This is a genomic window from Streptomyces sp. f51 (assembly GCF_037940415.1).
Taxonomy (GTDB): Bacteria; Actinomycetota; Actinomycetes; order Streptomycetales; family Streptomycetaceae; genus Streptomyces.
In genome coordinates this window covers 5897865-6012827 of sequence record NZ_CP149798.1, presented here as the reverse complement: position 1 = coordinate 6012827, position 114963 = coordinate 5897865, and the positions used below count along the sequence as shown (strand labels likewise).

The 114963-nt window shown below is 73.0% G+C and carries 92 protein-coding genes and 1 pseudogene (2 of these 93 running past the window's edge); 44 read left to right on the top strand and 49 right to left on the bottom strand.

Features of this window, described 5'->3' with window-relative positions:
- The 6 genes from WJM95_RS26065 to WJM95_RS26040 all read right to left on the bottom strand — a co-directional run.
- Positions 1–827 carry the 5' portion of a glycoside hydrolase family 6 protein gene (locus WJM95_RS26065; RefSeq protein WP_339132226.1) on the bottom strand. It extends 349 nt beyond the left edge of the window, so 827 of the gene's 1176 nt are visible here — the first part of the coding sequence; its start codon is at positions 825–827; the stop codon falls past the left edge of the window.
- 868 nt (positions 828–1695) lie between these two features.
- Complete coding sequence (locus WJM95_RS26060; RefSeq protein ID WP_339132225.1) at positions 1696–2850, bottom strand: XdhC/CoxI family protein; 1155 nt, start codon at positions 2848–2850, stop codon at positions 1696–1698.
- A 44-nt stretch (positions 2851–2894) separates the two neighbouring features.
- Positions 2895–4352 (bottom strand): NCS2 family permease, encoded by a 1458-nt coding sequence (locus tag WJM95_RS26055; protein WP_339132224.1) that lies wholly within the window; start codon positions 4350–4352, stop codon positions 2895–2897.
- 194 nt (positions 4353–4546) lie between these two features.
- Positions 4547–6934, bottom strand: a complete 2388-nt coding sequence (locus WJM95_RS26050) for a molybdopterin cofactor-binding domain-containing protein (protein WP_339132223.1) — start codon at positions 6932–6934, stop codon at positions 4547–4549.
- Positions 6935–6936: 2 nt separating this feature from the next.
- Positions 6937–7566, bottom strand: coding sequence for a (2Fe-2S)-binding protein (locus tag WJM95_RS26045; RefSeq protein WP_339132222.1), 630 nt, complete (start codon positions 7564–7566; stop codon positions 6937–6939).
- Positions 7566–8456, bottom strand: a complete 891-nt coding sequence (locus WJM95_RS26040; RefSeq protein WP_339132221.1) for a xanthine dehydrogenase family protein subunit M — start codon at positions 8454–8456, stop codon at positions 7566–7568. The genes WJM95_RS26045 and WJM95_RS26040 overlap by 1 nt, the downstream gene beginning before the upstream one ends.
- A 421-nt stretch (positions 8457–8877) precedes the next feature.
- On the opposite strand from WJM95_RS26040, the gene WJM95_RS26035 reads away from it, so the two are divergent.
- Positions 8878–10551, top strand: coding sequence for a PucR family transcriptional regulator ligand-binding domain-containing protein (locus WJM95_RS26035; RefSeq protein WP_339132220.1), 1674 nt, complete (start codon positions 8878–8880; stop codon positions 10549–10551).
- Between the two features lie 136 nt (positions 10552–10687).
- A complete protein-coding gene (locus WJM95_RS26030; protein ID WP_339132219.1) occupies positions 10688–11467 on the top strand; it encodes a hypothetical protein in 780 nt (259 codons plus the stop codon).
- 559 nt (positions 11468–12026) lie between these two features.
- On the opposite strand, the gene WJM95_RS26025 is transcribed toward WJM95_RS26030, so the two are convergent.
- Positions 12027–12842 (bottom strand): GntR family transcriptional regulator, encoded by an 816-nt coding sequence (locus tag WJM95_RS26025; protein ID WP_339135850.1) that lies wholly within the window; start codon positions 12840–12842, stop codon positions 12027–12029.
- A 595-nt stretch (positions 12843–13437) separates the two neighbouring features.
- Here WJM95_RS26025 and WJM95_RS26020 point away from each other — a divergent pair.
- Positions 13438–14271 carry a (2Fe-2S)-binding protein gene (locus WJM95_RS26020; protein ID WP_339135848.1) on the top strand — a complete coding sequence of 278 codons (834 nt, stop codon included), beginning with the start codon at positions 13438–13440 and terminating at the stop codon, positions 14269–14271.
- Between the two features lie 256 nt (positions 14272–14527).
- Complete coding sequence (locus WJM95_RS26015; RefSeq protein ID WP_339132218.1) at positions 14528–15568, top strand: DUF2637 domain-containing protein; 1041 nt, start codon at positions 14528–14530, stop codon at positions 15566–15568.
- A 143-nt stretch (positions 15569–15711) separates the two neighbouring features.
- On the opposite strand, the gene WJM95_RS26010 is transcribed toward WJM95_RS26015, so the two are convergent.
- Positions 15712–16113, bottom strand: coding sequence for an ATP-binding protein (locus WJM95_RS26010; protein WP_339135846.1), 402 nt, complete (start codon positions 16111–16113; stop codon positions 15712–15714).
- A 268-nt stretch (positions 16114–16381) separates the two neighbouring features.
- Here WJM95_RS26010 and WJM95_RS26005 point away from each other — a divergent pair, with 268 nt between their 5' ends.
- Positions 16382–19393: a glycoside hydrolase family 38 C-terminal domain-containing protein gene (locus WJM95_RS26005; protein ID WP_339132217.1), complete on the top strand. Its 3012-nt coding sequence runs from the start codon at positions 16382–16384 to the stop codon at positions 19391–19393.
- Positions 19394–19424: 31 nt separating this feature from the next.
- Here WJM95_RS26005 and WJM95_RS26000 read toward each other — a convergent pair whose 3' ends face one another.
- On the bottom strand, positions 19425–19916 hold the full coding sequence (locus WJM95_RS26000) for a hypothetical protein (RefSeq protein WP_339132216.1): 492 nt from the start codon (positions 19914–19916) through the stop codon (positions 19425–19427).
- A gap of 201 nt (positions 19917–20117) precedes the next feature.
- Here WJM95_RS26000 and WJM95_RS25995 point away from each other — a divergent pair, with 201 nt between their 5' ends.
- Positions 20118–21557 (top strand): helix-turn-helix domain-containing protein, encoded by a 1440-nt coding sequence (locus WJM95_RS25995; RefSeq protein ID WP_339132215.1) that lies wholly within the window; start codon positions 20118–20120, stop codon positions 21555–21557.
- A 37-nt stretch (positions 21558–21594) separates the two neighbouring features.
- Here the strand turns inward: WJM95_RS25995 and WJM95_RS25990 are convergent, their stop codons facing one another.
- Together WJM95_RS25990 and WJM95_RS25985 are read right to left on the bottom strand one after the other, a co-directional pair.
- Positions 21595–23337 carry a pyruvate dehydrogenase gene (locus WJM95_RS25990; RefSeq protein WP_339132214.1) on the bottom strand — a complete coding sequence of 581 codons (1743 nt, stop codon included), beginning with the start codon at positions 23335–23337 and terminating at the stop codon, positions 21595–21597.
- A 99-nt stretch (positions 23338–23436) separates the two neighbouring features.
- Complete coding sequence (locus tag WJM95_RS25985) at positions 23437–25005, bottom strand: protein phosphatase 2C domain-containing protein (protein ID WP_339132213.1); 1569 nt, start codon at positions 25003–25005, stop codon at positions 23437–23439.
- A gap of 1296 nt (positions 25006–26301) precedes the next feature.
- Between WJM95_RS25985 and WJM95_RS25980 the strand changes: the two genes are divergently transcribed.
- Both WJM95_RS25980 and WJM95_RS25975 read left to right on the top strand, forming a co-directional pair.
- The gene (locus WJM95_RS25980; protein WP_339132212.1) at positions 26302–27282 is read left to right on the top strand and encodes a helix-turn-helix transcriptional regulator; all 981 of its coding nucleotides are present in this window, start codon (positions 26302–26304) and stop codon (positions 27280–27282) included.
- 47 nt (positions 27283–27329) lie between these two features.
- Complete coding sequence (locus tag WJM95_RS25975) at positions 27330–27812, top strand: DUF456 domain-containing protein (RefSeq protein WP_339132211.1); 483 nt, start codon at positions 27330–27332, stop codon at positions 27810–27812.
- Here the strand turns inward: WJM95_RS25975 and WJM95_RS25970 are convergent.
- Complete coding sequence (locus WJM95_RS25970) at positions 27809–29152, bottom strand: SGNH/GDSL hydrolase family protein (RefSeq protein WP_339132210.1); 1344 nt, start codon at positions 29150–29152, stop codon at positions 27809–27811. The genes WJM95_RS25975 and WJM95_RS25970 overlap by 4 nt on opposite strands.
- Before the next feature lie 193 nt (positions 29153–29345).
- Between WJM95_RS25970 and WJM95_RS25965 the strand changes: the two genes are divergently transcribed.
- On the top strand, positions 29346–29714 hold the full coding sequence (locus tag WJM95_RS25965; protein ID WP_339132209.1) for a PPOX class F420-dependent oxidoreductase: 369 nt from the start codon (positions 29346–29348) through the stop codon (positions 29712–29714).
- Here the strand turns inward: WJM95_RS25965 and WJM95_RS25960 are convergent.
- The 4 genes from WJM95_RS25960 to WJM95_RS25945 all read right to left on the bottom strand — a co-directional run bounded on the left by WJM95_RS25960 (position 29653) and on the right by WJM95_RS25945 (position 36003).
- Positions 29653–31179, bottom strand: a complete 1527-nt coding sequence (locus tag WJM95_RS25960; protein WP_339132208.1) for an AlkA N-terminal domain-containing protein — start codon at positions 31177–31179, stop codon at positions 29653–29655. The two genes, WJM95_RS25965 and WJM95_RS25960, sit on opposite strands and share 62 nt — an antisense overlap.
- 183 nt (positions 31180–31362) lie before the next feature.
- Entirely contained in the window at positions 31363–32475 is a 1113-nt protein-coding gene (gene rsgA, locus WJM95_RS25955) for a ribosome small subunit-dependent GTPase A (RefSeq protein ID WP_339132207.1), read from the bottom strand.
- 307 nt (positions 32476–32782) lie between these two features.
- Positions 32783–34294, bottom strand: coding sequence for a cellulose binding domain-containing protein (locus WJM95_RS25950; RefSeq protein ID WP_339132206.1), 1512 nt, complete (start codon positions 34292–34294; stop codon positions 32783–32785).
- Positions 34295–34680: 386 nt separating this feature from the next.
- A complete protein-coding gene (locus tag WJM95_RS25945; RefSeq protein WP_339132205.1) occupies positions 34681–36003 on the bottom strand; it encodes a radical SAM protein in 1323 nt (440 codons plus the stop codon).
- 162 nt (positions 36004–36165) lie between these two features.
- Here WJM95_RS25945 and WJM95_RS25940 point away from each other — a divergent pair, with 162 nt between their 5' ends.
- A complete protein-coding gene (locus WJM95_RS25940; protein ID WP_339132204.1) occupies positions 36166–37017 on the top strand; it encodes an alpha/beta hydrolase in 852 nt (283 codons plus the stop codon).
- Positions 37018–37070: 53 nt separating this feature from the next.
- Here the strand turns inward: WJM95_RS25940 and WJM95_RS25935 are convergent, their stop codons facing one another.
- Positions 37071–38081 (bottom strand): hydroxyacid dehydrogenase, encoded by a 1011-nt coding sequence (locus tag WJM95_RS25935; RefSeq protein WP_339132203.1) that lies wholly within the window; start codon positions 38079–38081, stop codon positions 37071–37073.
- A gap of 196 nt (positions 38082–38277) precedes the next feature.
- On the opposite strand from WJM95_RS25935, the gene WJM95_RS25930 reads away from it, so the two are divergent.
- From WJM95_RS25930 to WJM95_RS25920, 3 genes are all read left to right on the top strand, one after another.
- Positions 38278–39522, top strand: coding sequence for an FAD-binding protein (locus WJM95_RS25930; RefSeq protein ID WP_339132202.1), 1245 nt, complete (start codon positions 38278–38280; stop codon positions 39520–39522).
- 139 nt (positions 39523–39661) lie between these two features.
- Complete coding sequence (locus WJM95_RS25925; protein ID WP_339132201.1) at positions 39662–40909, top strand: ROK family transcriptional regulator; 1248 nt, start codon at positions 39662–39664, stop codon at positions 40907–40909.
- 56 nt (positions 40910–40965) lie between these two features.
- Complete coding sequence (locus WJM95_RS25920; RefSeq protein WP_339132200.1) at positions 40966–43857, top strand: glycoside hydrolase family 2 TIM barrel-domain containing protein; 2892 nt, start codon at positions 40966–40968, stop codon at positions 43855–43857.
- Between the two features lie 56 nt (positions 43858–43913).
- Here WJM95_RS25920 and WJM95_RS25915 read toward each other — a convergent pair whose 3' ends face one another.
- Complete coding sequence (locus WJM95_RS25915; protein WP_339132199.1) at positions 43914–44516, bottom strand: hypothetical protein; 603 nt, start codon at positions 44514–44516, stop codon at positions 43914–43916.
- Positions 44513–46222, bottom strand: coding sequence for a PHP domain-containing protein (locus WJM95_RS25910; RefSeq protein WP_339132198.1), 1710 nt, complete (start codon positions 46220–46222; stop codon positions 44513–44515). The genes WJM95_RS25915 and WJM95_RS25910 overlap by 4 nt, the downstream gene beginning before the upstream one ends.
- 247 nt (positions 46223–46469) lie before the next feature.
- On the opposite strand from WJM95_RS25910, the gene WJM95_RS25905 reads away from it, so the two are divergent.
- Positions 46470–47069, top strand: a complete 600-nt coding sequence (locus WJM95_RS25905) for a WHG domain-containing protein (protein WP_339132197.1) — start codon at positions 46470–46472, stop codon at positions 47067–47069.
- 12 nt (positions 47070–47081) lie between these two features.
- Here WJM95_RS25905 and WJM95_RS25900 read toward each other — a convergent pair whose 3' ends face one another.
- Positions 47082–47885: a rhomboid family intramembrane serine protease gene (locus WJM95_RS25900; protein WP_339132196.1), complete on the bottom strand. Its 804-nt coding sequence runs from the start codon at positions 47883–47885 to the stop codon at positions 47082–47084.
- 37 nt (positions 47886–47922) lie between these two features.
- Positions 47923–49698, bottom strand: coding sequence for a DUF2264 domain-containing protein (locus tag WJM95_RS25895; protein ID WP_339132195.1), 1776 nt, complete (start codon positions 49696–49698; stop codon positions 47923–47925).
- Positions 49699–49946: 248 nt separating this feature from the next.
- Here WJM95_RS25895 and WJM95_RS25890 point away from each other — a divergent pair, with 248 nt between their 5' ends.
- The 3 genes from WJM95_RS25890 to mmuM are packed head-to-tail and all read left to right on the top strand — an operon-like array spanning position 49947 to position 53349.
- Positions 49947–50345: a hypothetical protein gene (locus WJM95_RS25890; protein WP_339132194.1), complete on the top strand. Its 399-nt coding sequence runs from the start codon at positions 49947–49949 to the stop codon at positions 50343–50345.
- A complete protein-coding gene (locus WJM95_RS25885) occupies positions 50338–52413 on the top strand; it encodes an Hsp70 family protein (protein WP_339132193.1) in 2076 nt (691 codons plus the stop codon). Before WJM95_RS25890 ends, WJM95_RS25885 begins: the two co-directional genes overlap by 8 nt.
- Positions 52414–52422: 9 nt before the next feature.
- The gene (mmuM, locus tag WJM95_RS25880) at positions 52423–53349 is read left to right on the top strand and encodes a homocysteine S-methyltransferase (protein WP_339132192.1); all 927 of its coding nucleotides are present in this window, start codon (positions 52423–52425) and stop codon (positions 53347–53349) included.
- Positions 53350–54056: 707 nt separating this feature from the next.
- Here mmuM and WJM95_RS25875 read toward each other — a convergent pair.
- Positions 54057–55589, bottom strand: a pseudogene (locus WJM95_RS25875) (carboxylesterase family protein); the annotation flags it as partial.
- Positions 55590–55720: 131 nt separating this feature from the next.
- Positions 55721–56410: a ThuA domain-containing protein gene (locus tag WJM95_RS25870; RefSeq protein ID WP_339132191.1), complete on the bottom strand. Its 690-nt coding sequence runs from the start codon at positions 56408–56410 to the stop codon at positions 55721–55723.
- 98 nt (positions 56411–56508) lie between these two features.
- On the opposite strand from WJM95_RS25870, the gene WJM95_RS25865 reads away from it, so the two are divergent.
- Entirely contained in the window at positions 56509–56922 is a 414-nt protein-coding gene (locus WJM95_RS25865) for a VOC family protein (RefSeq protein WP_339132190.1), read from the top strand.
- Here the strand turns inward: WJM95_RS25865 and WJM95_RS25860 are convergent, their stop codons facing one another.
- A complete protein-coding gene (locus WJM95_RS25860; RefSeq protein ID WP_339132189.1) occupies positions 56923–57636 on the bottom strand; it encodes a helix-turn-helix transcriptional regulator in 714 nt (237 codons plus the stop codon).
- A 10-nt stretch (positions 57637–57646) separates the two neighbouring features.
- Positions 57647–58618, bottom strand: a complete 972-nt coding sequence (locus tag WJM95_RS25855; RefSeq protein ID WP_339132188.1) for an AraC family transcriptional regulator — start codon at positions 58616–58618, stop codon at positions 57647–57649.
- A 145-nt stretch (positions 58619–58763) separates the two neighbouring features.
- On the opposite strand from WJM95_RS25855, the gene WJM95_RS25850 reads away from it, so the two are divergent.
- Positions 58764–59597, top strand: coding sequence for an NAD(P)H-binding protein (locus WJM95_RS25850; protein WP_339132187.1), 834 nt, complete (start codon positions 58764–58766; stop codon positions 59595–59597).
- A 17-nt stretch (positions 59598–59614) separates the two neighbouring features.
- Here WJM95_RS25850 and WJM95_RS25845 read toward each other — a convergent pair whose 3' ends face one another.
- Positions 59615–60784 (bottom strand): YihY/virulence factor BrkB family protein, encoded by a 1170-nt coding sequence (locus tag WJM95_RS25845; protein WP_339132186.1) that lies wholly within the window; start codon positions 60782–60784, stop codon positions 59615–59617.
- Positions 60785–60801: 17 nt separating this feature from the next.
- Here WJM95_RS25845 and WJM95_RS25840 point away from each other — a divergent pair, with 17 nt between their 5' ends.
- The 15 genes from WJM95_RS25840 to WJM95_RS25770 all read left to right on the top strand — a co-directional run bounded on the left by WJM95_RS25840 (position 60802) and on the right by WJM95_RS25770 (position 75873).
- Entirely contained in the window at positions 60802–62436 is a 1635-nt protein-coding gene (locus WJM95_RS25840; protein WP_339132185.1) for an acyl-CoA dehydrogenase family protein, read from the top strand.
- A 258-nt stretch (positions 62437–62694) separates the two neighbouring features.
- On the top strand, positions 62695–63990 hold the full coding sequence (locus WJM95_RS25835; RefSeq protein ID WP_339132184.1) for a GAF domain-containing protein: 1296 nt from the start codon (positions 62695–62697) through the stop codon (positions 63988–63990).
- A 185-nt stretch (positions 63991–64175) separates the two neighbouring features.
- On the top strand, positions 64176–65522 hold the full coding sequence (locus tag WJM95_RS25830) for a hypothetical protein (protein WP_339132183.1): 1347 nt from the start codon (positions 64176–64178) through the stop codon (positions 65520–65522).
- 119 nt (positions 65523–65641) lie between these two features.
- Positions 65642–66214 carry a GNAT family N-acetyltransferase gene (locus WJM95_RS25825; RefSeq protein WP_339132182.1) on the top strand — a complete coding sequence of 191 codons (573 nt, stop codon included), beginning with the start codon at positions 65642–65644 and terminating at the stop codon, positions 66212–66214.
- Between the two features lie 163 nt (positions 66215–66377).
- Positions 66378–66461, top strand: a complete 84-nt coding sequence (locus WJM95_RS25820; protein WP_309486338.1) for a putative leader peptide — start codon at positions 66378–66380, stop codon at positions 66459–66461.
- A gap of 135 nt (positions 66462–66596) precedes the next feature.
- Entirely contained in the window at positions 66597–68291 is a 1695-nt protein-coding gene (locus tag WJM95_RS25815; RefSeq protein ID WP_339132181.1) for a nitrite/sulfite reductase, read from the top strand.
- Positions 68288–68467, top strand: coding sequence for a hypothetical protein (locus WJM95_RS25810; RefSeq protein ID WP_339132180.1), 180 nt, complete (start codon positions 68288–68290; stop codon positions 68465–68467). Before WJM95_RS25815 ends, WJM95_RS25810 begins: the two co-directional genes overlap by 4 nt.
- Positions 68464–69174 carry a phosphoadenylyl-sulfate reductase gene (locus WJM95_RS25805; protein WP_339132179.1) on the top strand — a complete coding sequence of 237 codons (711 nt, stop codon included), beginning with the start codon at positions 68464–68466 and terminating at the stop codon, positions 69172–69174. The genes WJM95_RS25810 and WJM95_RS25805 overlap by 4 nt, the downstream gene beginning before the upstream one ends.
- Positions 69171–69761, top strand: coding sequence for an adenylyl-sulfate kinase (gene cysC, locus WJM95_RS25800; RefSeq protein WP_339132178.1), 591 nt, complete (start codon positions 69171–69173; stop codon positions 69759–69761). Before WJM95_RS25805 ends, cysC begins: the two co-directional genes overlap by 4 nt.
- Positions 69758–70696 carry a sulfate adenylyltransferase subunit CysD gene (gene cysD / locus WJM95_RS25795; protein WP_339132177.1) on the top strand — a complete coding sequence of 313 codons (939 nt, stop codon included), beginning with the start codon at positions 69758–69760 and terminating at the stop codon, positions 70694–70696. The genes cysC and cysD overlap by 4 nt, the downstream gene beginning before the upstream one ends.
- Positions 70697–70698: 2 nt before the next feature.
- Complete coding sequence (locus WJM95_RS25790; RefSeq protein ID WP_339132176.1) at positions 70699–72054, top strand: GTP-binding protein; 1356 nt, start codon at positions 70699–70701, stop codon at positions 72052–72054.
- A 241-nt stretch (positions 72055–72295) separates the two neighbouring features.
- Positions 72296–73408: an aliphatic sulfonate ABC transporter substrate-binding protein gene (locus WJM95_RS25785; protein WP_339135844.1), complete on the top strand. Its 1113-nt coding sequence runs from the start codon at positions 72296–72298 to the stop codon at positions 73406–73408.
- Positions 73409–73444: 36 nt separating this feature from the next.
- Positions 73445–74233, top strand: a complete 789-nt coding sequence (locus WJM95_RS25780; RefSeq protein WP_339132175.1) for an ABC transporter ATP-binding protein — start codon at positions 73445–73447, stop codon at positions 74231–74233.
- Positions 74220–75119, top strand: a complete 900-nt coding sequence (locus WJM95_RS25775; RefSeq protein WP_339132174.1) for an ABC transporter permease — start codon at positions 74220–74222, stop codon at positions 75117–75119. The genes WJM95_RS25780 and WJM95_RS25775 overlap by 14 nt, the downstream gene beginning before the upstream one ends.
- Before the next feature lie 7 nt (positions 75120–75126).
- The gene (locus WJM95_RS25770) at positions 75127–75873 is read left to right on the top strand and encodes a sirohydrochlorin chelatase (RefSeq protein WP_339132173.1); all 747 of its coding nucleotides are present in this window, start codon (positions 75127–75129) and stop codon (positions 75871–75873) included.
- Between the two features lie 29 nt (positions 75874–75902).
- Here WJM95_RS25770 and WJM95_RS25765 read toward each other — a convergent pair whose 3' ends face one another.
- The 3 genes from WJM95_RS25765 to WJM95_RS25755 form a co-directional block, all read right to left on the bottom strand.
- The gene (locus WJM95_RS25765; RefSeq protein WP_339132172.1) at positions 75903–76520 is read right to left on the bottom strand and encodes a DsbA family protein; all 618 of its coding nucleotides are present in this window, start codon (positions 76518–76520) and stop codon (positions 75903–75905) included.
- 135 nt (positions 76521–76655) lie between these two features.
- On the bottom strand, positions 76656–77063 hold the full coding sequence (locus tag WJM95_RS25760; RefSeq protein WP_339132171.1) for a nuclear transport factor 2 family protein: 408 nt from the start codon (positions 77061–77063) through the stop codon (positions 76656–76658).
- A complete protein-coding gene (locus tag WJM95_RS25755; RefSeq protein WP_339132170.1) occupies positions 77056–77604 on the bottom strand; it encodes a DUF1697 domain-containing protein in 549 nt (182 codons plus the stop codon). Before WJM95_RS25755 ends, WJM95_RS25760 begins: the two co-directional genes overlap by 8 nt.
- A 297-nt stretch (positions 77605–77901) precedes the next feature.
- Between WJM95_RS25755 and WJM95_RS25750 the strand changes: the two genes are divergently transcribed.
- Both WJM95_RS25750 and WJM95_RS25745 read left to right on the top strand, forming a co-directional pair.
- A complete protein-coding gene (locus tag WJM95_RS25750; protein WP_339132169.1) occupies positions 77902–80175 on the top strand; it encodes an MMPL family transporter in 2274 nt (757 codons plus the stop codon).
- Between the two features lie 200 nt (positions 80176–80375).
- Complete coding sequence (locus WJM95_RS25745; protein ID WP_339132168.1) at positions 80376–81239, top strand: aminoglycoside phosphotransferase family protein; 864 nt, start codon at positions 80376–80378, stop codon at positions 81237–81239.
- A gap of 157 nt (positions 81240–81396) precedes the next feature.
- On the opposite strand, the gene WJM95_RS25740 is transcribed toward WJM95_RS25745, so the two are convergent.
- The 4 genes from WJM95_RS25740 to WJM95_RS25725 all read right to left on the bottom strand — a co-directional run bounded on the left by WJM95_RS25740 (position 81397) and on the right by WJM95_RS25725 (position 85769).
- Positions 81397–82119, bottom strand: a complete 723-nt coding sequence (locus WJM95_RS25740) for a 3'-5' exonuclease (RefSeq protein ID WP_339132167.1) — start codon at positions 82117–82119, stop codon at positions 81397–81399.
- A gap of 106 nt (positions 82120–82225) precedes the next feature.
- Positions 82226–83464, bottom strand: coding sequence for an SAV2148 family HEPN domain-containing protein (locus WJM95_RS25735; protein ID WP_339132166.1), 1239 nt, complete (start codon positions 83462–83464; stop codon positions 82226–82228).
- Between the two features lie 119 nt (positions 83465–83583).
- Positions 83584–84900, bottom strand: a complete 1317-nt coding sequence (locus WJM95_RS25730; protein ID WP_339132165.1) for a copper amine oxidase — start codon at positions 84898–84900, stop codon at positions 83584–83586.
- Positions 84901–84956: 56 nt separating this feature from the next.
- A complete protein-coding gene (locus tag WJM95_RS25725; protein WP_339132164.1) occupies positions 84957–85769 on the bottom strand; it encodes a Tat pathway signal sequence domain protein in 813 nt (270 codons plus the stop codon).
- 178 nt (positions 85770–85947) lie between these two features.
- Here WJM95_RS25725 and glgX point away from each other — a divergent pair, with 178 nt between their 5' ends.
- Both glgX and treY read left to right on the top strand, forming a co-directional pair.
- On the top strand, positions 85948–88056 hold the full coding sequence (gene glgX / locus WJM95_RS25720) for a glycogen debranching protein GlgX (RefSeq protein WP_339132163.1): 2109 nt from the start codon (positions 85948–85950) through the stop codon (positions 88054–88056).
- Positions 88057–88217: 161 nt separating this feature from the next.
- Positions 88218–90668, top strand: coding sequence for a malto-oligosyltrehalose synthase (treY, locus tag WJM95_RS25715; RefSeq protein ID WP_339132162.1), 2451 nt, complete (start codon positions 88218–88220; stop codon positions 90666–90668).
- Here treY and WJM95_RS25710 read toward each other — a convergent pair.
- A complete protein-coding gene (locus tag WJM95_RS25710) occupies positions 90628–91803 on the bottom strand; it encodes a cytochrome P450 (RefSeq protein ID WP_339132161.1) in 1176 nt (391 codons plus the stop codon). The two genes, treY and WJM95_RS25710, sit on opposite strands and share 41 nt — an antisense overlap.
- Positions 91804–92412: 609 nt before the next feature.
- On the opposite strand from WJM95_RS25710, the gene WJM95_RS25705 reads away from it, so the two are divergent.
- The gene (locus tag WJM95_RS25705) at positions 92413–93663 is read left to right on the top strand and encodes a M14 family zinc carboxypeptidase (RefSeq protein ID WP_339132160.1); all 1251 of its coding nucleotides are present in this window, start codon (positions 92413–92415) and stop codon (positions 93661–93663) included.
- 1 nt (position 93664) lies between these two features.
- Here the strand turns inward: WJM95_RS25705 and WJM95_RS25700 are convergent, their stop codons facing one another.
- From WJM95_RS25700 to WJM95_RS25690, 3 genes are all read right to left on the bottom strand, one after another.
- Complete coding sequence (locus WJM95_RS25700; RefSeq protein WP_339132159.1) at positions 93665–94084, bottom strand: SSI family serine proteinase inhibitor; 420 nt, start codon at positions 94082–94084, stop codon at positions 93665–93667.
- The gene (locus WJM95_RS25695) at positions 94081–95433 is read right to left on the bottom strand and encodes a M14 family zinc carboxypeptidase (RefSeq protein WP_339135842.1); all 1353 of its coding nucleotides are present in this window, start codon (positions 95431–95433) and stop codon (positions 94081–94083) included. Before WJM95_RS25695 ends, WJM95_RS25700 begins: the two co-directional genes overlap by 4 nt.
- A gap of 191 nt (positions 95434–95624) precedes the next feature.
- Positions 95625–96191 (bottom strand): DUF1707 and FHA domain-containing protein, encoded by a 567-nt coding sequence (locus WJM95_RS25690; RefSeq protein WP_339132158.1) that lies wholly within the window; start codon positions 96189–96191, stop codon positions 95625–95627.
- 193 nt (positions 96192–96384) lie between these two features.
- Here WJM95_RS25690 and treZ point away from each other — a divergent pair, with 193 nt between their 5' ends.
- Positions 96385–98130 (top strand): malto-oligosyltrehalose trehalohydrolase, encoded by a 1746-nt coding sequence (gene treZ / locus WJM95_RS25685; protein ID WP_339132157.1) that lies wholly within the window; start codon positions 96385–96387, stop codon positions 98128–98130.
- A gap of 66 nt (positions 98131–98196) precedes the next feature.
- Here treZ and WJM95_RS25680 read toward each other — a convergent pair whose 3' ends face one another.
- The 6 genes from WJM95_RS25680 to WJM95_RS25655 all read right to left on the bottom strand — a co-directional run bounded on the left by WJM95_RS25680 (position 98197) and on the right by WJM95_RS25655 (position 105504).
- Positions 98197–99150, bottom strand: a complete 954-nt coding sequence (locus WJM95_RS25680) for an aminoglycoside phosphotransferase family protein (RefSeq protein WP_339132156.1) — start codon at positions 99148–99150, stop codon at positions 98197–98199.
- A gap of 62 nt (positions 99151–99212) precedes the next feature.
- A complete protein-coding gene (locus WJM95_RS25675) occupies positions 99213–100337 on the bottom strand; it encodes an aminopeptidase P family protein (RefSeq protein ID WP_339132155.1) in 1125 nt (374 codons plus the stop codon).
- Between the two features lie 94 nt (positions 100338–100431).
- Entirely contained in the window at positions 100432–101052 is a 621-nt protein-coding gene (locus tag WJM95_RS25670) for a LysE family translocator (RefSeq protein ID WP_339132154.1), read from the bottom strand.
- A gap of 100 nt (positions 101053–101152) precedes the next feature.
- A complete protein-coding gene (locus tag WJM95_RS25665; RefSeq protein WP_339132153.1) occupies positions 101153–101851 on the bottom strand; it encodes a PDZ domain-containing protein in 699 nt (232 codons plus the stop codon).
- 162 nt (positions 101852–102013) lie between these two features.
- Positions 102014–104191, bottom strand: coding sequence for a germacradienol/geosmin synthase Cyc2 (cyc2, locus tag WJM95_RS25660; protein WP_339132152.1), 2178 nt, complete (start codon positions 104189–104191; stop codon positions 102014–102016).
- Positions 104192–104304: 113 nt separating this feature from the next.
- Positions 104305–105504, bottom strand: a complete 1200-nt coding sequence (locus WJM95_RS25655) for a damage-control phosphatase ARMT1 family protein (RefSeq protein WP_339132151.1) — start codon at positions 105502–105504, stop codon at positions 104305–104307.
- A 531-nt stretch (positions 105505–106035) separates the two neighbouring features.
- Here WJM95_RS25655 and WJM95_RS25650 point away from each other — a divergent pair.
- Positions 106036–106995, top strand: coding sequence for a lytic polysaccharide monooxygenase (locus WJM95_RS25650; protein ID WP_339132150.1), 960 nt, complete (start codon positions 106036–106038; stop codon positions 106993–106995).
- A gap of 18 nt (positions 106996–107013) precedes the next feature.
- Here the strand turns inward: WJM95_RS25650 and WJM95_RS25645 are convergent, their stop codons facing one another.
- Positions 107014–107679 (bottom strand): Tat pathway signal sequence domain protein, encoded by a 666-nt coding sequence (locus WJM95_RS25645; RefSeq protein WP_339132149.1) that lies wholly within the window; start codon positions 107677–107679, stop codon positions 107014–107016.
- A gap of 719 nt (positions 107680–108398) precedes the next feature.
- On the opposite strand from WJM95_RS25645, the gene WJM95_RS25640 reads away from it, so the two are divergent.
- From WJM95_RS25640 to WJM95_RS25630, 3 genes are all read left to right on the top strand, one after another.
- On the top strand, positions 108399–109073 hold the full coding sequence (locus WJM95_RS25640; protein ID WP_339132148.1) for a DUF6230 family protein: 675 nt from the start codon (positions 108399–108401) through the stop codon (positions 109071–109073).
- Positions 109073–109486, top strand: coding sequence for a DUF6114 domain-containing protein (locus WJM95_RS25635; protein WP_339132147.1), 414 nt, complete (start codon positions 109073–109075; stop codon positions 109484–109486). Before WJM95_RS25640 ends, WJM95_RS25635 begins: the two co-directional genes overlap by 1 nt.
- A gap of 190 nt (positions 109487–109676) precedes the next feature.
- On the top strand, positions 109677–110921 hold the full coding sequence (locus WJM95_RS25630; protein WP_339132146.1) for a cytochrome P450: 1245 nt from the start codon (positions 109677–109679) through the stop codon (positions 110919–110921).
- 26 nt (positions 110922–110947) lie between these two features.
- On the opposite strand, the gene WJM95_RS25625 is transcribed toward WJM95_RS25630, so the two are convergent.
- The 5 genes in view from WJM95_RS25625 to WJM95_RS25605 are tightly spaced (each overlapping or abutting the next) and all read right to left on the bottom strand, a layout consistent with a single transcriptional unit that may run on beyond the window.
- A complete protein-coding gene (locus WJM95_RS25625) occupies positions 110948–112333 on the bottom strand; it encodes a cytochrome P450 (RefSeq protein WP_339132145.1) in 1386 nt (461 codons plus the stop codon).
- Complete coding sequence (locus WJM95_RS25620; protein ID WP_339132144.1) at positions 112330–112932, bottom strand: ATP/GTP-binding protein; 603 nt, start codon at positions 112930–112932, stop codon at positions 112330–112332. Before WJM95_RS25620 ends, WJM95_RS25625 begins: the two co-directional genes overlap by 4 nt.
- Positions 112910–113275 (bottom strand): DUF742 domain-containing protein, encoded by a 366-nt coding sequence (locus WJM95_RS25615; RefSeq protein ID WP_339132143.1) that lies wholly within the window; start codon positions 113273–113275, stop codon positions 112910–112912. The genes WJM95_RS25620 and WJM95_RS25615 overlap by 23 nt, the downstream gene beginning before the upstream one ends.
- On the bottom strand, positions 113272–113685 hold the full coding sequence (locus tag WJM95_RS25610; RefSeq protein ID WP_339132142.1) for a roadblock/LC7 domain-containing protein: 414 nt from the start codon (positions 113683–113685) through the stop codon (positions 113272–113274). Before WJM95_RS25610 ends, WJM95_RS25615 begins: the two co-directional genes overlap by 4 nt.
- A protein-coding gene (locus WJM95_RS25605; RefSeq protein WP_339132141.1) for an ATP-binding protein crosses the window boundary here: on the bottom strand, positions 113682–114963 show its 3' portion. It continues 98 nt past the right edge of the window; the window shows 1282 of its 1380 coding nt (coding positions 99–1380); the start codon falls outside the window, past its right edge; it ends in the stop codon at positions 113682–113684. The genes WJM95_RS25610 and WJM95_RS25605 overlap by 4 nt, the downstream gene beginning before the upstream one ends.

Sequence of the window (114963 nt, the reverse complement as noted above, 5' to 3'; positions counted from 1 at the left end):
TGCGTGTCGAGCCAGGTCTGCGCGTCGGCGCGCGACCACCACTGGTTGGGGCACTCGGCGACGTCGCCGCCGCCGTCCGCGTACGCGAGGCAGGACGAAATGAGCTTGCCGTACCAGGAGTTGGCGTCGTCGGTGTTGTAGTTCGAGGCGTTGGTGTAGAAACCGGAGGCCCGGCCCACCCCGCCCTTGATCAGGCGCGGCACGATGGAGTTGACGGACTGCCAGCCCGGGTGCCCGGTGTCGAGGTAGACCCGCGTCCCGCGCAGGGGCTCCAGCGCGTCGACCGCGTAGTTGACCTCGGCGTAGCGCGCGGCGGTCTTCGTGCCCTGCGCGTCGTCCTGGCCGCAGTCGGAGGGCAGCAGGGCGAGGGAGTCGGGTTCGAGCGTGACGATCGCCTCGCCGCGCCCGATCCCGCGGGCCACGGCGTCGATCCACGCCTGGTACTCGGCGGTGTTCGCGGCGCCGCCGGCCGAGTAGTTGGCGCAGTCCCGGCCGGGGATGTTGTACAGCGCCAGGGCGGGAACCGCGTGCTCGCGGCCCGCGTCGCGCACCACCGCGCGGACCAGTCGCTCCACCTCGGCCGGTGACTGGTCGCCGAACCACACGGCCTGCGGGGTGTTCACCATCGCCAGGATGGCCGCCGCGTCGCGCAACCGGCCGGCCCGGGCGAGGCTCCGGACCTGCTGGTACGCGGCCGGGTTGGCGTCCGGGACGTACAGCGACGGTCCGCGGCCGGCGGGCTCGGCGGCGTGCGCCGGGGGTACGGCGAACAGGGCGGCCAGCCCGACGGACAGAGCGGCGAGCCAGATGGGGGTGCGTCGTCTCATACAGCTTCACTCCGGGGTCGCAACGGTCACGAGGGACTTGCGGGAGCGCTCCCACAGGAGACTCGCCGAGAGGCGCGTCCACGTCAATACGCGACACGGAAGTAGCCGCGAAGGGCACGGAGCGGGCCGCGCGCGAGGCGCGTCCCGGGACGGGCGACGCGGACACGCCGGCCGAGACGGGCGACGCAGACACGCCGGCCGAGACGCGGAAACGCGGCTCGGAAGCGCGGCGCCGAAGCGGGGCCCGGAAGCGGGTGCCCCGAGGCGCGGGCCCGAAGGGCAACTTGGGGGCGAGATCTTGAGGCACTGCCCGGAAGAGGTGGCCCGGGGGCGAGGTCCTGAAGCACGGCCCGGAAGAGGCGGCGCCGAAGCGGGGCCCGGAAGCGGGTGCCCCAAGGCGCGGGCCCGAAGGGCGGCTTGGGGGCGAGGTCCTGAAGCACCGCCCGGAAGAGGCGGCCCGGGGGCGAGGTCCTGAAGCACCGCCCGGAAGAGGCGGCCCGGGGGCGAGGTCCTGAAGCACGGCCCGGAAGAGGCGGCCCGGGGGCGAGGTCCTGAAGCACGGCCCGGAAGAGGCGGCGCCGAAGCGGGGCCCGGAAGCGGGTGCCCCAAGGCGCGGGCCCGAAGGGCGGCTTGGGGGCGAGGTCCTGAAGCACCGCCCGGAAGAGGCGGCCCGGGGGCGAGGTCCTGAAGCACTGCCCGGAAGAGGCGGCCCGGAAGCGCGGGCCCGATGCGCGGCCCAGAAGAGGCGGCCCGGAGATGTGGGCCCGAAGGCGGCCCGGAGGGCGAGCCGGAGCCGCGGCCCTGTGGCGCAGCCCTGACCGCAGCCCGAGCGCCGACCGGAAGCGGGTGCGCGGAGAGGGGCCGTCCCTCAGGCGACCGATCCGATCCGGCGCGCCGGGGACGACGGATTGTCGTGGTGGATGGGCGTGTGCGCCCCGGTGAGGGGGACCCCGCTTCCCCCACGCCGGTCCGCCACGATCTCCGCGGCGATCGACAGGGCCGTCTCCTCGGGGGTCCGCGCTCCCAGGTCGAGGCCGATCGGCGACCTCAGGCGGGCCAGCTCGATCTCGGTGACGCCGACCTCCCGCAGCCGTTCGTTGCGGTCGAGGTGGGTGCGGCGCGAGCCCATCGCGCCGACGTACGCCACCGGCAGCCGCAGCGCGAGCCGCAGCAGCGGGACGTCGAACTTGGCGTCGTGGGTGAGGACGCACAGGACCGTGCGGGAGTCGACGTCGGTGCGCTCCAGGTAGCGGTGGGGCCAGTCCACGACGATGTCGTCCGCCTCGGGGAAGCGGGCCGCCGTCGCGAAGACCGGGCGGGCGTCGCACACCGTCACCCGGTAGCCGAGGAACTTGCCGACGCGGACCAGCGCCGAGGCGAAGTCGATGGCCCCGAAGACGATCATGCGCGGGGGCGGCACCGAGGACTCCACCAGGACCGTGAGCGGCGCTCCGCAACGAGAGCCCTGCTCTCCGATCTCCACGGTGGCGGTGCGCCCCGCGTCGAGCTGGGCCGCCGCCTCGCCGAGCACCGTACGGTCGAGTCCGGGGTGGGCGCCGAAGCCGCCCTGGTGGGAGCCGTCGGCCCGCACGAGGAGGGCCCGGCCCATCAGCTCGGCCGGCCCGCTCACGACCCGGGCGAGGGCCGCCGCCTCGCCGCCCGCCGCGGCGGCCAGCGCCGCCGCGAACACCGTCCGGCGGGCGGTGTCGCGCGAGCGGACGGGGGTGACCAGGATGTCGATGACGCCGCCGCAGGTCAGGCCGACGGCGAAGGCGTCGTCGTCGCTGTAGCCGAAGCGTTCGAGGACGGTCCCGCCGTCCTCCAGCGCCTGCGCGCACAGGTCGTAGACCGCCCCTTCCACGCAACCGCCCGAGACCGAGCCGATCGCCGTGCCCTCGGAGTCGACGGCGAGCGCGGCTCCGGGCCTGCGGGGCGCGCTGCCGCCGACCGCCACCACGGTGGCGACGGCGAAGTCACGGCCCTGCTCGACCCACCGGTGCAGTTCTTCGGCGATGTCCAGCATGTCTCGGTCTCCTTGCGAGCGGTCGGGTGGAAGGGGCTCGGGTGTCAGCGGACGCCCAGCCAGCCCTCGATCGGGTGGAGCGCGAAATAGACGAAGAAGACGGCCGTCAGACCCCACATGAAGGCCCCGATCTCCCGGGCCCTGCCCTGGGCGATCCTGATGGCGACGTAACTGATCACACCGGCCGCCACGCCCGCGGTGATCGAGTAGGTGAACGGCATGATCACGACGGTCAGGAAGACCGGGACGGCGGTGGCGCGGTCGGCCCAGTCGACGTGGCGCGCGTTCGTCATCATCATGGCGCCGATCACCACCAGGGCGGCCGCCGCGATCTCGCCCGGGACGATCGGCGTCAGCGGGGTGAAGAACAGGCAGGCGGCGAAGAGGATGCCGGTGACCACGGAGGACAGGCCGGTACGGGCCCCCTCGCCGACACCGGTCGCGGACTCGACGAAGACCGTCTGGCCGGAGGCTCCGGCCACGCCGCCGACCGCTCCGCCCGCGCCGTCGATGAACAGGGCCTTCGACAGGCCCGGCATCCGGCCCCGGTCGTCGGCCAGTCCGGCCTCCGTGCCGACACCGATGATCGTGGCCATCGCGTCGAAGAACCCGGCGAGCACCAGAGTGAAGACGATCATGCCGACCGTCATGGTGCCGACATGGCTCCAGCCGCCGAACTCGACCTTGCCGAACAGCGAGAAGTCGGGCATCGAGACGGCGCTGCCGTGCAGTTCGGGGGCGCCTCCGGCCCACTGTTCGGGGGCGACGACGCCGGTCACGTCGAGGACGACGGACACGACCGTGCCGGAGACGATGCCGATGAGGATCGCGCCGGGTACCCCGCGCGCCTGGAGCGCGAAGATCAGCAGCAGGGTCGCGGCGAAGAGCAGCACCGGCCAGCCGGCGAGTTCGCCGGTGGGGCCGAGGGTGAGGGGGGTCGCCTTGCCCTGGTGCACGAAGCCGGCCTTGACCAGGCCGATCAGCGCGATGAACAGCCCGATGCCCATGGTGATGGCGTGCTTGAGCGCCAGCGGGATCGCGTTCATGATCATCTCGCGCAGCCCGGTGACGACCAGGAGCATGATGACCACGCCGTACATCACGCACATCCCCATGGCCTGCGGCCAGGTCATCTGCGGGACGACCTGCGAGGAGAGCACCCCGGACACCGAGAGTCCGGCGGCGAGGGCGAGCGGCACCTTGCCGACGAAGCCCATGAGCAGGGTGGTGAAGGCCGCCGCGAACGCGGTCGCGGTGATCAGCGCCTTCTGGCCGAGCGCGTCCCCCGCCACGTCCTTGCCGGACAGGATGAGGGGGTTGAGCAGCAGGATGTACGCCATCGCCATGAAGGTGGTGACGCCGCCGCGCACCTCACGCGCGATCGAGCTCTCCCGCCGGGAGATGTGGAAGTACCGGTCGAGCCAAGACCGTCCCGCCGGAACGCGGCTGCCCGCGCCCGCGTCCTGCGCGGTGGTCTTCGGCTCCAGTGACTGCTGGGTCATGTGGGCCTGCTCCCAAGGTTCAAAGGGGCACCCGCACAGCCGTCCTGACGGCTGGTCAGCCGCTTGTGCGGCTGCGGGATTTGGGAAGGTGCTTCGGCAGCACGGCCCGGGGGACGGCCCGGGACGAACGTGATGGTCTCCGCGCGGCGCGGAAAGGGTGATGTTCCCCGCGCCGCCCGGAGAGCCGCCCGGAACTACGCGTTGCCCGTGAGGTGTTCGGGGCGTACGGGTGTCCGGTCGAGCTCCAGACCCGTCGCGTTCCTGATCGCCGCGAGGACGGCCGGGGTGGACGACAGGGTCGGGGCCTCGCCGATGCCACGGAGCCCGTACGGGGCGTGGTCGTCGGCGAGTTCGAGCACATCGACGGGGATGGTCGGTGTGTCGAGGATCGTGGGGATCAGATAGTCCGTGAAGGAGGGGTTGCGCACCTTCGCGGTCCTCGGGTCGACGATGATCTCCTCCATGACCGCGATGCCCAGGCCCTGGGTGGTGCCACCCTGGATCTGGCCGATGACGGACAGCGGGTTGAGCGCCTTGCCGACGTCCTGGGCGCAGGCGAGTTCGACGACCTTGACCAGGCCCAGTTCGGTGTCCACCTCGACGACGGCGCGGTGGGCGGCGAAGGAGTACTGGACGTGGCCGTCGCCCTGCCCGGTGCGCAGGTCGAAGGGTTCGGTCGGGCGGTGCCGCCACTCGGCCTCGACCTCGACGGCCTGGTCCTCCAGCACGTCGGCGATGTCGGCCAGGACCTCGCCGCCGTCGGTGACGACCTTGCCGCCCTCCAGGAGGAGTTCGGCCGTGGCCCACGCCGGGTGGTAGGTGCCGAACCTGCGGCGCCCGAGCTCCAGGACCTTCTCGCGGACGAGCTCGCAGGAGTTCTTGACGGCACCGCCGGTGACGTACGTCTGGCGGGAGGCGGACGTCGAACCGGCGCTGCCCACGCGGGTGTCGGCCGGCTGGATGGTCACCTGCGCGACGCCCAGTTCGGTGCGGGCGATCTGCGCGTGGACGGTGACGCCGCCCTGGCCGACCTCGGCCATCGCCGTGTGCACGGTGGCGACCGGCACTCCGCCCACGACCTCCATGCGGACCCGGGCGGTCGAGTAGTCGTCGAACCCCTCGGAGAAGCCGACGTTCTTGATGCCGACGGCGTACCCGATCCCGCGGACGACGCTCTCGCCGTGGGTGGTGTTGGACAGACCGCCGGGCAGCTGCCGTACGTCGGCCTCCTCGCCCGCGGAGAGCCACTGGCGCTCGGGCGGAAGCGGCATCGCCTTGACACGGCGCAGGAGTTCGGCGACCGGGGCCGGGGAGTCGACGCGCTGTCCGGTCGGCAGCAGCGAGCCCTGTTCCATCGCGTTGAGCTGGCGGAACGCGACCCGGTCCATGCCCACCGCGTCGGCGAGCTTGTCCATCTGGGCCTCGTACGCGAAGCACGCCTGGACCGCGCCGAAGCCGCGCATCGCGCCGCAGGGCGGGTTGTTGGTGTAGAGGGCGATGGCCTCGATGTCGACGTCGTCGACCACGTACGGGCCGACGCCGAGGGAGGAGGCGTTGCCGACGACCGCCGGGGAGGCCGAGGCGTACGCGCCGCCGTCCAGGACGATCCGCGCCTTCACGTGGGTGAGCTTGCCGTCCCTGGTCGCCCCGTGCTCGTAGTACAGCTTCGCGGGGTGGCGGTGGACGTGTCCGAAGAACGACTCGAAGCGGTTGTAGACGATCTTGACGGGCTTGCCGGTGCGCAGCGCGAGCAGACAGGCGTGGATCTGCATCGACAGGTCCTCGCGGCCGCCGAACGCGCCGCCGACCCCGGAGAGCGTCATCCGGACCTTGTCCTCGGGCAGGCCGAGGACCGGGGCGATCTGGCGCAGGTCGGAGTGCAGCCACTGGGTGGCGATGTAGAGCTCGACGCCGCCGTCCTCGCAGGGCACGGCGAGACCGGACTCGGGGCCGAGGAACGCCTGGTCCTGCATGCCGAAGGTGTACTCGCCCCGGACGACGAAGTCGGCCCCGGCCGCGGCCCGTGCGGCGTCGCCGCGGACGATCGGCTGGCGGTGCACGATGTTGGGGTGCGGGACGTGGCCGATGTGGTGGTCGGTGCGGCCCTCGTGGACGAGGACCGCGTCCGGCGCGGTCGCGGACGCCTCGTCGGTGATCACCGGCAGCTCGCGGTACTCCACCTTGATCTTGGCGGCGGCGCGGCGCGCGGTCTCCGGGTGGTCGGCGGCGACGATCGCGACGGGCTCGCCGTGGTGGCGCACCTTGCCGTGCGCGAGGACCGGGGTGTCCTGGATCTCCAGGCCGTAGTTCCTCACCTCGGTGGGCAGGTCGTCGTACGTCAGGACGGCGTACACGCCGGGGGTGGCGAGCGCCTCGCCCGTGTCGATGGACACGATCTCGGCGTGGGCGACCGTGGAGCGCAGGATCTGGCCCCACAGCATGTCCTCGTGCCACATGTCGGAGGAGTACGCGAACTCGCCGGTGACCTTGAGGGTGCCGTCGGGGCGGAGCGTGGACTCGCCGATGCCGCCCTTGGTCCCGGTGCCCTGGGTGATGTTCGTGGGTGTGCCGGTCGTTCCCATGGTCAGACCGCCTCGGACTGCCGGGCGGCCGCGAGGCGGACCGCGTCCATGATCTTCTCGTAGCCGGTGCAGCGGCACAGGTTGCCCGAGAGCGCCTCGCGGATGTCCGCGTCGCTCGGGTTCGGCGTGCGCTCCAGCATCTCGTCCGCCGCGATCAGCAGACCCGGGGTGCAGAAGCCGCACTGCACGGCTCCGGCATCGATGAACGCCTGCTGCACGGGCGAGAGTTCGGCGCCCTCACCGGTCTGCGAGTCCTGGCCCTTGGCCCCCCTCCCCCAGGCTTCGCCCGGGGGTGCCCCCAGCTGGTCTTCGTCGAGCGAAATGCCCGCCGCTGCGGACGTGTTGCCCGCACCTGCCGCACAACCGGCGTGTTCCGCGCGCTGCTTGGCGAAGTCGGCCAGTCCCTCGACGGTGACGACCTCGCGTCCCTCGGCCTGGCCGGCGGCGACCAGACAGGAACAGACGGGCACGCCGTCCAGGCGGACGGTGCAGGAGCCGCACTCGCCCTGCTCGCAGGCGTTCTTCGAGCCGGGCAGGCCGAGGCGCTCGCGCAGGACGTACAGGAGGCTCTCGCCCTCCCAGACGTCGTCGGCCTCCTGCCTGCGGCCGTTGACCGTGAAGCTGACACGCATTACGCGACTCCCTCCGTGCGGGCGGCGGTGCCGCGGTAGGACTCCCAGGTCCACATCAGGGTGCGGCGGGCCATGACACCGACCGCGTGGCGGCGGTAGCTCGCCGTGCCGCGGACGTCGTCGATCGGGTTGCAGGCGGCGGAGCACAGCGCGGCGAACTGCTTGGCCACCGACGGGGTGATGATCTTTCCGTTGTCCCAGAAGCCGCCCTCCTCCAGCGCCGCGTTCAGGAACTCCTCGGCCGTTTTCGCGCGGACCGGGGTGGGCGCGGCCGAGCCGATGCCGGTGCGGACCGTACGGGTCTCGGGGTGCAGGGCAAGTCCGAAGGCGCACACCGCGATCACCATGGCGTTGCGGGTGCCGACCTTGGAGTACTGCTGCGGTCCGTCCGCGTTCTTGACGTGGACGGCGCGGATCAGCTCGTCGGGCGCGAGCGCGTTGCGCTTCACGCCGGTGTAGAACTCGTCGATGGGGATGAGCCGCGAACCGCGCACCGACTCGGCCTCGACCTCGGCGCCGGCCGCGAGGAGGGCGGGGTGGGCGTCGCCGGCCGGGGAGGCGGTGCCGAGGTTGCCGCCGACGCCGCCGCGGTTGCGGATCTGCGGCGAGGCCACGGTGTGGGAGGCGAGGGCCAGCCCGGGGAGCTCACGGCGCAGGTTCTCCATGATCCGGGTGTACGGGACGGAGGCGCCCAGGCGCACGCTCCCCTCGCCCGCCTCCCACTCGCCGAGCTCCCCGATGCGGTTCAGGTCGAGGAGGTACTCGGGCCTGCGGTGATCGAAGTTGATCTCGACCATCACATCGGTGCCACCCGCGATCGGCACGGCGGTGGGGTGCTCGGCCTTGGCGGCGAGCGCCTCCTCCCAGCTGGCGGGGCGAAGGAAGTCCATGAGCGGCTCTCTTCAATCGTGTCGTGGGGCGTTGTGATCAAGCCAGATCGGGTGCGGCGTCCTCGGCTCGTTCATGGAGGTCTCAACAGTGGAGTGGGGCCAGTAGACAGCGGGCTCCGGCGCCCCGGTCAGTCACCAAAACCATGAAGGAGTTCGCTGGCCAGCGCGCGCATCTTGTAGATTCGTATGAACCGAGGTCATCGGCAACCTCTTCGTCTTCCTCCGGAAACAGGGACCCGGTCCTCCGGGAACGGAGCACGGCCTTGCCGGGAACGGGGACCCGGCCCTCCGGAGACGGGAGGCCAGGGGGGCCGGTACCGCCGGTTCCAGGGTCCCGCGGCCAGTCCCGCGGAACCCGGGACGCCGACGGGCCTCGCACGGATCCATCGTAGATTTCGAGACAAGGAACGGCGGCGACGAGATGCGGCTGCGCGCACTGCTGGACACGGACGCGCTGGGCCTGCGGCTGCTCGGCGGCGAGGACGAGCTGGACCGCACCGTACGCGGTGTGATGACCACCGACCTCAAGGACCCGAGCCGCTATCTCTCGGGCGGTGAGCTGGTACTGACCGGTCTGGCCTGGCGGCACGACGCCGAGGACTCCGAGCCGTTCGTCCGGATCCTCGCGGGCACCGGCGTCGCGGCCCTCGCCGCGGGCGAGGCCGAGCTGGGCGACATCCCCGACGACCTGGTCGTGGCCTGCGCCCGGCACCGGCTGCCGCTGTTCGCCGTGAACGAGTCCGTGGCCTTCGCCACGATCACCGAGCACGTCGTGCGCCAGGTGTCGGGCGAGCGCGCCGGGGATCTGGCCGCCGTGGTGGAGCGGCACCGGCGGATGATGACCTCGGGCCCTGCGGGCGGCGGCCCCGACGTGGTCCTCGACCTCCTCGGAACCGACCTCGACCTGCGCGCCTGGGTCCTCTCCCCCGCCGGGCGGCCCATCGCCGGCTCGAAGCTCGCGGGCGGACCGCTGCCCGCGGGCACCCGCGCCGAGCTGGCCGCCGCCCATCTCGCGGCGGTCCGCACCGGGCGCCGTGGACCGCACCGGGTCACGGTGGGCCACGCGATGTACTCGCTCTTCCCGGTCCGCTCCTCCGGGCGGACGGCGGGCGCCTTCCGGGACGTCCGCGAGACCGTGCTCTCCGACTGGCTGCTCGCGGTCGAGGCCGACGCGGGGGACTGGCCCGAGGAGCGGCTCGACCTGCTCCAGGGCGTCACCCAGCTGATCGCGGTGGAGCGAGACCGGCGGGACGCGGCACGCACGGTGCGCAGGCGGCTCGCCCAGGAGGTCCTCGAACTCGTCCAGACGGGGGCCGCGCCCGCCGAGATCGCGGCCCGGCTGCGGGTCGCGGCGCCGGTGCTGCTGCCCGGCCTGGGCGCGGCCCCGCACTGGCAGGTCGTGGTGGCGCGGGTCGAATGGGACGGCGGCGGGATCGAGTGCGGCCCGGTCGCCCAGGCGCTGCTGGAGGAGATCCTCGTCGACCCGCTGACGCCCGGACCCGAGCACTCCGACCGGATCGCCGTCGCCCACTCGGGGGACGAGGCGGTCGCGCTCGTACCGCTTCCGGCCGTTCCTTCCGACGAGGACGGATCCGATCCCGGACTGCACGCGGACGCCCTGCTCGCGGCCGTAAGGGAGCCGCTGTCGGCCGGCCTGAACGACGACGGCCGGCTCACCGTCGGCGTCAGCGCGGCCGTGCACTCGGCCGAGGGGCTGCGCGGCGCCCTGGAGGAGGCCCGGCACGCCCGCCGGGTCGCCGCGGCACGGCCCGGGCGGGTCTGCGCGGCCGGGCACCAGGAGCTGGCCTCGCACGTCCTGCTGCTGCCGTTCGTCCCGGACGACGTGCGCCGCGCCTTCACCGCCCGGCTGCTCGACCCGCTGCGCGAGTACGACAGCCGGCACCGCGCGGAGCTGATCCCGACCCTGGAGGCGTTCCTGGACTGCGACGGCTCCTGGACGCGCTGTGCCGCCCGGCTGCACCTGCATGTCAACACGCTGCGCTACCGCGTCGGCCGTATCGAGCAGTTGACGAGCCGTGATCTCTCGCGCCTGGAAGACAAGTTGGACTTCTTCCTGGCACTGCGGATGAGCTGACCCCAGGGGCCCCGGGCGCCCCGGCGCGGGACCCATGACTTTGTGAAATCCTTCACCTACCCTCTTGGCCGGGCCCGGTGATCCGTGCTGAGATGCCACCACTCAACAGCTCAATGGTGTGCTCGGGGAGGGCAACGTGGCGCATACCGCCATGTCTGGTACCGGAACGACCGCTGGTGACGATCCACTCCAGACCGCGGTATGGCGGCTGCGCTCGCGCGCCTGCTGGGCCGACGCGGCGGCGCTGATCCAGCCGCGCACGGCGGGGTCCGCGTTGCAGAGAGCCTCGCTCCTGGTCGAGCGCTGTCTCTACACCGAGCAGGGCTGGGCCGAGGCGGAGGACGCGCTGCGCACCGCCGAGGCACTGGCACAGACCGACGACGAGCGGGGCGCGGCGGCCTGCGAACGGGGTCAACTCGCCTACGCCGCGACGCTGCTGAGCGTGCGGGACCGGGCCGACGAGGCGCGTGCCGCGCTCGGCCGCGCCGCCGCGCTGCTCGCGCCGGGCGCGCCGGGCAGGGCCCTGCTCGACTTCAGGCGCGGGCTGCTCGCCGAGAACCTGGCGCACTCCCCGCAGGCGGCCCGTGCCGCGTACCGCAGGGCGCACGCGGGCGCGACCGCCCAGAACGACGCGCTGCTGCTGTCCTTCACCTGGCGGCACCTCGCCGGGATCGCCCTGCGCGAGGGGGAGTTGGCCGAGGCCCGGACCGGCTTCGCGGAATCCCTGCGGATCCGGGAGGAGCTGGGCTATCTCGTCGGTACGGCACCGGCGCTGGCCTCGCTCGCCGACGCCGAGACCGAACCGGAGGCCTCGCGGCTGCGGGCGGAGGCGGGACGGCTGTTCCGGCTGCTCGGGGGCGTTCCCCTCTGGCTGGCGGACCAGTTGGCCCCGGCACCACCGGCGGCCACGGCCTGATCGCGCGGGACACGAACGCGGAGCGGGGTCCGGCACCCCTTCCGGACTCCGACGCCCCTTCCGGGGCCCGCGTTCCCCCCGGGACCCGCGTTCCTTCCGCGGCCCGCGTTCCCCCCGGGACCCGCGTTCCTTCCGCGGCCCCGCGTCCCTTCCGGGGCCCGGCGTCCCTTCCGGGGCCCGGCATCCTTATCCGGAGCCCGAGTCCCTCCCGCGACACGCGTCCCTCTCGGGAAGGGCGTTCCTTCCGGCGGCCCGCGTTCCTCCCGGGACCCGGCATCCCTTCCGGGACCCGCGTTCCTTCCGCGGCCCGCGTTCCCCCCGGGACCCGCGTTCCTTCCGCGGCCCCGCGTCCCTTCCGGGGCCCGGCGTCCCTTCCGGGGCCCGGCATCCTTTCCGGAGCCCGAGTCCCTCCCGCGACCCGCGTCCCTCTCGGGAAGGGCGTTCCTCCCGGCGGCCCGCGTCCCTCCCGGGACCCGGCGTCCCTTCCGGGGCCGGCCCTCCTTCCGGCGACCCGCGTCCCTCCCGGGACCCGCGTTCCTCCGGGGGCGGGCCGTCCCGGTCAGGACGCCCCGGCGAAGTGCTCCCGTACCAGAACCTGCACGACCGCCAGGTCCTCCGCGATCAACGCGTCCAGCAGGGCGGTGTGTTCGGCCGCGTCGGCCACCAGGTCGGCGCGGCCCCGGGAGGCGGGACCGCCGACGAGGGGCCACTGGGCCCGGCGGTGCAGATCGTCGGCGATGCGGACCAGTTGCTCGTTGCCCGCGAGGGCCAGCACGGCCCGGTGGAAGGACCGGTCGGACTCCGCGTAGCTCGCCCGGCAGCCCGAGGTGGCGGCCCGCACGGTGGCCTCGGCGAGGGGGCGCAGCTCGGCCCAGCGGGCGGCGGGCACGGTACGGGCGAGCCTGAGCATCACCGGGACCTCGATCAGGCCCCGGATCTCGGCGAGTTCGGCCAGCTCCCGGGTGCCGCGCGCGATGACGCGGAAGCCCCGGTTGGGGACGACCTCGACGGCGCCCTCCAGGGCGAGTTGCTGCATCGCCTCCCGCACGGGCGTCGCCGACACCCCGAAGCGATCGCCGAGCGCGGGCGCCGAGTACACCTCGCCCGGGGCGAGTTCACCGGCGACGAGCGCGGTGCGCAGGGCGTCGAGGATCTGCCCGCGCACGGAGGCACGCTGCACGACGGGACGGGCGGCCTCCGCGCGCACGGCGGGGCGGGCCTCCTCGGTACGCCCCGACTCCGCTCGCGCCCGGACCTCGTCGGCGTGCGCGGGCCAGGAGTTGTCCGGGCGGACGGCGGGGCGCGCCTCGTCGGCGGATACGGGCCCGGCGTTCCCGGCGGGCCCGGGGTCCTCGGTGCGTACGGCTCGGCGGATGCCGTCGGCGCGTACGGCGGTCCTGGGGTCGTCGGCGCGCGGGTGCGGGATCGGCGCCTCGCTGTGCGTGTGCTCGCCCCGGGCGGAGGCGAGGACGACAGGGGGGCCGGTGTCAGGATCGGCACCCGGGCCGCGGTCGAACCCGTCGCCCACGACGCCCGCGGGTACTCCCCCGGCCCGTCCCGTGTCCACCGGCCCCGCCTGCCGCGGAACCCGGAAGGCGCCCGTGCGGACGTCGGGCGCCCACGGCCCGGCTGAGCCGTGCGCGCCGCGCGGACCGGCCTGCTCCACGGTTCCTCCTCCGGGTCGGTGGTACTCGTACTGGTGCTGGTGACGGTGGTGCTGGTGACGGTGGTGCGTGGTGCCGGTGTCCGTGGTGCCCGGGTCACCGCCGAGGGTGGAAGCGGCGGTTGTTACCCGTCCGTCAAGCACGATAGGCGTACATGGGCTCAGTTCAAACACCCGGGCGGCGGGGTAAGGTAAGGCTTACCTGCCAACGATCGTGAAGCGATGGTTCCGCATGCCCACTCCCACCCTGTCCGCCGAAGGTGCCGCCCGCGCCACGGCGAGCGCGGCCGACACGACCGCCCCGGACGTGCCGGCCGTCGTGTCGCCCGTGGCGGAGGCCTACGCGCGGCTCGGCGAGGTCTTCCCCGGACTGGGTGTCACCGAGCTGGGAGCGGCGGAGGCGGCCCCGCGGGGCGCGGGTTGGGCCGCCGCCGCCCGGCTCGCCGAGGGCGGACCCGACCTCGACGCCTTCCTCGCCTGGGACGAGGCCCAGGTGGTCAGGGACTACGGCGAGCGGGCGCGGCCGGACGTCGTGGCCGGTTTCGGACTGCACCGGTACGCGTGGCCGGCCTGCCTGCTGATCACGGTGCCGTGGTTCCTCGGACGGCGGGTGCCGCGCCTGCCTGTGCAGGACGTCACATTCCACCGCGAGCTCGGCCGGATGGCCGTCCGGGTCACCACGTTCGCCTGCCTGCCGGACGACCCGGCCGCCGTCCTGCCGGGCGCCCGGGTGGTACCGGACGAGGAGGCGCTGCGCGCGGAGGTGCGGGCCGCGGTGGCCGAGCACCTGGAACCGGTCCTCGGCGGCTTCGGACCGCGGATGCGCCGGCGCGGCCGCGCCCTGTGGGGCATGGCGACCGACGAGATCGTCGAGGGTCTCTGGTACGTCGCCCATCTGCTCGGCGAGGAGCGGCGCGCGACGCGCGAGCTGGAACTGCTGCTGCCGGGCTCGACGCGGCCGTACGTCGGCTCGGCGGCCTTCCGTGAACTGACCGGACCGGGCGGGGAGCCCCTGCCGACCCGGGACCGGGTGAGCTGCTGCCTCTTCTACACCGTGCGGCCGGCCGACACCTGCGTCACCTGCCCGCGCACCTGCGACGCGGACCGCGTCGCCAAGTTGACGGCCGCCGCGGCGAGTTGAGCGGCGGCGCGCCCGGCAGATCACAGGTACTTCACGAATTCCTCACTTGTCACGGGAACTCTCCGCGGAACCATCCGTATGGGTAGTCTTATTCGTACTCAACTCCCGTCCCTCGCGCGGCAGTTCGAGCAGAAAGTCGCCCTGCGCACCTTCTTGCACTTCCTTGGCGGCCTCTTGCCCCGAAACCCCCTGAGGGCCGATGTGATTGGGCCACTATGGCGGGCGTTACGCCCTCTCCCCATGCAAGGGACCCCCGATGAGACTGACCGACATATCGCTGAACTGGCTGCTTCCGGGCGCCGTTCTGCTCCTGGGCCTGCTGGCGGCGGTGGCGGTGCTCGCACGCGGCAAGCGGTCCGGGGACAGCGCGAGCAGCGACGACTCGTGGGAGCGGACCGAGGAACGCCGCAGGCGCAAGGAGGCCGTCTACGGCACCGCCTCCTACGTCCTGCTGTTCTGCTGTGCCGCCGTCGCGGCGGCACTCTCCTTCCACGGCCTGGTCGGCTTCGGCCAGCAGAACCTCGGCCTCTCCGACGGCTGGGAGTACCTCGTCCCGTTCGGCCTGGACGGCGCGGCGATGTTCTGTTCCGTCCTCGCCGTGCGCGAGGCCAGCCACGGTGACGCGGCCCTCGGCTCCCGCATACTCGTGTGGACCTTCGCCGGTGCCGCGGCCTGGTTCAACTGGGTGCACGCGCCCCGGGGCGTGGACCACGCCGGGGCTCCCCAGTTCTTCGCGGGCATGTCCCTGTCGGCGGCCGTCCTGTTCGACCGGGCCCTGAAGCAGACCCGCCGGGCCGCCCTGCGCGAGCAGGGTCTGGTGCCGCGTCCCCTGCCGCAGATCCGTATAGTCCGCTGGCTGCGTGCTCCCCGTGAGACGTACAGCGCGTGGTCGCTGATGCTCCTGGAGAACGTCCGGTCCCTGGACGAGGCCGTGGACGAGGTGCGCGAGGACCGGCGCCAGAAGGAGCAGACCCGGCTGCGCCGCCGCAACGAGGAGCGGGTCGAGCGGGCGCACCTCAAGGCGCTCAGCCGTGGTCACCGCGGCTTCCCCGGGCGGGGCGCCGCCCGGGAACTGGAGACCACGACCGTGGAGCGCGCGCCCGCCGGGGCCTCCACGGAGCCTGCCATATCCACCGCGGAGCAGCTGCCCGTGCGATCGCGGCCCTCCCTCACCCCCGTACGCAAGAGCACTGAGCCGATCACCGTCGACCTCACCACGGAGGACGACACGATGGCACTGCCCCGCCTCGACTCGCTGGAGCGCAAGCTCAAGGATCTGGAGCAGCAGTTCGGCTGAGCCGACGCCCGAGACCGAGACCGAGACCGACGCCGCCGCCCGCTCCGGGGGCCGGCGTCGGTCTCGGTTTCTGTCTCGGGCGTCGGTCCTGACGGCCGTCCGGTGCTCCGGACGGGCCCGGACGCGGCAGCGGCGACGTGGTGTCACTGCACCGCGTCGCCGTTCAGTTCGAACCACACCGCCTTGCCCACGCCGTGGGACCGTACGCCCCACGCGTCGGCCAGGGACTGGACGAGGACGAGACCCCTGCCGTGCGTACCGTCGTCGGCGTTCGGTACGCACAGTCTGGGCCTGCGCCCCACGAAGTCCCGGACCTCCACACGCAGTCCGCCCGGTCCGATGGTCGCCGTCAGGACGGCGTCGTCATCCGTGTGGATCAGCGCGTTGGTGACGAGCTCGCTGGTCAAGAGCTCCGCCGTCTCGGCCCGGCCCGGTTTCCCCCAGTGCCGTAAGTGCTCCCTCAGCGCCCTGCGCGCCTCGGACACCGCTCTCAGATCCGCCTTGCCCAGCCGGCGCCTGAGCTGCGCGCCGTCCGGTCCCCGCATCGCCCCCTCGGACGCTTCCTCCACTGGATCGGTGGAGAAGGCCCCCTTGGTCATGGGACCACCTCCTGGTGCCTGCCGTTTCATGACCCCCGCCTGCGTGCCGATGTCGGTCCCCTCTGCTCGAACACGTTCACGGGATCCATGCCCTCTTCTGGATCGTGACAGTCATGCCGAATCATCGACCGGCTGCCGTACGTCCACGGGTGCGCGACGGCCGCGCGGGGAAGTGAAGGATCCGACAGAGCCGTCCGAGCGCCGAGGAGCCGCCGTGCACGACGACCGTTCGCTGGTGGAGGCCCGGCTGGAGCGTGCCCTGCGGCAGTTCCTGCGCCCCGCGCAGTACCGGGAGCGGGTGCCGCTCACCCTCTCCGTATGGCACGTGCCGGGCGAGCCGGTGCCCGTCGCACGGGCCCTCCATGTCTCCTACGAGCCCTTCACCACCGGCACCCTGTGGGGAAAGCCCTGGTCGACGAGCTGGTTCCGGATCGAGGGGCGGGTGCCCGGGGCGTGGGCGGGCCGTCCGGTGGAGGTGGTGATCGATCCCGGGTTCACCGGGGACGGCCCCGGCTTCCAGGCCGAGGGGCTGCTGTACGACACCGCGGGCGTCCCCCTCAAGGGCATCCACCCGCGCAACCGCCATCTGACGGTCGGCGCCCCGGCGAGCGGCGGCGAGGAGATCGCCCTGCTCCTGGAGGCGGCGGCGAACCCCGCCGTCCTGCACGGCTTCGAGCCCACACGCCTGGGAGACGTGCTGACCGCGGGCGATGGGCCGATCTACCGATTCGCGTCTGCCGATCTCGCCGTACTCGACGAGGACGTGTGGCATCTGGTCCTCGACATCGAGGTCCTCTCGGAGCTGATGTACGAGCTGGATCCGCAGCGTCCGCGTCGGCACGAGATCCTGCGCGCCCTGGAGAACATGCTCGACGCCCTCGATCTGCACGACGTGTCCGGCACGGCCGCGGCGGCACGGGCCGAGCTGGCGGAGACGCTGTCCCGGCCCGCTTCGGCCAGCGCGCACCGCGTCTCGGCGACCGGACACGCGCACATCGACTCGGCGTGGCTGTGGCCGCTGCGCGAGACGGTCCGCAAGGCCTCCCGCACCTTCGCCAACGTCACGGCGCTCGCCCTCGACTATCCGGAACTCGTCTTCGCCTGCTCCCAGGCCCAGCAGTACGCCTGGGTCAAGGAACACCAGCCGCACATCTGGGAGCGCATCAAGAAGGCGGTGGAGCAGGGCAACTGGGCTCCGGTGGGCTCGATGTGGGTGGAGTCCGACGCCAACATGCCCGGCGGCGAGGCGCTGGCCCGGCAGATCGTGCACGGCAAGCGGTTCTTCCGCGAGGAACTGGGCGTCGAGACCGAGGAGATCTGGCTGCCCGACTCCTTCGGCTACACGGCCGCGTTCCCGCAGCTGGCGAAGCTCGCCGGCGTCCGCTGGTTCCTCACCCAGAAGCTGAGCTGGAACCAGACCAACAGGATGCCCCACCACACCTTCTGGTGGGAGGGCATCGACGGCACCCGGGTCTTCACCCACTTCCCGCCCATGGACACCTACAACTCCCAGTTCCACGGACGTGAACTCGCCCACGCGGAACGCAACTTCGCGGAGAAGGGCCTGGCCACCCGCTCGCTCGCCCCGTTCGGCTGGGGCGACGGAGGAGGCGGCCCGACCCGGGAGATGCTGGAGAAGGCACGCCGGCTGCGCTCCCTGGAGGGTTCGCCCACGGTCCGGATCGAGCGGCCGGAGGCGTTCTTCGCCGCCGCCGAGGAGGAGTACGGGACCCGGGCTCCGGTGTGGTCGGGCGAGCTGTACCTGGAGCTGCACCGGGCCACCTACACGACCCAGGCCAAGACCAAGCAGGGCAACCGCCGCAGCGAACACGCTCTGCGCGAGGCCGAGTTGTGGTGCGCCACCGCCGCCGTGCGCGATCCGTCGTACGGCTACCCGTACGACGCGCTCGACCGGCTCTGGAAGACCGTGCTGCTGCACCAGTTCCACGACATCCTGCCCGGCTCCTCCATCGCCTGGGTGCACCGCGAGGCACGCGAGACGTACGCCGGGGTGCTCGCGGAACTGGAGGAGATCACCGCCGACGCGGTACGGGCCCTGGGGTCCGGCCCGGCCGCGGTGCTCAACGCCTCGCCCTACGAACGGACCGAGGTGGCAGGGGACGCACTCGTGACGGTTCCGGGGCTGGGCGCCGCCGCCCTGACCACCGGGCCGGCGGCCACCGTACGGGCCGAGGAGAGCGACGGCGCCGTGGTCCTGGAGAACGACCGGCTGCGGGTACGGATCGACGCCGACGGGCTGCTGACCTCCGTACGGGACCTCGCGCACGGCCGGGAGGTGCTGTGCGGTCCCGCCAATCTGCTCCAGCTCCATCCCGACCATCCCAACGCCTGGGACGCCTGGGACATCGACCGGCACTACCGGCGCACGCACACGGACCTGACGGAGGCCGAGTCCGTGGAGCTGGTGGAGAGCGGGCCGCTGCGGGCCGCCGTGCGCGTCACCCGGGTCTTCGGCTCCTCCCGGATCGTCCAGGAGATCCGGCTGACGGCCGCGAGCCGCCGGGTGGACATCGTGACCGAGGTCGACTGGCGGGAGTCGGAGAAGGTCCTCAAGGCCGCCTTCCCGCTGGACGTGCAGGCCGAACGGTCCGCGGCCGAGATCCAGTTCGGGCACGTCCACCGTCCCACCCACGCCAACACCGGCTGGGACGCGGCCCGTTTCGAGATCTGCGCCCACCGCTGGCTGCGGGTCGCCGAGGAGTCGTACGGCGTCGCGGTGCTCAACGACTCGACGTACGGCCACGACGTGACCCGCACGCCGCACGCCGACGGCCTCGGCACCACCGTACGGCTGACCCTGCTGCGCGCCCCGCACAGCCCGGACCCGGAGACCGACCTCGGCACGCACGGGTTCACCTACGCGCTGCTGCCCGGGGCCGGCGTGGGGGACGCCGTGGCGGAGGGGCTGGCACTCAACCTGCCGCTGCGGCGGGCCGCGGTGCCGGCGCTCGACCCCCTGGTGAGCGTCGACGACCCCGCGGTCACCGTCGAGTCGGTCAAGCTCGCGGAGGACCGCGGCGGCGATGTGGTGGTGCGGCTGTACGAGTCACGGGGCGGTCGGGCCCGCGTGAGGGTGACCGCCGGATTCCCGGTCTCCCGGGCCGAGGTGACCGACCTGCTGGAACGGCCGCTGCACGAGGCTCCGCCGGAGATCGAGCTGCGGCCGTTCCAGATCTTGACCCTGCGACTGCGACCCGCCCGCTAGGGCGTGTCCGCCCTGGGGACGGGGCGCCCGCTCAGTTGCCGTCGATGCGGACGATCTTGTGGTTGCGGTCCAGGCCGACCACGAGCCGGGTGGTCCGGCCGCCGCCCCAGGTCAGGGTGACGCCGATCTTCGAGTGTCCTGCGGCGCCCAGGTCCTTGACGGTCCACTTCGCCGGGATGTTCTGGGCGCGCAGGACGCCGTCCGCGTGGTTGCGGTCCTCCCACGCCGTCAGCTGACGGAGGTAGCCGGACTGGACGTAGAACGTGCGGAGTTCCTTCGACAGCCTGCCACTGGGCGAGTCGCCGTGGGCGTCGATGTAGGCGCCGTAGAAGTCGGCGACCAGGGTCACGTTGTCCGACAGCCTGCCGGTGACCGTGCCCTGCGCGGCGGAGGCCGCGACCGTCCCCGCCGGGGTCGCCTCGGCCGACGCGGTGAGCCCGAGCGGCAGCGCCACGGCGGCGACGAGGCCGGCGACGATCGCGGAGCGGCGGACGTGCTTGCGGGCGGTCGTGTTGCTGTTCATGCGTGTGTTTCCCCGATTTCGATGAGACGCGGTGGCGTCGCGCCGCCGGCTTTCGGCAACACCAGGAGCATCGGCGGCCTGCCGGTCCGGCCACAACGAACGGCGCCTCATCCGCAACGGTGGAACCGTCCCAGGCCCTCCGACCTCTCCTTATGGGGAGTGCCTGGGATGCCGTCCTGGGACGGGAAGCGGGGGAAGCCGGTGCCATCCGAGGACGATGTCGAGGAATTCGCGGCGCTGCTGCGGCGGTTGAAGGAGAACTCCGACCGCAGCTACGCCGCGCTCGCCCGCCGCCTGAACATGAACGCCTCGACGCTGCACCGGTATTGCTCGGGGGAGGCGGTGCCGCTCGGGTTCGCGCCCGTGGAACGGTTCGCCGCGCTGTGCGGAGCGAGCCCGGCCGAACGGGTCGAACTGCACCGGCTGTGGATCCTCGCGGTGGCGGCCCGCCAGAGGTCCCGGACCACTCCGGCCACCGAGCCCGCCCCACCGGACCGGCCCGACCCGTCCGCCGCCCTGCCCCGGCGGACCGGACAGGACCCGTCCGACGGCCCCTCGCTCCGGACCGGACAGGACCCGTCCGAAGACCCGTCGCCGCAGACCGGGCGGAACGCGCCCGAAGACCCGTCGGACACCGGCCTCGCCTCCACCCCGGGGGAGTTGGCCACGGAGGGGGCCCCCGGCTCGGCCTCCGAGCGGCCCCACGGTTCGCGCGCACCCTGGTACAGGCGCCGCGTCGCGGTCGCCGCCGCGGTCGTGAGCGCGCTGCTCGCCACCCTGGGCGCTCTGTCCGCGCTGCCGCCCGGGCGCTCCACGGCCGACGCGGCGCACACGGGCGAGGCGGGCGACCGGGTGTCCGGCACGCCGACGGCGAGGGGGCCCGGCGCCCGGCGCGGCTCCGCGAGCCCCTCCGCGTCTCCCTCCGTTCCGCACGGTCGCGGGTCGGGCACCCCGGCGCCGGGCGCGTCCGCGAGCGGCGAGGTCTCACCCGGCCCGTCCACGAGCCCCTCCCCCGCAGCCGGCTCCGGGGTCACCCCCATCGCCTGGACCGTGGACTCCCAGCTCTGGGCGACCGGTTGCGACCACGACTACGTCATCGACAAGGCGCCCTCGGAGGTACCACCGCCCCCCGCGCCCCAGGACGCCGCGCCCTGGGCGCGGACCCAGAACGCGGTGCACGGCGCCCAGACGCTCATGGACGTCACCGTGCAGGGGCGGACGGACACGGCCGTCGTGCTGGAGGCGCTGCGGGTCCGTGTCGTCGGCCGTTCGGCCCCGTTGAAGGGCACGGACTACTTCACGGGCCAGGGCTGCGGCGGCGACCTCGCCCCCGGCACGTTCAAGGTCGATCTGGACCGGAACCGGCCGATCGCCCGCCCGGTCGCGAGCCTGGAGGGCGGGACGACCCCGGCGAGGCACCTGCCCTACCGGGTGTCCGCGGCGGACCCCGAGGTGCTGACGATCGACGCGCAGACCGAGGGCTGCGACTGCCGCTGGTTCCTGGAGCTCGACTGGTCCTCGCAGGGGCGCACCGGCACGGTGCGGATCGACGACCACGGCCGCCCGTTCCGCACGACCGGGATCAAGGGCCTGCCGCGCTACTGGTACACGAACGGCGGCTGGGCCCGGACCTCCGGCTGACCGGTCCGCGCCCGCCCTGACCGTTGAGCGGGGGACCCTACGGACGGGGCACGTTGCGCAGGTTGGAGCGGGCCATCTGCACCATCCGGCCGACGCCGCCGTCCAGCACGATCTTCGACGCCGAGAGCGCGAAGCCCGTCACCATGTCCGCGCTGATCTTCGGCGGGATGGAGAGCGCGTTCGGGTCGGTGACGACGTCGACCAGGGCCGGACCCTTGTGCCGGAACGCGTCCTTGAGCGCACCGGCGAGATGCTTCGGCTTCTCGACCCTGACGCCGAACGCCCCGCAGGCGCGGGCCACCGCCGCGAAGTCGGGGTTCTTGTTGGTGGTGCCGTAGGAGGGCAGACCGGCGACCAGCATCTCCAACTCGACCATGCTCAAGGAGGAGTTGTTGAAGAGGACGACCTTCACCGGCAGGTCGTACTGCACCAGGGTGAGGAAGTCGCCCATCAGCATGGAGAATCCGCCGTCGCCGGACATCGACACGACCTGACGCTTCCGGTCGGTGAACTGGGCGCCGATCGCCATGGGCAGCGCGTTCGCCATGGACCCGTGGGAGAACGAACCGATCACCCTGCGGCTGCCGTTGGGCGAGATGTAGCGCGCCGCCCAGACGTTGCACATTCCGGTGTCGACCGTGAACACCGCGTTCTCGTCGGCGAGTTCGTCGAGCACGGAGGCGACGTACTCGGGGTGGATCGGGACGTGCCGGTCGACCTTGCGGGTGTACGCCTTGACGACCCCTTCGAGGGCGTCCGCGTGTTTCTTCAGCATTTTGTCGAGAAAGCGCCTGTTCCCCTTGGGCCGCACCCTCGGGATCAGGCAGCGCAGTGTCTCGCGCACGTCTCCCCACACGGCCAGATCCAGCTTCGACCGGCGCCCCAGGTTCTCCGGCCGCACGTCGACCTGCACGATCTTGACGTCGTCGGGCAGGAAGGCGTTGTACGGGAAGTCGGTGCCCAGCAGGATGAGCAGGTCGCACTCGTGGGTCGCCTCGTAGGCGGCGCCGTAGCCGAGGAGCCCGCTCATGCCGACGTCGAAGGGATTGTCGTACTGGATCCACTCCTTGCCGCGCAGCGCGTGTCCCACGGGGGACTTGATCTTCTCGGCGAACTGCATGACCTCGGCGTGCGCGCCCGCCGTGCCGCTGCCGCAGAACAGGGTGACCTTCTCCGCCTCGTCGATCATCGCGACGAGCCTGTCGATCTCGGCGTCGCCCGGCCGGACGGTGGGCCGGGAGGTCACGAGGGCGGTCTCGACCGGCTTGTCCGGAGCGGGCGCGGAGGCGATGTCGCCGGGCAGCGAGACCACGCTGACACCGGACTGCCCCACCGCGTGCTGGATGGCGGTCTGGAGCACCCTCGGCATCTGCTTCGGGCTGGAGATGAGTTCGCTGTAGTGGCTGCATTCGCGGAAGAGCTGGTCGGGATGGGTCTCCTGGAAGTAGCCGAGGCCGATCTCGCCGGAGGGGATCTGCGAGGCGAGGGCCAGCACCGGGGCCATGGAGCGGTGCGCGTCGTACAGTCCGTTGATCAGGTGGAGGTTTCCCGGACCGCAGGAGCCCGCGCAGGCCGCGAGCCCGCCCGTGATCTGCGCCTCGGCGCCCGCGGCGAACGCGGCCGTCTCCTCGTGACGGACCTGGATCCAGTCGATGGCCGCCTCGCGCCGGATCGCGTCCACGACCGGGTTGAGGCTGTCGCCCACGACTCCGTACAGCCGCTTGACCCCCGCGCGCACGAGGATGTCGACGAACTGCTCGGCGACGTTCTGCTTGGCCATGCCGCACACACCTCTTCGTGATCCTCGGAGCCCTCGGGCGCCCGGGTCCCCTCGTTCCCCGGCTCGGCCCTCGGATCCATGAATTCACACGCGGCGCGGTTACGCCTCCCACACGGCGGCGGCCGTCCGGTCGTCGGCGTACCCCTTGACCCGCACCGAGGCGTCCGCCAGGAAGGTGGCGAGACCGGGCGGCTCCTCCGCCGACCACCGGGTCGTCAGATAGTCGGACAGCTCGGGTTCACCGCGCAGGGGCTCCGCGAGGCCGCCCGTGCACAGCAGGAGCGTGTCACCCGGGCGGGCCACGGAGGCACGGAACCGGAAGGGCGCGTGCGAGGGCCTGGGCGCGGGTTCGTACGGGCTGGGTGGCGTCGTGATGCCCAGGTCCATGGTGAGCCGGTCGCCCTCGGGAGTCTCGTGGGGCGGCGATCCGAAGCCCACGACGGCCTCGCCGATCGTGTCGGCGACCCGCGGTTCGATGTCCTGCCACTCGCCGTCCCGCAGCCGGAACAGACCGCCCGCGCCGACACCGAAGAAGACCCGGGTACGGCACTGGGGGTCGGCCGGCAGCAGCAGACAGCGCAGTCCTGCGGTGTACTCCTCGGGCTCGACGCCCTGCTCGGCCGCGCTCGCCCGCAGCTTGCCGAGACTGCGGTCGGTGAGCCGGTGCAGTCCCGACTTCAGCTCGCCGCGCCGGGCGGCCCTGATGTCGTCCGAGAGCCGTTCGTGGCTGCGCCCGACGGCCTCTCCGATCCAGCGGCAGGCCTCCGCCGCGGCCCGGTGGGCTCCCGAGGTGGCGCGCGCGCCGGTCGCCATCGCCACCAGGACGAGCGCTCCCTCGCCCGTTCCGAACCGGGCGGTGAGCAGCGCGTCCCGGCGCGGTTCGCCCCGGTAGCGCGCGGAGTCGCCGCGCACGGACGCGGCCCGCAGGGTGCTCGTGCCGTACCGCGCGCCGTCCAGCACGGTGTCGGCGACCAGGTCGCCGAGTTCGTCGGGTTCGACGGAGGGGAGCGCGGTCGGTTCGGGGTGGTAGGTGGGCGGCCCCGAGCCGACGTGGCCCGCGGGCGGCGGCGGCTCGACGACGGAGAGGACCGACTCCCGGGGCCCGTCCGCGGACGGTTCCTCGGGGACCGCCGCGGACGGAGGCGTACGAAAGCCGCCGGTGGTACTGGGCAGGGCTTCCGCCGGGGGTACGGGGGGCACGGGGCCCGGGGGTACGGGGGGCACGGCGCCTCTCGGTACGGGGGGCACGGCGGGGGCGGACCCCGGGGATCCGGCGGGCCCGCCGCTCATCGGTCCTGCGGGCCCGCCGCTCGTGGGTCCTGCGGGGGCCGAAGCGGGCTTCGGCGGGGCGTCCGAGGGGGGCCTCGACGCGGGCACCCGGTCGGCGGGAGGGGCGGCGGCCGTGCCGCCCCGGATGTCCCGGGACGCGTCCGGGCCCGGCTGCTGACCGGGCTCCTGCGCGGTGAACCCGGGCGGCCTCGGGCCGGGCGGCAGAGCCCGGGGGGCGGCCGGAGCCGGGGCGGAGGACGGCTGGGCCGAGGGGGCGTCCGGGGCCGGGCCGGAGGGCGGGAGCTCCCAGGACGGCGGCTCCCAGGGCGTGGGCTCCCACGGGGTGGGCTCCCAGGACGTGGGTTCCGAGGGAGGCGCTTCGCGGCCGGGCGGGCCCACGTCGGTGCCGGGCCCCGGCAGCGGGCCCCGTTCCCAGCGGCCCGGCCGGGACCCCGGCTCGTCCGACGGCGTCCCGTCGGCCGGGCCACCGGCGGGCCGGTCGACGGCCGCCGCGCCGTGACGCGGGCCCGAACCGGCGGGGGGCCGCGTCGGCTGCGGGGGCGGTTGCGTTCCCGGCTCGGGAGAAGCGGCCTCGGGCGGGTTGGGAGGCCGCTCGGGGCGCGGCGGACCGTCGAACCCGGGTGCGCCGGGCCCGCGATCGGCCCCGCGCCGAGGACCGGCCGCCGGCTCGGCCCCGGCCCTCGGATCCACCCCGGACCTCCCGTCACCCGACGGCGCCCTCGACTCCGACCCGGACCGCCCCTCACCCGACAGGGGCCTCGGCTCAGGTCCGGGCGGCAGATCCGAACCGGACCTCCGCTCCGACCCGGGCCGCCCCTCACCCGACAGGGGCCTCGGCTCAGGTCCGGGCGGCAGATCCGAACCTGACCTCCGCTCCGACCCGGGCGGCACGTCCGACGCGGTCCTCCGCTCCGGTCCGCGCGGCGCGTCCGGCACGGACCCCCGCCCCGGCGCGCGCCGGGCGTCGGGCAGCGGGCCGCGTGCCGACGGGGGCCAGGCGTCGGACCGGCCGCGCTCCGGCGCCGGCCGGGCGTCCGGCGTCGATCCGGGGCCCGGGTCGAGTCCGTCACCGAGCGTCCCGGACGCCGACGCGAACCGGTCGTCGAGGGAATCGGCCACGGGCGCGGGTCCCGTGTCCTCGGTGGAGTCGTCGTACAACTGCCGCCACCAGTCGTCCTCGTGACCGGTGGGCTTCTCCCCCTGCTGGCTCATGCTCCCGATTGTCCACCGAGACAGCCGGTTGAAAACGGGGCATCCGGAAAAACCGGCCAAGGTGCGTGCGGCCGAACGGCCCCTCGGACGAACCGTCGAACAGGAATCCGTACCGGAGCACGCGGACGCCTGACCGCCGGGCGGCCCCACCCCCCACGGGAGAACCGCCCGGCGGCGCCCGGGTGACCGGGGCCCCACGCCCGCCGCGGGGCGGCCCCGGGTCACGGTCCGCACGACCAAGTGGCCGCCGGCGTCGGCCGGTTCGCCCCGCCCGCACGGCCGCCTCCCCGCGGCCGGATCCAACCGGTGGATCACGGACGCCGGTCGGCACCTCGGTGACGTGAGCTTGTCAGAGGGGCGGGGGGTACGGCGATGATGTGCCGGGGCGGGTTTGCGCCGTGGCCGGTTTCCGCCACGGTTCGGCCGCCCGGACACGACGCAGCCACGGGAGGGCATCGCCGCATGCTGGGAGCGATAGGTCTGGACGAGACCCACGAGTCGGCGTACCGGGCGCTGGTGTCCGTGGGCGCCGCCGAGGTACCCGATCTCGCGCGCAGACTCACGCTCGGCGAGCACGAGACCGAGCGCGCCTTGCGCCGGCTGGAGCTGAGCGGTCTGGCCGCGCAGTCCTCGGCGCGGCCGGGGCGCTGGGTCGCCGCGCCACCCGGAGTCGCCCTCGGCGCGCTGCTCACCCAGCAGCGCCACGAACTGGAGAAGGCGGAACTGGCGGCCGCGCTGCTCGCCGAGGAGTACCGGGGCGCGGCGGGCGAACCGGCCGTGCACGACCTGGTCGAGGTGGTGATCGGCGCCGCGGCGGTCTCGCAGCGCTTCCTCCAGCTCCAGCTCGGCGCCGTCGAGGAGGTGTGCGCGCTGGTCACGGGCACTCCGATGGTGGTGTCCGGCACGGACAACGACGCCGAGGAACAGGCCGCGGGCCGGGGTGTCGGCTATCGCGTGGTCGTCGAGCGGGCCGTCCTCGACCAGCCCACCGGGATCACCGAACTGTCGGCCGCGCTCGGCCGCGACGAACAGGTCCGGGTCGTGGACCGGGTGCCCACCAAACTGGTGATCGCCGACCGGGCGCTCGCCATGGTGCCGCTCACCTCGCACACGGCGGAACCGGCCGCGCTGGTCGTCCACGCCAGCGGGCTCCTGGAACTCCTGTCGGGACTGTTCCAGTCGGTGTGGCGGGACGCGCTGCCGCTGCGGCTGGGCAGCAGGGGCGTGCTGGAGCAGGAGCCGGACGGTCCGGACACCACCGACCTGGAGATCCTCTCCCTGCTCCTCGCGGGGCTGACCGACGCGAGCGTCGCCAAACAGCTCGACCTGGGCCTTCGGACGGTGCAGCGCCGGGTCAAGCACCTGATGGAGCTGACGGGTGTGACGACCCGGCTGCAACTGGGCTGGCACGCCTACGAGCGCGGCTGGGTGGCCCGGGGCTGACCCGGGCCTGACCTGCGGTCTCCCGTCCGCTCGGGCAGGCTGGGCAGATGGGAGTGTGGGAACTCCTGCTGGTCGGCGTGGTGATCCTGCTCGGCCTGGTCGGAGTACTGGTGCCCGGTCTGCCGGGTTCGTGGCTCGTCTGGGCCGCGGTGCTGTGGTGGGCGCTGAGCTGTCCGCAGAAGCTGTCCTGGGCCGTCCTGGTGGCCTCGACGGCGGTCCTGCTGCTCTCCCGGGCCGTCCGCTGGATGCTGCCGCCACGACGGCTGCGCGAGAGCGGGGCCACCACCCGGATGGCGGTGTACGCGGGTGCCGGGTCCTTCCTCGGCTTCTTCCTGGTCCCGGTGGTCGGCGCCGTGGCCGGTTTCATCGGCGGGATCTACCTCTGCGAGCGGCTGCGCCTCGGCGGACACGGCCCGGCGAAGGCCTCGGTACGGACCGCGATGCGGGCGGGCGGCTGGAGCGTGCTGACGGAACTCTTCGCCTGTCTGCTGATCATGGGCGCGTGGCTGGGGGCGGTCATCTGGGGCTAGGGCCCGGGGGTGCGTGGCCCGGCCCCGAGCGGTGTCAGCAGGGAACGCAGGTCGATGGTGCCGGCCAGCGCGCGCATGCCGGCGTCGTTGAAGTGCAGGTGGTCCCCGGGGTCGTAGGCGGGGAGGATCCGGTTCGGGCGGGCCGGGTCGCGGACGACGGCGTCGAGGTCCGCGACCCCGTCGAAGATCCGGTCCGTGCGGACGGCTGCGTTGACGGCCTGCCGCACGGCCTCCCGGGCCGGGGTGTACGCCGCGTGACCGCCGTACGGGGTGATCGTGCCGCCGATGACCTTGATGCCGTGGGCGTGGGCGCGGCGCACGAGGAGCCGGTAGGCGTTCTCCAGAGCACGCGGGTCCCGCTGCTCCGGGGTTCCCTTGATGTCGTTGACGCCCTCCAGCACGATCAGTGTCCGGACGCCCGCGCGGGAGAAGACGTCGGCGTCGAGACGGGTCAGCGCGCTCGGACCCTGGCCGTCCAGGAGGAGGCGGTTCCCGGAGATGCCCGCGTTGAGGACGCCTGGCCCGAGGTGCGGGGGCAGCCCGCGCAGCCGGGCGGCGAGCAGGTCGGGCCAGCGGTGGTTGGCGTCCGAGGTGGATCCGGTGCCGTCGGTGATCGAGTCGCCGAGCGCGACGACGCTGCCGGCGGCCGTGGCCGCGCCGAGAACGTCGACGCCGGTCACGTAGTACCAGCTGCCGACCGTGGCGGTGTAGCCGGCGCCGCTCTCCTCGCCGGTCCGGTCGCCCGCCGGGGCGACGAAGCTGGTCTGGAACGCGGAGCGGTGGTAGGTCGCCGGGCCCGAATCGGCCGGGGTGTGCACGGAGACCAGCAGGTCGGCGTCGGCGGGGACGGACAGGGGGACGGGGTCGCTGACCAGGTCACGGCCGGCGGGAACGGTGACCGCCCTGGCTCCCGCGAAGGTGACCGCGCGCACGGACCCGGCCAGGGCCCGGGGACTCCCCGGTTCGTCCGGGTGCCTCAGCGCCAGCGTCACGGCACCGAGCCGCAGCGGCCTCGTGCCGAGGCGGTTGGACAGGCGGACGCGCGCGGCCTGGCCCCCGATACTGGTGTGGACGACGTTGCGGATCGTGGCGCCGGGCGGCGCCGGCACCGTGCCGGAGGCCGCCGCCTCCCAGGTCCCCGTCCACGCTCCCGTCCCGGCCTCCGCCCGGGTCCCGACCGGTTGCGGACCTCTCGCGCCGGGCACCGACCGCGCTTCGGCGATCGCACCCGCCGCGAAGGCGATAGCGCCCGCCGAGGAGGCGATCGCACCCGTCGAGGAGAGGACCAGGGCGGTCGCCAGAGGGACGAGGAGACGCCGGAACACGATCACGCGGGACATGGGGCCATCGATTCCCCACCCGCGTCCGCCCGCATCACATCATCACACCGTCGGACGCGTCCGAACGGGACCGGAGGGGACCGCGAGGACCCGCGAGGGCCCACGAGGACCGGCGGCGAGGACCGCTCTCCTCCCCCGGACCTAGGACCGGAACCCGATGCGCGGTGCGGCCGGGGCGTACTTAACTGCTGCCATGACCGAATTCAGTGAGGCCGAGCGCACGTATCTGAGGTCGCAGCGGCTGGGACGGCTGGCCACCGTCGACCCCCTCGGGCAGCCCCAGGCCAACCCCGTCGGCTTCTTCCCCCAGGACGACGGGACGATCCTGATCGGCGGCTACTCGATGGGCGCCACGAAGAAGTGGCGCAACCTCCTGAAGAACCCGAAGGTCGCCCTCGTCGTCGACGACATCGTCAGCCTCGACCCGTGGAAGGTCCGGGGCGTCGACATCCGCGGCGAGGCGGAACTCCTCACCGGGGCACACGACTTGGGCCCGCACTTCAGCGAGGAACTGATCCGGATCCATCCCCGGCGGATCCACAGTTGGGGCCTGGAGGACTGAACTCCCCCACGGGCGGGCCCTGAAGCTCCCCCGCCGCGCTCAAGTGCCGTACCGCGTAGGAGCGCCACGGCCTCCAGCCGTCCGGGGCGTCCACGCCCGGCGGTGCCACGTCCGGGTCGCCCAGCGCCCGGGTGAGGACGACGGCGGCGGTGTCCTCGTCCAGTCCGGGCAGCGCCAGGAGCGCCGCCCGGGCCTCCTCGCGGTCCGCGCCGGGGTCGAGTCGCAGGGTGCCGTCGGCGAGGGCCGCGGCCAGCGCGCCGAGCGGGCCGCCGGGCTCCGCCTCCGCGAGCACGGCGGCCTCGGGGAAGAGATGGGTGAGCGTCCCGCACCCGGCGTCCAGCGCCTTCCCGTAGCGCAGCACCAGCCGCTCGGCCTCCGCCTCCCCCACGAGCGCGCGGACCGCCAGTTCGTCGGGATCGGCGGCGCCCGGCGACCGCAGGCCCGGACGCGCCGCGACCAGCGGCCCCAGCCGCGCGTCCGCTCCCAGCCGTTCGTCGACCGCGTAGGGATCGGCGTCGAGGTCGAAGAGCCGCCGCAGCCGCTGTACGGCGGTGGTCAGGTCCCGGAGATCGGTGAGGTGCAGCCGGGCGTCCAGCCACCCGCCGGGGTGGGCGGCGTCGCCGGGCCCCGGTACCCGCCCGGTGCGGCCCGTCCCGCCCGCGCGAAGGCGGCCCGCGCCGGAACCCGGCCGCTCCTGGACGGCCACGATCCCCGTGCCGTACGGCAGCCGGAGTGTCCTGCGGTACGTGCGCCGGCCGCGTACGCCCTCGACCGCCTCGACGCCGGGGACCGCCTCAGCGGCCAGCAGGTCGAAGACGGCGGTGGACTGGTACGGGCCCCGGTAGGCGAGCCGGAGCGGGACCCCGGCCGCGGGGCCGGCCACGCTCCGGGCGGCCTGGCCGGTGCGCGGCACCGCGGCGCGCAACTCGCTCGGCGTGGACGCGTAGACCGTGCGGATCGTGTCGTTGAACTGGCGCACGCTGGCGAACCCGGCCGCGAACGCGATCTGTGTGACGGGGAGTTCGGTGGTCTGGAGGAGTGTCCGCGCGGTGTGCGCCCGCTGGGCCCTGGCGAGCGCGACCGGACCCGCGCCGACCTCCGCCGTCAGCTGCCGCTGTACCTGTCGGGTGCTGTATCCGAGCCGTGCGGCGAGGCCGCCGACGCCCTCGCGGTCCACCACGCCGTCGCCGATCAGGCGCATGGCGCGGCCGACGACATCGGCCCGTACGTTCCAGGCCGCCGAGCCCGGCACCGCGTCCGGACGGCATCTGCGGCAGGCCCGGAACCCGGAGCCCTGCGCCGCGGCGGCCGTCGCGTAGAACCGCACGTTGTGCCGCTTCGGCGTCACCGCGGGGCAGCTGGGGCGGCAGTAGATCCCGGTCGTCCGCACGGCGAAGAAGAACTCCCCGTCGAACCGGGCGTCCCGGCTCCTTACGGCCTCGTACCTGGTGTCCTCGTCGTTCACCCCTCCAGTGTCGCCCCGCCCGCACCACCGGGGCTGGCGGAAATCGGACACGGCATCCGGGAGCGGGACGACACCCCGCGCCCGTACCACCGCACAGCGCGGTGGTACGGGCGCAGCGGGGCTACGGCGGGCCGGGACACGGGCGTCGAAGGTGCGCCCCCGTCCGCGACCCCGTGCCCGGGGCTACCAGCGGCCGCGCTTGGCCTCCATGGCGGCGCGGCCCTCCGCCCCCTTGCGCTTCCAGTCGCGGCGGATCTCGGCCCGCACCCGCGCGTCCGTCTTGGCGACGATCCGCTGGTTCTCGCGGAGCAGCTTGCGGTAGCTCTCCAGCCGCCGCTCCGGCAGTTCGCCGGAGTCGACGGCCGCGAGCACCGCGCACCCGGGCTCGGCGACATGGGCGCAGTCCTGGAAACGGCAGTCGGCGGCGAACTCCTGGATCTCGGAGAACACCTGCCCGACACCGCTCTCGGCGTCCCAGAGTCCGACTCCGCGCAGTCCCGGGGTGTCGATGAGGACACCGCCGCCCGGCAGCGCGAGCAGATTGCGGGTCGTCGTGGTGTGCCGCCCCTTGCCGTCCATGTCGCGGGTCGCCCGGACGTCCATGACGTCCTCGCCCAGCAGCGCGTTGGCCAGGGTCGACTTGCCCGCGCCCGACTGCCCGAGCAGCACGGCCGTACCGCCGGCGAGCACGGCTTCCAGGACGTCGAGCCCCTCCCCGGTCGCGGAGCTGACGGCGAGCACGGGAACCCCGGGCGCGCTCGTCTCCACGTCCTGGACGAGGTGCGCGAGGGTCGCGGCCTCCGGAACCAGGTCGGCCTTGCTGAGGACGACCACGGGCTGGGCGCCGGACTCCCAGGCCAGTGCCAGGAAGCGTTCGACGCGGCCCAGGTCGAGTTCGACGGCGAGCGAGACGGCCACGACGGCGTGGTCGACGTTGGCGGCGAGGATCTGCCCCTCGGACCGCTTGGAGGAGGTGGACCGCACGAAGGCCGTACGGCGTGGCAGATACGCCCTCACGTAACGCGGGGTGCCGGCCGGCTCGACGGCGACCCAGTCACCCGTGCACACGACGCGCATCGGGTCGTGCGGGGTCACGAAGGCCGTGTCGGCGCGGATGACGCCGTCGGCGGTGGCGACGTCGCACTGGCCGCGGTCCACACGGATCACGCGTCCGGCGACGAGCCCCTGGGCGTCGTAGGGAGCGAACTCGTCCGCCCAGGCGTCGTCCCAGCCGTACGGAACGAGCGGGGACAGCCCCAGGGAGGCGGACGGGGTCGGGAAAGCGGAGGAAGTCAAGGGAGACCCTTCACAAGGGCGGCCCCGGCGACGCGCACTGCGGCGCGAAGGAAGAGGAAGGTCAGCCGGCGGCCACGGAGGTGGACTTGATGAACTTCTGGATGCGGGCAGCGCCCATCGCAACGACAGCCATCGGTCACACCTCCTGGTCCTGCTCAGTCGACGACAACGGTGGCCGGCCGGCCACCATCGGTACGTGCGGAAGCCTAGCGGCGCGCCACGGCGGGACGCCAACGTTTTTTCCCCGAGGCGGTCGTCCCGCCGCCGGACGGACGGCCGGGGCGCGGGACGGACCGGTCCGCGCAGGTCAGTGAGCCGTGGTGCAGCGGCCGCCGTTGAGGGTGAAGGTGTCCGGGGACGCGTTGCCGTCGTGCCGGCTGCCGAGGAAGCCGACGGCGAAGGAACCGCCCGCCGCGACCGACCTGTTGTACTCCTCGGCCGTCGCGGTCACGTGGGAGCCGTTCTGGGCGACGGTGCCGTCCCACATCTGGGTGACCCGCTGGCCGTCGTCGAAGCTCCAGCCGATCTGCCAGGAGTCGAGGGCCTTGACGGAGGTGACGGTGACGGTGGCCTGGAAGCCGTCCGTCCACTGGTCGACGACGTCGTACTTCACCGCGCAGGAGGCGGGCCCCTTCGTGGTGCCGGACGGTTGCGCGGAGCCCTTGGATCCCGGGGTCGCGGCGCTCGTGGCGTGGGCCGGGGACGAGGTCGTGCCCTGGGGTTCGGGGTCGGACTTGGAGCCGGTGCCGACGCTGGGGTCCACGGGTCCCGGCGACACGAGCGAGCCCTCCGCCCGGGTCGTGGCCGCGGGGGACGACACGGCGGGGTCGGCCACCGGCCGGCGGTCGGCCGCGTCACCGCGTGCTGAGGCGGCTCCGTCGTTCCCCGAACCGAAGGGCATCAGGGAGACGGTGAGGGCGAGGCCGGAGACGATCACGGCGGCGACCAGCAGGCCGGTGCGGCCGATCCGGGGCGTGGCCTCCCTGTTCTCGGCGAGACCGGTGTCCGAGGCGGCGTCCGTGCGCCCGCCCGCGAGTCCGGCCTCGGCGGCGCGGCGCCTGCGTTCCAGATAGGCGAGGCCGCCCCAGCCGATCACCCCGCCCGCGAGCGCGGCGGGCAGCCCTCCGCCGTGCAGCCGCAGACAGGCCGCGGCCTCCGCGCACTCCACGCACCGGGCGAGGTGCTGCGAGAGGTCCTCGGGCGTCTCGGCTCCCGGCGACCGGGTGACCGCGTCGAGGAGCCGGGCGTAGCTGCGGCAGTCGGCGTCCATCGGCGTGTCGAGGTGGTTGCGGTGGCACCGGTCCCTGAACAGCGCGCGGACCTGGCCGAGTTCCTCGGCCGCGGCCACCGGGTCGAGGCCGAGCCGCCGGGCCACCGCGGGCAGTGGCAGCGCCTCCACCTCGACCAGCCACAGCAGCGCGGCGTCGGGTTCCTGAAGGTCCTTCAGACCGCGCAGCGCGACCGGGCGGTGCAGGGGCGGCCCGGTATAGCGGGCGGCCTTCTCGGAGTTGAGCCACAGCCTGAGGTCCGGGTCCAGCCGGTGCCCCTGGCCGTGGGCCTCCCAGGCGGCGGCGGTGGTCCGAACCGCGTTCAGCAGCAGGGGAATCCGGGGCAGCCGGGGGCTTCTGCGCCCGGTGGCCTTCGTGCGGCCGGTGGCCGAGCGCGCCTCGTGGATGCCGTGGGTGAAGGCCTCGGTGGCCAGTTGGGTGGACGCGGCGGAGCCCGACGTGCACAGATCGGCGTACGACAGGACGGCGTCCCAGCATTCCGAGAACAGCGCGGCCTCGGCGGCGTCCTGGGGGGTCGGCAGGTCTGGCATGGGGGCTCCTGCATCCACTGCGTCCATGTGCAACGTCACACGACGCACAACTCGCCTGATTTCAGGGGTAGTTGGCGTCCGTCCGGCTCGACAACGGGCCAGAGCCTTTCACGCGATCGACACAACTGACAAGCGGCGTAGTCACATCATGCGTTCGCGCGATCACAGGACGGCCCATGGGGCTCCGGTGGCCAGAGTGTCGACGCAGCGCGGCCCCGGAGGGAACCGATCACTCCAACCTTCACAGGACCTGCCACTCCCGGGCGGTCGCACTCCCCCGCCCTGGCAGGCCGCAGGGGTACGGCCCGGACGTCGCGATGACGTCCGGGCCGTGGGGGCGCGGGCGGTACGAGGCCGTGCGACGGATGCCCCGCCGGGGCCGCGGGTCACACCTGGGAGGCGGGCTCCTGCGCGGGCAGGCTGTCCATGAAGGAGCTGACGGAGAAGACCGCGCGACCGGGGCCGGGCTCGCCGTATCCGGGCGGCGACTGGAGCCCGAAGTCGTCCATCGTGGCGCGGTAGGCCTCCAGCAGGCGGATGTGGTACTCCAGCGGCGCGCCGTTCGGGTTGGCCTTGCCCAGCGGGGTGGTCGGCTCGGGGCACCAGGTGGTGAAGCGGGGCGTGATGCCCTGCGACATGAAGAACCGCAGGCCCTCGGTCGTCGAGGCGATCGCCTCGTCGACGCTGGTGAAGCCGAAGGGCTCGGCCATCTCCACGCCCGCGACGAAGTTCGGGATCACATTGCGGGCGCCGAAGATCTCGGCCGAGTCGAGGATGCGCCTGTGCCACTCGTCGCGGCCGACGTAACGCTCCTTGCCGGGGCAGTACATCTTGAACAGATACTCGTCCCACACCTCGTAGTTGGGGTGGTAGATCTGCACCCCGTAGTCCTTGAACCGCTGGACGTCGTCGCGGGGCAGCGCCTGGGCCACCACCTTGCCGATCCAGCGTCCGGGGAACCGCTCCTCGATGGCCTTGGCGTAGTGGCCGTAGAAGTCGGCCTCGTCACGGCCGGAGACCGTCTTGGTGATCGCGCCGCCGGTGAGGGTGTACGCCGTCGACGCCTTCGCGGTGTCGTACCGGTCGATGATCTCCAGGGCCTCCAGGACCTCCTCGACGTCCTTGACCCCGGTGTAGGGACGGCCCGCCGCCTTGTGCTGGCGCCAGTTGTGGTTGATGTCGCAGTACTGGCACTCCTCCTTGGCGCCGAAGTACTGGCAGACCCGGAACACCGTGAGGTAGATCAGGTAGCCCCACTGGATCGTCGGGGCCACCTCCATCACGGACTTCCCGTTGGAGAGCTTGTGCCGGTAGTACTCGGGCATCGGCGGCACGCCGACGTCGGAGATCCGCTTCCCGTCGAGGTACAGCCCGAGGACGCCCTCCTCGTCGGCGGCGACGCGGTACGGCGAGGCGGGGTTGACCCGCACGGAGACGACGGTGCGCCGCAGGTCGTACGGGCCGCCGGTGAGGATGATCTCCTCGGGCGGGCGCCGGAGCGCGGCCTCGCCCAGCTCGGGCAGGGTGCCGTGGTCGAAGGAGAAGATGAAGTACGACTTCGGTTTGACCTCGCCGCCCTCGTTGTCGCTGAGCGCGGACGCGTCGAAGGCCACGCCCCCGCGGAGCAGGTCCTCCTTGATGACGGCTTCCCGTGGCACGTGCGGGAACCGCTCCATCAGATCCTCGACCAGCGCGGTGCGGCTGCCCATCCCGTTCTCCTCGCTCCCGACCTGCTTCGTCTGTCGTGTTCGACTCCTCACGGTATGCCCCCGCCCGGACATCGGCCGTGCCGGGTCCCCCGTGCGCCGCGGACCCGCCGCGGCCCGGAATCGCGTTTGCCCCGCCCGGGCGCCGCTGCGAGAGTCGTGGCCATGCCTGCCTTCAGCGCGTACGACGGGACCGAGCTGGCCTTCGAGACGCTCGGGGACGGCCCGCCCCTGGTGTGTCTGCCCGGCGGACCCATGCAGGACTGCGTCTACCTCGGTGACCTGGGCGGGCTGTCCGCGCACCGGCGGCTGATCATGGCCGACCCGCGGGGGACCGGCCGCTCCGCGATCCCGGCGGACCCCGGCTCGTACCGCTGTGACCGGCTCGTCGACGACGTCGAGGCCCTGCGCGAGCACCTCGGTCTCGACCGGATGAATCTCCTCGCCCACTCCGCAGGAACGAATCCGGCCGTCCTGTACGCGCAGCGGCACCCGGAGCGGGTCGGGCGGCTCGTGCTGGTCACTCCGAGCGTGTTCGCCGTCGGCGTCGACGTCAGCGGCGGGGCCAGACGGGCGACGGCGTCGCTGCGCCGGGACGAGCCCTGGTTCCCGGAGGCGTTCGCTGCTCTGGAGGCGATCGTCGCCGGCGACGGGGACGCCGCGGCGTTCCGGGCCATCGCCCCCTTCTGGTACGGCCGTTGGGACGAGGCCGCGCGGGCTCACCGGGACGCGGGGGACAAGCACAGGAACCACGAGGCCGCGGCCCGCTTCGGCGAGGCCGGCGCCTTCACCCCGGACGCCACCCGGGCGGCACTGGGCCGCCTGGAGTCCCCGGTCCTGGTGCTCGCGGGCGAGGTCGATCTGAACTCCCCGCCCCCGGCGATGGCCGAGGTCGCCGCTCTTTTCCCGCACGCGGAGCTGGTCGTACGGGCCGGGGCCGGACACTTTCCGTGGCTGGACGACCCGGAAGGGTTCGTGGCGACGGTGGAGGCGTTCCTGGCCGAGCCCGGTCGCTGACGGCCCGGGCGGTCCTTCCGGTGGTTCGCCCGCGTGGCTGGTCAGGCGGTCCGTCAGGCGGTCCGTTCCAGATCCTCCCGGCCGATCCGGAACTGGGGCGCCTCCCCCGACAGCAGACGTTCCGTCTCGGCCAGCACGCTCAGGCCGAGACGGGCGAGCTCGTTGCCCTGCGAACCGGCGAGGTGCGGGGTGAGGAAGGCGTTCGGGAGGTCGTACAGCGGAGAGTCGGCGGGGAGCGGCTCGGGGTCGGTGACATCGAGGATCGCGCTGAGGCGCCCCGCGCGCAGCGCCTCGACCAGGGCGTCGTGGTCGACCAGGGAGCCGCGCGCGGTGTTGACGAGCACCGATCCCGCGGGCATCAGGGCCAGTTCGCGGCGGCCGATCAGATGCCGGGTCTGCGGGGTCTGCGGCGCGTGGAGGGTGACGATGTCGCTGCCGGAGAGCAGCTTGTCCAGCGGCAGCAGGGGAACACCGAGGGCGTCCGCCGCGGCCTCGTCGACAAAGGGGTCGGTGAGGCCCACCTCCAGGTCGAGGGGCCGGAGGAGTTCGATGAGCCGGCGGCCGATGCGGGAGGCGCCCACGACGCCGACCCGGCGGCCGAAGTTGCCGGTGGCGGGGAGTGTCCCGTCGTGGGGGAAGGCCCGTTCGGCGCGCAGGCGTTCCCGGTGGGCGAAGACGTTCTTGCCCGCGAGCAGGATCATGGCGAGCGTGTACTCGGCGACGGGCAGCGCGTTCGCGGCGGCGGCCGAGCAGACGACGATCCCGCGCTCCCACACCTCCGGTGTCGCGAAGCTCTTCACCGAACCGGCGGCGTGCAGGACGGCCCGCAGCCTCGGGAGCGCGTCGAGCGTGCCGGTGTCGAGGACGGGGCAGCCCCAGCCGGTGATCAGGATCTCGGTGTCGGCGAGCCGGGCCCGTACCCGCGGATCCGTGAAGTCGCCCGCCAGCGCGGAGAGGTCGATGTCCACCAGTTCGCGCAGCCGGGCGAGGGTGTCAGGGGGGAAGATCCGCGGCACGTTCTCGGCGGTCATGGCGAACATCGCCACCGGTCGCCGGCCGGTCATCGCCGCAGGACGCTCGGGCAAGGGGGTGGCCTTCCGGTTCGGTGACGCCGACGACAGCAACCGCTCTCTACGGTAGATCGCGCCACGTGAGAGGGTCAATGGACCGGTCTGCCACCGCGGCGGACCGACGGGGTAGGTTCGCCCGGTGGTCATTGCATGGGCCACGTACAGCGACTCCCGGGGAGGGACGACAGGGATGACCCTGACCAACTGGGCCGGCAACATCACGTACACGGCCAAGGAGCTGCACCGGCCCTCCTCGCTCGACGCGCTGCGCGCCCTGGTCGCGGGCAGTTCCCGGGTCCGGGTGCTGGGCAGCGGGCACTCGTTCAACGACCTCGCCGAACCGGGCGCCGACGGCGTCCTGCTGTCGCTGACCGGTCTGCCGCCGTCGGTGGACGTCGACACGGCGGCCCGTACGGTACGGGTCTCGGGCGGCGTCCGGTACGCCGAACTCGCCCGCCGGGTGCACGAGCACGGACTCGCGCTGCACAACATGGCCTCGCTCCCGCACATCTCCGTCGCGGGATCGGTCGCCACCGGCACCCACGGGTCAGGGGTCACGAACGGCTCCCTCGCCTCCGCGGTCCGCGAGGTCGAGCTGATCACGGCCGACGGCGGCTCCCTGGTCATCGGCCGGGGCGATGAGCGGTTCGGCGGTGCCGTGACGGCGCTCGGCGCGCTCGGTGTGGTCACCGCGCTCACGCTCGACCTGGAACCGGACTTCGAGGTCAGCCAGCAGGTGTTCACCGAACTCCCGCTGGAGGGAATCGACTTCGAGACGGTCGCGGCGGCCGCGTACAGCGTGAGCCTGTTCACGGACTGGAGGTGCCCCGGCTTCCGGCAGGTGTGGCTCAAGCGGCGTACGGACCGGCCGGCGCCGGACTTCCCGTGGGCGGAGCCTGCGACCGAGGCGATGCATCCGGTGCCGGGCATGCCCGCCCGCAACTGCACGCAGCAGCTGGGGGTCCCCGGCCCATGGCACGAGCGACTGCCCCATTTCCGGGCCGAGTTCACCCCGAGCAGCGGGGCCGAGCTCCAGTCCGAGTATCTGCTGGCGCGTTCGGACGCCATGGCCGCGCTGCACGCCCTGGACGCGATCCGGGAGACGATCGCGCCGGTGCTCCAGATCTGCGAGGTGCGGACCGTGGCCGCCGACGAGCAGTGGCTGAGCCCGGCGTACGGCCGGGACACGGTGGCGCTGCACTTCACCTGGATCGAGGACACGGAGGCCGTACTGCCGGTGGTGCGGCGGGTGGAGCGGGCGCTGGATCCGTTCGGGCCGCGGCCGCACTGGGGCAAGGTGTTCACCGTGCCGCCCGCGGTGCTGCGTGAACGGTCGCCCCGGCTGGACGCGTTCAGGGCGCTGGCCGGCGAACTCGACCCGGCCGGCACGTTCACCAACGCCTTCGTGCGGGACTTCCTCCACCCGGGCGCCTGACCTTCCGCCGTCGTCGCCCCCGGCCTTCCTCCACCCCATTTCCCAACCCCTTGTCGAATGTCCGGGGCGGACCATAGCCTTGACGGGCCCGGGAACCGAGGCGCCCGGCGGCGGGCGCGCGGGAACGAGGGGGAGTCCCATGAGGCGCGGCACGTCACGCGACATCCGCACCGCGAACCGGTACGGGGTACTGCGCCAGATCATCGCCGCGTCCCCCACCTCGCGGCAGGAACTGGCCGCGGCGACCGGGCTCAGCCTGGCCACGGTCGCCACGCTCGTCGGTGAACTGCTCGACCTCGGGATGCTCACCGAGGTCGGTTTCGAGGACTCGGCGGGCGGCCGTCCGCGGGGGCTGGTGGCGGTCGACGCGGCGGGGGGCGCCCTCATCGGCGTCGACATCGCCGAGACCTACGTCCGGGTCGAGCTGTTCGACCTGGCCCTGAACGTCCTCGCCCGCGCCGACGAGGACATGCGCCCCGGGGAGAGCCGCCCGGAGCAGGTGGTCGGCCATGTCGCGGCCGCCGTCTCCTCGGTGGTCGCGCGGTCCGGGGTGGAGAGCGCCCGGGTCCTCGGTGTGGGCGTCAGTGTCCCCGGGCAGGTCGACCGGGACACCGGGATCGCGGAGTACGCGCCCAACTGGGACTGGCACGACGTGCCGTTGCGCGATCTGCTCGCGGAGCACATCGCGCACCCCATCCACCTGGACAACCCGCTGCGCGCCTGCACGGTGGCCGAGCTGTGGTTCGGCGCCGCCCGCGGACGCGGTGACGCCGTCGTGGTCAATCTGGGCACGGGCGTGGGCGCGGGTCTCGCGTTCGGCGGCGGGCTGCACCGGGGCGTCAGCAACAGCGCGGGCGAGTGGGGCCACACCACGCTCGTCCTGGACGGACGTCTGTGCCACTGCGGCAACCACGGCTGCGTGGAAACCTATGTCGGGGCTCCCGGCATCATGCTGAATCTGCGGGAACTGAGCCCCGGCAGCGCCCTGTTGCACCCGGGAGACCAGACCGCCACCGTCGAGGCCCTCGCCTCGGGCGTGGCCGCGGGGGACCCGGTGGCCCTCAAAGTCGTGCGGGACACCGCCCGTTACCTGGGTGCCGGGATCTCCGACCTGGTCAACCTGCTCAACCCCGAAGTGGTGGTGCTGAGCAGCTGGGTCGCGGCCGCGCTCGGCGAACCGCTGCTGCGCGAGGTCCGCGAGGCCGTCGCCACGCACGCCCTGCGGCGCCCGCTCGCGGCCACGGAGATCGTCCTGTCCCCCATTCCGACCGACCCGGTCTGTCTGGGCGCCGCCACCTTCGCCCTCGAAGGTGCGCTCCAGTCGGTCGGCCGGCGGCCGGCCGCGCGAACCGCCCCCGCAAGGAGCCGTACAGCACCTCCGACGTGAGCGTCCGGCATCCCGGCCCCGGCACCGCTCGTCCTGCCCCCGCAACGAGGAGACGCATGCCCTTCCGCACCTCGCCCGGAACACCGGCCTCTCCCCCGTCCGGCACCGACTACGTCGAGGACGTCTCGCCCGGCGGCGGGGCCCTCGCGCCCCGCGCCTGGTACGCGGCATCGGACGCCCGGTCCCTCTCCCTGAACGGCGGCTGGGACTTCCGCCTCTCGCCCACCGCCGACGCCGAGGACGACTCGTTCGCGGCCGAGGGGTACGAGCCCGTGGGCTGGGCCGAGGTCCGGGTGCCGGGCCACTGGGTGCTCCAGGGCCACGGGTCACCGGCGTACACGAACCACCTCTACCCGTTCCCGGTCGACCCGCCGCGCGTACCGACCGAGAACCCCACCGGTGACCATCTGCGCCGGTTCGCCCTGCCCGCCGACTGGCCGGCCGACGGCGGTACGCTCCTGCGCTTCGACGGGGTCGAGTCCTGTGCCCGGGTGTGGCTGAACGGCACGGACCTCGGCGACTTCAAGGGGTCCCGGCTGCCGCACGAGTTCGCCGTGGGCCATCTCCTCAGGCCCGGCGGCAACGTGCTCGCCGTCCGGGTGCACCAGTGGTCGGCGGGCTCCTATCTGGAGGACCAGGACCAGTGGTGGCTGCCGGGCATCTTCCGGGACGTCACCCTGCTGCACCGCCCGCCGGGCAGCGTGCTCGACTTCTTCGTGCACGCCTCCTACGACCATCGCCGGGGCCTGGGGACCCTGCGCGTCGACTCCGACGTCGACGGGCGGGTCCTCGTGCCCGCGCTGGACATCGATGTCGCCACCGGGACACCGGTCACCGTGCCGGTGCTGCCCTGGACCGCCGAGACGCCCCGGCTGTACGACGGCGAACTGGTCACCGGGGGCGAACGCGTCCCGCTGCGCATCGGCTTCCGCACGGTCGAACTCGCGGACGGCCTGATCAAGGTGAACGGCACGGCCGTCCTCTTCAAGGGCGTCAACCGGCACGAATGGCATCCGGGGAAGGGGCGCGCGCTCGACCCGGAGACCATGCTCGCCGACGTGCTGCTGATGAAGCGGCACAACATCAACGCCGTGCGCACCTCGCACTATCCGCCGCATCCCGCCTTCCTCGACCTGTGCGACGTCCACGGGCTGTGGGTCGTCGACGAGTGCGACCTGGAGACCCACGGTTTCGCCGCACAGGACTGGCGCGACAATCCCGTCGACGACGACCGCTGGACACCCGCCCTGCTCGACCGGGCCGCGCGCATGGTCGAACGCGACAAGAACCACCCCTCGGTGATCCTGTGGTCCCTCGGCAACGAGGCCGGCACCGGACGCGGTCTCACCGCCATGGCCGAGTGGATCCGCGCCCGCGACGGTTCACGGCTCCTCCACTACGAGGGGGACCACGGCTGCCGCGACACGGACGTGTATTCCCGTATGTACACCGATCACGCGGAGGTCGAACGGATCGGCCGGCGTCAGGACGGCGGCGGCCTGAAGCGACGTCAGCTTCCCTTCATCCTCTGCGAGTACGGGCACGCCATGGGCAACGGCCCCGGCGGCCTCGCCGACTACCAGCGCCTGTTCGCCTCGTACGAGCGTCTCCAGGGCGGCTTCGTCTGGGAGTGGATCGACCACGGCATCGCGGACGAGCGCCACGGGTTCGCCTACGGAGGGGACTTCGGCGAGGAACTGCACGACGGGAACTTCGTCTGCGACGGGCTCCTCTTCCCCGACCGCACGCCGTCCCCCGGGCTCGTCGAGTACAAGAAGGTGATCGAGCCGGTCCGCATCGACGGCTCGGGCCCGGACGGCACCGTGCGCGTCACCAACGGGTACGACTTCGCCGACCTCTCCCGTCTGGCCTTCGCGTGGACGTACCAGGTGGACGGCGAGAGCGTCGCGTCGGGCCCGCTCGTGGTGCCCGCCCTGGCACCGGGCGAGTCGGCCGACGTCGAGCTGCCGGCTCCCCCGGTGGACCCACGGGGCGCCGGGGCGCTGTGGACGGTCAGGGCGTCGACGGCCGAGGCGACGGCCTGGGCGGAGCGCGGCCACGTCGTCGCCTGGGCGCAACTGCCCGCCGCGGAGCCGGTCCCGCCCGCCTTCGTCCCGTCCGCGGCCCCGGTCCTCTCCGGGCGGGCGATCACCCTGGGGCCCGGAACCTTCGACGCCCGTACCGGTGCGCTGCTCGCCGTCGGCGGGACCGGGATCACCGGCCCCCGCCTCGACGTGTGGCGCGCGCCGACCGACAACGACGACGGCGCGCACTGGCAGCCCGACGCCCGTCACGGTCCGCTCTGGCGGGCGCTGGGCCTGCACCGGATGCGGCACCGGCTGGACGCGGTGGAGCCGGGCGGGAACTCCCTGACCGTACGCACCCGGGTGGCGCCCGCGGCCCGGGAGGTGGGTCTGCGCACGGTGTACCACTGGACCTCCGACGGCACCCGGCTGCGGCTGACCGTGTCCGTGGCGCCGGAGGGCCGCTGGACGCTGCCCCTGCCCCGGCTCGGCGTCCGGCTCGGACTCGCGGGCTCGGCCGACCGGGTGCGCTGGCTCGGCGGCGGCCCCGGAGAGGGCTATCCGGACACCAAGTCGGCCTGCATGGACGGGCTTTGGGAATCGACCGTCGACGCCCTCCAGACGCCGTACGTGCGCCCGCAGGAGAACGGCGCCCGGCCCGACGTCCGCCGGGCCGAGATCGGCGGGCTGCGGATCGAGGGCGACCCGGCCTTCTGGTTCACCGCGCGCCGCTGGACGACCGAGCAGCTGGACGCGGCGGCCCACCGGACGGATCTGCGCCCCGGGGACACGGTCTGGGTCAACCTCGACCACGGGCAGCAGGGCATCGGTTCGCAGTCCTGCGGTCCCGGCGCCCTCCCGCGCTATCAACTGCGCGCCACACCGGCGGAGTTCTCCTTCGTGTTCTCCGAGATCCCGGGCTGAGGCCCTCGCCCCGGAGCGCGGCCGGACGGCTCTCCCCGGCCGTCCGGCCGCTCCCTTCAGTGGTCGGCGCAGCAGGGTGTCGGGTCCGGCACCTCGAAGGGCACCAGGGTGCCGCCCGCGGCCGGCATCGCCACGAGGACGAGACGGCCCTCGCGCCACTCCGGGCGCACGTGCTCGCGCGTGACCAGCAACGTCTCCGGGGAGGGCGCCTCGGGCGAGCCGAGCACGGCGACCCGCTCCACCGCGCAGACCTCCAGGAGGCGTGCGACGGTCAGGACACCGGTGACGGCGCCGGACCCCGGGTAGAGGACGGCACGGCCGCCCGTGCGGGCCGCGTGCTCGGCCGCGGCGAGGGCCGCTCCGGCCGCCGACTCGCCGGGACCGTGCCGCTCGTCACCGAAGGCGACCCCCGGAGCGTCCCCGGACCTGCCGGGGCCGTCCCGCGCGAGCCGCTGCCAGAGCGCCCGGGCCGCCCGCTCCGAGGGCAGGGCGAAGGACAGCGCCGTGTGCGGCCGCAGTCCGTCCCGCACGTGGTGCGTGCAGCCCGACACGGCCGCATCCGGGCCGAGTTCCGCGGCGAACGCCCGCAGCAGATGGTCGGCCCCGCGCAGGGCGCCCGTGTGCCCGGTGTCGACGCCGACGACATGGGACTCGCTCACGAGGGCAGGACCCACACCGGGTTGGAGTAGAACCACAGGTCCTTCCACGGGTCGGCGTCGCCGAGGACGTCCACGGCGGGGCCCGCCGGGTCGACCGCAGCGCCCCTGAGTCCCACCGCGGACCGGTTGCCGTCGGTGCCGCGGAGCCGGACGTACACCGGGCGGTCGACGGCGCCGAGGTCGTAGGTGAGACGGACCGTGCCGGAGGACTTGTTCACCTCGTAGGACTTGGCGACCCGCGCGGTGGGGGCGGAGAGCGTGTCCCGGTCGGAGACCGGGCCCGTCACATCGCCCTGGACGACGTCGACACGGGCCAGCTTGGGCACGAATCCGGCCCAGTTGGCACCGCCGGCCAGTCCGAGGTCCACGGTCAGCGTGACCCGGGTGCCCTTGCGTACGTGCAGCGCGCCGCCGAGGGTGGCCCAGCGGCCGCCGCCCGCGACCCGCGCGTCGAGACCGCTGAGAAGCCCGCCGTGGTCGACCCAGATCCGGCCGGCGCGGATGCCGTCCATCACGGCGGCGTAGGAGAAGCCGTCGGAACCGACGTGCGTACGGCTGTACTGGCCGGGCCAGTAGTCGCCCTGGGTGGTGTCGATCTTGCCCCCGTAGACCGGGTCGGTGTGCCGGCCGTTGAGGTTGAAGTCGCTGTCCGGTCCGCCGCGCACCGCGGTGTCCGTGTACACCTGGTGGGAGTCGGAGTTGGCGGTGATCCACCAGGGCCGGCCCTCGGCGAGCAGGCTGTCCCACAGACCGCCGACGGTGGCGGTCATCCAGTCGAAGCCGCCCCAGGTGCGGTAGCTCTCCGGCGGGTAGCCGGCGAAGGAGTTGGCGCTCGGGCTGTTGTCGTACAGACCGCGCGCGACGCCCATGCCGTACGTCTTCTCGATGCCGCCGGCCTGGTGGCCGGGGGCGCCCTCGAAACCGACGGCGATCTGGTGGGAGGCGGGGGTCGCGTCGCGCCAGGCGCGGATCTCGTGCGGGGAGTCGAGGCCCTTGCGGGCGGGGTGGTTGGCCAGCATCAGGACGTCCTTGACGCGACGGCTGCGGACCTGCTCCGAGAGGAAGGTGAGGCCGGCGACGGCGAGCGCCTCGTTGGCGGGCGTCGAGTCGGTGGCGCCCTTGACGCTGCCGTCGTAGTCGGTCTCGAACTGCTTGAGGACGGCGACCTCGTTGCGGCCGGGGTGGACGAAGACCGTGCCGTGCTCGGCGGCCGGGATGTTCCATTCGAGGCCCTGGAAGACGAGGGTGTCCTCGTAGGTGTCCCGGGCCTCCCGGATGTCCGGGTTGACCTTGTCCACGCCGATCCTGGCGTGGGCGTCGCTGCCGTGGTCGGTGATGACCATCCAGTCCAGGCCGTGCGCCGCGCCCTGCCGGACCTGGTCGCCGACCCGGTACTTGCCGTCGCTGCTGTACTGGGTGTGGATGTGGTGGTCTCCGGCCAGCCAGAGGTAGCCGTTCTTTCTCCGGCCGCCCGTGGAGGCGTACGCGGGGGTGGCGGCCCCCTGCGCGAGGACGCTTCCGGCGGCGAGTCCGGCGCCGAGCAGTCCCGCGCGGCGCAGCAGCGAGCGGCGCGAGCGCTGCTCGGGGGTGAGGGCCTCGTCGGGCACCGCGGTGTCGAAGGCGGCGGGCAGCGTGGTGTCCGCGCCCTCGTGACCGTGCTCGTGGTGATGGTGGTGCCCGTGCTCGTGTCCGTGCGTGTGCCCCATGACCGCCTCCTGAGTCCAGCCCCGCCCCTGCGGGCGCGTCATGAGGAGATTCGGGGCGGAGCATGAACGGCGGACGGCTCCCTCGTGTGCGCGGGACGACCTGAACCGGTCAACTGGCCATATATATAGGGGTGTTGCCGCAGGGCATGTCCGTTGCGTCATGAATTCCGGGGAGTCGCCTGCCTTCGGGGGCTAGGCTTCTCCCTGGGTTCCCTAGGAAATGTTCTGTGGCGCAAAGGTGGTCCTCATGGCTCGTGCCGGGCTCACGACCGAGAGGGTCGTGCGGGCGGCGGCCGATCTCGCGGACGAGATCGGCTTCGAGAACGTCACCGTGGCCGCGCTGGCCCGCCGGTTCGGCGTGAAGGACGCGAGCCTGTACGCACACGTGAGGAACCTGCGGGAACTGCGCGAGCGCGTCGCGCTGCTCGCGGCCGGCGAGATGATCGACAGGATCGCCACCGCGGTGGCCGGGCGGGCGGGCAAGGACGCGCTCGTCGCCTTCGCCGACGCCTATCGCGCGTACGCGCTGGAGCGGCCCGGCCGCTACCGGGCCACCCACACCCAGCCGGACCCGGCCCTGGTCGCGGAGCGGCCGGAGTACCGCCGCACCGCCGAGGTCACCACCGAGGTCACCTACGGCATGCTCCGCGCCTACGGGCTGTCCGAGCCCGAACTGACCGACGCCGTACGCCTGTTGCGCAGCACGTTCCACGGCTACTGCGCCCTGGAGGCCATCGGCGGGTTCGGTGCCGCACGCTCCGTGGAGACGTCGTGGGGACACGCGCTGGACGCGCTGCACGTGGCCCTGGAGAACTGGCCGCGCGCCGGGACCGGCCGGCCCGGCTGACCGCGCTCCCGGTCAGAGCAGCCCCAGATCGCCCAGTTCCTTGTGCAGGTCCGCGCGCGGGGCGGCGGGGTCCTGGGGGCGGGTGAGGGCGCCGGGGCCGGTGGGCGGGAGGGCGGCCGGGAGGCGGTCGCGGAAGATCCAGGCGCCCGCCAGGCCGCCGATCAGGCCGCCGAGGTGGCCGAGCCAGCTCACCCCGGGCGTCCCGGGAACCGCGACGGTGAGCATGTAGGCGAAGGACGCCGCCATGACGACACCGATCAGGGTGTCGATCAGATGCCGGTCGAAGATCCCGCGGACCACGACATAGCCGAAGTAGCCGAAGATCAGGCCGCTGGCGCCGACGGTGTCCACATCACCCCGCTCGAAGAACCACACGACCAGTCCGCTGGTCACCGCCACCAGCAGGCTCAGGCCAAGGAAGCGGGCCACTCCCCGGTAGGCGGCGAGGAACCCGAAGACGAACAGCGGGCCGGAGTTGCTCTCGATGTGGGCCCAACTCCAGTGCAGGAAGGGCGCGGTGACGATGTCGGGCAGGGTGGTGACATCGCCGGACACCACCCCGTAGTCCCGGGAGAGGGCGTAGTGGTCGGCGAAGTTGGCCAGGTGCACCAGCCAGACGATCGCGACGAAGCCGAACATCACGAAGAACGCCTTCCGCGCCTCCGCGATCATCCGCTCCGCGTCGACCGGGCCGCCTCCCGCCGAAGCGCCGAAGCGGCCCGTACCGCCGGGACCGCCGGGACCGCCGGGATCGCCCGTGCGGCCTCTGCCGCCGATACGGCCCAGCAGACCCCGGCCCTCGTCCGAACCGCCCATCACGCACCCCCCCTGCCCCGGCGGACCTGTTTCCGCCTCACCCCGAACTGTAGGGAACGGCCGAGGGGCCGCCGCCGTCCAGGGGGACGATCCCACCGGCGCCGTCGAACCGGAAGCCCGCCGTGCCCCCGCCCGTCCAGGTCACCGTCAGGTGGTGGGTCCCGGGCGTCGCGCCCTCGGGAGTCGTCACCCGCACCGACACCAGGTCACCGAGCGGGAGGGGGTCCGGGTCGGCGGTGAGGCGGACGAGGGCCACGAACAGGGAAGGCGCCTCCCCGGTGACGCCCGTGAGTCCCGCGTCCGCCCCCGAGTCCGGTCCCGGCTGCGACAGGCCGTGCGCGGGCAGGAGTTCGGACCGCGCCTCGCCGCGCCCCGCCCAGCCCGTGACCCGTACCGCCGTGCCCGGGTCCGCGCCCGACACCAGATGGGCCCGCACCTCGACGGCACCCCGCGCCACCACGAGGGAGACGGCCGCGACTCCCTCCGAGACGGCGTGCCGGGAGGCCGCCCAGCCCTCCCCGACGCCCAGGGGCACGATCCCCGTACGGCTCGCGTCGCCGCCGACGATCACACTGTTGTCGTACGAGGGCGCGGGCCGCGTCACCGTCGAGTAGGCGAGCCGCGTGTAGAAGGGGTCGTAGCGGACGTCCTCGCTGCCGTGGTTGTGGAGGCGGACCAGACCGTCCGAACGCGTCGACTGGAGCAGCCAGTTGGGCGGGCCGACCGGAGTGACGGCGTCGGCGCGCTCCGCCGGGCCCGGTTCCTCCGTCGCCGTCCAGACCTCGTGCTCCGGGGGCAGCAGCAGGGCGACGAATGCCTTGCTCGCCCAGTACGGCGAGGCGGGGCCCGAATAGTGCTGGAGGAACGTCTCGTCGGGGCCGTGCCAGCCGAGGGTGAGCAGGCCGTCCCCGTCCAGGGCGCCCCGGTCGAGGAAGTGGCTCAGAGCGCCGGAGGCGAGGCGGCGGGTCTCGCCCGGGGACAGCGGGGTACGGCCGGTGAGCGCGCCGAGCCACAGTGGGGCGGTGGCCGCGAAACGGTAGGTGAGCGAGCGGCCCTGGAGCATCGGCGCGCCGTCGCCGCCGAACAGGCGGGCGTAGTCGCCGAGATGAGCCTCGAGCCGGCCGGCGTACAGGTCGAGGAGCGGGGCGTCGCCGGCCAGCCACGCGTGCAGCACCGGATAGAGGTGCATCGCCCAGCCGTTGTAGTAGTCGAACTTGCGCCCGTGGCCGTCGGTGTACCAGCCGTCGCCGAGATACCACTGTTCGATGCGCTCCAGTCCCCGCTCGACCGCGGCGCGCGACGCCTCGGGCTCGTACCCGGCCTCCTGGAGGAAGCCGCCGACCGTCACCGGGAACAACTCCCAGTTGCAGGGCCAGGGTTCGGCGGTCAGCGCGTCGCCGAGCCATGCGGCGGTCCGCTGCCGCACGGCGTCGTCCAGTCGGTCCCACAGCAGTGGGCGCGTGAGCCGCAGCGCGAGCGCGATCGAGGCGGCCTCGACGAGGGGCTGGCTGCGGTCCTCGATCCGGGGCCAGACGCCCATGGGCCCGGCGTCCAGCCCCCGCGCGTACCGGTCCAGGACCTTCTCGTCCCGGCGGAAGCCGGCCAGCAGCAGGGTGCGGGCGTAGCCCTCCAGGCCGTCGGAGAGCCGGCCGGCGCTGCTCGTGTGCTGTCCGGGGAAGTGGTACAGGGCCTGGTCGTCCGTGGCGTACGGGGCGACGGCGGCGAGCAGGGAGTCCGCGGCCGCCTCCCAGTGGGCGCGGGTGCGGCCGGTGTACGGGCTCAGGGACCTGTCCTCGGCGGGCTCGACGGGCATCGGCGACCTTCCTGTCCTGGACCGGGCCCGACGGTACCTCCGTTCGGCAACCGCTTTCCAGAGGGCGGCCCGACGACTGCGGCGCATCGGTCGACTCCCCCGGCCTCGCGGTCCCGACGCGGCGGGCGGCAGCTTGCTCGGCTCGCGCGCGAAGAGGCCGTATTCGCCTCATTCCGCCCGAAGGGCGACTCCGTGCTGCCACACTGGCCTCTCCCGGGTGGGGGCCCGGTGACCACGGGGAGGGAACCTTGAGCGATCCGCGATACGAGGCCGTGCTGACGTTCACCGACGAGGCGGACCCCTACGGCGCGGAGGACGCCGTGTCCCTCCTGGCCGAGGAACTGTCCCTGCTGGAGCTGTCGTTCGTGCGGCACCCGTCGGGCGGCCCGGCCACCGGCGGCACCCGGGCCGGGGAGACGGTGGTCCTCACGACGCTCCTCGTCGGCGCGACGAGCGCACCGACGCTGCGGGCGGTCCTCGCGCTGGTCCAGGACTGGCTCGCGCGCCGCAACTCGGGTTCCATCGACGTGACGATCGGCGGCGAGGAACTCCACCTGACCTCGGTCTCGCGCGCCGACCAGCGGCGGGCCGTCGAGCTGTTCGCCGACCGGCACGCCCCGCGAGAGGCCGACACGCCGGATGCGTAAAGCGGCACTCCTCGTGGTCAACCAGCACTACGCGGACGGGTGTTTCGAGGAACTGCCGGGAGCCGCGGCGGACGCCGAGCACCTCGCCGCCGTGCTCGGCGACCCGGCCGTCGGGGAGTTCGAGGTCACCGTCGTCGAGAACGGCACGGCACTGGAGATCCGCAAGGCGATCCAGTCCTTCTTCGCCCGGGCCGGAAGCCAGGACCTGCTCCTGCTCCACCTGTCCTGCCACGGGCGCAAGGACCCGCGCGGCCGGCTGCACTTCATCGCCTCCGACACCGAGGAGGCATATCTGGACGCGACCGCCGTGTCCTCCCTGTTCGTCGCGGACCAGCTGGAGCAGAGTTTCTGCCGCCGGGCGGTCGTCCTGCTGGACTGCTGCTACAGCGGGGCATTCACGAAGGGGCTCAGGACCCGCGGGGCCGCGCCCGGCGTCGACGTGAGGGAGCCCTTCTCCGGGCTGGGCCGGATCGTCATCACCTCCTCCACCGCCCTCCAGTACAGCCACGAGAACGAACTGACCAGCAGGGAAAAGGCGGAGCCGTCCGTCTTCACCGCCGCCGTCGTGGAGGGGCTGCGGGACGGCGCGGCCGACCTGGACGGGGACGGGTACGTGTCGGCCGAGGAGCTGTACGCCTTCGTCCACGAGCACGTACGAAGCCGGCTGCCGGGCCAGACACCGACCCGCAGCGTCAACAACGCCGAGGGCACGCTCTATCTGACGCGCAACCCCGGCTTCCGCCCCGCCGCCGCGCCCGCGGGCCCGGCACGTTCCGACACCCTCCGCGTGCCAGTCCCCAGCACGGCGCCCTCGCCGCGTCCCGGCGCCCCGCGCGAGACGGACGGATCGAGGATCCTCGGCATCGATTTCGGGACGACCCGTTCCGCGGTGGCCGTCTTCGTCGACGGCGGGGTACGGGTCGTCCCGAACCGGCACGGCGAGCTCACGACCCCCAGCGTCGTGGCGTTCGCCGAGGACGGGACGCTGCTGGTGGGCAAGGCCGCCGAGGAGCCGGCCTCCCGCGTTCCCGGCGGCGGCATCCACCGGGTCAGACCGGAACTGGGCACGGGATGGACCCACCGGCAGGGGGTGAACCGCCACTCCGCCGAGGAGGTCGCCTCCTGGATCCTCGCCGACCTGCGCCGGAGCGCGGAAGCCCACCTCGGTGAGACGGTGACCCGGGCGATCCTCACCGTGCCCGCCCACTTCACCCCCGTCCAGCGCGCGGCACTCGCGGACGCGGCGGACCTCGCGGGCATCGAGACGGTCGGGATGCTCGACGAACCGGCCGCGGCGGCGCTTTCGTACGGCTTCGGCCGGGCCGAGGAGAACATCATGGTGTTCGACCTGGGTGGGAGCACCCTGGACGTCTCCGTGCTCGGCATCGGCGACGGGGTCGTCGAGACGCTGGCCACCGGCGGCGACAGCCGGCTCGGCGGAAGCGACTGGGACGGCCGTGTCGTCGATCACCTCGTCCGTGAGCTCGCCCTCCATCAGGGAGTCCGGCTCACCGACCGGACCGCCCTCCGGCGGGTGGCCGAGGCGGCGGAGGCCGCGAGGATCGAGCTGTCACGGGCCACGGCCACCGACATCGTGCTGCCGCACATCGCGGTCTCCCCGTCAGGACCGGTGCACCTGGAAGCCACGCTGACACGCGCTCGGCTGGAGGGGCTGACGAAGGATCTGCTGGAGCGCTGCGCGGAGACGGTGCGTCGGGTCCTGGAGAGCGCCCGGGGCATCGAGGGGGTCGAGGAGATCGGCCACTTCGTCCTGGTCGGCGGTGCCACCCGGATGCCGGCGATCGCCGCGCTCGTCGAGGGGACGGCGGGCGGCCGTGAACCGGTCCGGGCCGTCGTCCCCGAGGGAGTGGTCATCGGTGCCGCGCTCCAGGGCGCCGTGCTGACCGGCCAGTTGCGCGAGGACCTGCTCCCGGACGTGTTCACCACGGTCCAGGACGGGCGGTCCGATGCCCGGATCACGACGGACCGAGGTGACTGCCGTTCTCGTTCCGCGGGACGGTCGCCCAGCAGATGGACGGCGCGTGGCGCGGAACCTCCGATCGGCTAGCGTCGTGACATGGTCAGTGACAACGCCCTCACCCTCGCCGCCGCGCTGTCCTCCGGCACCGTCGTGCTCGACGGAGGCATGTCCAACCAGCTCGAAGCGGCCGGACACGACCTCGGCGACTCCCTGTGGTCGGCGCGGCTGCTCGCGGACCGGCCCGAGGCCGTGGTCGAGGCGCATCTCGCCTACTACGAGGCGGGCGCGGACGTGGCGATCACCTCCAGCTACCAGGCGACCTTCGAAGGCTTCGCCCGGCGCGGCATCCCGCGCGAACGCGTCGCCGAACTGCTCGGCCTCAGCGTCGAGGCCGCCCGCGAGGCGGCCCGGCGCGCGCACGCGAAGGGGGCCGTGCGGCCCCTGTGGGTGGCCGCGTCGGTGGGCCCGTACGGGGCGATGCTCGCGGACGGCTCCGAGTACCGGGGACGGTACGGGCTGAGCGTCGCGGAACTGGAGCGGTTCCACGCGCCGCGCCTCGAGGTGCTGGCCGCCGCCGCGCCCGACGTGCTGGCCCTGGAGACGGTCCCGGACGCCGACGAGGCGCGGGCGCTGCTCCGGGGGATACGCGGGCTCGGGATACCGGCGTGGCTGTCGTACAGCGTCGCCGGTGACCGTACGCGGGCCGGGCAGCCGCTGGAGGAGTCCTTCGCCCTGGCCGCCGAGGCGGACGAGGTCGTCGCGGTGGGGGTCAACTGCTGCGCCCCCGAGGACGTCGAAGCGGCCGTCGCCACGGCCGCCCGGGTGACCGGCAAGCCGGTCGTGGTCTACCCGAACAGCGGCGAGGCCTGGGACGCGGAGGCCCGGTCCTGGACCGGCAGCTCCACCTTCACCGCCGCCCAGGTCGGCGGGTGGGAAAGGGCCGGAGCCCGGCTGATCGGCGGCTGCTGCCGGGTGGGCCCGGAGGCGATATCGGGAATCGCGTCGGCGCTGAAAGCCGCCTGAACCCTGGCACGGGGCCGGGCCGGGGACCGAGAGCGTTGCCCGGGCCCGGGGATCCGAAGGAATCACGGCATGCCCGAGCCCCTGGATCCGAAGCGGTCGCGGCACGTCCGCGCCCCGGATCGGAAGCGACCCCGGCAGCCCACGCCCCACTCCGAGAGCCCCGCCCCGCGCGCGGCCGCGGACGTGGCTGCTCAGCGGCGGCCCGCGGAACCCGGGCGGCGGAAGCGGCGTACGACCGCCAGCGGTGTCGTGATGCGCACGGGCGTGTCGAGGGCTGGAGGAGTCGCAGCGGGCACGCTCTCCCCCGGCCCGGGCGGGCTGTCCGCAGGAGCGGAGGCGGGCTCGGCCCCGGGAGCGGGCTCGGATGCGGGCACGGGCGCGGGAGCGACCACGGCGGTCGGCTCAGAAGCAGAGTCGGAGGCCGAGTCGGAAACGGCGGCGGGTCCCGACACGGGTGCCGTAGCGGGTGCGCCTGCGGAAGCAGCGTCGGACGCGGTGGCGGGCGCCGGCTCCGGCGCCGAGTCGGACGCGGTGGCGGACGCCGGCTCCCGCGCCGAGTCGGGCTCCGCCGCGGGACCCGTGCCCGCACCGGTGGCGGGCCGGCCGGTGGCCGCGAGGATCGGCGCGCCCAGGGCCCCGAGCGTGGACCTTCCGGTGTGTCTGCGCGTGGAGCCGGTCGCGGGCCTGGCCACTGCTCTGGCCGACTCGGCTTCCCACAGCGCGAGTTCGCGGTCGCGCGGCCCGTGCGCGGTGTGCGGGTCGCCTGCGCCGAAGACACGGACCGGGTGCGAGGCGTCCCAGGCGTCCCACCCCGGGTCCCCGTCGACCGCGAAGCGCACCCACGCGCCGTGCATGGCGTCCGCCAGTTCCTGCGGTGCGCCCTCGCCCGCGAGCTTCGCCGCCTCCGGCACCCCGGCCGTGTCGAAGACGAAGCCCAGTTCCAGGGCGTGACAGGCACCGAGACCGGGCACGTTCGAGGGCCAGGCGAACTCGTAGACGTGCGCGGGGGCCCGGTCCCCGCCGGGGGCGTCCGCGTCGGGGGAACCGGCGGGCGCGCCGCTCCGCGCGTCGGCGAGGCGGTGCAGCGGCACCCGCAGGAGATGGTCGGTGATCATCTGGCCGACGAGGTCGGCGGTGCCGTCCTCCGGGTGGAGGGCGCGGTAGCCGCGGGGCACCTCGTGCCCGCAGTGGCAGCGGGCCATCGCGCCGGCCAGGGCGACAGGACCGAGCCGGTCGACGCGCTCGACGAGCCCGCCGGGGACGAGCCACAGCCGGTACTCGTCGCGGGTCCAGCCCAGCATCAGGCCCACGTCGGCCGCGGCGCCCTCGACCAGGGCCTCCAGCGGGTCGCGGGGCACGAGGTCGCCGTCGACGACGATGCCGAAGGCGGGACCGCCGAGCACCGGGCTGCTGAGCCTGCCCACCTCCGCCTGGGTGCGCAGCAGCAGGTCGCGGTCCACGGCGGCGAACGCCTCGGCCGTCGCGGGAATCTTCAGCCGGGTGGCCATCCTGCGGACCATGCGGCGCACCTTGTCGCGGTCGCTCGCCTCGGGCGGCCCGCTCTGGAGCACGGCCCTGCGGAAAAGGCCCCGGGCGCGCGGGCTCGCGAGCAGGGCGCCGATGCTGATGGCTCCGGCGGACTCGCCGAAGACGGTCACCCGGCCTGGATCCCCGCCGAACCGGGCGACGGACTCCCGCACCCACTCCAGCGCGGCGAGCTGGTCGCGCAGCCCCGGGTTGGCGGGCGCGTCCGGGAACAGGCCGTAACCCTCCACTCCCAGGCGGTAGTTGACGGACACGAAGACCACGCCGTCGCGCGCGAAGGCGTGCCCGTCGTACACGGGCACGGCCGAGGAGCCGCGGGTCAGGGCTCCGCCGTGGATCCACACCATGACGGGAAGGCGGGCGGCGGGGTCGGGCGCCGGGGTCCACACGTTCAGGTTGAGGCAGTCGTCGCCGGGCACGACGGGGTCGGCGAGGAGCCGGGAGAACGCCTCGGAGTACGGGGGCTTCGGCGGAGTCGGCCCGAACGTCCCGGCGTCCCGGACGCCGTCCCAGGGCTCGGGCGGGACGGGGGGAAGGAAACGGCGGGCACCGAAGGGCGGGGAAGCGTAGGGGACGCCGCGGAAGACCGCGATCCCGTTCTCGTACCGGCCGCGCACCGCTCCGTAGGGGGTGGAGACCACCGGGTCCTTCGTCTCCGCCACCGGATCCACAGAGTCCACCGAGTCCACCGCCATCCGGGACCAGCTCCTCACCGTCGCGCGCTGTAGAGATCAGAGCACCACATCGCGTCCCGGTATTCCTGCGGAGGTCCCCCGGACGGCCGACACCGCCGTACGGCACGGGACGGCCCGTGCCCGGGATCCGGTCAGCGGTCCCGGTCCGCAGCCGTCGCGGAGGGGTCCCGGGCCGCCCAGAGGATCCCGCCGAGCAGATGCCGGCGGAAGTGGGGGTCCTCGTACGCCTCGGCGGTATGGCCGAGCGCCGTGTAGAAGACCCGGCCCGCTCCCTGTTCCCGGCACCACACCAGGGGATGGTCGGCGCCCATGCCCCCGCCCCGGTAGGAGGTTTCGTCGGCGCGGGCGAGCACCCGCACACCGTCCGTGTCGCGCGGGTTGGAGCGGAAGTCGTACCATTCGTCCGTGAACTCCCAGACCGGCGGCAGGAGCCGGGTCGCGGGGTGTCCGCGGTCCTCGACGAGGACCCGGCCCGGCTGGAGGTCCGGGTGCCGGTCGAAGCGGGCGCCGAGCAGTTCGCCGTAGTGGGGCCAGTCGTATTCGGTGCAGGCGGCGGCGTGCACCCCGATGAAGCCGCCGCCGTCCTCGACGTGGGCGGCGAGCCGGTCGCGGCCCGGCGGGGTCAGCACCTCGCCGCTCGTCGACAGGAAGACGACGGCCGCGTACGGGTCGAGGGGGGCCTCGAAGGCCGCGGGATCCTCGGTGGCGTCGGCCTCGAAACCGTGCTCGCGCCCGAGGGCGCGCACGGCACCGACCGCGGCCGGGATGGAGTCGTGCCGGTAGCCGGTCGTACGGGTGTACACGAGAACGCGGAAGACCATGCCCGGAGCCTAGGTCCTGTCCGCGAAGCCGCGCCCTCCGCCCGACGGTGTCCGTTTCCTTCAAGACCGGGCGCCCGCGGCCCGCCTACGGTGGCCGCATGACTCCACGATTCGATGTGATCGGGCTGGCCGTCTCCGACATGGCCGCCTCCGTCGCCTTCTACGGCCGTCTCGGGCTCGTCTTCCCCGAGGGCGCGCCGGACGAGCCGCACGTCGAGGCCGAACTGCCCGGCGGGCTGCGCCTCGCGCTGGACACCGAAGCCACCATCCGGTCGTTCCACAGCGGGTGGCGGCCCCCGAGCGGCGGCGGCCGGGCCTCGCTGGCCTTCCGCTGCGAGAGCCCCGCCGAGGTCGACTCCGTCTACGAGGAGCTCGTCGGCGCGGGCCACCACGGTGAACTCAAGCCCTGGGACGCCTTCTGGGGCATGCGGTACGCCGTCGTGCACGACCCGGACGGCAACGGCGTCGACCTGTTCGCCCCGCTGCCCGCGGAACCGGACGCCTCGCGCTAGTCACCGGCCACCGACGAGTTCCCCGAGCGTCGCCCCCGTCAACTCCCGCACGTCGCGGGCCAGATGGGCCTGGTCGGCGAACCCGGCGCGCAGCGCGGTCTCGGCGAAGGGCACGCCGCTCCGGGCGAGGGCGAGTGCCCGCTGAAGCCGCAGGATCCGTGCCAGGGTCTTGGGTCCGTAGCCGAAGGCGGCGAGCGAGCGGCGGTGCAACTGGCGTGCTCCCAGGCCGAGTCGGTCGGCGGTCTCGGCGACCGGGCGGCCCGCGTCCAGGGCGGCGACCACGTCGAGGAGCAGCGGGTCGGGGGGCGGGGCCTCGGCCGCCGTGCGCAGCGCGACCTCTTCGAGCGCGTCCACGGGATCGTCGGCCGCGTCGATCCTCGCGGTGAGGCGACGCACCTCGGCGGCCGGCCACAGGTCGGTCAACTCCACCCGCCGGTCGCGCAGTTCGTACGCCGGTACGCCCAGCCGGACGGACGCGGTGCCGGGGTGGAAGCGGACGCCCGCCCAGCCGCCGTGCACCTCGTCCGGGACGTGGGGCCGGGTGTCGGGACCGGCGACGAGCAGCCGGCCCTCGGTCCACAGCAGGTCCATGCAGCCGTCGGGCAGCACGGCGTCGCGGACGCTCTCCCCCGCGGACCCGGCCGGTGCGGGAGCGGTCGCCGTCCGGCTCCAGAGCACCGCGCCCGGCAGCCGGGACGCCCGTTCCGCGTACATGTCCGCCAGGCTACGCCGGGCGGGCCCGGTGCTCCTGCGGGCTGACGCCGTAGACCCGTTTGAAGGCGCTGGAGAGCGCGAAGGCGCTGCCGTAGCCGACGTGGCGGGCGATCGTCTCCAGGGTGTCGTCGCTGTCGCGGAGCCGGTCGGCGGCGAAGGCGAGACGGCGGCCGGTCAGATAGGTCATCGGGGGTTCGCCGACGAGTTCACCGAAGCGCCTGGCCAGCGCGGCGCGCGAGACGCCCGTCTCGGCGGCGAGCGCGGCGACCGTCCAGGGGCGGGCCGGATCGTCCTGGAGGAGCCGGAGCGCTCGGCCCACGACCGGGTCGGCGAGGGCCCGGTACCAGGCGGGGGCCGCGGCCTCGGGGCGGGAGAACCAGGCCCGCAGAGCGGTGATCATCAGAAGGTCGAGGAGCCGGTCGAGGACGACCTCCTGGCCGGGCTCGTCGCGGACCATCTCCGCGGCGAGGATCGGTGTCAGGGGGCACTCCCACACGTCGGAGGGGAGCGCGAGCACCGGCGGCAGGGCGTCGAGCAGCCGGCGGTTGACCTCGCCCGGCATCATGTACGTCCCGATCAGCAGCACCGTGGAGCCGTCGAGCCGTTCGCCCCAGCTGCGGACGCCCAGGTCCCAGTGGCCCTTCAGCGAGCGCCCGTCCGGGTAGGCGCACTCTCCGCCCGGCAGGATCACGGCCTGCGGCGGGGTGGCGGGGTCGTCGGCGCAGAGGTACGGGTCGGGGCCGCGCGCGATGGCGAGATCTCCCGCCCGCAGCCGCAGCCTCTCGCCCCGGTCCCCCACGACCCAGGCGTCGCCGCGGACCACCAGCATGATCGTCAGGGCGGCGCGGTCCTCGACGCGGACGCACCACGGCGGGTCGAAGCACGCGCGGATCATGAAGGCACCCCGCGCGCGCGGTCCCTCCAGCAGGCTCGCGAGAGGGTCCCCCCGCGTGAGCATGTCCGAGTGCGGCGGAGCGTCCATGACGTCAGCGTAGACGGCGGCCCGGACGGCCGTGGAGGACTCCGGACGCCCTGTGGACGCCCGTCCTCGGCCGGTGGACGACCGCTTATGGGGACGAGCCGTTCGCCGATGGTCCGGCGCCGGGGACGGCAGTCGACTGAGGTGCATGGCAGAGAACACGCGGGACATGACAGTGCTGGTGACGGGAGCCACGGGGCGGACCGGGAGCAGGGTCGCGGCGGCCGCGCGGGCGGCGGGGCTGAGGGTCCGCGCCGCCTCGCGCGCCACGGGCTTCGACTGGGAGGACGCCTCGACCTGGGCCGGGGCGCTGCGCGGTGCCGGCGCCGCGTATCTGGCCCATCCCACGGACGTCGGCTCTCCGGACGCCACGAAGGCCGTCGGGGCCCTGGCCCGGGAGGCGGTGGGGCTCGGTGTGCGGCGGCTGGTGCTGCTGTCGGCGCGGGGCGAGGACCAGGCCCGGCCGACCGAGGAGGCGTTCAGGACGTCCGGCGCGGACTGGACGATCGTACGAGCGTCGTGGTTCTCGCAGAACTTCAGCGAGGGTCCGCTGGTCGAGGGGCTGCGCCGGGGGGAGCTGGTCTTCCCGGCGGGCGAGGTGCGGGAGCCGTTCATCGACGTCCGGGACATCGCGGACGTCGTGGTGGCCGTGCTCACCGGGGGCGACCGGTATTGCGGCCGGGAGCTGGAGATCACGGGGCCCCGGCTGCTGACGTTCCGGGAGGCGGTCGCGGAGATCGCGCGGGCCGGCGGCGGGGAGCCGGTGTACACCCCGGTGACCGCGCGGGAGTACGGCGACGTGCTGACGGGCTTCGGGGTGCCGGCCGCGGAGGCCGCGTTCCTCGTCGGCGTCTTCGGGACGCTGCTCGACGGCCGTAACTCCCGTCTTTCGGACGGGGTCCGGGAGATCCTCGGCCGGGCACCGCGCGACTTCGCCGCGTTCGCGCGGGAGGCCGCGGCGGACGGGGTGTGGAAGGCCTGACGAGGGACCGGCCCGGGTCACTCCCCCGGCTTGTGCTCCTCGCCGTTCTTCGGCGAGTGATGGGTGTGGTGGGTGTTCTTGGCATGGGTGCGCAGGCGGGAGGTGACGTCCTCCGGGGGCAGGAAGCGCGACCAGCGTTCGGGGAACTCGGAGGGCATGTCGGGGTCGTCGGGATCGGCGTCGTACGAGCGGTGTGCGGCGACGCGGGCCACGTACTCGGCGGCCTGGGCCTCGCGCAGCCGTTCGTTGGCGGCGCGGGCAGCGGCGGTGGCGGCGGCCGGCCAGACCCGGTCGATGGCGGCGTTGACGGCCGCGCCGACCAGGACGGCGAAGGCGGCCACGCCGATCCACAGCAGGACGGCCACGGGCGCGGCGAGCGAGCCGTAGATGGTGGGGCCCTCGATGGTGTTGGTCAGGTAGATGCGCAGCAGGAAGCTGCCGAGGACCCACATCGCGAGGGCGACCAGGGCGCCCGGCACGTCCTCGACCCAGGGGGAACGGACGGGCACGGACACGTGGTAGAGGGTCGTCAGGAAGGCGACCGACAGGACGATGACGACGGGCCAGTACAGGATCTGCACGAGGGTCGTCGACCACGGCACCACGCTCACCACGGCGTCCGGGCCCGCCACCATCAGCGGGAGCGCCACGGAGCCGATCAGCAGCGCCACGATGAACAGCAGGAAGGACATCATCCGGGTCTTCACGATGCCCCGGGTGCCGTCCAGGCCGTACATCACCGTGATGGTGTCGACGAAGACGTTGACCGCGCGCGAGCCGGACCACAGGGCGAACAGGAAGCCCAGGGAGATGATGTCGGGCCGGCCGCCCTTCATCACGTCGTGCAGGATCGGCTCGGCGATCTGGTGGACGCCCTTCTGGGTGAGCACCGTGCGGGACGCGTTCAGGAGGTTCGACTCCAGGCTGGCGATGGTGTCGGCGCCGGTCCAGGCGTCCACGTATCCGAGCAGTCCGATCATGCTGAGGAGCAGCGGCGGAACGGACAGGAGCGTGAAGAAGGCCGCCTCGGCCGCGAGTCCGAGGATCCGGTACTCCATGCACGAGTTGACGGTGTCCTTGAGCAGCAGCCAGGCGGTCCTGCGCTTGGAAACGTTCCGGTAGAGCGCGCGAGCGCGGTGGAAGCGGCCCGAGCGAGGCCGTTCAGGTGTTTCTTTTGCCTGGTGCACGTCCTTACGGTAGCGGTATGGCAGCCAGCACCCACACCGTGACCAACCAGGCTCCGCCCCTGGTCGGATATGACGTATTCGCCGCCGACCGGGCCCTCGCGGAGGCGGTCGACCGGCATCTCGATCCAGAGCTTCTCCAGGAGGCGCGTGAGGAACTGTCGTCGCTCGGCCGGACGACGGGTTCCGCCCAGGTCCAGGAATGGGGTGCGCTGGCCAACGAGAACCCGCCGAAGCTGCGCACCCACGACCGCTACGGCAACCGGATCGACGAGGTCGACTTCCACCCGGCCTGGCACCGCCTCCTCGGCAAGGGCGTGTCGGCGGGGCTGACATCGGCGTGGACCCGGCCCGGCGGACACCTCAGGCGCGCGGCGGGCTTCGTGATCTGGACGCAGGCCGAGGCGGGCAACGGCTGCCCGCTGTCGATGACCCACGCGGCGGTGCCCGCGCTGCGCGCCGACCCGGCGCTCGCCGCCGAGTGGGTGCCGCGTCTGACGTCCGCCGTGTACGACCAGGAACTGCGTCCCGCGTCCCAGAAGGCCGGCGCGCTCTTCGGTATGGGCATGACGGAGAAGCAGGGCGGCAGCGACGTCCGCGCCAACACGACCGGGGCGAGGCCCCTCGCGGAGGACGGGACGTACGCGCTGACCGGGCACAAGTGGTTCTGCTCGGCGCCGATGTCGGACGGTTTCCTCGTACTGGCGCAGGCCCCGGGCGGGCTGACCTGCTTCCTGGTACCGCGGGTCCTGGAGGACGGCACCCGCAACGTCTTCCGGATCCAGCGGCTCAAGGACAAGCTCGGCAACAGGTCCAACGCGTCGAGCGAGGTCGAGTTCGAGGGGACCTGGGCGCGCCGGGTGGGCGACGAGGGGCGCGGGGTGCGCACCATCATCGAGATGGTCGCCGCGACCCGTCTCGACTGCGTACTCGGTTCGGCCTCGCTGATGCGGCAGGCGGTCGCGCAGGCGATCCACCACTCCACGTACCGCGAGGCGTTCGGCGGCCGTCTGATCGACAAGCCGCTGATGCGCAACGTCCTCGCCGATCTGGCGCTGGAGTCGGAGGCGGCGACGACGCTGGCGATGCGGCTGGCGGCGGCGTACGACGACGGGAGCGAGCAGGAGCGGGCGTTCCTGCGGCTCGCGGTGCCCGCCGCCAAGTACTGGGTGACCAAGCGGTGTACGCCGGTCGCGGTGGAGGCACTGGAGTGTCTGGGCGGCAACGGCTACGTCGAGGAGTCGGGCATGCCTCGACTGCTGCGGGAGTCTCCGCTCAACTCCATCTGGGAGGGCGCGGGCAACGTGCAGGCGCTGGACGTCCTGCGCGCCCTCCAGCGGGAGCCGGGCGCCCTGGACGCCTATCTGCGCGAGGTGGGGCAGGCGCGCGGCGCGGATCACCGGCTGGACGGCGCCATCAAGAACCTGCTGACCGAACTCGCGGACCTGGACGGGATCGAGGCACGTGCCCGCCGGCTGGTCGAGCGGATCGCGCTGGTGCTCCAGGGATCCCTGCTCGTGCGGTACGCGCCCCCCGAGGTCGCCGACGCGTTCTGCGCCTCGCGCCTGGGCGGTGACTGGGGTACGGGGTTCGGCACGCTGCCGCACAGTCTGGATCTGGCCACGGTGGTGGAGCGGGCCCGGCCGGTGGCCTGAGGAAGCGCTGACGCGGGGGTGGTGCTGCGCCGACACGGCACCACCCCCGCCGCTCGCCCCGTTGAGGAGCTCGGACACCGCACGGGCGGCGTCGCTGTCAGTTTCGAGGAACCTTGTGACCGTTGGCGAGAGTTGCAGACCGTTGCATTCCTTTGTGCACCTTGTGCGAAGCTCCGGCGGACGGCCCCGAGAGCAGGCACGATGTGGGAAGACGGCGGTGCCGCGGCCCGTACGGGGTCCTTGTTCCGGGAGTGTTCTGTGAAGACCACATCGTTCGACCCAGCCCGTTTCGCACCGTCCGACGCGTCCGAGAAGGCCGGGCACCTCAAGCAGACCTGGACCGCGTCGGCCGAGGGCGGGCGGGGCGCGTTCGCCCCGCGCCCGCTGATCGACCGGTCCTGGCAGAGAGCGAAACGTTTCGGCGTCAAACCCGAACAAGGAACGAACAGTGTCCTGCTCCAGGCGGACGAACTCGAACACCGGCGGACGTCCACGGCACTCGCCGATGTGATGCCGACCCTGCACGGCGGCCTCGGGACGGTCGCCGACGCCTCGCTCCAGATCATGGTGGTCACCGATGCCGAGGGCCGGGTCCTGTGGCGCTCGGGGAACCCGGGCGTGCTGCGCCGGGCCGACGCCATCTGCCTGGAGGAAGGCGCCGCCTGGAGCGAGGAGACCACGGGCACCAACGCCATCGGGACCGCCCTGTCGGCGGACATCCCGCTCCAGGTGCACTCCGCCGAGCACTTCGTGCGCGCCCTGCACGACTGGACGTGCGCCGCCGCGCCCGTCCACGACCCGCGCGACGGACGGCTGCTCGGCATCATCGACGTGAGCGGCCCGGGCAGCACCTTCCATCCCGCCACCCTGGCGTTGGTCGACACGGTGTCCAGACTGGCCGAAAGCGAACTGCGGACCGCTCATCTGACGTCCATCGAGCGGCTGCGCGCCGTGGCCGCGCCCCTGCTGAGCCGGCTGGACGGTCCGGCGCTCGTGGTGGACTCCCACGGCTGGCTCGCCGCGGTCACCGGGATGCCGCCCGTGGACCGGGTCGCGCTGCCCGACTCCTTCGGCGCGGGCCACAGCTGGCTGCCCTCCCTGGGCACGTGCGTCGCCGAGCCGATGCCCGGCGGCTGGCTGCTGCGCGTCACCGGCGCCGACGACCTGGGGAGCCCCGGCCGGGTCGTCCTCGACCTCGGCGATCCCCGGCGCCCGCACATCACCGTCTCGGGCACGGCCGGCAGCTGGGCCCAGGACCTGAGCCCGCGGCACGCGGAGCTGCTCTACGTCCTCGCCGTGCACCGGCAGGGGCGCAGCGCGGCCCAGCTCGCGGTCGACCTCTTCGGCGACCCGACCCGCACGGTGACGGTCCGCGCCGAACTGTCCCGCGTACGCCGCCGGCTCGTCGGGCTGCTCGACCACCGGCCGTACCGCTTCCGCGAGGAGGTGGAGGTCGAGGTGCTGCTGCCGGACGCCCCCCGGGACCTGCTGCCGCACTCCACCGCGCCCGCGGTGCTCGGCGCCCGCACGCCGGCCGGACCCGAGTCGTCCTGAGAAACGGGGGCGAGGGCCGCGACGAGGGGCGGGCACGAGGACCCGAGCGTATTTCCCTGGCGTATTCCGCCGTCTTTGTCCTGGCCGGGGGGTCACTGCCGTAGCATCCACTCCACGGGCCACCCCACCCGTCTCTCCGTCAACGCCCTCGGCGGGGGAGGCAGTTGGCCCATCCGGGAGGACGTATGAAGCAGCGCGGCAGACACCGTCGCCGAAGAAGGGGTCAGGCGCTGCGCGCCACCCTGGCCGGAACCGCGCTCGCGCTCACCGCGGCCGCCACGCTGATCAGCACCTCGCAGGCCACCGGCGCCAACAGCCCGGGCGGCCTCACCGCGCTGCGCGTCGGCTCCTCCTCGCAGCTGCGCCTCCACGAGAACCTGACCTCCCGGGACGCGCTCGACACGCTCAGCGGGAACATGGGCGGCAACGTGGGCGTCGACGGGGTACTCGGCGACACCGACCACGCGATGCGCGGCACCGCCGACTGCACGGCGGACGAACGGGACGCGCTGCCCGTCGAGCCGACGGCCACCCGCGCGTACTGCTGGGACGACGCCGACGCCCGGACCACGCAGTGGCGGCCGCGCTCGGTGACCACCTCCGGCGACGCCGACGACGACGGCGCGTGGGGCACGCACCAGGTGATCCTCTCCGGCTGGACCCACCGCGACGGACGGGCTGCCGCCCGGGACCGGGACGGCGGACTGGCCCGGATCGCCTTCGTCGACGCCACGGACCCGGACGCGCTCCGCTACCGCTGGGTGCTGCTCGTCGCCCCGCGGGCCGGCGGCAGGGACTTCACGGCGGTCCGCACCGGACTCGGCGGAATGGTCTGGTACCAGGACAAGCTGATCGTCACCGCGGACCACGGCGACGGCCTGCTCGTCTTCGACCTGCACCGGCTGCTGCGGGCCGACGTGGACAGCCCCGCCGTGGGCCGGGTGGGCCACGGCTACTCGGCCGCCGGCTACCGCTACGTGCTCCCCGCCATCGGCTCGTACGACCCGGAGGGCGGCTCGTGCACCCGCGGCCGTGACCACACGGTCCCCTGTATCGGCTCGCTCTCCCTCGACCGTACGACCGCTCCCGACAGCCTGGTCGCGACGGAGGCCGCCGGCGACCGTCCGCAGCGCACCCGCCTCTGGCGGTACGCGTTCAGCACCGCCGCGTACCGCACCGGGCTCCTCGCCGACGCCCAGGGGCATGTGGACGCGGCCGAGGCCTACACGACCAAGGGGTCCGCGATCTCCGGCGCCCTCGCGCACCGGTCCGCGGGCGCCCGCGAGGCCCAGTGGTACATCGGGCGTCCGTCCGACGGCAGTGGGGGCCACGGGTCCCTGTGGCGCCAGAACGGCGACGGCGCCGGGGCGGCCACCTGCACCGCGGACCAGTCGCACGCCTGCTGGGGCCTCGGCACCGGGTCGCTGTCGTACTGGCAGCGGACCGGCGAGCTGTGGAGCCTCAGCGACGCCGCGGAGCGCCGGGTGCTGTACGCGGTGCCGCTGGCGTCGGTCGACGGCTCGCTCGGCTAGGGCCCGTCCGGCCGCTCCCGTCCGTCCGGCCGGGACGCGCCCCGGCCGGACGGCGGGGCCGGCGGCCGAACCGTGGACGCCTTTGGAGCCGCGCCCGGCGCCGTGATTCCCTGGCCGTCATGAGCAACATCAGTGTGACCACCTGGTCCCTGGAGCAGACGGCCCCGGCCGACCTGCTCCCCGCGAGCGCGCCCGACGGGGACCCGCGGATCGTCCGCGCCGAGGTCCCCTCGCCCGAGTTCAGCCGCTTCCTCTACGCCTCGGTCGGCGGGGACATCCTCTGGACGGACCGGCTCGGCTGGACGTACGCGCGGTGGCAGGAGGTCCTCGACAAGCCGGGCACGGAGACCTGGGTCGCCTACGACCGGGGCACCCCCGCGGGCTACATCGAACTCGACGCCCAGGACGACGGGGTCGTGGAGATCGCCTACTTCGGGCTCGTCCCCGCGTTCCGCGGGCGCCGGATCGGGGGACACCTCCTCTCGTACGGCGTCGCGCGCGCCTGGGACCTGGCCGAACGCTGGCCGGGGCGGGCCGGGACGAAGCGGGTCTGGCTGCACACGTGCAGCAAGGACGGCGAGCACGCGATGGACAACTACCTGCGCCGGGGGTTCCGGCTCTTCGACACCAAGGTCGAGGAGGAGGCGGAGGCCGCCACCCCGGGTCCCTGGCCGGGCGCGTACACCGTCTGACCCGTTTTGCACCGGGGTGGCCACGGCTCCCGGCCCTCCTGACGGCACCGCGGGAGGGCCGGTCATGTGATCGACAACACCCTCGTCTCGGTATTCGGGACCAGGGTGTCCACATGGTGGATGACGGTGGACTGCCCTCAGATCCCCGTGACACGCTTCCGTCATGTCTGGAACTGGAATTGCCTTGGTGAGTCGGCGGCACGTCGACCTCGGCCGCATGTCCAGCGCCATCTGTCCGGCGAGCTGATCAGCCCAGCAGCGCCGACCCCCCTCTTTTTGCGACCCTTGCGCAGTGCTGCGCCCATTCTTCCGTATGCACCCGTATGCGCAGGTCAGAGCCGCAGATCAGACCTGCCCCGCAGTCTCGAAGGACGTATCAGCCATGGCCGCCACCCCGCAGGATCCCGTTGTCGCGCCCCGCCGCAAGGTGAGCCGTCACCGCGGTGAGGGCCAGTGGGCCGTAGGTCACTTCACCCCGCTCAACGGCAACGAGCAGTTCAAGAAGGACGACGACGGTCTCAATGTGCGGACACGCATTGAGACGATCTACTCCAAGCGGGGATTCGACTCGATCGACCCCAACGACCTGCGCGGCCGGATGCGCTGGTGGGGTCTCTACACCCAGCGCAAGCCCGGGATCGACGGCGGCAAGACCGCGATCCTGGAGCCGGAGGAGCTGGACGACAAGTTCTTCATGCTGCGGGTGCGCATCGACGGTGGCCGGCTGACCACCGAACAGCTGCGGGTCATCGGCGAGATCTCGCAGGAGTTCGCGCGCGGCACCGCCGACCTCACCGACCGCCAGAACGTCCAGTACCACTGGATCCGCATCGAGGACGTCCCGGAGATCTGGGACCGCCTGGAGGCCGTCGGCCTGTCCACGACCGAGGCCTGCGGCGACACCCCCCGCGTCATCCTCGGCTCGCCCGTCGCCGGCATCGCCGAGGACGAGATCATCGACGGCACCCCGGCCGTCGAGGAGATCCAGCGCCGGATCATCGGCAACAAGGACTTCTCCAACCTGCCCCGCAAGTTCAAGTCCGCGATCTCCGGCTCGCCGCTGCTCGACGTGGCGCACGAGATCAACGACATCGCCTTCGTGGGCGTGAACCACCCGGAGCACGGCCCCGGCTTCGACCTGTGGGTCGGCGGCGGTCTGTCCACCAACCCGAAGATCGGCCAGCGCCTCGGCGCCTGGGTCCCGCTCGACGAGGTCGCGGACGTCTACGAGGGTGTCATCTCGATCTTCCGCGACTACGGCTACCGGCGGCTGCGCAACCGCGCCCGGCTGAAGTTCCTGGTCGCCGACTGGGGCGTGGAGAAGTTCCGCCAGGTCCTGGAGAACGAGTACCTGGAGCGCAAGCTCGTCGACGGCCCCGCTCCCGACCAGCCCGTCGCCCGCTGGCGCGACCACGTCGGCGTGCACCGGCAGCAGGACGGCCGCTACTACGTCGGCTTCGCCCCGCGCGTCGGCCGCATCGACGGCGCCACCCTGACGAAGATCGCCGAACTGGCCGAGGCGCACGGCTCGGGCCGGGTGCGCACCACCGTCGAGCAGAAGATGATCGTCCTCGACGTCGAGCAGGAGCGCATCGACTCGCTGGTCGAGGGCCTGGAGGCGCTGGACCTCACTGCCAGGCCGTCCTCGTTCCGGCGCGGCACGATGGCCTGCACCGGCATCGAGTACTGCAAGCTCGCGATCGTCGAGACCAAGGCGCGCGGGGCCTCGCTGATCGACGAACTCGAGCGCCGCATCCCCGAGTTCGACGAACCCATCACCATCAACATCAACGGCTGCCCCAACGCCTGCGCCCGGATCCAGGTCGCGGACATCGGTCTCAAGGGCCAGCTGGTGCTGAACGACGCGGGCGAGCAGGTCGAGGGATTCCAGGTGCACCTGGGCGGAGCACTCGGCCTGGAGGCCGGGTTCGGCCGCAAGGTCCGCGGTCTGAAGGTCACTTCGGACGAGCTGCCCGACTACATCGAGCGTGTCCTCAAGCGCTTCCAGGCGGAGCGCGAGGACGGCGAGCGCTTCGCCGTCTGGGCCGCGCGCGCCTCCGAGGAGGCCCTGTCGTGAGCGAGCGCGCGGCACCGTTCTACTGCCCCTACTGCGGAGACGAGGACCTGCGACCCAGCGAACAGGGCCACGGCGCGTGGGAATGCGCGGCGTGCAACCGAGCCTTCCAGCTGAAGTTCCTGGGGCTGCTGTCCCGGGGCGTGCAGCAGGAAGAGCGTGGAGGGGCGGAGATATGACGGTCATTCAGCACGAGCGCACGGACGACGACTTGAAGGCCCTGGCCGAGCGGGCCGGGCGTGACCTGGAGGACGCGTCCGCGCTGGAGATCCTGCGCTGGGCCGCGGACACCTTCGGCGCGAAGTTCTGCGTGACCTCCTCCATGGAGGACGCGGTGGTCGCCCATCTCGCCTCGCGCGCCCGGCCGGGCGTGGACGTGGTGTTCCTCGACACCGGCTACCACTTCCCGGAGACGATCGGCACGCGGGACGCGGTCGAGGCCGTGATGGACGTCAACGTCATCACCCTGACCCCGCGCCGGAGCGTCGCCGAGCAGGACGCCGAGCACGGGCCGCGGCTCCACGACCGCGACCCGGACCTGTGCTGCAAGCTCCGCAAGGTCCAGCCGCTCGAAGAGGGCCTGACGGACTATCGGGCCTGGGCGACCGGCCTGCGCCGCGACGAGTCCCCCACCCGGGCGAACACCCCGGTCGTCGGCTGGGACGAGAAGCGCCGCAAGGTCAAGGTCTCCCCGATCGCCCGCTGGACGCAGGACGACGTGGACGCGTACGTCGCCGAACACGGCGTACTGACCAACCCGTTGCTGATGGACGGCTACGCCTCCGTCGGCTGCGCCCCCTGCACCCGCCGGGTGCTGGAGGGCGAGGACGCGCGCGCCGGCCGCTGGGCGGGCCGCGCGAAGACCGAGTGCGGACTGCACGGATGACGACGAACACCGCGCCCGCCGCGGACCCCACGATCTCCCAGGAGCGGCAAGTGACGAGCGGAGCCACCGTCTGGCTCACCGGTCTGCCGAGCGCCGGCAAGACCACCATCGCCTACGAGCTGGCGGGCCGCCTGCGCGAGCAGGGCCACCGCGTCGAGGTGCTCGACGGCGACGAGATCCGCGAGTTCATCTCGGCGGGGCTCGGCTTCAGCCGCGAGGACCGGCACACCAACGTGCAGCGCATCGGCTTCCTCGCCGAACTGCTCGCCCGCAACGGCGTCAAGACGCTCGTCCCGGTGATCGCGCCCTACGCCGACAGCCGCGAGGCGGTACGCGAGCGCCACCAGGAGAACGGTACGACGTATCTGGAGGTGCACGTGGCGACCCCGGTCGAGGTGTGCTCCGTACGCGATGTGAAGGGCCTGTACGCCAAGCAGGCCGCGGGGGAACTGACGGGGCTCACCGGGGTCGACGACCCCTACGAGGCACCCAAGGCGCCCGACCTGCGCATCGAGTCGCACACCCAGACCGTCCAGGAGTCCGCCGCCGCGCTGCACGCGCTGCTCACCGAGAAGGGTCTCGCATGACGACCGTCGCCAGTGTCTCCGAGGAGACCGGGAGCAGCCCGTACACGCTGTCGCACCTGGACGCCCTGGAGTCCGAGGCCGTCCACATCTTCCGCGAGGTGGCGGGTGAGTTCGAGCGGCCGGTGATCCTCTTCTCCGGCGGCAAGGACTCCATCGTCATGCTGCACCTGGCGCTGAAGGCGTTCGCGCCGGCCGCGGTGCCCTTCACGCTGCTGCACGTGGACACCGGGCACAACTTCCCCGAGGTCCTCGACTACCGCGACCGGACCGTGGAACGCCACGGTCTGCGGCTGCACGTGGCCTCGGTGCAGGACTACATCGACCGCGGTGTGCTGCGCGAGCGTCCCGACGGCACCCGCAATCCGCTCCAGACCCTGCCGCTGACCGAGAAGATCCAGTCCGAGCGCTTCGACGCCGTGTTCGGCGGCGGACGCCGTGACGAGGAGAAGGCCCGGGCCAAGGAGCGGGTGTTCTCGCTGCGCGACGAGTTCTCGCAGTGGGACCCGCGCCGTCAGCGGCCCGAGCTGTGGAACCTGTACAACGGTCGGCACGCTCCCGGCGAGCACGTCCGGGTGTTCCCGCTGTCCAACTGGACCGAGCTCGACGTGTGGCAGTACATCGCCCGTGAGGGCATCGAGCTGCCCGAGATCTACTTCGCGCACGAGCGTGAGGTCTTCCAGCGGTCGAACATGTGGCTGACCGCCGGTGAGTGGGGCGGCCCGAAGGACGGCGAGACCGTCGAGAAGCGGCTCGTCCGCTACCGCACCGTGGGTGACATGTCCTGCACCGGCGCCGTCGACTCGGACGCGACCACGCTCGACGCCGTCATCACCGAGATCGCCGCCTCCCGGCTCACCGAGCGCGGCGCGACCCGCGCCGACGACAAGATGTCCGAGGCCGCGATGGAAGACCGCAAGCGCGAGGGGTACTTCTAGACATGACCAGCACCACCGAACCCACCGAGCCCCTGTCGGTCGAACAGCTGTCGGCGACCACCCTGCTGCGTTTCGCGACCGCGGGCTCCGTCGACGACGGCAAGTCCACGCTCGTCGGACGCCTGCTGCACGACTCGAAGTCGATCCTGACCGACCAGCTGGAGGCCGTCGAGCACGCCTCCCGCAGCCGCGGCCAGGAGACCCCCGACCTCGCGCTGCTCACCGACGGCCTGCGGGCCGAGCGCGAGCAGGGCATCACCATCGACGTCGCCTACCGCTACTTCGCCACCGCGCGCCGCCGGTTCATCCTGGCCGACACCCCCGGCCATGTGCAGTACACCCGGAACATGGTCACCGGTGCCTCCACCGCCGACCTCGCGGTCGTGCTGGTCGACGCCCGCAACGGCGTCATCGAGCAGACCCGCCGGCACGCCGCCGTCGCCGCGCTGCTGCGCGTCCCGCACGTCGTGCTCGCCGTGAACAAGATGGACCTCGTCGCGTACGAGGAGTCCGTCTTCGCCGCGATCGCCGAGGAGTTCACGGCGTACGCCTCCGAGCTGGGCGTCCCCGAGATCACCGCTATCCCGATCTCCGCGCTGGCCGGCGACAACGTGGTGGAGCCGTCCGCGAACATGGACTGGTACGGCGGCCCGACCGTCCTGGAGCACCTGGAGACCGTGCCGGTCAGCCACGACCTGGCGCACTGCCACGCGCGGCTGCCCGTGCAGTACGTGATCCGCCCGCAGACCGCCGAGCACCCCGACTACCGCGGCTACGCGGGCCAGATCGCCGCCGGAACCTTCCGCGTCGGCGAGCAGGTGACCGTGCTGCCCTCCGGACGGACGACGACGATCTCCGGCATCGACCTGCTCGGCAAGCCGGTCGACGCGGCCTGGACGACCCAGTCGGTGACCGTCCTGCTCGCCGACGACATCGACGTCTCCCGCGGCGATCTGCTCGTCCCGAGCAAGGACGCGCCCGCGACCACCCAGGACGTCGAGGCGACCGTCTGCCACGTCGCCGACGAGCCGCTCACCGTCGGCCACCGGGTGCTGCTCAAGCACGGCACCCGTACGGTCAAGGCGATCGTCAAGGACATCCCCTCGCGCCTCACCCTCGACGACCTCTCGCTGCACCCGCACCCGGGCCGGCTGGTCGCCAACGACATCGGCCGCGTCAAGATCCGCACCGCCGAACCCCTCCCGGTCGACTCCTACGCCGACTCCCGCCGCACCGGCGCGTTCATCCTGATCGACCCGGCCGACGGCACCACGCTGACCGCGGGCATGGTCGGCGAGTCCTTCGCCGCGCCGCAGCCGGTCAAGGACGAGTCCGACGACGACGGCTGGGACTTCTGACATGAACCCCATCGACATCTACTCCACGTTCGCGAAGGAGGGCGGCCGCGTCGGCAGCGGCGCCCTCGGCAGCGGGCAGGGCGGAGTCGCGCGATGTGCGCGATGACGTACGCGCACTGCCTGCGCGCCCCGTCCCCCCACCTGACGTCTCAGTTACGACGAAGACCTGCCGACCTCCCGGCCACGACCTGAGAAAGGCGTGACCGCCGGGCCACCGAGAGGAACACCTCCCGTGTCTGCCATCCGCTCCACGCGCACCAAGCTGCTCGGCCGCGGTATCGCCCTCGTCACCGCTCTTCCCCTCCTCACCCTCGCCGCGTGCAGCTACGGCTCCGACGCGAAGGACGACAACGCCGCGGCCAAGGTCGCCGCCGGGTCGAAGAAGATCGACGGAGTCGACTCCGTGAAGATCGGCTACTTCGGCAACCTGACGCACGCCACCGCGCTGGTCGGCAACCAGAAGGGCTTCTTCCAGAAGGAGCTCGGCGCCACGCAGGCGAAGTACCAGATCTTCAACGCCGGGCCCTCCGAGATCGAGGCGCTCAACTCGGGCTCCATCGACATCGGCTGGATCGGCCCCTCGCCGTCCATCAACGGTTTCACGAAGTCCGAGGGCAAGAGCCTCCGGATCATCGGCGGTTCGGCCTCGGGCGGCGTCAAGCTCGTCGTGAACCCCAAGAAGATCAAGTCCCTGAAGGACGTCAAGGGCAAGAAGATCGCGACCCCGCAGCTCGGCAACACGCAGGACGTCGCGTTCCTCAACTGGGCCGCGGAGCAGGGCTGGAAGGTCGACGCGCAGAGCGGCAAGGGTGACGTGTCGGTGGTCCGCACCGACAACAAGATCACCCCGGACGCCTACAAGTCCGGTTCCATCGACGGCGCCTGGGTGCCGGAGCCGACCGCGTCCAAGCTGGTCGCCGAGGGCGGCAAGGTGCTGCTCGACGAGTCGGACCTGTGGCCCGACAAGAAGTTCGTGATCACGAACATCATCGTGTCGCAGAAGTTCCTCAAGGAGCACCCGAAGGTCGTCGAGGCGGTCCTGAAGGGCTCCGTCGAGACGAACAAGTGGATCAACGCCAACCCGGACGAGGCCAAGGCCGCCGCGAACAAGCAGCTGGAGGCCGACTCGGGCAAGGCGCTGCCGGCGAACGTCCTCGACCCGGCCTGGAAGTCCATCCAGATCACCGACGACCCGCTGGCCTCCACGCTGAGCACCGAGGCGCAGCACGCGGTCAAGGCCGGTCTCCTGGACAAGCCGAACCTGACCAGCATCTACGACCTGACGCTGCTGAACAAGGTCCTGGCCGCCGCGGGTGAGAGCAAGGTCGACGACGCCGGTCTCGGCGTCAAGTAAGCCCGGATCCCGATGAGTTCCCAGGAGGTGACGACCATGGCAACGACGCTCGCCAAGGCCGCCGACGGCGCCGACACGACCGAGTACGCCGCCCGCATCGAGCACGTCTCGAAGTCCTTCGCCGGACCCGCGGGGCCCCAGCTCGTCCTCGACGACATCACCCTCGATGTCGCGCCGGGCGAGTTCGTCACCCTCCTGGGGGCCTCGGGGTGCGGCAAGTCCACACTGCTGAACCTGGTCGCGGGTCTCGACCAGCCCTCGGCCGGCACCATATCGACCAACGGGCGCCCCGCCCTGATGTTCCAGGAGCACGCCCTCTTCCCGTGGCTGACCGCGGGCAAGAACATCGAACTCGCCCTGCGGCTCAGGGGAGTTCCGAAGGCCGGGCGGCGCGAGCGGGCCGAGGAACTGCTCGAACTCGTCCGGCTGAAGGGCGCGTACGGCAAGCGGGTGCACGAGCTGTCCGGGGGTATGCGCCAGCGCGTGGCGATGGCCAGGGCGCTCGCCCAGGACAGCCAGATCCTGCTGATGGACGAGCCGTTCGCGGCGCTGGACGCCATCACCAGGGACGTGCTGCACGACGAACTGACCCGGATCTGGCGCGAGACGGGAGTGTCCGTCCTCTTCGTCACGCACAACGTCCGCGAGGCCGTCAGGCTCGCCCAGCGCGTGGTCCTGCTGTCCTCCCGCCCGGGCCGCGTCGCCCGCGAGTGGCGGGTGGACATCCCGCAGCCGCGCCGTATCGAGGACGCTCCCGTGGCGGAGCTGTCCATCGAGATCACCGAAGAACTGCGTGGGGAGATCCGCCGTCATGGCCAGCACTGAGACGAAGTCCGACGCGGACGTCAAGGACACCGGGCTCGGCGGGCTGGAGGCGGGCCTCGACGCGCTGGAGTCCTCCGTCGCCGGCCGGCGCTCCTTCGGGACGACGTTCCGGGAGAAGGTGCTGCCGCCGCTGGTCGCGTTCGTGATCGTCCTGGCCGCCTGGCAGGCACTGATCACCTTCAAGATCGTCGACGACCCGACCAAGCTGCCCTCGCCCGCCGACGTGTGGGGCGAGGTCAAGAACGCCTGGCTCGAAGGCACCCTGCTCGACTACATCTGGACGAGCGTCTCGCGCGGTCTGCTCGGCTTCCTGTTCGCCCTGGTGATCGGGACCCCGCTGGGCCTGCTGGTGGCCCGGGTGAAGTTCGTGCGCGCCGCGATCGGCCCGATCCTGTCGGGCCTTCAGTCCCTGCCGTCAGTGGCGTGGGTGCCGCCGGCGGTGATCTGGCTCGGCCTGAACAACTCGATGATGTACGCGGTGATCCTGCTCGGCGCGGTCCCCTCCATCGCCAACGGCCTGGTGTCGGGCGTGGACCAGGTGCCCCCGCTGTTCCTGCGGGCGGGCCGCACGATGGGCGCGACGGGCCTGCGCGGGACCTGGCACATCGTGATGCCGGCCGCGCTGCCGGGCTATCTGGCCGGTCTGAAGCAGGGCTGGGCGTTCTCCTGGCGCTCCCTGATGGCCGCGGAGATCATCGCCTCCTCCCCCGACCTCGGGGTGGGCCTCGGCCAGCTGCTGGAGAACGGCCGCAACGCCAGCTCCATGCCGATGGTCTTCCTGGCCATCTTCCTCATCCTGTTCGTCGGCATCGCCATCGACCTGATCGTCTTCAGTCCGGTGGAGCGGTGGGTGCTGCGCAGCCGCGGACTCCTGGTGAAGGGCTGACCCCGTCATGAGCAGGCCCGAGCGTCCCGTCCTCGTCGTCATCGCCCACGGCAGCCGCGATCCGCGGCACGCCGCGACGGTGCACGCCCTGGTGCGAAGGGTGCGCGCCCAGCGCCCGGGCCTGCGCGTGGAGACCGGGTTCCTCGATTTCAACATCCCCTCCGTGCAGGGGGTGCTGACGTCGCTGGCCGCGGAGGGGGTGCGCGACGTGGTGGCGCTGCCGCTGCTGCTGACCCGCGCCTTCCACGCCAAGTCGGACATCCCGGCGGTGCTGCGCGAGGCGCCGTCGCGGCTGCGGATCCGGCAGGCGGAGGTGCTCGGCCCGTCCCCGCTGCTGACGGCCGCGCTCGAACGACGGCTGTACGAGGCCGGGCTCGCGCCCGCCGACACGTCCCGGACCGGGGTCGTGCTGGCCTCGGCCGGGTCCACCGACCCGGAGGCGATCGCGGTGATCGCTGACATCGCGCGGGAGTGGCGGCACACCGGTTGGTGCGCCGTGCGGCCCGCGTTCGCCTCCGCGGCCCTTCCCCGCACCGAGGACGCGGTCCGTGAGCTGCGTGCCCTCGGCTGCGAACGCGTCGCCGTCGCCCCGTACGTCCTGGCCCCCGGTTTCCTGCCGGACCGCATCGCCCGGGGCGCCGCAGGGGCGGACGTGCTCGGCGACGTCCTCGGTCCCGCCCCGGAGGTCGCGCGGGTCCTGCTGGACCGCTACGACGAGGCGCGGATGCCGTCGCTGGCCGCCCTGGGCGCCTGAGCCCCGTACGGCGTCCCCTCCGGGCCCGGTCAGTCGAAGGAGAGGCCGCCGGTCCTGGTCCGCTTGAGTTCGAAGAAGTCGGGGTGGGCGGCGAGGACACGGAAGCTGTCGAAGAGTTCGGCGGCCTTCTCGCCGCGCGGGACGGCGCGGAGCACGGGGCCGAACCACACCGTTCCGTCGACGTGGAGGGTGGGGGTGCCGACATAGGCCCCGGTGTCCGCCTCGGTGCCGGCGTCATGGCTGCGGCGCACCGCCTCGTCGTACGAGGTGTCCTGGGCCGCCCCGGCGAGGGCGGCCGGGAGTCCGAGCTCGGCGAGCGCCTCGGCGGTCACCTTGTCGAAGTCCTTCATCCCGCGCTGGTGGATGCGGGTGCCGAGGGCGGTGTAGAGGTCGCGCAGCACCTTCTCGCCGTGTGCCTCGGCCGCGGCCACCGCGACCCGCACCGGACCGATGGACCGGTCCACCAGATCCCGGTACCAGTCGGGCAGTTCGTTGCCGGTGTTGTGCAGGTACAGGCTCATGGCGTGGAACCTGAGGTCGAGCGGGCGGTGCCGCTCGACCTCCAGGATCCAGCGCGAGGTGATCCAGGCGAAGGGGCAGGCGGGGTCGAACCAGAAGTCGACCCGGGTGGGCGCGGTGGTTGTCATACCGTCGAGGCTAGTGGCGCGGTGGCACGGAAACCCGGCCCAATTCCGCACGGAGAACGTGGGCCAATTCTCCGGTCCGGACCCGGGTCGCGGCGCTCGCGCACACCTCGTCCCAGTGCGTCCACGGCGTCCACGCTACGGACCGGGGGTCGCCGGTTCCTGGACGAACGCGACGGCGTCGGCGGGACCGTACGGGGTGCCCTGGTGGAAGTACAGGAGCCAGTCGTCCCCGAGGAGCCGCCACAGCGAACTCCGGTGCGCCCGGCGGCCGTTGTTGTCCGTGTCGAAGGTCAGATGGACCAGGTCGGGCGCGAGCTGCACCCCCCTCACATGCGAGGTCGTGGTGCGGCTGCCGTCCTCCGTCCCGGCGGCGAGCAGGGCGACCGTCGCGGCGCGGTCCCAGATGCGTCCGGACGCCCCGAACTCGTAGAACTCGGGGTGCAGCAGAGCGGCGACGAGGTCGGCCGAGCGGCGCACCGCCGGGTCGAGCAGGCGCAGTTCGCCCTCGATGGCGGCCTCGACGGCGGCATTGCGCTCAAGCACCGGTCAGCTCCTCCAGTTTGACGACCGTGTTCCAGTTCCGGGTGGTGGCGAGGACGCCCTTGAGCAGTCTCGCCTTGCCCAGGGTCTCCGCCAGCTTGGAGCGGCCGAGGCCGTCGGGGGCGTAGAGGTAGAGGACACGGTCACCGAGGCGGAACTCCTCGGGGAGGAAGGCCGCGGGTTCGACGGAGGAGAAGCGCTCGGCGTCGACCGGGTGCGAGAAGTACGTGATGTGCAGCTGCTTGGCCTCCAGCTCGGCGGCCGGGAACGGGCACGCCTCCCGCACGGCCCGCAGATAGGCGTGATCGCGGACGAGTACGCCGACCTCGAAGCCGAAGTGTTCCGCGATGGCTCCGGAGAGCTCGGCGGCGAGCGACTCCTCGTCCCCCGCACCGCTGCTGAACACCGCGTTCCCGCTCTGGAGATAGGTGCGGACGTCGCCGTACCCGAGCCCTTCCATCAGGGTGCGCAGCTCGGCCATCGGCACCTTCTTCGCACCGCCCACGTTGATGCCGCGCAAGAGCGCCGCGTACGTCGTCGTCATCCGCACACCATAGGCCGGGCGCCCTGCGCCGGGGCGCGGGCGCGACGGCCGTGACGCGGGGAGCCGTCCATCCCTGCCGCGGGCCGGGCCGGTCCCTGAGCTGCGTCCCCGAGAAGTGCCGTTACGTGTAAGGGGCTTCTGTCCTCCCCAGTACGGAGGACACGGGGTCCGCGGGGAGGAGCGGGAGGCACGGCGATTCACCGGACAGTACGAGGAGACGGGCTTACGGGGCCCATACCTTCGATGAGGAAGGTGGCGGCAGGGGGCTGTCACCGTGCTCAAGGGGGCAGGCCCGTCATGGGGAACACGGACACACGGGTGCGCGGCATCGCCGCGCGAGCAGGCGGCTGGAGCGCCCGCCACCGATGGGCGGCCGTCGGAATCTGGGTGCTGTTCGTCGTCCTGGCGATGGGCGCCGGCTCCGCGGCGGGCCGTGTCGACGTCAACGAGAGCGACCAGCTCAAGGGCGAGACGCACACGGCGGCGAAGATCATCGAGGATGCCGGCATCAAGGAGCCGGCCAGCGAGACGGTGCTGATCCAGGCGAAGGACGCGGGCGTCAAGGCCACGGACGCCGAGTTCAGGAGCGCGGTCTCGGCGGTCGTCGACGCGGTCGGCGCCACCGGCAGGGTCACCGACGTGACCTCGCCCTACGACACGAGGACGATCTCCAAGGACGGCCGCAGCGCGCTCGTCCAGTTCGACATGCGCGGCGACGCGGACACCGCGGGCGACCGCGTCGCGCCGGTGCTCGACGCCGTCAAGGGGGTGCAGAAGGACCACGCCGGGCTGCGGATCGAGGAGATCGGCGGCGCGAGCATGAAGAAGCAGTACGACGACGCGTTCGGCGACGACTTCCAGAAGGCCGAGCTCTCCGCCGTCCCCGTGGCGCTGGGCATCCTGCTGATCGCGTTCGGCGCGCTGGTGGCGGCGCTGCTTCCGGTGGCGCTCGCGGTCACCGCCATCATGGCGACGATGGGCCTCATGGGCATCGTCAGCCATCTGATGCCGATGAGCGACACGGCCAACTCCGTGATGCTGCTCGTGGGTCTGGCCGTCGGCGTCGACTACTGCCTCTTCTACCTGCGGCGCGAGCGCGAGGAGCGCGAGGCGGGCCGTGACGCCGGTACGGCGCTGCGGATCGCCGCCGCGACCAGTGGCCGCGCCATCATCGTCTCCGGGGTCACGGTGTGCGTGGCGATGGCGGGCATGCTGTTCACCGGGCTCGCCCAGTTCGAGGCGATGGGGCTGGCCTCGCTGATGGTCGTCGCCGTCGCCATGGTCGGCTCGGTCACCGTGCTGCCCGCGCTGCTCTCCCTGCTCGGCGACCGGGTCGAGAAGGGCCGCGTCCCGTTCCTGCACCGGGCCAGGCGGCGCGCCACGAGCGCCGGCGGGAGCAAGCGCCGCCCTGCCGACGAGGGCAGCCGGTTCTGGGGCGCCGTTCTGCGGGTGGTGCTCGCCAGGCCCGCCGTGTCCCTGGTCGTCGCGACCGGAGCGCTGCTCGCCATCGCCGCCCCGGCCCTCGGCATGAAGACCCAGCAGCTCACCCTGGACAAGGAGTTCGGCAACTCGCTGTCGATCGTCGGCACCTACAACCGGGTCAACGAGGCCTTCCCCGGCGGCTCCGAGCCGGCCGAGGTGGTCGTCAGGGCTCGGGACATCAACGCCGCCGAGGTGAAGACCGCCCTCGCCGACTTCCGTACGGCGGCGGTCACTTCGGGTGCCTCGCGCGGCCCGGTCGACATCAGGGTGCACGCGAAGGACAACGTCGCGTTCGTCTTCGTCCCGCTGGTCGGCGGTTCCGACCAGGCCACGGCCGAGAAGAGCCTGGAACTGCTGCGCGACACGGTGCGCCCGCGGACGCTCGGCAAGGTCGACGGACTCCAGGCGCCCATCACCGGCCAGGTCGCCGGGTCGCACGACTTCAACGACCAGCTCATCGGCTCGGTGGCCCCGGTGTTCGCCTTCGTGGTCGTGTTCGCCTTCGTCCTGATGCTGCTCTCCTTCCGCTCCCTGACGATCGCGGTCACCTCGATCCTGCTCAACCTCCTGTCGGTCGCCGCCGCGTACGGCATCCTCGTCGCGGTCTTCCAGCACGGCTGGGGCGCGTCGCTGGTGGGCGCCGCGGGCGTCGGCGCCATCGTCACCTGGCTGCCGCTGTTCCTGTTCGTGATCCTCTTCGGGCTCTCGATGGACTACCACGTGTTCGTGGTGTCCCGGATCCGTGAGGCGCGGATGCGGGGCCGCAGCACCAAGGACGCGATCCGGCACGGGGTGGTCACCACGGCCGGGGTCGTCACCAGCGCCGCCGTCATCATGGTCGCCGTCTTCGCGATCTTCGGAACGCTGTCCATGCAGTCCATGAAGCAGATGGGTGTGGGCCTCGCGGCCGCGGTGCTGATCGACGCGACGATCATCCGGGGTGTGCTGCTCCCCGCGGTGATGGCCCTGCTCGGGGAGCGCAACTGGTACCTGCCGAAGTGGCTGAACCGGATGCCCGACCTCACGCACGACGAGGCCCCCGAGGCCGTGGCCGCGCCGGCGCGGCAGGACGAGCGGGCCGGGGTGTAGCCGGCCTCCGGCCCCGCCCTCCGGGGCCTGCCGACCTCGCCCCTCCAGGGCCTGCCGGTCTCCTCCTCGCGGAGGGGCCGGCAGGCCCTTTCGCCGGTCCGGCCTGGGCGAATGCGACACTGACCGGCGGACGGCGCGCACCTGGAGCCGTCGTGGTGCGAGGGCCGCGCGGGCGGCACGCGAGGACACGGAGGCGAGCGATGGACGAGGCACGGGCGCGGGACGTACTGGCCGCGGCGAAGGTGCTGCCGGGACCGGCACGGGACGCCTCACTCCTCGCGCTCGGCGAGAACGCGGTGTTCGGCGCCGGTGATCTGGTCGTCAAGGTGGGGCGTGACGCCGAACTCCTGGACCGGGCACACCGGGAACTGGCCGTCGCCGCCTGGCTCGCGGAGTCGGGCGTCCCCGCCGTACGGGCCGCCGAGCCGGAGGCCCTGCTGGTCGACGGGCACCCCGTGACGGTGTGGCACCGGCTGCCCGAGGCCGTCCGTCCCGCCGAGCCGCGCGATCTGGCGGAGCTGCTGCGGGTGGTGCACGCGCTGCCCTCACCTTCCTTCGCCCTGCCGCCCCGGGAACTCCTCGGCGGCGTGGAGCGCTGGCTGCGGCTGGCCGGCGAGGCGATCGACCCCGCGGACGCCGCGTATCTGCGGGAGCGGCGCGACGGCTTCGCCACGGCCGCCGCGGCGCTCACCCCGCGGCTGGCGCCCGGCCCGATCCACGGCGACGCGCTGCCCCGCAACGTCCATGTCGGCCCGGACGGACCGGTCCTGGTCGACCTGGAGACCGTCTCGGAGGACTTGCGGGAGCACGATCTCGTGGTCATGGCCCTGTCCCGCGACCGCTACGGACTGCCCGCCGAGGCCTACGACTCCTTCACCGGGACGTACGGATGGGACGTCAGGGAGTGGGAGGGCTGCTCGGTGCTGCGGGGTGCCCGCGAGACCGCCAGCTGCGCCTGGGTCGCCCAGCACGCGCCGACGAACCCCAAGGCGCTGGCCGAGTTCGAGCGCCGGGTGGCGTCGCTGCGGGACGGCGACGAGACGGTGCGCTGGTATCCGTTCTGAGCCGAGCCGAGCTGCGCTGAGCCGGCCTGAGCTGAGCTGAGCCGGCCTGAGGTGAGCCGGCCTGAGCCGACCCGACCGGTCCGACCCGTCCGACAGGTCTGTCCGGCTGGTTCGGTTCGGCCCGGCGCCGGGTGGGCGCTCCTCGGCCGTCCGGAGGTCAGACGCGTTCGTCCGCCAGGTCCCGCAGCGGCCAGGTGCCGTCCACGACCGCGTCCGTCTCGCCCTTGCGGCGCAGGAAGGACTGGAAGTCCGCCGCCCAGTCCGCGTACCACTCGATCTGGCGGCGGTGCAGCTCGACCGGGCCGAGGGCGGCGACCTTGGGGTGGCGGCCGGCTATCGCGCAGGCGAGCCGGGCGGCGGCCAGGGCGTCGGCCGAGGCGTCGTGCGCGGAGTCCAGGACCACCCCGTACTCGGTGCAGACCGCCTCCAGGTTGCGCTTGCCCCGTCGGTAGCGGTCCACGGAGCGGTCGATCGTGTACGGGTCGATGACGGGAGCGGGCTCGACACCGCCGAGCCGCTCGCCCAGCGACGGCAGTCCGTGGCGCAGCAGCTCGGCGGAGAGCAGCGTGAGGTCGAAGGCCGCGTTGTAGGCGACGACCGGAACGCCGGTGCGCCAGTACGTGACGAGGACGTCCGCGATGGCGTCGGCGACCTCGTCCGCCGGACGGCCCTCGGCGGCAGCGCGCTCATTGCTGATGCCGTGCACGGCCACCGCGTCGGCCGGGATCTCCACGCCCGGATCGGCCAGCCATTCACGGCGGCCCAGCGGCTCTCCGTCCCTGACCTCTATCACGGCGCCCGTGACGATGCGCGACTCGCGCGGATCGGTCCCGGTCGTCTCCAGGTCGAAGCCGATCAGCAGCTCCCGGTGCCAGCCCATGGGTGGCCCCCCTTCCTCGTGGTGCTTTCCCCCAGTGGTCTCCACGATCGCACGGGCCACTGACAATCCGGGGACCGCCTTCCACCGGGCCGGAGAAAGCGGCCCTTCAGGACACGGGCCGCGAATCGGCCCAGGCCACCTCGAACTCTTCGCGATAGGTGGGGAAAAGTCCCTCGTCACCCATTTCATCCGGTTTGACGATCCGGCTCCCGCCGCGGAGCACCAGGACCGGCGCCTCCATGCCGCGGGTGCGGCGCAGATAGGACTGCACGATCGCGACGCCGTCCGAGCCGTCCCCGTCCACGAGGTAGGCGGTGAAGCGGGGCGTCTCGTCGTAGACCTGGATCTCGAAGGCGTCCGGGTCGCGCAGCCTGGACCGCACCCGCCGCATGTGCAGGATGTTCATCTCGACCGACCGGCTCAACTCGCCGCGCTTGATGCCGAGTTCGCGCTCACGTCGCTTGACCGCGCTGGAGGCGGGGTTCAGGAACAGCAGCCGGGCACGGCAGCCGGACTCGGCGAGGCGCACCAGCCGGCGCCCGGAGAAGTTCTGCACCAGCAGGTTCAGGCCGATGCCGATCGCGTCGAGCCGGCGGGCTCCGCCGAAGAGGTCCTCCGCGGGGAACTGGCGCAGCAGCCGCACCCGGTCGGAGTGCACGCCGACGACATCGGCGTAGCGGTCGCCCACCAGGTCCTCGACGGCGTCCACGGGCAGCCGGCGCGCGGAGGGCACGTCGCTCCCGGCGCCGAGGATCTCCAGGAGCTTCGCGGCGGCCCGCTCGGCCTGGTTCAGCACGGCCTCGGACAGGGCGCGGTTGCGCGAGACGACGTTGCGGGTCACCTCGAGCTCGTCCAGGGCGAGTTCGACGTCCCTGCGTTCGTCGAAGTAGGGCTCGAAGCACGGCCAGTGCTGCACCATCAGCTCGCGCAGCTGGGGCAGCGTGAGGAAGCTCAGTACGTTGTCGTCGGCCGGGTCGAGCAAGTACCCCTTGCGACGGCTGACTTCGCGTACGGCGACCGCGCGCTGCACCCATTCCTGGCCGGCGGGACCCGCGGCGGCGACCACCCAGTCGTCGCCGTGGACGGGTTCGTAGATGGGCCGGAGAACAGCGGCCACGACCGCGCGCAGCCGCTGTTCGACCAGGTTCAGCCAGATGTAGGCGCGCCCGGCGCGCTGGGCGCGTGTACGCACCTCGCGCCAGGCGTCGGCGCCCCAGTCCAGTTCCGGTCCGATGGATCCCATCTCCATCGGCCGTGCCAGGGACACCGCGCCGGGTGGGACATCTGTGGAGTTCCCCTCGTGACTCTCGTCACCAGGAGGCAGCTCCAGCCCTCCCGAGCCCACCCGCGCACCGCCTTCCGCTCCCCCGAGCACTCCCCAGGGGCCAGGCCCCAATCAACGATCAAGGAAGGGTACTCCGGGAGCGGCGAGCGATGCAGCCCGATGCACAGGTCGTTTCCCAACTACCTAGGTTGGACATGCCCGTTCTGGTCCGCGAGCTCCGGCGGAGTGAGCGGATTCATAGCGGTGACGTCACGCGGGGCGATGGAGAATCCCTGCCAGTGGACCGGCATCGGCTGCTGGTCCTCGTCCCGGGCGATGTGGTGGAAACCGACGTTGACCCAGACCACGGGGTGGGTGAGCGTCTGCCCGTCGACGTACTTGTCGACGGATTTGCCGTGCCCGGCACCGCAGTTGCGCAGGTTGTCGCTCGCGAACTGCTCGCACTTGTTGTACTCGGTGAAGTAGACGTCGTGCTTGGTGAAGGCGTGACCGAGGTACTTGGTGGTCGCGCCCGGGACGATCTCGTACGAGCGTGCGTGGTTGTCCTTGTTCTTGCCGGTGTTGCTGACGAGGCGCCACCAGCGCATGTTCTTGGCGTCACCGGCGAGTTCCTTGGTGACCTTGGTGACCGTGGTCTTGTTGCTGGGGGCCTCCTGGCCCTGCGCGGGCGGGCTGACCACGGAGTCGTACTGCTCGACCTTCTCCTTGGACGAGCCGTCCAGGGCGAAGTTGAGCCGCCAGAAGATGTTGTGGCTGTGGCTCGTGGCGTAGTCCTTGGCGCCCTTGCCGAGCGGCCAGCCGCGGCCGTCGCCCGCGTCGTAGTCACCGGGCGAGAGGCTGCCGGTGGCGCCGACGTTCATGTTGATGGTGCCGTCGTCCTGGAACCGCCACTCGGTGATGTACTCGTACCAGCCGACCTTGTTGACGGTGTAGATCAGCAGGTCCTTGCCCTGCTTCTGGAAGACCTTGTTCCCGGTGTCGGCCTCCATGCGGTAGGCGTGACCGCGCGAACGGGTCGTGGTGCACAGGCCCTTGACGTTCGCGTGCTGCGGGTCCCAGGCATCGGGGACCTTGACCGTCTTGATGGCGCCGCCGGGGCACTCGTCGGGGACCATGTCGACCAGGCCCTGCCCGAAGCCGGCGCCGGTCAGGTCGCTGTACTCGACCGAGCCGTCGTCGTAGGGGACGTCGATCTGGCCGAGCTTGGCGGTGCTGAGGACCTTGATCGGGGCGGCCTCGCCGGGGGGCTGGTAGGAGATGTTCTCCAGGACGAGCCCGGCCTCGCTCTCGTAGTGCCAGCACATCCGCCAGGTGGTGCCGGTGGAGAGCTTCTGTTCTATCTGGTACGCGGAGCTGCACGCGGGCGCAGGCGCGGGCGCGGACCTCGGCTGGGCGACGGCCGGTCCCGCGGCCGTCGTGGCGCCGGCGGCCAGGGCGAACACCGAGAGGCCCACGGCCGCCCGGCTGCGGGCACGGCTGTTTCTGTTGACACGCATGAAGAGACGACTCCTTGCGGAAAGCTGTGAAGGTGGGAAGGAGAGAAGGGCGGCGCTCAGCCGAGCTTGCCGACCTTGCGGGCGCTCAGGTCGATCACCAGGTCACGGCTGTCGATCCAGGGCCCGTTCTTGACCTTCGGGAAGAGCCGGACGCACCGGTGCTCGCCGCAGGCGCCGAGGACGGCGGGCTGGGCGCCGGGTGTGGCGCGGTAGACCATGCTGTTCAGCATCAGCTGGTCGGGCGAGGTGAGTTCCTTGCCGGTCGCGTCCTTGAAGTCGGCCTTGAGGCCCGCGCCGAGCGGATCGGCGATCAGCAGCCTGGCCGCCTCGGTCATCTCGTCACGGCTGATGGGCGGCTGCACGCCGTGCTGGACGCCCGTCTGCTCGACCTTCCCGGTGTCGAGGTCGACGGTCTTGGTGACGAGCGTGTCGTCCTTGTAGTCGTAGAACGTGAGGTCGGCGCGGCGCGGCGCGTTCGGGTTGTCCAGATCGGCCGTGTCGGGCTCCGAGAGGTCGACGCCGATGCGCTGCGGTCCGCGCGCGCCCTCGACGTTCTCACTGGAGTCGAACAGCTGCCGGTTCACCGCGATCTGCTCGGCGCGCCGCATCTCGTCGTCGGTCAGGGGGTCGCGGCCCTTGCCCTTCTGCCCCTCGGCCGGCGCCCGCTCGACGACTCCGGGCCGCACGGCACCGTTGGGCCCGTCCTGCCCCGTCTGCTGCGCGGTCCCGGCGCCCCCGCTCGTTCCGCCCGATTCGTCGGCCCCCGCCGACCCCGGAAGGGTGACACCGATCATCACGGCCGTCCCCGCCACCGCGATGGCCGCACCCGCCACCACCTTGCCCAGATGGCGGTGCACTATCTTGCGCACATTTCCCCCTACTCCCCCTACATCCCCAGGAGTCGTTTGAGTCCCACTGGTTCGGCATACGAGATATGCCTGGTCGCGGGGTAAGAGGGATGTAAGTCATAGGAGGTTCCATCAATATCGGGGAGACTCGGCTCGGACTCGCCCCCAGGGGCACGGCACTACTGGAAGAGTCATATCCATGCAGGTCTGGCCTGGCGAGGCGTATCCACTCGGTGCCACGTACGACGGTGCCGGTACCAATTTCGCGGTCTTCTCGGAGGCCGCCGACCGTATCGAGCTGTGCCTTCTGCACGACGACGGCTCGGAGACGGCCGTGGAACTGCGGGAGACCGACGCGTTCGTGCGGCACGCGTACCTGCCCGGCGTGATGCCGGGACAGCGCTACGGCTTCCGGGTGCACGGGCGGTACGCGCCCGAGCGCGGGCAGCGCGCCAACTCGGCGAAGCTGCTGCTCGACCCGTACGCGCGTGCGATCGCGGGCTCCATCGGCTGGGGCGAGGAGGTGTACGGCTATCCCTTCGGGTCACCCGACAAGCGCAACGACCTCGACTCGGCGCCGCACACCATGTCGTCCGTCGTGGTCAATCCCTACTTCGACTGGGGCGACGACCGGCGCCCCCGGACGGAGTACCACCACACGGTGATCTACGAGGCCCATGTGAAGGGCCTGACGATGCTCCACCCGGACCTCCCGGACGAGCTGCGCGGCACCTACGCGGCACTCGCCCATCCGGCGATCATCGAACACCTGACGGAACTGGGCGTCACGGCACTGGAACTGATGCCCGTGCACCAGTTCGTGAACGATCACCGGCTGTCCGACATGGGCCTGAGCAACTACTGGGGCTACAACACCATCGGCTTCTTCGCCCCGCACAACGCGTACGCCTCCTGGGGCGACCGGGGCCAGCAGGTGCTGGAGTTCAAGTCGGCCGTCCGGGCCCTGCACGAGGCCGGCATCGAGGTCATCCTCGACGTGGTCTACAACCACACGGCCGAGGGCAACCACCTGGGCCCGACGCTCTCCTTCAGGGGCCTCGACAACGCCTCGTACTACCGTCTGGCGGACGACCCCCGCTACTACATGGACACCACGGGCACCGGCAACTCGCTCCTGATGCGCTCGCCGCACGTGCTCCAGCTGATCATGGACTCGCTGCGCTACTGGGTCACCGACATGCACGTGGACGGCTTCCGCTTCGACCTCGCGGCCACCCTGGCGCGCCAGTTCCACGAGGTGGACCGGCTGTCGTCGTTCTTCGACCTCGTCCAGCAGGACCCGGTGGTCTCCCAGGTGAAGCTGATCGCCGAGCCCTGGGACGTCGGCGAGGGCGGCTATCAGGTAGGCAACTTCCCGCCGCTGTGGACCGAGTGGAACGGCAAGTACCGCGACACCGTGCGCGACCTGTGGCGCGGGGAGCCGCGCACGCTGGCCGAGTTCGCCTCCCGGCTGACCGGCTCCTCCGACCTCTACCAGGACGACGGCCGCCGTCCGCTCGCCTCCATCAACTTCGTGACCTGCCACGACGGCTTCACCCTGAACGACCTCGTGTCGTACAACAACAAGCACAACCAGGCCAACGGCGAGGACAACCGGGACGGCGAGAGCCACAACCGCTCCTGGAACTGCGGCGCCGAGGGCGAGACGGACGACGCGGACGTGCTGGCGCTGCGGGCCCGGCAGCGGCGCAACTTCATCGCCACCCTGATGCTCTCCCAGGGTGTGCCGATGCTCAGCCACGGCGACGAGTTCGCCCGCTCCCAGGGCGGCAACAACAACGCGTACTGCCAGGACAGCGAGCTGGCCTGGGTGCCCTGGCCCGAGGAGGACTGCGAGCTCCTCGACTTCACGCGCGCGATGGTCTGGCTGCGCCGGGACCACCCCGTCTTCCGGCGGCGGCGCTTCTTCCACGGGCGGCCCGTCCAGGGCACCCACGACGAGCTCTCCGACATCGCGTGGTTCACCCCGGAGGGCCAGGAGATGACCCAGCACGACTGGGGATCCGCGCAGGCCCGGGCGCTGTCCGTGTTCCTCAACGGCAACGCGATCTCCGAGCCGGGCGCCCGCGGGGAGCGCATCTCCGACGACTCCTTCCTGCTGATGTTCAACGCCTCACCCAAGTCCCTGGACTTCGTCGTCCCCGCCGACCACGGCCGTCAGTGGCAGGTCGTCGTCGACACGTCCCTGCCGGAGGGCGTGGCCCCGGGGACGGGCGCGAAGGTCACGGCCGGCGACCGCCTGACGCTGGTCGACCGGAGCCTGACCGTGCTTCAGCGGCCCGCCTAGGAGGGCCGCTTTCCGCCCCGCGCGCGAGGGCCGGCCTCGCGGCCCACGCGCGCGGGGGGCGAAACCGTCCCGGCCGGTCCCCCGCGCGCGGGAAGGGGCCGTGCGTGCCCTTGTGCGGGCCGCGCTGTCAGAAAGGCGGCCGGACGGGTACGTAGAGTCGCATGACACCTGAGCGCCCCGAACCGGCGATCGCGGACTCGGTCGTCCCCGGCCCCCTCGCCCCCGTCGTGCCGACCGCCACCTACCGGCTCCAGCTCCAGCCCGAGTTCCCCTTCCGCCGCGCCGAGGCCGCCGTGCCCTATCTGGCCTCGCTCGGCGTCTCCCACCTGCACCTCTCCCCCGTCCTCGAGGCCGTCCCCGGCTCGACGCACGGATACGACGTCGTCGACCACACGCGCGTACGGGCCGAACTCGGCGGTGAGGAAGGGCTGCGGTCCCTGGCACGCACCGCGCGCGAGCACGGCCTCGGTCTCGTCGTGGACATCGTCCCGAACCACATGGCGATGTCGCCGCGCCACAACCACGCCCTGTGGGAGGTGCTGCGCGAGGGCCCCCGGTCCCCGTACGCGCGCTGGTTCGACATCGACTGGGACGCCCAGGACGGCCGGGTGCTGCTGCCGGTGCTCGGGGACCGCCTCGGCGCCGAGACGGGCCAGCTGAAGGTCGACGGCGACATACTGCGCTACTACGACCACGTGTTCCCGCTGCGCGAGGGCACCGCGGGACTGCCGATGCCCGAGCTGCTCGACGCCCAGTGGTACCGCCCCGCCTGGTGGCGGCTGGCCCGCACCGAGCTCAACTACCGGCGCTTCTTCAGCATCTCGGAGCTCATCGGGGTGCGCGTGGAGGACCCCGAGGTGTTCGCGGCGACCCACGCGAAGATCCTGGAGCTCGTCGCCGACGGCGTGATCGACGGACTGCGGATCGACCACCCGGACGGACTGGCCGACCCGGACACCTATCTGCGCCGGCTGCACGAGGCGACCGACGGCCGCTGGATCGTCGTCGAGAAGATCCTCGCCGACGGCGAGCCGCTCCCGCCCGCCTGGCCCGTGGCGGGCACCACCGGCTACGACGCGCTGCGGTACGTCGACGGCCTCTTCACGGACGGGACGGGCGCGAGCCGGCTGCTCGGCCGCTACCGGCGCTTCGCGGGCCCCCAGGCCGACCGGGGCGGCCACTGGGACAGCACGGTGCGCCGGGCCGCCTACAAGGTGATCACCCACGAACTGGCCGCCGAGACCGAACGCCTCACCCGCGAGGTGAGCGCCCTGTGCGCCGCCTCCCCCGACCCCGCCGCGCGCGACCACGCCCCGTGGGCCCTGCGCACCGCGCTGCGCGAGCTCCTGGTCCGGATGGAGGTGTACCGGCCCTATCCGTCGACGGACGCGGCCCAGGTGCTCACCGAACGGGCCGCCGCCGAGGCCAGGTCGGCGTTCGGGGTGCCCGAGGAGGCGCACGCCGTGGATCTCGTACGGGATCTGCTGCTCGCCCGGGACGGCGACGGGCCCGGGGAGGCCGCGTTCCGGGCCCGGTTCGCGCAGACCTCGTCGGCGCTGCGCGCCAAGTCCGTGGAGGACACGGCGTTCTACCGCTATGTGCCGCTGCTGTCGGCGAACGAGGTCGGCGGCGACCCGGGCCGCCCCGCGATGTCCCCCGACGACTTCCACGCCCATTGCGCGCGCGTGCAGCACGACCGGCCCGCCACCGGAACCGTCCTGTCCACCCACGACACCAAGCGCAGCGCGGACGTGCGCGCCGCCGTCTCCGTGCTCACCCAGTGCCCGGAGACCTGGTCCGAGGTGCTGGCGGTGGCGACCGACGAGGGACCGGGGACCCCCGACCCGACGGTGGCGTGGGCGGCCTGGCAGACGGTGTTCGGCCTCGGCCCGGCCGCCGGGCAGGAGACGGCCGCGGCCCGTACGGAGCGCGTACAGGGCGCCCTGCTGAAGCACGTCAGGGAGGCCGGGACGCGCACCGCCTGGACCGAGCGCGATCCCGCGTACGAGGACGCGGTGGCGGCGTTCGTCTCCGACGGGCCGTGCGGGCCCCCTGGACGGCACGTGGACGCCCTGCGGGCCTCCTTGGCCCCGCATGTGCGGGCGAACGTCCTGGGGGCCGCCCTGGTCCATCTGACGATGCCCGGGGTGCCGGACGTGTACCAGGGCACGGAGGACGAATACCGGGCGCTGGTGGACCCGGACAACCGGGAGCCGTTCGCCCCGCGCGAGCCGTCGGCCGAGAAGCCGGCGCTGACGGCCGCCGCGCTGCGCCTGCGCGCCCGCAGGCCCGGTGTCTTCGGCGCGTCGGCGACGTACGCGCCGCTGTCGGCCGAGGGGCCGGCGGCCGAGCACTGTGTGGCGTTCGCGCGGTCGGGAGAGGTGATCACGGCCGTCACCCGGCTGTCGCTGGTGCTCGCGGAGGCGGGCGGCTGGCGGGACACCGTGCTCGTGCTTCCACCGGGGCGGTGGACCGATGTGCTCCCCTCCGGTCCGGCGGGGCGGGAGTTCACGGGGCACGTGCGCGTGGCGGACCTCTTCGGCACGGCACCCGTCGCGCTGCTGGAGCGCGTCAGCGCAGACACACCGGGAGGGTCCGGGGAGAGCGGCTGACCAGGCCATCGGGGCGCGGCCGGGGCCCGGGGGCCCTGCGCAGGCCCGGCAGGACGGTCAGCAGGGCGTTCAGCCCCGCCTCCGCCGTCAGCCGGGCCAGCGGGGCACCCGGGCAGTGGTGCGCTCCGGTGCCGTGCGCGAGGTCGCCCGGGTCCGCGCGGAAGATGTCGTAGCGGTCCGGGTCCGCGAACCTGGCCGGGTCGCGGCCCGCGGCGCCGAGCAGACACGCCACGGTGGCGCCCGCGGGTATCGGGCCGATCGGTTCGAGCGTGCGGCGGGGCACGATCTGCAACGGCGGGTCGCGACGCAGCGACTCGGCCCAGGCCGCGCCGGTCAGCTCGGGACGGGCCCGGATCAGGTCGAGTTGGCGCGGGTGGTCGAGGAGGTTGGCGAGGAACGACGCTAGGGCGCGGGCCGTCGTCTCGCCCGCCGCGCCGAGCACGGTCCCGGCGATCCCGGTCACGGCCTCGTCCGGCAGCGGCTCGCCGTCGGGGCCGGGCGCGCACAGCACGGACAGCAGGTCGTCGCCGGGGTGGGCGCGGCGGCGGGCGATGTGGGGCCGCAGACAGGCGTCGAGGCCGGGGCGGTGACCGCCGAGGTGGTCGAGTCCGGTCCGGCACCAGGCGTGCACGCGGGCGGTGTCCTCGTAGGGCAGCCCGAGCGCGGCGACGGCCGCCGCGGCGGGCAGCCACTGGCAGAACTCGGCGACGAGGTCGGCCTCCTGACGGGACGCCAGGCGGCTGGCGAGGACGTGGGCGGTGCGCTGGGCGCCCGCGCGCAGCGCGGCCGCCACCCGGTCCCCCCGCACCGAGGCCAGGGCGGCCCGGTACGCGCCCGCGTGCGGCGGTACGGGTCCGGGCTCGGGCGCCACGAACCGCGGGTCCCGGAGCACCGCCCGCACATCGGCGTACCGGCTGACCAGCCAGGCCCCGAACGGTTCGTCGTGGACCAGCGGGAAGGCGCCGCGCAGGGAGCGGTACAGCGGCTGCGGGTCACGCCGGGTCTCCAGGTCGAGCAGACTGCCCGGGGCGCCCGCGCGCGCGAAGGACCCACGGGGCGGTGCGTACGGCGGGACGCCTTGGTGATCGAACGCCGTGCACGGGGAGGGAGCCGGTCCCGGTCCCGTCGGTCCCACCGGAAGCGGACGAGGTACGGTCCCGCCGGTCCTGGTCGGTGACGAGCCGGCGCGAGCCGCCCCGTGTCCATCGGTGGAGCCCGCGGACCCCGGAGCGGGGCCGCCGCCGGCCGGGGGCGCCGGGGTGCGGCCCGCGGAGGGCGCGGCCGGCGCGCCCTCCGCGGGTGGGGCCGGTGGGCCCGTGGGGTTCGTCGTCGGGGGGCCTTCGACGGGAAGGCCGTGTGGACACAGCACCGCGGGCCACCACCTCGGGTCTGCGCGCCGGACCCGCGCGCGGTCGTTCCGAGTCGAACACCGCCCGCGGGGAACCGCAGTTCGCGTACACCCGGACGAGTGAATCGTGTACGTCACACCTGCCCGCCCGCCGAGGGCGCGGGGCGTACGCCGGGCGCCCCGCGCCGAACAGCCCCTCGCGGGCTCCCGCCGGGACGAGCCGCAGGCCTGCGGGACGCGGCCCGCCCCGGCCCGGGAGGACGGGCGCATCCGCCGCTGCCCCTTGCCGCCGGAAAATGCCACCCGGGCTCTCCCGGGGCCGCCCCGAGGCCTCCTTGACAGTTCTCCGAGACCGTGGAGTACTGCCAAAAGCGACGCAGGGCGGACAAGTCGGGGGTGAGTCATCTGCCGGAGTTGCGCTACCCCAGTGTGGCCGAAATCGTGTCGTCCGCCTCGGCGCTGGCGGCCCACCGGCCCGACCTGTGCGTCCTCAGGCAAGTGGGCACCTCACGCGCGGGCCGACCCCTCCACCTGCTGTCCGTCGGCCACGCCCGGCGTGCGGTCCTCGTCGTGGCCGGAGCCCACGCCAACGAACCGACAGGCGGCTCAACCCTGTTGTCCCTGGCCGAACGCACGCTGTTCCGGCGGGAGTTGCGCAGGGACACCGCGTGGCACTTCCTGCTCTGCGCGGACCCCGACGGGGCGAGCCTGCATGTGACCCCCGCGCCGCGGACCCTCCTCGACTACCACCTGGGCTTCTTCCGTCCGGCCGGGCCCGAGCAGCCGGAGTGGTCGCCCTCCGTGCTGCCGCCCGACCGGCTCCCGCCGGAGACCCGGGTGCTGACCGGGGTCATCGACGAGGTGCGGCCCTACCTCCAGGTGACCCTGCACGGAACCGATCTGGGCGGCAGCTGGGTGCAGTTGACCAAGGACATCCCGGGTCTGGCCGAACCGTTCGCCAAGTCCGCGGCGGAGCTGCACATCCCGGTGGAGACGGCCGCCTCGGACGCGGCGGGCTGGCCCGCCTCGGGGCCAGGGGTGCATGTGATGCCGGCCCCCGGCTCGGACGCGGCGTACCCGAGCATGCCGGACGACGCCCGGCACAGCACCTGGTACCACGCCCACCGGTACGGCGGTCTGACGGCCGTCGTGGAGGTCCCTATGTGGGCCAGCGACCTGGTGGACGATCCGGCGCCGCACCCGGCTCCGGCGGCGGCGATGCGGCGCCTGGCCCAGCGGCTGGTGACGGACGCCGATCAGGTGGAGGCGGTGCTCGGCCGGGCCCTGCCCCGGCTGCGGGGGCCCGAGGGCCCCCTGCTGCGGGCCGCGAAGTGGGCGCTCGACCTGGTGCCGGGGCTCGCCGCCGACTGGTCCCAGCCGCCCCCCGTGGACTCGACGATGGCGTACGTGGGCAGCGTGGACGCGTTCGGCCGGCGGATCCCGCTGCGGGCCGCGTCGATGCTGCTGCGCGTGCTCCAGGAGGCCGACGACCGGGAGGCACCGCGCCTCGAGGAGCTGGTCGCCGGCTGGAGCGAGGCCTTCGCCGAACGCTTCCGCGCGCGGTGGGTGCCGCTGGAGAACCAGGTCGAGCACCAGGCCCGTACGGTGCTGGCGGCCGCCCGCCACGCGCGGGAGGGCGCGGCCTGACTCAGCTCGTCAGGTCGAACACCGCGCCCGTCCGGGCCTTCATGACACAGGAGTTGGAGAACGTGCGCGTGAAGTCGACCCGGTGGCCGTTCCATCGGCCGTGCGCGGACGCCGTCACGGGGGCGTAGAGCATCGGGCACATGACACCGGTCCGGCGCGGGATGCGGTCGATGTTCCCGCCGGCGGCGGCGAGTTGCCGGCAGGCCCTGGCCGCGTGGGCGTGACCCTGGGGCGGGTCGCAGAGCAGCAGGACGCCACGGGTGTCGCTCGACCGGGCGTCGCCACGGGTGACGGCGAGGCTCAGCCAGTCGCCATGGAGGCCGTGCCGGGGGGACGCGTGGGCCGACGGGGCCGCACCCGCCAGAAGGAGCGCGAGCGGGACCAGGAGGGCGACGCGGATCGCTCGAAGGGTTCTCGTCATTCCCGGTGCATCGGCACCCTGGCCCGCGCGGTCCAGCCGGAGTCACCCGAACGGGGACGTACTCCCGTGTGGCGGCCCGCGAGTTCGAACGCGGAGAGGACGACCCGAGCCTGGTACTCGACCTGGCGTGCGACCGGGATCCAGCGCGCTCCGCAGCCGTCGCGGTAGTCGGCGCACCACGTGTCGATCAGCCGGTCGAGCTCGGGCAGCGCGCCGGACGGGTCCTTGCCGGAGGCGGTGACGAGCTGGTGCAGCAGCCCGGCGGTGCGCAGCGCGACCCGGCGCCCGGCGAGGCGCAGGGCGGTGAGCCGGGCGATGTCCAGCGGCGGCAGCGCCCGGGTCCCGGCGTCGCGGACGTCGGGGTCCCATGAGTCGGCGAGTCCGGGGCCGACCAGTAAATAGTCGTCGACCGGGGCGAGCAGGCAAGTCACGTCCGGCGAGTCGCCGAGGCCGGGGCGCACCCGGGCCAGGATGTCCTCCAGGATCCCCGTGTCGTGCCGCAGGGTCCGGCTCACGGAGCGCAGCGCCGGGTCGGGGTCGGCGGGGCGCGCCGGGTCCTCGACGGCGCCGACGCCCCACATGGGCGCCTCGACGATGGCGGTGACCGTGCCGTGCCGCTGGGGGTGGAACCAGGTGGAGTCGACCGCGGCCTCCGTGATGGCGGCGGCCAGGTCACCCGAGCGCGGCGGCGGGACACGGTAGACGGCGGGGCCGAGCTCCGGCCAGTACAGGGTGTCGTACGGGCCGAGTTCGCGCGGGATGCCGAGGCGGGCCGCGCTGTGCGCGAGACGCCGGGAGAGCCCGGGCAGGTCGCGGGTCAGCTCGACGAAGGCGCCGCCGACGTCGACGCCGTGCAGGGAGCACTGGAGGAAGGGCCGCAGTTCGTCCTGGAGTCCGAGCAGGACCCGGGTCTCCGGCAGGGCGGCGGCCTCCGCGCCGTCGGGCAGCCACTCGGGCTGTTCGCGGAAGCCGGGCCGGAAGAAGTGCCGGAAGTAGTGGCCGAGCGTGTAAGGGCCCCGGAGCCAGGCCTCGTTGCGGCGGGAGCCGTCGGGGTCGAGGCAGAGCAGCAGGTTCCAGGTGGCGTCCGCGCCCTCGGTCAGACGCGGGTCCGCCAGGGCCCGTTCGGCGAGCCGGAGGGCGGTCGCTCCGCCGACGGGTTCGTTGGCGTGCGGTCCGGCGACGACGAGGGCCTGGCGGCCGCCGTGTCCGACGGACAGGAGCAGCATCGGTGTGCCGGCCCGGGAGGTGCCCACGCGGCGCAGCCGGGCGTCCTCGGGGTGCCGGGCGACGAGCGCGGCGGCGCGCGCGCCGAGTTCGTCGACGGTGGGGTAACGGCGCAGTGGCGGCAGAGCACACCTCCACTCGTACGTGCCGTCGTTTCACCAGATGTACATGAAGTACACACAGTCAGTCACGGACTCCGGGGGTACGTCAACACCGCGGGAGCGCGAGGATGTTGGGCGGCGGACACCGAAAGCCGGTCCCCGTAAGGCCGCCGGGCGCGCGGACACGCCCCCGGTCCACCGCGGCGAGCCGCGGTTCAGGCCGAGGCGAGGCGGAACATCATGCGGCCGAAGCCGACCTGGTCGCCGTCCTTCACGACCGACGCGCCGATGACGCGGCGTCCGTTGACGGTCGTACCGTTGGTCGAGCCGAGGTCGCGCAGCACCCAGGCGCCGCCCTGGCGGCGCAGTTCGGCGTGCACGCGGGAGACGGTCTCGTGATTGAGGCGCAGTCCGCTGGCGGGGTCGCGGCCGATGAGCAGCGGATAGCTGTCGCCCGGGTCGGGGAGCTGGAGTTTGGGCAGCCGCTCGGCCTGCCAGGCCCGGCGCAGCCGGACCGTGAAGCCGGAGACGGCCTCCACCGTGCCGAACACCCGCTTCGACCAGCGCCGCCCGGTGACCTCGCCGTCGGCGGGCAGGTCGGCGGTGAGCACGGCGAGTTCGTCGGAGCGGCGTGCGGCCAGCGCCAGTTCCATGCGGTGGATGAAGGTGTCGTGCGAGAGACGGCCGAGGGCGACGCCGTCACGGAGGGACTTGAGCGCCCGGTCGCGCTCCGCGTCGGACAGCCGCGCGGGGTACGGATGGAACTCGAAGGACGACGTCACGTTCGTGATTGTCGGGCAGTAACGACAAGGTGTCCAGAAGACCCGGAAACGGCTGGTGGGACCGGGTGCGGCCGTTCGCGCGACCAAAGGGCGACGAACACGCGGCAAAAGGGTGGATCCGAAAGCGAATTGATCTCCCGTGGAGCACCATGGACGTGCTGGGTCACTGCGAGCCGACAAGGGGGAAGCGTCCATGCGATTCGAGGTGTGGGCACCGCGGGCCGACCGGATGACGCTCCATTGCGCCGGTGTCACGAGCGCGTTGGAGCGCGAGCCGGGGCGTGCCGGATGGTGGACGGGCGAGGCGGAGGCGGAGGACGGGACGCGGTACGGGTTCGCGGTGGACGACGGGCCGGTGCTGCCCGATCCCCGCTCGCGCCGCCAGCCGGACGGCCCCGACGGACCGAGCGCGGTGGTCGACCAGGGCCGGTACGCGTGGCGTGCCGACTGGCCGGGACGCCCGTTGCCGGGCGCGGTCCTCTACGAACTGCACGTGGGGACGTACACGCCCGAGGGCACGCTGGACGCGGCGGCGGACCGCCTCGGGCACCTGGCCGAACTGGGCGTCACGCACGTCGAGTTGATGCCGCTCTGCCCGTTCCCCGGCCGGCACGGCTGGGGGTACGAGGGGGTCTCCCTGTGGGCGGTGCACGAGCCGTACGGCGGTCCCGAGGCGCTGAAGCGCTTTGTCGACCGGGCCCATGAACTGGGCCTCGGTGTCGTCCTCGACGTCGTGCACAACCATCTGGGTCCGTCGGGCAATCATCTGCCCGCGTTCGGGCCGTACTTCACCGACACCCACCAGACGCCCTGGGGCTCCGCGGTGAACCTCGACGCGCCCGGCTCGGACGAGGTGCGCGCCTATCTGGTGGGCAGTGCGCTGGCCTGGCTGCGCGACTACCGTCTGGACGGACTGCGGCTCGACGCGGTGCACGCGCTGCGGGACACCCGGGCGCTGCACTTCCTGGAGGAGCTGTCGGCGGCCGTGGACGCGCTCGCCGGTGATCTGGGCCGGCCACTGTTCCTGATCGCCGAGTCGGACCTCAACGACCCCCGGCTCATCACCTCCCGCGAGGAGGGCGGTCTCGGGCTGCACGCGCAGTGGAACGACGACTTCCACCACGCGCTGCACACCACGCTGACCGGGGAGTCCCAGGGCTACTACGCCGACTTCGCGCACACCCCGCTCACCGCGCTGTGCAAGACGCTGACGTCCGGTTTCTTCCACAACGGCACCTGGTCCAGCTTCCGCGGGCGCCATCACGGCCGTCCGCTCGACCGGGCGCGCGTCTCGGCGCAGCGGCTGCTCGGCTACGGCCAGACCCACGACCAGATCGGCAACCGCGCCCAGGGTGACCGGCTGTCGGCCGCCCTGTCCCCCGGGCTGCTGGCCTGCGCCGCCGCGCTGACGCTCACCGCGCCCTTCACCCCGATGCTGTTCATGGGCGAGGAGTGGGGCGCCGGCACACCCTGGCAGTTCTTCACCGACCACACCGATCCCGAGCTCGCCGAGGCCGTACGGCGGGGCAGGCGGCGGGAGTTCGCGGCGCACGGCTGGGCCGAGGAGGACGTGCCGGACCCGCAGGACCCGGCGACCCGGAACCGTTCCTGTCTCGACTGGTCGGAGCCCGAACGGGCCCCGCACGCCCGGCTGCTGGCCTGGTACCGCGAACTGATCGCGCTGCGCCGGGGCCAGGCCGACCTGTCGGATCCCGATCTCGCGGCGGTCAGGGTCGCCCACGATCCGGGGGCCCGCTGGATCGCCGTCAGGCGCGGGGACGTCCGGGTCACCGTGAACCTCGGCAAGGACCCCGCGGCGATTCCCCTGGGCATCCGCAGGGCGCGCGTCCTCGCCGCGTGGGACCCGGTCGAGGCGCCGGGCCAGGACGGGGTGCTGACGGTACCGGGCGAGTCGTGCGTGGTGCTGACCCAGGCGTGAGGGCCCGCCAGGACGGGCCGGCACCGCCCGGTCCGTCCCGCCGGTTCCGTCCCGCCGGTTCCGGTGCTAGGGCGGGTCGTCGGGTGTGTCCCGCAGGTCCGTGACCCGCTCCAGCAGGATCGACTCCCAGGCGCGCCTCAACCGGGCCTCCAGGAGCGGAAGCCGGCCGGGGGCCCGGCCGCCCCGGAGCCCCTCGGCGAGCCCGACGACGGTGTCGCAGCGGGCGAGCCACAGGCCGCGCAGGCAGGAGCGGGCGCCGTAGCCGGCGAGGGTGGCGGCGCGGACGGCGGCCGGGGCGCCGACGGCGAGGGCCAGCCCGGCGATGTCCTCGGCCGGATCGCCGATCACCGTGCCGCTCCAGCCGAGGACGCCCCGCACCCGTCCGTCGGGTCCGACCACGAGGTGTTCGCCCAGGAGCCGGTGGTGCACGAGGACCGCGGGGCCCGCCTGCGCGCCGAGCTGGACGGCGGCGGGCGCGGCGAGCTGGTCGAGACCGGCGGGGTCGAACTCCTCGGCGGGGAGGCGTTCGGCGGCCCGTACGGCGGCGGCGCGCAGGGTCTCCAGGGAGCGCGGCGCGCTCCGCGGCACCCCCAGCGTCTCGGCCTGCCGTACGGGCACCTCGCGCAGCCCGGTCAGCAGGTCCGCCAGGTCGGCCTCGCCGAGTGCGGAGACGGCCTGCTCGTCGCCGGAGACGCCGGGCACCAGGGTGTCGAGGGTGTAGCTCAGTCCGCTCGCCCAGTCGCCCCGCGCGACGCTCATGGGGACGGCGCCCCCGACGAAGGGGCGGATCAGATCGCGCAGGCGCAGTTCACGGCGCCGGCGCAGGGAGGACTGGTGGTCCGGCGCGAGCCGCAGCACATGGTGCCGGCCCACCCACCAGGTGAAGCTCCCGCCCGGCTCGCCGACGGGTCGTACGTCGGGTCCGGGACCCGGGGCGGTGTCGTCAAAGAGCAGGGCGCGGACCAGCCGACGGACGGTCTCGGAGGTCGGTGGTGGTGCCGGTGCCGGTGTCGGGTTCATGGGCGCGCCCTTGTCGTCCGGGGGCGGGTTCGACGGATCGTCGCACGGTCCGCGGGCCCGTGTCAGTCGACGATGACCATCTCGCGTGAGGTGTTGTTGAGCCGGCGTCCGCCGTCCCCGGTCACCGTCACGATGTCCTCGATACGGACCCCGAAGCGCCCGGGCAGATAGATCCCCGGTTCCACGGAGAAGCACATGCCGGGGACCAGGGGCTGTTCCTCGCCCTCGACCATGTAGGGCGGTTCGTGGGTGGTGACGCCGATGCCGTGCCCGGTGCGGTGGATGAAGTACTCGCCGTACCCGGCGGCCTCGATGACGGCGCGCGCGGCACGGTCGATGTCCTGGCAGGCGGCCCCGGGCCGCACGGCACGGAAGCCGGCCTCCTGGGCCTCGCGCACGATGTCGTGCACCTTGCGCTCCTCGTCGTCCGGTTCGCCGACGTGGACGGTGCGGGAGGTGTCGGAGCCGTAGCCGTCCTTGAGGCCGCCGAAGTCCAGGACGACCATGTCGCCGGGCTCGATCACGCGCTCGTCGGCCTCGTGGTGCGGGTTGGCTCCGTTGGGGCCCGAGGCGACGATGGTGAAGTCCACCTGGGAGTGCCCGAACCGGCGCAGCAGATCGGCCAGGTCCTTGGACACCTCCGACTCCCTGCGGTCGGCGAAGCGGACCTTGCGGATCTCCTCGAACGCCTCGTCGGCCGCGGCTCCGGCGGCCGCCAGCCGCTCCAGTTCGGCCGCGTCCTTGACGGCCCTGAGCATCGGCAGTGTCTCGGTCAGGGCCTCGTAGCGGGTGTCGGGGAGCCTCTTCTGGATTCCGAGCAGATGCAGGGCCCAGCCGTTGTCGCTGATGCCGAAGCGGCCCGCGCGGCTCATGAGGGGTTCGGCGGCGGCGTAGGGGTCCGTGCCGTCGGTCCAGGCGTGCAGGGTCAGCGCGGGCGCGCCGGCCGACTTGGCCGCGTCGGGCGCCTCCAGGGTGGGCACGACGAGGGCCGGGTCGTGTCCCGCCCGCAGCACCAGCAGGGTGAGCCGCTCGGTCTCCACCGGGCGGTATCCGGTCAGCCACACCAGGTCGGGCCCCGGCGCGACCAGGACGCCGTCGAGCCCGGCGTCGGCCGCGGCCTCGGCCGCGCGCCGCATCCGGGCCTCGTAGTCGTTCGCGGTGAAGGGCGCGGGTGTGGCGGCGGTCATCGTTGCCTCCGTGTGTGCGGAGTTCCCCCGGGGGGCTACGGCAGCATCCTGCCTCTCCGGTGGGGCGCGCGCGAGCCGGTCGCACCGGAGCGGGTCAGCCCTCCAGGGCGAGACGGGCTCCCAGGAGCAGCAGGACGCCCCCGGAGACCTGTTCCAGACGCCGGCGCACGCCCGTCCGGGACAGCACCGCCTTCATCCGGCCGACGAACCACACGTAGACGCCGTAGTAGCCCACCTCGTAGACCGCCCAGAGCGCGGCGAGGCCGAGCATGGCGGGCAGGTGCGGGGCGCCCTCGGGCACGAACTGCGGCAGGAAGGACATCGCGAAGACGGCGGCCTTGGGGTTGGCGAGGTTGAGCAGCAGCCCGCCCCGGTAGGACGCCCAGTCGCTCCTCTCCGCGCCCTCCCAGCCTCCGTCGGCACCCTCCTTGGTACGGCGTGCCTGCCACAGCGTCTGGACACCGAAGCCGACGAGCACCACGGCGCCGACGATCCGCATGACGTCGTACGCCATCTCGGAGGCGGCGAGCAGCGCGGTGAGGCCGAACGCGGCGACGGCGCCCCACAGGAAGACGCCCGTCTCGTTGCCGAGCACGGTCAGGAACCCGGACCGCCTGCTGCCCAGGGACCGTTTGATGATCAGCACGGTGCTCGGTCCCGGCGAGGCGGCGATCAGGGTGCAGGCGCCGAGGAAGGCGGCGAGAGTGCTCAGCATGCGGCCATGGTGACCGCCCGCGGCCCGGTTGACCAGCCCCTTTCTCCGAGATCCGACCTGACGGACCCCGTGTCCCCGGCGCGGTCCCGGCCCGGCCGCCTCAGGTCGCGGTGCCCGGCACCGCTGTCAGGCGCCCACGGCCGCCGTTCGCGTGGCGCACCCGCAGGGTGACCTCACGGCCCGGTGCCGCGTCCGCCACGGCGCGCGCGAGGTCGGCGGCCGAGGTGATCCGGGTCCCGTCGAGGGCGAGCAGGACGTCGCCGCGCACGAGGCCCGCGGTGCAGCCGGGGCCGGGGACGTGCACCCCGACGATGAGCGCGCCCGGGCCGGCGGGGGCGTCGACGGCCTCGACGCCCAGGGTGCCCCGTACGGGCTCCCGCTCGGACCCGGTGGGCGGCGACACCCCTGTGCCGCCGGGCCCCGGAGCCGGCGAACCGGCGGACGTCGGCGCTCCCGAACCGGCCGCCAGGTGTGCGCCGTCGGCTCCCGGCCCCGGCGCCGCGGCCCCGGCGGAGGGCTCCCGGGCCGGCCCGGCCGCACCGACGGCCGCGCCGATCGCGCCGGCCCGCTCCCGGAGTTCCGCCAGTCCGCCCGCGCCGACCACGGTCGCGCCCACCGCGCCGATCCCCACACCGGACAGGACCAGCACCGCCCCGGCGAACACCCCGGCCGACAGGGTGACCAGGCGCCTGCCACGACGCCGCTCCTCGCGCGGGCGCCGGGCGCCACGGGAGGACCGGGCGCCGCCGCCCGGATCCCGGCCCGGCATCGGTTTGGGTCGCAACGCGGCCTGTTCCATGAGTCGCCTCCGGCAGATGTTCCACGGACCGCCTTCGGCTCCTGCCCTACCCCTCGCTCCGGCGCGCGACGATCCCCGAACGAGTGAGACTGGACGGGCCCCGTCCCGGAAACGATCCGCGCGAGGGACCTGTCTCCGCCCGGACCGGTCCGGTCCGGTCCGTCAGAGCGACACGGGCTCCGCCCGAAGGGCCAGGGGCGGCGCCGGCACCTGGTCCGGCACGAAGCCGTGGGCGCGCCTGGCCAGGTCGGCCGCGCCGTACCGGTGGCAGTCCTGATGCCATCTCAGGACTCCCGCCAGCCAGTTCTCCAGCTCGGCGACATAGCCCCGCATCACCTCGCGCGCTTCCTCCGAGAGCTTGAAGTCCTCGTAGAGGAGCGGCAGTTCGTGTGCGACGACATGCTGGAACTGCTCCATGCGCCGGGTCATCAGATCATGGACGATGCCGAGCGCGGTCGGGTAGTCGCAGCCGAAGAAGTTCCGTACGACGAGGATGCCGTTGTGGATCTCTCCCTCGTACTCGATCTCCTTCTGGTACGAGAAGACGTCGTTCAGGAGCATCGCGTAGTCCATGGCCGCGTTCTCCAGCGACCGGACCGGGCCGCTGCGGTAGACCTCCGGGGGGACCGTCCGGCCGTGTCCGAGGCGGGACAGGCTCATGGTGAGCTCGGAGCCGAAGGTGGCCCGGCGCATCTCCAGATAGTCCACCGGGTCGGGGATGCGGCCCTGGATCCGGTTGGACAGCTCCCACAGCCAGCTCTCCGTCATCACGTCCACCGAGGCGCGCAGGGTGTTCCTGGCCTCCGGGGCCATGTCCGCGGTCGTGCGCCGCCACAGGTCGATCAGTCCGCGTTCCATGCCGTTGACCGGGACGGGCGGCTCCTCGCCCTCCTCGGGCATGCAGGCGGACAGGCGCGCGGTGGCGAGCCTGGCGGCGGCCAGGTCACGGTGGTTGCCGAAGCACAGCGGGTAGTAGTCGTCGGCGTACGTGCCCCAGGCCAGCCACCGCGAACCGAGGTCGAGGGCCTCGGGTGTCGCGTCGGGATGGATGCCCGCGGCGCAGAGCGGCAGGTCGTACGCGATCAGCTTGTCCTCGTCCCAGACGCCCTCCCGGAGCATGCCCATGGCGTGCATCCAGCCCCCGAGACGCTCGCGGGCGCCCGCGAGGTGCGGGCTGAGGGTGACCTCGAAGGGCATGTGGAAGTCGGGGAGCACGGACGGCCCGACCTTCTCGAACGGGACATGGCCGTACGCGCGCAGCCGCTCCGCCCCGGCCGCCGAGAGCAGCGCCCCGACGTCCGTCGCGGACGTGCCGAGCCCGCTCGGGACGGGGGTCCGTGCCTCCTCGACGGCGCCCTTGTTCATGTAGCGGCTGGAGCGCATGTGCCATTCGTGTCCGCCGGACTGCCAGTCCTGGAGCCCGCGCGTGTACGCGGCGACGGCGGCGGCCTCCGCGGCGTCGAGGCCCCGCTCCAGGGCCAGCGCGGGCACCTCGGTGAGCGCCGTGTGCTCGAACTGGTGGAGCCGCGAGGTGAGCACGTCATTGACGGTCTCGGCGGCCTGCTGTGTCGTGCAGCCGAAGAACGACTCCAGGACGAGGACGCCGTTGCTGAGCTCGCCCTCCTCCTCGACCTCCCGCTGGTAGGAGAACAGGTCGTTGCGCAGGTGGACGCCGTCCGAGAACGTCTCCATCAGGACCCGCAGCGGCCTCGAACCGGCGACGGGCTCGGGCACTTCGGCGGTCGCGAACTCCACGAGCCCCGCCGACCAGGGGGCTCCGCCCACCTTGCGGCGCATCTCGATGTACTCGACGGGGTTGGCGATCCGCCCCTCGTCGATGTTGGACAGCTCCCACATCGACTCGTTGAGCAGGTGCTCGGTGGACTCGGCGAACCGCGCGCGCCACGCGGTGGACATCGAGGGCACCGTGCGCGCCCACAGGTCGGCGAGTCCCGCCTCCACGGGATTCTCCGGTTCGGGGACGGGGGCCGACAGGTCGAGTGGCATGAAGAGGGGGAGCCGGTCCAGGTAGGCCTTGCCGCCGGCGCGGTCCTGGGTGCGCTTGAAGGTCTCCAGGAAGTGGTCGTCGAAGAAGAACACCCACACGTACCAGTCGGTGATCAGACTGAGCGCCGGTCCGTCGCAGTCGGGATGGGTGTAGGCGCACAACAGGCCGTAGTCGTGGGCGTCGAGGTCGGTCTGCTCCCAGATGCCCGAGCCTTCGAGCATGCCCATCTCGCGGGCCCACTCGCCGGAGTGGGCCCGCGCCTCGTCGAGGTGCGGGTTGAGCCGGGCGGCGTAGGGCATGTAGAAGCGCGGGAGTCGGAACGGCTGCGTCATGGCCGGGCCCTACCCAGGGCTCCGCGCGCACATCCGCAGGCCAGGACATGATCACACCATCGCGTGAACCCGCCCGAAAGCCGCGCGCGTTGCCCCTGCCATGGGCTCGGCGGTCATCCGCGCCTCGCCTGGATCAGCGCGTGGGTTCCGGCGGTGCGCCAGCTGTCGCCCTCGGTGGCGTCGAGGTCCGCCTCGACGGAGGCCGTGAGCCCGACGACGACATCGGACTTGAGCGTCCGCAGCGTGGCCACCGCCCCGGGAAAGCCTGCGGTGGCGACGGCGAACGGGGTCGTGGCGGGGTACAGCCGGTCGCCGATGAGCCGGCGGTAGTTCAGGTCGCCCTTCAGCAGGGTCACATCGGCGGCGGCGAACTCCCGCCGCAGGTCGTCCGGCAGATCGGCGTACGGCAGCGGGCCGCAGGCGAAGGGATGGGTCCGCAGGGTCAGCCGGCCTTCGGACAGGGCGGCCCAGAGGCGGTTCCCGGCCTCGCCCGCGGCTCCCTTGGCGGCGGTCAGCCGGCGCAGCGCGTCCAGCACGTCGGCCGCGGTGGCGTCGGAGACGTAGTACGGGTACGGCTTCACGTGCAGGGCGGCCCGCCCGATCCGGCCGTGCCGGAGCAGATGGTCGACGAGGAGGAGGTCGGGGACGAGTTCCCGGCCCGCGTTGTCCGCCACGACACAGAGGGTGCCGCCGGTGAGCAGGGACCGCAGCAGCTCGGTGTCGTTGGCCACGAGCCGCTCCTCGGCGGCCGCCGCGCCTCCGGTTCCGGCCAGGCTGAACCCGAGGTCGGCGCGGTTGCCCCACAGGGATCCGCGCAGCAGCGCCTCCTCCTGTTCGTCGGCGGGCCGGAGCGCGAGGTCGTCCAGCGCGGCGAGTTCGGCGGCGGCCTCGGGGGTGTCGAGTTCGGCGAGCTTGAAGGGACGGAAGGGGTCGATGCCCTGCCAGGGACCCGGCTCGAAGTAGCCGACGGCTTCGAGGAGTTTGCGGTAGAAGTAGCTCTCGGACCACAGGAAGGGCAGGTCGAACCAGGAGCGGCCGTAGTACTCCCGTCCGCCCCAGGCGTCCCACCGGCCGCGGTCCGCGGCGGGTTCCGCGAGCGGTTCCACGACCCCTTCGGCGCAGTTCCGGAGCAGGGCGTCCAGCGCGTCACGCTGCTCGGGACCGTACGGAAAGGCGTCCCGCACCTTGTGGATGAGCGCCGGGTGCCGGTGCGCCAGCACGCTCCAGGGGAAGGAGCCGCGCACCGAGCTCACGACCACCGGGACGCCGTCGGGACCGGTTGCGAAGGGGGCGGGGACCTCGGGATCGCGCATGCGGCTCACCGTACCGGCTGAACAGAAGGGGCCGTCCGACGCGATGCGCGCCGGGCGGCCCCTCCCCCCGTGGAGCTCAGCGTTCGGCCTAGGTCGGTCGGCTTCGAGCTGTTGTCGGCCGCGCCGGTGTCCTGCGCACGGCCGGGTCCTGGACACAGGGTGCGCAGCCGCCGTCGGCGGTCGCTGAACCCTAGGCGGGCGGCGGAGCGGAGGGATAGCGGGAAAACCCTCGATCCGGGAGATGCACGGCCCTCGATCCGGGCGGCGCACGGCCCTCGATCCGGGAGATGTACGGCCCTTGGCCCGGGCGGTGTTCGGCCCCTGGTCCGGCGGAGGGCCGGGCCGCGTCCGGTGCGATCGCGCGCGGTGGTTCCGTTTCGCGCGGATCGCGGATCTGAACGCACGGCCCGCGGCATCCGTATCCCACCGTGCCCCACGCGTGGAGTGTGTGTCCCGGCCGCGCGCGACGGCCCACCGCCACGCCCAGCGCCACGCCCAGTGCTTCGCCCACGCATCGAGGAGACGTCCCGGATGACCGCCTACCGCACCGCCACCGCGGCCGCCGTCGCCCTGGCGGCTCCGCTGCTGCTCACCACGTGGGCCGCGGGGACCGCGTCGGCGCACGGCGCGCCGACGTCTCCGGTCAGCCGCGTGTACGCGTGCTCGCCCGAGGGCGGCAGCCAGAACCGGACGGCTGCCTGCCGGGCGGCGATCGCCGCGAACGGCGCTCCCTTCACCGCGTGGGACAACCTGCGGGTGGGCGGGGTCGACGGCCGGGACCGTTCGGTGATCCCGGACGGAAAGCTGTGCAGCGGCAACCTGCCCGCCTACAAGGGACTCGACCTGGCCCGCGCCGACTTCCCGGCGACCCGTCTGACGGCCGGGGCGGCCCTGACGATGAAGTACAGCTCGACGATCGCGCACCAGGGAACGTTCAAGCTCTATCTGACCAAGCAGGGTTACAGCCCGACGCGGCCGCTGAAGTGGTCCGACCTGCCGGAGAAACCGTTCGCGTCGGTCACCGACCCGGCGCTGGTCGCCGGCGCCTACCGCATCAGGGCCACGCTGCCCTCCGGCCGTACCGGCCGCCAGATGCTGTTCACGATCTGGCAGAACTCCAGCACGCCGGACACGTACTACTCCTGCTCGGACGTCGTGTTCTCCGGCGGGAGCGGAGCCTCGAAGCCGGCCACGAGCAGCGGGACTTCGGGGACCACGGCGAGCGGCTCCGCCGGCAAGAGCGCCAAGGCGTCGCCCAAGGCGACCCGGTCGGCGACCGCCACACCCAGCCCCTCGACGGTCTCGGCCCCGGCCGACTCTCCGTCCAGCACGGCCGGTCCGGCCGCCGAGAAGGCGGGCACCGACCATCTGGCACCCGCCGCCGAGAACACCTCGGGCGGCGGTCCCGCCCTCCCCATGGTCGCCGGCGGGGCGGGAGCGGCGCTGCTGCTCACCGCCGGCGTCGCCGTGGTGCTGCGACGCCGGCAGTGAACCGGCTTCCCGTGGGGATCAGTTGACGAATACCGCCGGGCTGCCCGTCTGGCTGGTGTCGGTCACGGGGGCGTACTTCGCGGTGAAGTAGCCGTTCGCGAAGCAGAGGGACGAGCCCGAGAACTTGGTGAACTGCTGGCTGGTGAAGTTGATGCTGTTGTCGCTGTTGTCCGCCGTGCCCGTCAGGCTGTTGGCCCGGTAGACGCAGGTCAGCGTGCCCAGCAGCGAACGCAGCTTGACCGTGGTCTGGATGGTGGAGCCGGCGGCCGGGGTGACCGTGACGCTTCCGTCGGATCCCACCGCGGTGCTGTAGGGCAGGTTGTCGACGGTGATGCTGGTGACGCCGAGGACGCCGACGACGTTGCTGCTGCACGAACTGGCGTTGAAGGTCTGGCCGGTGAGGGACTCGGTGGCCGTGCCGGGGGACGCCGGGTTGTCGGCGGCGGTCGCGGTGAAGGTCGACGCGGAACAGGAGACGCCGCTCGTGCCGGTGCTGCTGGAGTAGAGCGTGGCGTTGGTGCCGCTCGCCAGCGAGGCGGCGAGGACGTCACCGACGGCGACGGGGGTCCCGGCGGCGCTGCCGGTGGTGAGGACCGCGACGTCGTCGGCGGAGGCGGGGACGACGGCGGAGGCCGAGAGGGCCGCGACGGCTCCGGCGAGGGCGAGCAGGGTGCGAGTGCGCATTGGGGGGTGCCTCTTCTCCGATGGGGGTGTGGGTGCCTGACCGCGCCGGGGCGCGGGGGTGCGGGTCGAGACGGTGGCGCGGTGTGCGGGGTGGGACGGCCGCGCGCGACGGCGGGCGAACATGCCGGGGCCCGCGTGCGGGAGTGGTGCGGGGAGTGACCGCCGCCGGTCCGTGACGCCTTCTCCGTACGCCACGGGCCGGCAGCGACAGCCGGGCGACCGGCACGGCCCTCGGGGGGAAGGTGACCGCAACCGGTGCCACGGGAACGGGGAACGGCCGTGCGGCGCGCCGTGTCGGCGTACGCGCCTGGGCCGCTCCGGAACACGCCATGACCGCCCCGCAGAGCGGGGTCCGGGAGGTGACGGGCGCGTCGGCCGGCGGATCCGGCGCCACGGATCCGGGAAACAGGGAGAGTTGTAGACCTGATGGATGGTCAACGTCAAGGCGTAGCAAGGAAGTTGAAGCTCAGTGCGACTGTCCGGCGGATGACTGTTCACGGGTGGGACACAACTGGCACGGTTTTCCCACACGCGCCTTGACCCGTTCGTGTAACCCCCGGTAACTTCCTCGAAGGCTACTGCCGCGTAACGAGAAAGCCCTTGCAACCGCCGGGAGGCGCGAGGAGGCGTACGCGGCAGCCGCTGTCCGCGCCAGGACAACGTGCCGATGGAGCCCCACCCGCATCGACTTCAGCATCGAACGTGCCCAGGGAGCAGACATGGCCTCGTCCCCGGACGCCACGGCGTCCAACGGTTCCACGCCCGAGAACCCGGAAAGCGGTTCAGCCGCCGCCGGACAGGACAGACGCGGGCGGGTCCGGCTGCGCCGCGCCGCCGTGATGGCGGTACCGGCCACCGTGGTCGCCGCGGGACTGATGATCGCGACGGCGCAGGGCGCCCTCGGCGTCCAGTTCGCCATCTCCGGCATGCCCTTCACGGTCACCGCGACCGAGCTGAACGGCACCGGCTTCGAGCAGTTCGGCGGCCTCGACAACATGGCCGACGACAGCCCCAACGCGGGCGACACCGGCGGCCAGGTCCTCATCGTCACCTCGGCGATCAAGAACGCGACACTGGACCACCTGTGCCAGAGCGTCGACCTGGGGGGCACGAACCTGCTCATCACCGCCGGCAGCGGGTCGGACAAGGTCCAGGCGACCAACCTGACCACCGACTCCACGGAGCTGTCGGGCAACGCCTCCTTCAACAACATCGAGATCGGCAACGACGCCAGCACGCTCGACAAGGCCGGGGTCCAGGGCCCCAAGGGCGTGTTCAGCCAGCAGGCCGACACCGTGCGCATCGCGAACCTGCGCCAGACCAACTACGCGACCACAGCAGGGGTGTTCAAGCTCCCCGGTCTCAAGCTCCGCTTCAGCGACACAGGCTGCTGATGAGTGCCGAGGCGCAGAAGGACGAGACCCTGGACGTGCGGGAGACCTTCCGGCGGTGGCGCGCGAACCGCCCGTTCTGGGGCGGGCTGCTGCTCGCCCTGGGAGGGGCGGAGATCCTCCTCACCGAGAAGGCGTCCCTGAAGGTCGTCCTGCACATCGGGATGCAGGGCCTCGCGGGGTATCTGCTGCCCACCACGATGCTGCTGTGCGGCCTGCTGATCCTCTTCAACCCGACCCAGCGGCTGTTCTACTCCCTGCTGGGCATCCTGCTGTCGCTCGGCACCTGGGTCACCTCCAACCTCGGCGGCTTCTTCGTCGGCCTGCTCCTCGGAGCCGTCGGCAGCTGCCTCGCCTTCGGCTGGCTCCCCGACCAGGAGCCGCGCCGGCGGCTGCTGCGCCGCGAGCACGCCTGAGGCGCGGAGGAACGGCAGGATCCGAACCCCGGCTGGCTTGCCCGCGTGCACAAGCAAAGGCCAATTGCCTGTACGCGCACGGAAGTTGGCACCGTACGCATCCGGCACCCCTGGCATCCCGGCGACCCCGCTCGTCGCGTAGCGTGACGTGCCGTATGCGAATCGGAGTTCGACTGCGGGGAGGCTCCCGATGGCAGAACCACGTCCTTTGGTGATCGACGCGACCGGACGCGACATCCATGGAGAGGCCGCCCGGATCCGCGAGAGAGGACCACTGGCCCGGGTGGAGCTTCCCGGCGGTGTGCAGGCCTGGGCGGTGAGCGGCCCCGAGTTGCTGAAGCGGCTGCTCACCGATCCCCGGGTGTCCAAGGACGCCGCGCAGCACTGGCCCCTGCTGGCGAGCGGCGCGATCACGCCCGAGTGGCCGCTGTTCGCCTGGGTGGCCACGGAGAACATGTTCACCGCGTACGGGGGTGAGCACCGCCGCCTGCGCACCCTGGTCTCCAAGGCGTTCACCGCCCGCAGGACGGCGGCGCTCCAGCCGCGCATCGAGGAGATCACCCGGGAGCTGCTGGACCGCGTGGCGAAGGCCGGGCGCGGGGCCCAGGTCGTCGACCTGCGCGAGGAGTTCTGCTATCCCCTCCCGATCCAGGTGATCAGCGAACTGTTCGGACTGCCCGAGGACCGGGGCCCCGAGCTGCGCGAGCTGGTGGACAGCATGTTCGACACCTCCGCGGAACCGGGCGAGATGACGGCGGCCTACGGCCGGCTGCTCGTCGTCCTGGCCGAACTCGTCGCCGCCAAGCGGAAGTCACCCGGCGACGACCTGACCTCCGGGCTCATCGCGGCCCGCGACGACACGAACGGCACCGCGCTCAGCGAGCAGGAACTGCTCGACACCCTGATCCTCATGGTCAGCGCCGGTCACGAGACGACGGTCAACCTCATCGACAACGCCGTGCACGCCCTGCTCACCCGCCCCGAACAGCTCGCCCATGTCCGGGAGGGCCGCGCGGGCTGGGACGACGTGGTGGAGGAGACCCTGCGCGCGGACGCGCCGGTCGCGAGCCTGCCGCTGCGGTACGCCGTCGAGGACATCGCCCTCTCCGAACTCGGCGGCCCCGACGGCGTCGTGATCGCCCGGGGCGAGGCGATCCTCGCGGCGTACGCCGCCGCCGGGCGTGATCCGGAGCGCCATGGCAAGGACGCCGACCTGTTCGACGTGACCCGCGCCGACAAGGAGCACCTCGCCTTCGGCCACGGTGTGCACCGCTGCCTCGGGGCGCCGCTGGGCCGCCTGGAGGCCCGGATCGCGCTTCCGGCCCTGTTCGGACGCTTTCCGGACCTGCGGCTCGCCGTCCCGGAGGAGGAGCTGAGGCCGGTGGACTCCTTCATCTCCAACGGCCACCGCTCCCTGCCCGTGCACCTCGCCTGAGGCCGGGCACACGCACCCGGCTCCGCTCACTCACCGCGCCACCAGGCCGCCGTCCGCGCCCAGGCGCTCCGCGGGCGGCCGGTCCCGGGCGTCCACGGCCCGGACGCGGGCGGTACGAAGGGCTCGGACGGCGACCGTCCCGCGGTGTCGGTGCGTGCGTCCCCGGTCCGTCCGTCCCCGGCCTGTCCGTCCCCGGTCCGTCCGACGGTTGGGGCGGGCGGAAATGCGACCGGCAGCGCGGCGAGCGCGCGGTGGAACGGGCCGGGACGCCGGCGCAGTTCCTCCACGGGAACCGCCAGTTCCACGTCGGGGACCCGGTCCAGGAGCCGCTCGACCGCGACGGACGCGATCAGCCGGGCCGGGCCCTGCGCGGGACACGTGTGCGGACCGGCGCTCCAGGCCAAGTGGGCGCGATTGCCCGTACGCCGACGGCTCGTCAGGGCGGGATCGGTGTTCGCGGCGGCGAGGCTCACCACCAGCGGCTCTCCGGCGCGCAGCGCGCTTCCCTCGTACACGACGTCGTACAGCGGATAGTGCACCGCGTAGTTGGCGATCGGCGGGTCGGTCCAGAGCACCTCGTCGAGGGCGTCCTCCACGGGCAGGGTGCCGCCGGACAGGTCGCCGGCGAAGCGGTCGTCGGACAGCAGCAGCCGCAGGGCGTTCGCGATCAGGTTCTGCTGCGGTTCGGTCCCCGCTCCCATCAGCACGGCGAGGGTGTGGATCAGCTCCTCGTCGGTCAGTCCGGCCGGGTGCTCCATCAGCCAGGAGGTCATGTCCGCGGCCGGTCTGCGCCGCTTGAGCTCGACCAGGTCGAGCAGCGTGGCGACGAGCAGTTCGTGCGCCTTCCCGGCGTCCACCCCGTCGAACATGCCGGACATGCCCTCGACCAGCCGGACCCCGTGCCCGGCGGGGCAGCCGAAGAGGTGGTTGAACACGAGCAGCGGCAGGACCTGCGCGTACTCGCCGAGCAGATCCGCCGTGCCGCGCGGAGCGAACCGGTCGATGAGGGTGTCGGCGCCGCGTTCGGCGTAGCCGCGCAGGGTGGAGGACTCGACGCGGGCGAGCGTGTCGGTGATCGCGCCCCGCAGCCGGGCGTGCTCCTCGCCGTCGCTGAACAGGGCGCTGGGCCGGTACGTCATCATCGGGAGGACCGGGCTGTCCGCCGGGACGGTCCCGTCGGCGAGATCACGCCAGTGCCGCGGGTCCTTGGAGAAGGTCTCCGGGCTGCGCAGGACGTGCAGCGCGGCCTCGTACCCGGTGACCAGGGTGGCCCGGACGCCGGGGGCGATCTCCACGCGCGCGGTCGGCCCCGACGCGCGGAGCCGCCGGTAGACCGAGGCGGGATCGGACGCGAACTCCGGCCCGTACAAGGGCTGATGGGCCGGGCAGCCGGGGGGCGGTTCGGCTCTCACGCGTTCTCCAAGTCGCCGGTGCGGGCCAGCAGATGAGTGACGAGGGCGATCAGCGTCTCGGTGGCGGAGATCCGGTCGCGGGCGTCGCAGCGCAGCAGCGGGGTGGCGGGCGGCAGGTCGAGAGCCTCGCGCACCTCGTCGAGGCCGTGCTCGGGCATGCCGTCGAAGTCGTTCAGGGCGACGGCGTAGGGGAGCCCCAACTCCTCAAGCAGGCCCATGACTTCGAAGGAGTGGTCGAGGCGCCGGGTGTCGGCGAGGACGAGGGCGCCGAGCGCTCCGCGGGTCAGGTCCCGCCAGAGTCCGGTGAAGCGTCGCTGTCCGGGGGTGCCGAACAGGTAGAGGACCAGGCTGTCGTTGAGGGTGACACGGCCGAAGTCGAGGGCCACCGTGGTGGTGGTCTTGCCCCGCACGCCCACCAAGTCGTCAACGGATGCGCCGACTTGGGTCATGACCTCCTCGGTGCGCAGCGGGGGTATCTCGGACAGCGCGCCGACGAACGTGGTCTTGCCGACCGCGAAGTGGCCGACGACCAGCAGCTTCACGGCGGTCCGCACCCCCTCGGGCAGGTACACGGTCTCAGAGGCGGGAGCGCAGTCCATCGAGCACCTCCTTGAGGACGCGGGTGTCGGACGGCGGCCCGGCGGAGGGGATCGGCGCGCGGGTGACGAGGTGACCGCTGTCCATCAGGTCGGCGACCAGCACCTTGGTGACGCTCACGGGCAGCTCCAGATGGGCCGCCACCTCGGCCAGGGACAGAGCACCGGGCCGGCACAGCTCCATCAGCCGCCGTTTCTCGGGGCTCAGTCCGGTGAGCGGCGGCCCCGCGGCGGCGATCAGCAGGGTGACGAGGTCGAGAGTGTTGCGCGAGGGCCGCGAACGCCCGCCGGTGACGACGTACGAGCGCACCAGCCGTTCCCCGGGACGACCGCCGGGCGGTGTCATGCCGGTCTGCCGGTGTCCTGCCGGGCGGGGCTGGCCAGTTCCTTGCCGAGCCGGTCGACCATCTTGTGCATGCGGTAGGTGACCGCCTCGATGTCGACGTCCCCGGTCGTGGACACCGCGAGATGGGTGCCCTCGCCCGCCGCGACGAGGAAGACGTAGCCGTGCGCGAACTCGATCAGGGTCTGCCGCCACGGCGTGTCCGGGCTGCCGCAGAACTCGGCGGTGCTGCGGCTGATCGACTGGACCCCGGACAGACCGGCGGCCAGCCGCTCGGCGTCGTCCCGGCCGATGTCCGCGGAGTGGGCGCGGAGCATGCCGTCGGCGGACAGCAGGATCGCGTGCCGCGCTTCGGGCACCTTCAGGACCTCGTCGAGCATCCACCCCAGCTCGTTGGTCATGGGCGCGGTCATCCCTGTGTGCTCCCTTCGGTCGGACGGGGTGGGGCGTCCGGGGCCGCGGGGGTGGCCGCCGGGGTCGCCGAGGCGTCCTGCTCCGCGCGGCCGGTGCGGGTGCCGCGGGCGAACGCGCCCATGCGCCGCGCGTTCTCCTCGGCCGACCGTTCGCCGGTGTCCTCGACGGGTGCGGCGGCCGGATCCACCGGGTCCGGCTGCCGCGGGGCTCTGCGCCGCCGCTTCGGCAGGCCGCCGGCCGTGGTCGTCCCGACGGGCTCGGCCGACCGCCGGGTGGGCAGCGGCGGCACGGACGGCGGTCTCCCGCCCGTCGGCGCCGGTACGGCCCGTGCGGGCACCGGGGCGGCCGGGACCGGACGCGTGAGCAGGGCGGCGGGCAGGAACAGCACCGCCCGGACACCGCCGTAGGGCGAGCGGGTGTCCACCGAGACGCTGAATCCGTACCGGGCGGCGAGCACGCCGACGACGGCGAAGCCGAACTGCGGAGGGTCGCCGAGCCGGGTGACGTCCACCGGATCGCGGCCGGTCAGCAGTCCGGCCGCCCGCTCGACCGCCCCGGCGTCCATGCCGACACCGGCGTCGTCGACGACCACGCAGGCGCCGTTGTGCGCCGCCTGGACGGTGACCTCGACGGTGGTGTCGGGCTGCGAGTGGCGCGCCGCGTTGTCCAGCAGTTCGGCGACGGCGAGGACCACGGGTTCCACGGCCCGGCTCTCGACGGCGATGTCGACCTGTCCGTTGACACGCACGCGCCGGTAGTCACGGACCCGTGAGGTGGCGCCCCGCACCACCTCGACCAGCGCGGACGTGCTGCGCTGGCGTCCGGGCCAGGAGCCGCACAGGACGGCGATCGCCTGCGCGCGGCGCCCGAATTGGGCGTTGGTGTGGTCGATCTCCAGGAGGTCCCGCAGGATGTCGGGGTGGTCGTGCCGGTCCTGCATCTCGGCGATGGCGACCTGCTGTTCGTTGGCGAGTGCCTGGATCGAGCGCATGGAGGCCTTGAGCGCGGACTTCGCGGACCGGTCGGCACGTGCCCGGGCGTGTCCCACCGCTTCCGAGAAGCGTTCGAGGACGGTGTCGAGCTGCTTGGCGAAGTCCGTGCCGGCCAGCCGGGCGTCGAGCGGGCCGGTGTCGAGGGGGACGGCGTCCTGGGCACCCGGTCCGTGGTGCCGGTACGGGGTGTCCTCCAGGACGGGCAGACGGACCTCGGCCAGGTGACGCAGCTCGTCGTCGCGGGCGCGCAGGTCCTGCGCGAGATCGCCGGTCCGCCGGCGCTGC

Excerpts from the sequence above, each read along its gene's own strand:
- WJM95_RS25670 (WP_339132154.1), bottom strand. The coding sequence starts at position 101,052 with ATGCTGAGCACTCTCGCCGCCTTCCTCGGCGCCTGCACCCTGATCGCC.
- WJM95_RS25905 (WP_339132197.1), top strand. The coding sequence starts at position 46,470 with ATGGCTCGTGCCGGGCTCACGACCGAGAGGGTCGTGCGGGCGGCGGCC.
- treY (WP_339132162.1), top strand. The coding sequence starts at position 88,218 with ATGACACCTGAGCGCCCCGAACCGGCGATCGCGGACTCGGTCGTCCCC.
- WJM95_RS25665 (WP_339132153.1), bottom strand. The coding sequence starts at position 101,851 with ATGGAACAGGCCGCGTTGCGACCCAAACCGATGCCGGGCCGGGATCCG.
- WJM95_RS25930 (WP_339132202.1), top strand. The coding sequence starts at position 38,278 with ATGACCCTGACCAACTGGGCCGGCAACATCACGTACACGGCCAAGGAG.
- WJM95_RS26035 (WP_339132220.1), top strand. The coding sequence starts at position 8,878 with ATGCGGCTGCGCGCACTGCTGGACACGGACGCGCTGGGCCTGCGGCTG.
- WJM95_RS25610 (WP_339132142.1), bottom strand. The coding sequence starts at position 113,685 with ATGACCGCGCCCATGACCAACGAGCTGGGGTGGATGCTCGACGAGGTC.
- WJM95_RS26040 (WP_339132221.1), bottom strand. The coding sequence starts at position 8,456 with ATGGACTTCCTTCGCCCCGCCAGCTGGGAGGAGGCGCTCGCCGCCAAG.
- WJM95_RS25700 (WP_339132159.1), bottom strand. The coding sequence starts at position 94,084 with ATGACGAGAACCCTTCGAGCGATCCGCGTCGCCCTCCTGGTCCCGCTC.
- WJM95_RS25935 (WP_339132203.1), bottom strand. The coding sequence starts at position 38,081 with ATGACCGGCCGGCGACCGGTGGCGATGTTCGCCATGACCGCCGAGAAC.
- WJM95_RS25655 (WP_339132151.1), bottom strand. The coding sequence starts at position 105,504 with ATGCGCGATCCCGAGGTCCCCGCCCCCTTCGCAACCGGTCCCGACGGC.
- WJM95_RS25940 (WP_339132204.1), top strand. The coding sequence starts at position 36,166 with ATGCCTGCCTTCAGCGCGTACGACGGGACCGAGCTGGCCTTCGAGACG.
- WJM95_RS25770 (WP_339132173.1), top strand. The coding sequence starts at position 75,127 with ATGAGCAGGCCCGAGCGTCCCGTCCTCGTCGTCATCGCCCACGGCAGC.
- cyc2 (WP_339132152.1), bottom strand. The coding sequence starts at position 104,191 with ATGACGCAGCCGTTCCGACTCCCGCGCTTCTACATGCCCTACGCCGCC.
- WJM95_RS25740 (WP_339132167.1), bottom strand. The coding sequence starts at position 82,119 with ATGGGCTGGCACCGGGAGCTGCTGATCGGCTTCGACCTGGAGACGACC.
- WJM95_RS25920 (WP_339132200.1), top strand. The coding sequence starts at position 40,966 with ATGCCCTTCCGCACCTCGCCCGGAACACCGGCCTCTCCCCCGTCCGGC.
- WJM95_RS25925 (WP_339132201.1), top strand. The coding sequence starts at position 39,662 with ATGAGGCGCGGCACGTCACGCGACATCCGCACCGCGAACCGGTACGGG.
- WJM95_RS25885 (WP_339132193.1), top strand. The coding sequence starts at position 50,338 with ATGCGTAAAGCGGCACTCCTCGTGGTCAACCAGCACTACGCGGACGGG.
- WJM95_RS25640 (WP_339132148.1), top strand. The coding sequence starts at position 108,399 with ATGGCCTCGTCCCCGGACGCCACGGCGTCCAACGGTTCCACGCCCGAG.
- WJM95_RS25860 (WP_339132189.1), bottom strand. The coding sequence starts at position 57,636 with ATGTACGCGGAACGGGCGTCCCGGCTGCCGGGCGCGGTGCTCTGGAGC.
- WJM95_RS26060 (WP_339132225.1), bottom strand. The coding sequence starts at position 2,850 with ATGCTGGACATCGCCGAAGAACTGCACCGGTGGGTCGAGCAGGGCCGT.
- WJM95_RS25815 (WP_339132181.1), top strand. The coding sequence starts at position 66,597 with ATGGCCGCCACCCCGCAGGATCCCGTTGTCGCGCCCCGCCGCAAGGTG.
- WJM95_RS25820 (WP_309486338.1), top strand. The coding sequence starts at position 66,378 with ATGTCTGGAACTGGAATTGCCTTGGTGAGTCGGCGGCACGTCGACCTC.
- WJM95_RS26045 (WP_339132222.1), bottom strand. The coding sequence starts at position 7,566 with ATGCGTGTCAGCTTCACGGTCAACGGCCGCAGGCAGGAGGCCGACGAC.
- WJM95_RS25895 (WP_339132195.1), bottom strand. The coding sequence starts at position 49,698 with ATGCCCGTCGAGCCCGCCGAGGACAGGTCCCTGAGCCCGTACACCGGC.
- WJM95_RS25745 (WP_339132168.1), top strand. The coding sequence starts at position 80,376 with ATGGACGAGGCACGGGCGCGGGACGTACTGGCCGCGGCGAAGGTGCTG.
- cysC (WP_339132178.1), top strand. The coding sequence starts at position 69,171 with ATGACGACGAACACCGCGCCCGCCGCGGACCCCACGATCTCCCAGGAG.
- WJM95_RS25805 (WP_339132179.1), top strand. The coding sequence starts at position 68,464 with ATGACGGTCATTCAGCACGAGCGCACGGACGACGACTTGAAGGCCCTG.
- WJM95_RS25630 (WP_339132146.1), top strand. The coding sequence starts at position 109,677 with ATGGCAGAACCACGTCCTTTGGTGATCGACGCGACCGGACGCGACATC.
- WJM95_RS25840 (WP_339132185.1), top strand. The coding sequence starts at position 60,802 with ATGGCAGCCAGCACCCACACCGTGACCAACCAGGCTCCGCCCCTGGTC.
- WJM95_RS25950 (WP_339132206.1), bottom strand. The coding sequence starts at position 34,294 with ATGCCAGACCTGCCGACCCCCCAGGACGCCGCCGAGGCCGCGCTGTTC.
- WJM95_RS26055 (WP_339132224.1), bottom strand. The coding sequence starts at position 4,352 with ATGACCCAGCAGTCACTGGAGCCGAAGACCACCGCGCAGGACGCGGGC.
- WJM95_RS26050 (WP_339132223.1), bottom strand. The coding sequence starts at position 6,934 with ATGGGAACGACCGGCACACCCACGAACATCACCCAGGGCACCGGGACC.
- WJM95_RS25865 (WP_339132190.1), top strand. The coding sequence starts at position 56,509 with ATGACTCCACGATTCGATGTGATCGGGCTGGCCGTCTCCGACATGGCC.
- WJM95_RS25730 (WP_339132165.1), bottom strand. The coding sequence starts at position 84,900 with ATGCGTGTCAACAGAAACAGCCGTGCCCGCAGCCGGGCGGCCGTGGGC.
- WJM95_RS25780 (WP_339132175.1), top strand. The coding sequence starts at position 73,445 with ATGGCAACGACGCTCGCCAAGGCCGCCGACGGCGCCGACACGACCGAG.
- WJM95_RS25635 (WP_339132147.1), top strand. The coding sequence starts at position 109,073 with ATGAGTGCCGAGGCGCAGAAGGACGAGACCCTGGACGTGCGGGAGACC.
- WJM95_RS25680 (WP_339132156.1), bottom strand. The coding sequence starts at position 99,150 with ATGAACCCGACACCGGCACCGGCACCACCACCGACCTCCGAGACCGTC.
- WJM95_RS25615 (WP_339132143.1), bottom strand. The coding sequence starts at position 113,275 with ATGACACCGCCCGGCGGTCGTCCCGGGGAACGGCTGGTGCGCTCGTAC.
- WJM95_RS25645 (WP_339132149.1), bottom strand. The coding sequence starts at position 107,679 with ATGCGCACTCGCACCCTGCTCGCCCTCGCCGGAGCCGTCGCGGCCCTC.
- WJM95_RS25755 (WP_339132170.1), bottom strand. The coding sequence starts at position 77,604 with ATGACGACGACGTACGCGGCGCTCTTGCGCGGCATCAACGTGGGCGGT.
- WJM95_RS25980 (WP_339132212.1), top strand. The coding sequence starts at position 26,302 with ATGCTGGGAGCGATAGGTCTGGACGAGACCCACGAGTCGGCGTACCGG.
- mmuM (WP_339132192.1), top strand. The coding sequence starts at position 52,423 with ATGGTCAGTGACAACGCCCTCACCCTCGCCGCCGCGCTGTCCTCCGGC.
- WJM95_RS25650 (WP_339132150.1), top strand. The coding sequence starts at position 106,036 with ATGACCGCCTACCGCACCGCCACCGCGGCCGCCGTCGCCCTGGCGGCT.
- WJM95_RS25620 (WP_339132144.1), bottom strand. The coding sequence starts at position 112,932 with ATGGACTGCGCTCCCGCCTCTGAGACCGTGTACCTGCCCGAGGGGGTG.
- WJM95_RS25830 (WP_339132183.1), top strand. The coding sequence starts at position 64,176 with ATGAAGCAGCGCGGCAGACACCGTCGCCGAAGAAGGGGTCAGGCGCTG.
- WJM95_RS25910 (WP_339132198.1), bottom strand. The coding sequence starts at position 46,222 with ATGGGGCACACGCACGGACACGAGCACGGGCACCACCATCACCACGAG.
- WJM95_RS25945 (WP_339132205.1), bottom strand. The coding sequence starts at position 36,003 with ATGGGCAGCCGCACCGCGCTGGTCGAGGATCTGATGGAGCGGTTCCCG.
- WJM95_RS26015 (WP_339132218.1), top strand. The coding sequence starts at position 14,528 with ATGAGACTGACCGACATATCGCTGAACTGGCTGCTTCCGGGCGCCGTT.
- WJM95_RS25775 (WP_339132174.1), top strand. The coding sequence starts at position 74,220 with ATGGCCAGCACTGAGACGAAGTCCGACGCGGACGTCAAGGACACCGGG.
- WJM95_RS25675 (WP_339132155.1), bottom strand. The coding sequence starts at position 100,337 with ATGACCGCCGCCACACCCGCGCCCTTCACCGCGAACGACTACGAGGCC.
- WJM95_RS25790 (WP_339132176.1), top strand. The coding sequence starts at position 70,699 with ATGACCAGCACCACCGAACCCACCGAGCCCCTGTCGGTCGAACAGCTG.
- WJM95_RS25900 (WP_339132196.1), bottom strand. The coding sequence starts at position 47,885 with ATGGGCGGTTCGGACGAGGGCCGGGGTCTGCTGGGCCGTATCGGCGGC.
- WJM95_RS25765 (WP_339132172.1), bottom strand. The coding sequence starts at position 76,520 with ATGACAACCACCGCGCCCACCCGGGTCGACTTCTGGTTCGACCCCGCC.
- glgX (WP_339132163.1), top strand. The coding sequence starts at position 85,948 with ATGCAGGTCTGGCCTGGCGAGGCGTATCCACTCGGTGCCACGTACGAC.
- WJM95_RS25850 (WP_339132187.1), top strand. The coding sequence starts at position 58,764 with ATGGCAGAGAACACGCGGGACATGACAGTGCTGGTGACGGGAGCCACG.
- WJM95_RS25990 (WP_339132214.1), bottom strand. The coding sequence starts at position 23,337 with ATGGCCAAGCAGAACGTCGCCGAGCAGTTCGTCGACATCCTCGTGCGC.
- treZ (WP_339132157.1), top strand. The coding sequence starts at position 96,385 with ATGCGATTCGAGGTGTGGGCACCGCGGGCCGACCGGATGACGCTCCAT.
- WJM95_RS25965 (WP_339132209.1), top strand. The coding sequence starts at position 29,346 with ATGACCGAATTCAGTGAGGCCGAGCGCACGTATCTGAGGTCGCAGCGG.
- WJM95_RS26000 (WP_339132216.1), bottom strand. The coding sequence starts at position 19,916 with ATGAACAGCAACACGACCGCCCGCAAGCACGTCCGCCGCTCCGCGATC.
- WJM95_RS25870 (WP_339132191.1), bottom strand. The coding sequence starts at position 56,410 with ATGGTCTTCCGCGTTCTCGTGTACACCCGTACGACCGGCTACCGGCAC.
- WJM95_RS25825 (WP_339132182.1), top strand. The coding sequence starts at position 65,642 with ATGAGCAACATCAGTGTGACCACCTGGTCCCTGGAGCAGACGGCCCCG.
- cysD (WP_339132177.1), top strand. The coding sequence starts at position 69,758 with ATGACGACCGTCGCCAGTGTCTCCGAGGAGACCGGGAGCAGCCCGTAC.
- WJM95_RS25975 (WP_339132211.1), top strand. The coding sequence starts at position 27,330 with ATGGGAGTGTGGGAACTCCTGCTGGTCGGCGTGGTGATCCTGCTCGGC.
- WJM95_RS26010 (WP_339135846.1), bottom strand. The coding sequence starts at position 16,113 with ATGCGGGGACCGGACGGCGCGCAGCTCAGGCGCCGGCTGGGCAAGGCG.
- WJM95_RS25750 (WP_339132169.1), top strand. The coding sequence starts at position 77,902 with ATGGGGAACACGGACACACGGGTGCGCGGCATCGCCGCGCGAGCAGGC.
- WJM95_RS25855 (WP_339132188.1), bottom strand. The coding sequence starts at position 58,618 with ATGGACGCTCCGCCGCACTCGGACATGCTCACGCGGGGGGACCCTCTC.
- WJM95_RS25970 (WP_339132210.1), bottom strand. The coding sequence starts at position 29,152 with ATGTCCCGCGTGATCGTGTTCCGGCGTCTCCTCGTCCCTCTGGCGACC.